This window comes from Streptomyces sp. NPDC045701, assembly GCF_056432045.1.
In genome coordinates this window covers 55,523-167,449 of record NZ_JBWKJV010000010.1, presented here as the reverse complement: position 1 = coordinate 167,449, position 111,927 = coordinate 55,523, and the positions used below count along the sequence as shown (strand labels likewise).

106 protein-coding genes and 1 tRNA gene (1 of these 107 running past the window's edge) are annotated in these 111,927 nt (G+C 72.4%); 62 read left to right on the top strand and 45 right to left on the bottom strand.

All coding sequences use genetic code 11. The annotated features are described in order from the left end of the window. Positions 1-55: 55 nt before the first annotated feature. Entirely contained in the window at positions 56-700 is a 645-nt protein-coding gene (locus AC07DW_RS14805) for a TetR/AcrR family transcriptional regulator (RefSeq protein ID WP_478858029.1), read from the bottom strand. Positions 701-762: 62 nt separating this feature from the next. Here AC07DW_RS14805 and AC07DW_RS14800 point away from each other — a divergent pair, with 62 nt between their 5' ends. From AC07DW_RS14800 to AC07DW_RS14790, 3 genes are all read left to right on the top strand, one after another. Then, a complete protein-coding gene (locus AC07DW_RS14800) occupies positions 763-1,914 on the top strand; it encodes an acyl-CoA dehydrogenase family protein (protein ID WP_478858028.1) in 1,152 nt (383 codons plus the stop codon). A 60-nt stretch (positions 1,915-1,974) separates the two neighbouring features. Further along, entirely contained in the window at positions 1,975-2,262 is a 288-nt protein-coding gene (locus AC07DW_RS14795; RefSeq protein WP_478858027.1) for a YiaA/YiaB family inner membrane protein, read from the top strand. Positions 2,263-2,324: 62 nt separating this feature from the next. Further along, positions 2,325-2,966, top strand: coding sequence for a TetR/AcrR family transcriptional regulator (locus AC07DW_RS14790; RefSeq protein WP_478858026.1), 642 nt, complete (start codon positions 2,325-2,327; stop codon positions 2,964-2,966). On the opposite strand, the gene AC07DW_RS14785 is transcribed toward AC07DW_RS14790, so the two are convergent. Next, the gene (locus AC07DW_RS14785; RefSeq protein WP_478858025.1) at positions 2,957-3,418 is read right to left on the bottom strand and encodes a MaoC family dehydratase; all 462 of its coding nucleotides are present in this window, start codon (positions 3,416-3,418) and stop codon (positions 2,957-2,959) included. The two genes, AC07DW_RS14790 and AC07DW_RS14785, sit on opposite strands and share 10 nt — an antisense overlap. Positions 3,419-3,523: 105 nt before the next feature. Between AC07DW_RS14785 and soxR the strand changes: the two genes are divergently transcribed. After that, positions 3,524-4,024 carry a redox-sensitive transcriptional activator SoxR gene (soxR, locus tag AC07DW_RS14780; protein WP_478858024.1) on the top strand — a complete coding sequence of 167 codons (501 nt, stop codon included), beginning with the start codon at positions 3,524-3,526 and terminating at the stop codon, positions 4,022-4,024. 113 nt (positions 4,025-4,137) lie between these two features. Here the strand turns inward: soxR and AC07DW_RS14775 are convergent, their stop codons facing one another. The 6 genes from AC07DW_RS14775 to AC07DW_RS14750 form a co-directional block, all read right to left on the bottom strand. After that, positions 4,138-4,557: a DUF2267 domain-containing protein gene (locus AC07DW_RS14775; RefSeq protein ID WP_478858023.1), complete on the bottom strand. Its 420-nt coding sequence runs from the start codon at positions 4,555-4,557 to the stop codon at positions 4,138-4,140. An 83-nt stretch (positions 4,558-4,640) separates the two neighbouring features. Beyond that, positions 4,641-5,072, bottom strand: a complete 432-nt coding sequence (locus AC07DW_RS14770) for an Hsp20/alpha crystallin family protein (protein WP_478858022.1) — start codon at positions 5,070-5,072, stop codon at positions 4,641-4,643. 98 nt (positions 5,073-5,170) lie between these two features. Next, the gene (locus AC07DW_RS14765; protein WP_478858021.1) at positions 5,171-6,238 is read right to left on the bottom strand and encodes an RNA ligase (ATP); all 1,068 of its coding nucleotides are present in this window, start codon (positions 6,236-6,238) and stop codon (positions 5,171-5,173) included. Between the two features lie 72 nt (positions 6,239-6,310). After that, positions 6,311-7,033 carry a 3-keto-5-aminohexanoate cleavage protein gene (locus AC07DW_RS14760; RefSeq protein WP_478858020.1) on the bottom strand — a complete coding sequence of 241 codons (723 nt, stop codon included), beginning with the start codon at positions 7,031-7,033 and terminating at the stop codon, positions 6,311-6,313. A gap of 160 nt (positions 7,034-7,193) precedes the next feature. Beyond that, positions 7,194-7,805, bottom strand: a complete 612-nt coding sequence (locus AC07DW_RS14755; RefSeq protein ID WP_478858019.1) for a hypothetical protein — start codon at positions 7,803-7,805, stop codon at positions 7,194-7,196. Between the two features lie 336 nt (positions 7,806-8,141). Further along, entirely contained in the window at positions 8,142-9,401 is a 1,260-nt protein-coding gene (locus tag AC07DW_RS14750; RefSeq protein ID WP_478858018.1) for an exo-beta-N-acetylmuramidase NamZ family protein, read from the bottom strand. A gap of 221 nt (positions 9,402-9,622) precedes the next feature. Between AC07DW_RS14750 and AC07DW_RS14745 the strand changes: the two genes are divergently transcribed. From AC07DW_RS14745 to AC07DW_RS14735, 3 genes are read left to right on the top strand one after another with little or no spacing between them, the layout of a single operon-like run. Then, positions 9,623-10,387, top strand: a complete 765-nt coding sequence (locus AC07DW_RS14745; protein WP_478858017.1) for an SDR family oxidoreductase — start codon at positions 9,623-9,625, stop codon at positions 10,385-10,387. Further along, positions 10,384-12,048: an AMP-binding protein gene (locus AC07DW_RS14740; protein WP_478858016.1), complete on the top strand. Its 1,665-nt coding sequence runs from the start codon at positions 10,384-10,386 to the stop codon at positions 12,046-12,048. The genes AC07DW_RS14745 and AC07DW_RS14740 overlap by 4 nt, the downstream gene beginning before the upstream one ends. 40 nt (positions 12,049-12,088) lie before the next feature. After that, positions 12,089-12,682, top strand: coding sequence for a TetR/AcrR family transcriptional regulator (locus tag AC07DW_RS14735; protein WP_478858015.1), 594 nt, complete (start codon positions 12,089-12,091; stop codon positions 12,680-12,682). Positions 12,683-12,738: 56 nt separating this feature from the next. Here the strand turns inward: AC07DW_RS14735 and AC07DW_RS14730 are convergent, their stop codons facing one another. The 3 genes from AC07DW_RS14730 to AC07DW_RS14720 all read right to left on the bottom strand — a co-directional run bounded on the left by AC07DW_RS14730 (position 12,739) and on the right by AC07DW_RS14720 (position 16,994). Then, positions 12,739-14,487, bottom strand: a complete 1,749-nt coding sequence (locus AC07DW_RS14730) for a lysyl oxidase family protein (protein ID WP_478858014.1) — start codon at positions 14,485-14,487, stop codon at positions 12,739-12,741. A gap of 260 nt (positions 14,488-14,747) precedes the next feature. Beyond that, entirely contained in the window at positions 14,748-15,962 is a 1,215-nt protein-coding gene (locus AC07DW_RS14725) for an acyl-CoA dehydrogenase family protein (RefSeq protein WP_478858013.1), read from the bottom strand. Positions 15,963-15,971: 9 nt separating this feature from the next. Next, positions 15,972-16,994: a phosphotransferase family protein gene (locus AC07DW_RS14720; protein WP_478858012.1), complete on the bottom strand. Its 1,023-nt coding sequence runs from the start codon at positions 16,992-16,994 to the stop codon at positions 15,972-15,974. Between the two features lie 136 nt (positions 16,995-17,130). Between AC07DW_RS14720 and AC07DW_RS14715 the strand changes: the two genes are divergently transcribed. Continuing rightward, a complete protein-coding gene (locus tag AC07DW_RS14715; protein ID WP_478858011.1) occupies positions 17,131-18,510 on the top strand; it encodes an enolase C-terminal domain-like protein in 1,380 nt (459 codons plus the stop codon). A 111-nt stretch (positions 18,511-18,621) separates the two neighbouring features. On the opposite strand, the gene AC07DW_RS14710 is transcribed toward AC07DW_RS14715, so the two are convergent. After that, entirely contained in the window at positions 18,622-18,918 is a 297-nt protein-coding gene (locus tag AC07DW_RS14710; RefSeq protein WP_478858010.1) for a hypothetical protein, read from the bottom strand. 109 nt (positions 18,919-19,027) lie between these two features. Here AC07DW_RS14710 and AC07DW_RS14705 point away from each other — a divergent pair, with 109 nt between their 5' ends. Beyond that, a complete protein-coding gene (locus AC07DW_RS14705; protein WP_478858009.1) occupies positions 19,028-19,963 on the top strand; it encodes an NADP-dependent oxidoreductase in 936 nt (311 codons plus the stop codon). A gap of 65 nt (positions 19,964-20,028) precedes the next feature. Here AC07DW_RS14705 and AC07DW_RS14700 read toward each other — a convergent pair whose 3' ends face one another. Genes AC07DW_RS14700 through AC07DW_RS14690 form a run of 3 tightly spaced genes read right to left on the bottom strand, consistent with a single transcriptional unit; the run spans position 20,029 to position 21,274 of the window. Continuing rightward, positions 20,029-20,358 carry a DUF202 domain-containing protein gene (locus AC07DW_RS14700; protein ID WP_478858008.1) on the bottom strand — a complete coding sequence of 110 codons (330 nt, stop codon included), beginning with the start codon at positions 20,356-20,358 and terminating at the stop codon, positions 20,029-20,031. After that, positions 20,358-20,750, bottom strand: a complete 393-nt coding sequence (locus AC07DW_RS14695; protein WP_478858007.1) for a YidH family protein — start codon at positions 20,748-20,750, stop codon at positions 20,358-20,360. Before AC07DW_RS14695 ends, AC07DW_RS14700 begins: the two co-directional genes overlap by 1 nt. Then, positions 20,747-21,274 (bottom strand): NUDIX domain-containing protein, encoded by a 528-nt coding sequence (locus AC07DW_RS14690; RefSeq protein WP_478858006.1) that lies wholly within the window; start codon positions 21,272-21,274, stop codon positions 20,747-20,749. Before AC07DW_RS14690 ends, AC07DW_RS14695 begins: the two co-directional genes overlap by 4 nt. Positions 21,275-21,360: 86 nt before the next feature. On the opposite strand from AC07DW_RS14690, the gene AC07DW_RS14685 reads away from it, so the two are divergent. Then, positions 21,361-23,013, top strand: coding sequence for an FAD-binding dehydrogenase (locus AC07DW_RS14685; RefSeq protein ID WP_478858005.1), 1,653 nt, complete (start codon positions 21,361-21,363; stop codon positions 23,011-23,013). Here AC07DW_RS14685 and AC07DW_RS14680 read toward each other — a convergent pair. The 4 genes from AC07DW_RS14680 to AC07DW_RS14665 form a co-directional block, all read right to left on the bottom strand. Beyond that, a complete protein-coding gene (locus tag AC07DW_RS14680; protein WP_478858062.1) occupies positions 23,010-23,378 on the bottom strand; it encodes a nuclear transport factor 2 family protein in 369 nt (122 codons plus the stop codon). The two genes, AC07DW_RS14685 and AC07DW_RS14680, sit on opposite strands and share 4 nt — an antisense overlap. A gap of 5 nt (positions 23,379-23,383) precedes the next feature. Continuing rightward, complete coding sequence (locus tag AC07DW_RS14675; protein WP_478858004.1) at positions 23,384-23,809, bottom strand: ASCH domain-containing protein; 426 nt, start codon at positions 23,807-23,809, stop codon at positions 23,384-23,386. A 50-nt stretch (positions 23,810-23,859) separates the two neighbouring features. Then, on the bottom strand, positions 23,860-25,257 hold the full coding sequence (locus tag AC07DW_RS14670) for a GntP family permease (protein ID WP_478858003.1): 1,398 nt from the start codon (positions 25,255-25,257) through the stop codon (positions 23,860-23,862). A gap of 141 nt (positions 25,258-25,398) precedes the next feature. Beyond that, a complete protein-coding gene (locus AC07DW_RS14665) occupies positions 25,399-25,911 on the bottom strand; it encodes a gluconokinase (protein WP_478858002.1) in 513 nt (170 codons plus the stop codon). 143 nt (positions 25,912-26,054) lie between these two features. Here AC07DW_RS14665 and AC07DW_RS14660 point away from each other — a divergent pair, with 143 nt between their 5' ends. From AC07DW_RS14660 to AC07DW_RS14645, 4 genes are all read left to right on the top strand, one after another. Then, positions 26,055-26,756 carry a FadR/GntR family transcriptional regulator gene (locus AC07DW_RS14660; protein ID WP_478858001.1) on the top strand — a complete coding sequence of 234 codons (702 nt, stop codon included), beginning with the start codon at positions 26,055-26,057 and terminating at the stop codon, positions 26,754-26,756. A 204-nt stretch (positions 26,757-26,960) separates the two neighbouring features. Beyond that, entirely contained in the window at positions 26,961-28,427 is a 1,467-nt protein-coding gene (locus tag AC07DW_RS14655; RefSeq protein ID WP_478858000.1) for an amino acid permease, read from the top strand. A gap of 149 nt (positions 28,428-28,576) precedes the next feature. Further along, a complete protein-coding gene (locus tag AC07DW_RS14650; RefSeq protein WP_478857999.1) occupies positions 28,577-29,665 on the top strand; it encodes an S-(hydroxymethyl)mycothiol dehydrogenase in 1,089 nt (362 codons plus the stop codon). Continuing rightward, positions 29,662-30,291 (top strand): MBL fold metallo-hydrolase, encoded by a 630-nt coding sequence (locus tag AC07DW_RS14645; protein WP_478857998.1) that lies wholly within the window; start codon positions 29,662-29,664, stop codon positions 30,289-30,291. Before AC07DW_RS14650 ends, AC07DW_RS14645 begins: the two co-directional genes overlap by 4 nt. Here AC07DW_RS14645 and AC07DW_RS14640 read toward each other — a convergent pair. Next, the gene (locus tag AC07DW_RS14640) at positions 30,275-31,204 is read right to left on the bottom strand and encodes an RluA family pseudouridine synthase (RefSeq protein ID WP_478857997.1); all 930 of its coding nucleotides are present in this window, start codon (positions 31,202-31,204) and stop codon (positions 30,275-30,277) included. The two genes, AC07DW_RS14645 and AC07DW_RS14640, sit on opposite strands and share 17 nt — an antisense overlap. A gap of 22 nt (positions 31,205-31,226) precedes the next feature. Beyond that, entirely contained in the window at positions 31,227-32,666 is a 1,440-nt protein-coding gene (gene xylB / locus AC07DW_RS14635) for a xylulokinase (protein ID WP_478857996.1), read from the bottom strand. An 84-nt stretch (positions 32,667-32,750) separates the two neighbouring features. On the opposite strand from xylB, the gene xylA reads away from it, so the two are divergent. Continuing rightward, positions 32,751-33,920 carry a xylose isomerase gene (xylA, locus tag AC07DW_RS14630; RefSeq protein ID WP_478857995.1) on the top strand — a complete coding sequence of 390 codons (1,170 nt, stop codon included), beginning with the start codon at positions 32,751-32,753 and terminating at the stop codon, positions 33,918-33,920. A gap of 341 nt (positions 33,921-34,261) precedes the next feature. Here xylA and AC07DW_RS14625 read toward each other — a convergent pair whose 3' ends face one another. Both AC07DW_RS14625 and AC07DW_RS14620 read right to left on the bottom strand, forming a co-directional pair. Further along, positions 34,262-35,509 (bottom strand): ROK family protein, encoded by a 1,248-nt coding sequence (locus tag AC07DW_RS14625; protein WP_478857994.1) that lies wholly within the window; start codon positions 35,507-35,509, stop codon positions 34,262-34,264. A 79-nt stretch (positions 35,510-35,588) separates the two neighbouring features. Further along, a tRNA-Leu gene (locus tag AC07DW_RS14620) sits at positions 35,589-35,673 on the bottom strand. A gap of 142 nt (positions 35,674-35,815) precedes the next feature. On the opposite strand from AC07DW_RS14620, the gene AC07DW_RS14615 reads away from it, so the two are divergent. From AC07DW_RS14615 to AC07DW_RS14605, 3 genes are all read left to right on the top strand, one after another. Continuing rightward, complete coding sequence (locus tag AC07DW_RS14615; RefSeq protein WP_478857993.1) at positions 35,816-37,147, top strand: M20/M25/M40 family metallo-hydrolase; 1,332 nt, start codon at positions 35,816-35,818, stop codon at positions 37,145-37,147. Positions 37,148-37,318: 171 nt separating this feature from the next. Beyond that, a complete protein-coding gene (locus AC07DW_RS14610) occupies positions 37,319-37,552 on the top strand; it encodes a chaplin (protein WP_478857992.1) in 234 nt (77 codons plus the stop codon). Between the two features lie 138 nt (positions 37,553-37,690). Beyond that, positions 37,691-38,491: a chaplin gene (locus tag AC07DW_RS14605; RefSeq protein ID WP_478857991.1), complete on the top strand. Its 801-nt coding sequence runs from the start codon at positions 37,691-37,693 to the stop codon at positions 38,489-38,491. Between the two features lie 70 nt (positions 38,492-38,561). On the opposite strand, the gene AC07DW_RS14600 is transcribed toward AC07DW_RS14605, so the two are convergent. Continuing rightward, complete coding sequence (locus AC07DW_RS14600; RefSeq protein WP_005319466.1) at positions 38,562-38,750, bottom strand: DUF5703 family protein; 189 nt, start codon at positions 38,748-38,750, stop codon at positions 38,562-38,564. A 47-nt stretch (positions 38,751-38,797) separates the two neighbouring features. Between AC07DW_RS14600 and AC07DW_RS14595 the strand changes: the two genes are divergently transcribed. Next, positions 38,798-39,457: a hypothetical protein gene (locus tag AC07DW_RS14595; protein ID WP_478857990.1), complete on the top strand. Its 660-nt coding sequence runs from the start codon at positions 38,798-38,800 to the stop codon at positions 39,455-39,457. 126 nt (positions 39,458-39,583) lie between these two features. Here the strand turns inward: AC07DW_RS14595 and AC07DW_RS14590 are convergent, their stop codons facing one another. Both AC07DW_RS14590 and AC07DW_RS14585 read right to left on the bottom strand, forming a co-directional pair. Then, entirely contained in the window at positions 39,584-41,890 is a 2,307-nt protein-coding gene (locus AC07DW_RS14590) for a helix-hairpin-helix domain-containing protein (RefSeq protein WP_478857989.1), read from the bottom strand. Then, positions 41,887-42,870 (bottom strand): aldo/keto reductase, encoded by a 984-nt coding sequence (locus tag AC07DW_RS14585; RefSeq protein WP_478857988.1) that lies wholly within the window; start codon positions 42,868-42,870, stop codon positions 41,887-41,889. The genes AC07DW_RS14590 and AC07DW_RS14585 overlap by 4 nt, the downstream gene beginning before the upstream one ends. Positions 42,871-43,032: 162 nt before the next feature. Between AC07DW_RS14585 and AC07DW_RS14580 the strand changes: the two genes are divergently transcribed. Together AC07DW_RS14580 and AC07DW_RS14575 are read left to right on the top strand one after the other, a co-directional pair. Beyond that, complete coding sequence (locus AC07DW_RS14580; protein ID WP_478857987.1) at positions 43,033-44,085, top strand: LLM class F420-dependent oxidoreductase; 1,053 nt, start codon at positions 43,033-43,035, stop codon at positions 44,083-44,085. A 292-nt stretch (positions 44,086-44,377) separates the two neighbouring features. Further along, a complete protein-coding gene (locus AC07DW_RS14575) occupies positions 44,378-45,163 on the top strand; it encodes a ferritin-like domain-containing protein (protein ID WP_478857986.1) in 786 nt (261 codons plus the stop codon). 18 nt (positions 45,164-45,181) lie between these two features. Here AC07DW_RS14575 and corA read toward each other — a convergent pair whose 3' ends face one another. Beyond that, positions 45,182-46,180, bottom strand: a complete 999-nt coding sequence (corA, locus tag AC07DW_RS14570) for a magnesium/cobalt transporter CorA (RefSeq protein WP_478858061.1) — start codon at positions 46,178-46,180, stop codon at positions 45,182-45,184. 53 nt (positions 46,181-46,233) lie between these two features. Between corA and AC07DW_RS14565 the strand changes: the two genes are divergently transcribed. The 4 genes from AC07DW_RS14565 to mshC all read left to right on the top strand — a co-directional run bounded on the left by AC07DW_RS14565 (position 46,234) and on the right by mshC (position 49,699). Next, positions 46,234-46,920: a histidine phosphatase family protein gene (locus AC07DW_RS14565; RefSeq protein ID WP_478857985.1), complete on the top strand. Its 687-nt coding sequence runs from the start codon at positions 46,234-46,236 to the stop codon at positions 46,918-46,920. Between the two features lie 64 nt (positions 46,921-46,984). After that, the gene (locus AC07DW_RS14560) at positions 46,985-47,575 is read left to right on the top strand and encodes a DUF3090 domain-containing protein (RefSeq protein WP_478857984.1); all 591 of its coding nucleotides are present in this window, start codon (positions 46,985-46,987) and stop codon (positions 47,573-47,575) included. Beyond that, complete coding sequence (locus AC07DW_RS14555; RefSeq protein ID WP_478857983.1) at positions 47,539-48,366, top strand: SCO1664 family protein; 828 nt, start codon at positions 47,539-47,541, stop codon at positions 48,364-48,366. Before AC07DW_RS14560 ends, AC07DW_RS14555 begins: the two co-directional genes overlap by 37 nt. 103 nt (positions 48,367-48,469) lie before the next feature. Next, entirely contained in the window at positions 48,470-49,699 is a 1,230-nt protein-coding gene (gene mshC / locus AC07DW_RS14550) for a cysteine--1-D-myo-inosityl 2-amino-2-deoxy-alpha-D-glucopyranoside ligase (RefSeq protein ID WP_478857982.1), read from the top strand. Between the two features lie 72 nt (positions 49,700-49,771). Here mshC and AC07DW_RS14545 read toward each other — a convergent pair whose 3' ends face one another. The 5 genes from AC07DW_RS14545 to AC07DW_RS14525 all read right to left on the bottom strand — a co-directional run bounded on the left by AC07DW_RS14545 (position 49,772) and on the right by AC07DW_RS14525 (position 56,190). Next, on the bottom strand, positions 49,772-50,887 hold the full coding sequence (locus tag AC07DW_RS14545) for a PAC2 family protein (RefSeq protein ID WP_478857981.1): 1,116 nt from the start codon (positions 50,885-50,887) through the stop codon (positions 49,772-49,774). A gap of 326 nt (positions 50,888-51,213) precedes the next feature. Beyond that, positions 51,214-52,824: a glycerol-3-phosphate dehydrogenase/oxidase gene (locus tag AC07DW_RS14540; RefSeq protein ID WP_478857980.1), complete on the bottom strand. Its 1,611-nt coding sequence runs from the start codon at positions 52,822-52,824 to the stop codon at positions 51,214-51,216. A gap of 16 nt (positions 52,825-52,840) precedes the next feature. Next, positions 52,841-54,367: a glycerol kinase GlpK gene (glpK, locus tag AC07DW_RS14535; RefSeq protein WP_478857979.1), complete on the bottom strand. Its 1,527-nt coding sequence runs from the start codon at positions 54,365-54,367 to the stop codon at positions 52,841-52,843. A gap of 32 nt (positions 54,368-54,399) precedes the next feature. After that, positions 54,400-55,191 carry an MIP/aquaporin family protein gene (locus tag AC07DW_RS14530; RefSeq protein WP_478857978.1) on the bottom strand — a complete coding sequence of 264 codons (792 nt, stop codon included), beginning with the start codon at positions 55,189-55,191 and terminating at the stop codon, positions 54,400-54,402. 234 nt (positions 55,192-55,425) lie between these two features. Further along, positions 55,426-56,190, bottom strand: coding sequence for an IclR family transcriptional regulator (locus AC07DW_RS14525; protein ID WP_478858060.1), 765 nt, complete (start codon positions 56,188-56,190; stop codon positions 55,426-55,428). A 235-nt stretch (positions 56,191-56,425) separates the two neighbouring features. On the opposite strand from AC07DW_RS14525, the gene metH reads away from it, so the two are divergent. The 4 genes from metH (at position 56,426) to AC07DW_RS14505 (ending at position 64,525) form a co-directional block, all read left to right on the top strand. Then, positions 56,426-59,938, top strand: a complete 3,513-nt coding sequence (gene metH, locus AC07DW_RS14520) for a methionine synthase (RefSeq protein WP_478857977.1) — start codon at positions 56,426-56,428, stop codon at positions 59,936-59,938. Between the two features lie 157 nt (positions 59,939-60,095). Beyond that, positions 60,096-60,797 (top strand): HAD family hydrolase, encoded by a 702-nt coding sequence (locus tag AC07DW_RS14515; RefSeq protein WP_478857976.1) that lies wholly within the window; start codon positions 60,096-60,098, stop codon positions 60,795-60,797. A 477-nt stretch (positions 60,798-61,274) separates the two neighbouring features. Beyond that, positions 61,275-62,873 (top strand): ABC transporter substrate-binding protein, encoded by a 1,599-nt coding sequence (locus tag AC07DW_RS14510; protein WP_478857975.1) that lies wholly within the window; start codon positions 61,275-61,277, stop codon positions 62,871-62,873. 62 nt (positions 62,874-62,935) lie between these two features. Beyond that, a complete protein-coding gene (locus AC07DW_RS14505) occupies positions 62,936-64,525 on the top strand; it encodes an ABC transporter substrate-binding protein (protein WP_478857974.1) in 1,590 nt (529 codons plus the stop codon). Positions 64,526-64,635: 110 nt separating this feature from the next. Here the strand turns inward: AC07DW_RS14505 and AC07DW_RS14500 are convergent, their stop codons facing one another. Together AC07DW_RS14500 and AC07DW_RS14495 are read right to left on the bottom strand one after the other, a co-directional pair. After that, complete coding sequence (locus AC07DW_RS14500; RefSeq protein WP_478857973.1) at positions 64,636-65,307, bottom strand: response regulator; 672 nt, start codon at positions 65,305-65,307, stop codon at positions 64,636-64,638. Positions 65,308-65,443: 136 nt separating this feature from the next. Continuing rightward, positions 65,444-66,358, bottom strand: a complete 915-nt coding sequence (locus tag AC07DW_RS14495) for a RecB family exonuclease (protein WP_478857972.1) — start codon at positions 66,356-66,358, stop codon at positions 65,444-65,446. A gap of 107 nt (positions 66,359-66,465) precedes the next feature. Here AC07DW_RS14495 and AC07DW_RS14490 point away from each other — a divergent pair, with 107 nt between their 5' ends. From AC07DW_RS14490 to AC07DW_RS14480, 3 genes are all read left to right on the top strand, one after another. Continuing rightward, on the top strand, positions 66,466-67,713 hold the full coding sequence (locus AC07DW_RS14490; protein ID WP_478857971.1) for a site-2 protease family protein: 1,248 nt from the start codon (positions 66,466-66,468) through the stop codon (positions 67,711-67,713). An 18-nt stretch (positions 67,714-67,731) separates the two neighbouring features. Further along, positions 67,732-68,619, top strand: a complete 888-nt coding sequence (locus tag AC07DW_RS14485; protein ID WP_189553424.1) for a tRNA (adenine-N1)-methyltransferase — start codon at positions 67,732-67,734, stop codon at positions 68,617-68,619. A 188-nt stretch (positions 68,620-68,807) separates the two neighbouring features. Beyond that, positions 68,808-69,395 carry a hypothetical protein gene (locus AC07DW_RS14480; protein ID WP_478857970.1) on the top strand — a complete coding sequence of 196 codons (588 nt, stop codon included), beginning with the start codon at positions 68,808-68,810 and terminating at the stop codon, positions 69,393-69,395. A 4-nt stretch (positions 69,396-69,399) separates the two neighbouring features. On the opposite strand, the gene AC07DW_RS14475 is transcribed toward AC07DW_RS14480, so the two are convergent. Next, positions 69,400-69,711 carry a ferredoxin gene (locus tag AC07DW_RS14475; protein ID WP_478857969.1) on the bottom strand — a complete coding sequence of 104 codons (312 nt, stop codon included), beginning with the start codon at positions 69,709-69,711 and terminating at the stop codon, positions 69,400-69,402. Between the two features lie 231 nt (positions 69,712-69,942). On the opposite strand from AC07DW_RS14475, the gene arc reads away from it, so the two are divergent. From arc to prcA, 5 genes are all read left to right on the top strand, one after another. Next, positions 69,943-71,709 (top strand): proteasome ATPase, encoded by a 1,767-nt coding sequence (gene arc / locus AC07DW_RS14470; RefSeq protein ID WP_478857968.1) that lies wholly within the window; start codon positions 69,943-69,945, stop codon positions 71,707-71,709. Positions 71,710-71,979: 270 nt separating this feature from the next. Then, positions 71,980-73,491 (top strand): depupylase/deamidase Dop, encoded by a 1,512-nt coding sequence (dop, locus tag AC07DW_RS14465; RefSeq protein WP_478857967.1) that lies wholly within the window; start codon positions 71,980-71,982, stop codon positions 73,489-73,491. 167 nt (positions 73,492-73,658) lie between these two features. Then, positions 73,659-73,877 carry a ubiquitin-like protein Pup gene (locus AC07DW_RS14460; protein WP_016325855.1) on the top strand — a complete coding sequence of 73 codons (219 nt, stop codon included), beginning with the start codon at positions 73,659-73,661 and terminating at the stop codon, positions 73,875-73,877. A gap of 149 nt (positions 73,878-74,026) precedes the next feature. Next, positions 74,027-74,872 (top strand): proteasome subunit beta, encoded by an 846-nt coding sequence (prcB, locus tag AC07DW_RS14455; protein WP_478857966.1) that lies wholly within the window; start codon positions 74,027-74,029, stop codon positions 74,870-74,872. A gap of 34 nt (positions 74,873-74,906) precedes the next feature. Continuing rightward, entirely contained in the window at positions 74,907-75,668 is a 762-nt protein-coding gene (gene prcA / locus AC07DW_RS14450) for a proteasome subunit alpha (protein ID WP_478857965.1), read from the top strand. A 54-nt stretch (positions 75,669-75,722) separates the two neighbouring features. Here the strand turns inward: prcA and AC07DW_RS14445 are convergent, their stop codons facing one another. After that, the gene (locus AC07DW_RS14445) at positions 75,723-76,694 is read right to left on the bottom strand and encodes a LacI family DNA-binding transcriptional regulator (protein WP_478858059.1); all 972 of its coding nucleotides are present in this window, start codon (positions 76,692-76,694) and stop codon (positions 75,723-75,725) included. A gap of 328 nt (positions 76,695-77,022) precedes the next feature. Between AC07DW_RS14445 and AC07DW_RS14440 the strand changes: the two genes are divergently transcribed. The 11 genes from AC07DW_RS14440 (at position 77,023) to AC07DW_RS14390 (ending at position 88,331) form a co-directional block, all read left to right on the top strand. Beyond that, positions 77,023-78,303: an MFS transporter gene (locus AC07DW_RS14440; protein ID WP_478857964.1), complete on the top strand. Its 1,281-nt coding sequence runs from the start codon at positions 77,023-77,025 to the stop codon at positions 78,301-78,303. A gap of 9 nt (positions 78,304-78,312) precedes the next feature. Then, positions 78,313-79,674, top strand: a complete 1,362-nt coding sequence (pafA, locus tag AC07DW_RS14435) for a Pup--protein ligase (RefSeq protein ID WP_478857963.1) — start codon at positions 78,313-78,315, stop codon at positions 79,672-79,674. 190 nt (positions 79,675-79,864) lie between these two features. Then, positions 79,865-80,845, top strand: coding sequence for an FKBP-type peptidyl-prolyl cis-trans isomerase (locus AC07DW_RS14430; RefSeq protein ID WP_478857962.1), 981 nt, complete (start codon positions 79,865-79,867; stop codon positions 80,843-80,845). A 46-nt stretch (positions 80,846-80,891) separates the two neighbouring features. Then, a complete protein-coding gene (locus AC07DW_RS14425) occupies positions 80,892-81,263 on the top strand; it encodes an FKBP-type peptidyl-prolyl cis-trans isomerase (RefSeq protein ID WP_344367169.1) in 372 nt (123 codons plus the stop codon). A gap of 135 nt (positions 81,264-81,398) precedes the next feature. Then, a complete protein-coding gene (locus AC07DW_RS14420) occupies positions 81,399-82,355 on the top strand; it encodes a helix-turn-helix transcriptional regulator (protein ID WP_478857961.1) in 957 nt (318 codons plus the stop codon). 12 nt (positions 82,356-82,367) lie between these two features. Continuing rightward, complete coding sequence (locus tag AC07DW_RS14415; protein ID WP_478857960.1) at positions 82,368-83,324, top strand: helix-turn-helix transcriptional regulator; 957 nt, start codon at positions 82,368-82,370, stop codon at positions 83,322-83,324. An 84-nt stretch (positions 83,325-83,408) separates the two neighbouring features. Beyond that, on the top strand, positions 83,409-83,639 hold the full coding sequence (locus AC07DW_RS14410; protein ID WP_478857959.1) for a hypothetical protein: 231 nt from the start codon (positions 83,409-83,411) through the stop codon (positions 83,637-83,639). A 20-nt stretch (positions 83,640-83,659) separates the two neighbouring features. Beyond that, the gene (locus AC07DW_RS14405) at positions 83,660-83,857 is read left to right on the top strand and encodes a hypothetical protein (protein ID WP_478857958.1); all 198 of its coding nucleotides are present in this window, start codon (positions 83,660-83,662) and stop codon (positions 83,855-83,857) included. Positions 83,858-84,065: 208 nt separating this feature from the next. Beyond that, on the top strand, positions 84,066-84,350 hold the full coding sequence (gene tatA / locus AC07DW_RS14400) for a Sec-independent protein translocase subunit TatA (RefSeq protein ID WP_478857957.1): 285 nt from the start codon (positions 84,066-84,068) through the stop codon (positions 84,348-84,350). 49 nt (positions 84,351-84,399) lie between these two features. Further along, a complete protein-coding gene (gene tatC / locus AC07DW_RS14395; RefSeq protein WP_478857956.1) occupies positions 84,400-85,356 on the top strand; it encodes a twin-arginine translocase subunit TatC in 957 nt (318 codons plus the stop codon). Positions 85,357-85,511: 155 nt separating this feature from the next. Beyond that, positions 85,512-88,331, top strand: coding sequence for a DEAD/DEAH box helicase (locus AC07DW_RS14390; protein WP_478857955.1), 2,820 nt, complete (start codon positions 85,512-85,514; stop codon positions 88,329-88,331). A 152-nt stretch (positions 88,332-88,483) separates the two neighbouring features. Here the strand turns inward: AC07DW_RS14390 and AC07DW_RS14385 are convergent, their stop codons facing one another. Both AC07DW_RS14385 and AC07DW_RS14380 read right to left on the bottom strand, forming a co-directional pair. Continuing rightward, on the bottom strand, positions 88,484-88,936 hold the full coding sequence (locus AC07DW_RS14385; RefSeq protein WP_478857954.1) for an ABA4-like family protein: 453 nt from the start codon (positions 88,934-88,936) through the stop codon (positions 88,484-88,486). Next, positions 88,933-89,850, bottom strand: a complete 918-nt coding sequence (locus AC07DW_RS14380) for a hypothetical protein (RefSeq protein WP_478858058.1) — start codon at positions 89,848-89,850, stop codon at positions 88,933-88,935. Before AC07DW_RS14380 ends, AC07DW_RS14385 begins: the two co-directional genes overlap by 4 nt. Positions 89,851-90,027: 177 nt before the next feature. Between AC07DW_RS14380 and AC07DW_RS14375 the strand changes: the two genes are divergently transcribed. After that, a complete protein-coding gene (locus tag AC07DW_RS14375; RefSeq protein ID WP_478857953.1) occupies positions 90,028-90,840 on the top strand; it encodes a MerR family transcriptional regulator in 813 nt (270 codons plus the stop codon). Between the two features lie 443 nt (positions 90,841-91,283). Here AC07DW_RS14375 and AC07DW_RS14370 read toward each other — a convergent pair whose 3' ends face one another. Together AC07DW_RS14370 and AC07DW_RS14365 are read right to left on the bottom strand one after the other, a co-directional pair. After that, positions 91,284-92,135, bottom strand: a complete 852-nt coding sequence (locus tag AC07DW_RS14370; protein WP_478857952.1) for a siderophore-interacting protein — start codon at positions 92,133-92,135, stop codon at positions 91,284-91,286. Positions 92,136-92,184: 49 nt separating this feature from the next. Then, positions 92,185-93,090 (bottom strand): 5'-3' exonuclease, encoded by a 906-nt coding sequence (locus AC07DW_RS14365; protein WP_478858057.1) that lies wholly within the window; start codon positions 93,088-93,090, stop codon positions 92,185-92,187. 178 nt (positions 93,091-93,268) lie between these two features. Between AC07DW_RS14365 and AC07DW_RS14360 the strand changes: the two genes are divergently transcribed. Both AC07DW_RS14360 and AC07DW_RS14355 read left to right on the top strand, forming a co-directional pair. Beyond that, positions 93,269-93,811, top strand: a complete 543-nt coding sequence (locus tag AC07DW_RS14360) for a helix-turn-helix domain-containing protein (RefSeq protein WP_478857951.1) — start codon at positions 93,269-93,271, stop codon at positions 93,809-93,811. Between the two features lie 19 nt (positions 93,812-93,830). Continuing rightward, on the top strand, positions 93,831-94,559 hold the full coding sequence (locus AC07DW_RS14355; protein WP_478857950.1) for a helical backbone metal receptor: 729 nt from the start codon (positions 93,831-93,833) through the stop codon (positions 94,557-94,559). Here AC07DW_RS14355 and AC07DW_RS14350 read toward each other — a convergent pair. Then, entirely contained in the window at positions 94,477-95,589 is a 1,113-nt protein-coding gene (locus AC07DW_RS14350) for a TDT family transporter (protein WP_478857949.1), read from the bottom strand. The genes AC07DW_RS14355 and AC07DW_RS14350 overlap by 83 nt on opposite strands. A gap of 70 nt (positions 95,590-95,659) precedes the next feature. Here AC07DW_RS14350 and AC07DW_RS14345 point away from each other — a divergent pair, with 70 nt between their 5' ends. From AC07DW_RS14345 to AC07DW_RS14330, 4 genes are all read left to right on the top strand, one after another. Beyond that, entirely contained in the window at positions 95,660-96,559 is a 900-nt protein-coding gene (locus AC07DW_RS14345) for a LysR family transcriptional regulator (protein WP_478857948.1), read from the top strand. 145 nt (positions 96,560-96,704) lie between these two features. Further along, positions 96,705-97,151 (top strand): hypothetical protein, encoded by a 447-nt coding sequence (locus AC07DW_RS14340; RefSeq protein WP_478857947.1) that lies wholly within the window; start codon positions 96,705-96,707, stop codon positions 97,149-97,151. Continuing rightward, the gene (locus AC07DW_RS14335) at positions 97,151-99,325 is read left to right on the top strand and encodes a hypothetical protein (RefSeq protein ID WP_478857946.1); all 2,175 of its coding nucleotides are present in this window, start codon (positions 97,151-97,153) and stop codon (positions 99,323-99,325) included. The genes AC07DW_RS14340 and AC07DW_RS14335 overlap by 1 nt, the downstream gene beginning before the upstream one ends. Positions 99,326-99,349: 24 nt before the next feature. After that, positions 99,350-99,979 (top strand): hypothetical protein, encoded by a 630-nt coding sequence (locus tag AC07DW_RS14330; RefSeq protein ID WP_478857945.1) that lies wholly within the window; start codon positions 99,350-99,352, stop codon positions 99,977-99,979. A 49-nt stretch (positions 99,980-100,028) separates the two neighbouring features. Here AC07DW_RS14330 and AC07DW_RS14325 read toward each other — a convergent pair whose 3' ends face one another. The 3 genes from AC07DW_RS14325 to AC07DW_RS14315 form a co-directional block, all read right to left on the bottom strand. After that, on the bottom strand, positions 100,029-100,724 hold the full coding sequence (locus AC07DW_RS14325; protein WP_478857944.1) for a gamma-glutamyl-gamma-aminobutyrate hydrolase family protein: 696 nt from the start codon (positions 100,722-100,724) through the stop codon (positions 100,029-100,031). A gap of 13 nt (positions 100,725-100,737) precedes the next feature. After that, positions 100,738-102,180 (bottom strand): ethanolamine permease, encoded by a 1,443-nt coding sequence (gene eat / locus AC07DW_RS14320; RefSeq protein WP_478857943.1) that lies wholly within the window; start codon positions 102,178-102,180, stop codon positions 100,738-100,740. Between the two features lie 186 nt (positions 102,181-102,366). Then, entirely contained in the window at positions 102,367-103,113 is a 747-nt protein-coding gene (locus AC07DW_RS14315; protein ID WP_478857942.1) for a FadR/GntR family transcriptional regulator, read from the bottom strand. A 78-nt stretch (positions 103,114-103,191) separates the two neighbouring features. Between AC07DW_RS14315 and AC07DW_RS14310 the strand changes: the two genes are divergently transcribed. From AC07DW_RS14310 to AC07DW_RS14295, 4 genes are all read left to right on the top strand, one after another. After that, positions 103,192-104,562: a glutamine synthetase family protein gene (locus AC07DW_RS14310; protein ID WP_478857941.1), complete on the top strand. Its 1,371-nt coding sequence runs from the start codon at positions 103,192-103,194 to the stop codon at positions 104,560-104,562. 53 nt (positions 104,563-104,615) lie between these two features. Next, the gene (locus AC07DW_RS14305; RefSeq protein WP_478857940.1) at positions 104,616-105,980 is read left to right on the top strand and encodes an aldehyde dehydrogenase family protein; all 1,365 of its coding nucleotides are present in this window, start codon (positions 104,616-104,618) and stop codon (positions 105,978-105,980) included. 3 nt (positions 105,981-105,983) lie between these two features. Continuing rightward, positions 105,984-106,766: a 3-oxoacyl-ACP reductase gene (locus tag AC07DW_RS14300; RefSeq protein ID WP_478857939.1), complete on the top strand. Its 783-nt coding sequence runs from the start codon at positions 105,984-105,986 to the stop codon at positions 106,764-106,766. Positions 106,767-106,894: 128 nt separating this feature from the next. Next, the gene (locus AC07DW_RS14295) at positions 106,895-107,791 is read left to right on the top strand and encodes a DUF2510 domain-containing protein (protein WP_478857938.1); all 897 of its coding nucleotides are present in this window, start codon (positions 106,895-106,897) and stop codon (positions 107,789-107,791) included. A gap of 9 nt (positions 107,792-107,800) precedes the next feature. Here AC07DW_RS14295 and AC07DW_RS14290 read toward each other — a convergent pair whose 3' ends face one another. Further along, positions 107,801-109,003 carry an amino acid deaminase/aldolase gene (locus tag AC07DW_RS14290; RefSeq protein ID WP_478857937.1) on the bottom strand — a complete coding sequence of 401 codons (1,203 nt, stop codon included), beginning with the start codon at positions 109,001-109,003 and terminating at the stop codon, positions 107,801-107,803. A gap of 171 nt (positions 109,004-109,174) precedes the next feature. Here AC07DW_RS14290 and AC07DW_RS14285 point away from each other — a divergent pair, with 171 nt between their 5' ends. The 3 genes in view from AC07DW_RS14285 to AC07DW_RS14275 are tightly spaced (at most 22 nt apart) and all read left to right on the top strand, a layout consistent with a single transcriptional unit that may run on beyond the window. Then, the gene (locus AC07DW_RS14285) at positions 109,175-110,473 is read left to right on the top strand and encodes a hypothetical protein (protein WP_478857936.1); all 1,299 of its coding nucleotides are present in this window, start codon (positions 109,175-109,177) and stop codon (positions 110,471-110,473) included. Beyond that, positions 110,470-111,645, top strand: a complete 1,176-nt coding sequence (mycP, locus tag AC07DW_RS14280; protein ID WP_478857935.1) for a type VII secretion-associated serine protease mycosin — start codon at positions 110,470-110,472, stop codon at positions 111,643-111,645. The genes AC07DW_RS14285 and mycP overlap by 4 nt, the downstream gene beginning before the upstream one ends. 22 nt (positions 111,646-111,667) lie before the next feature. Next, on the top strand, positions 111,668-111,927 hold the 5' end (the start) of the coding sequence (locus AC07DW_RS14275) for an SseB family protein (protein ID WP_478857934.1). The gene runs 475 nt beyond the window's last position; the window shows 260 of its 735 coding nt (coding positions 1-260); its start codon is at positions 111,668-111,670; its stop codon lies beyond the right edge, outside the window.

Genomic DNA, 111,927 nt, shown 5'->3' with positions numbered 1-111,927 from the left:
ACGTGCCGCACGTGTGCCGCTCCCGCACCGGCGGCGTCGTGCCGCGGCGCCGGGCTCAGCGCCGTACCGCTCCCTCGTAGCGCACCGCGAGTCCGTCCAGCAGCGCTCGCAGGCCCGTCTCGAAGGCGCCCTCGTCGACCTGCTCCTGCCGTTCGGCCAGGAGGTGGGCCCGGCCCAGGTGCGGGTAGTCGGCCGGGTCGTAGGCCGTCTCGTCGTCGACGAATCCGCGGGCGAAGGAGCCGAGCGCCGAGCCGGTGATGAAGTACCGCATCAGCGCGCCGATGTGGGTGGCCTGGGCCGGGGGCCAGCCCGCGCGGACCATGGCGCCGAAGACGGCGTCGGCGACGCGCAGGCCGGCCGGGCGGCGGCCGGGGCCGCGGGCGAGCACCGGCACGATGTTGGGGTGGTCGGTGAGAGCCGCGCGGTACGAGACGGCCCAGTCGTGCAGGGCGGTGCGCCAGTCGCGGCCGTCGTCCTCGTCGAACATCGACAGGTCGACCCTCGCGCTCACCGAGTCCGCCACCGCCTCCAGGATCTCGTCCTTCGTGCGGAAGTGGTTGTAGAGCGACGGCCCGCTGACGCCCAGTTCGGCGGCGAGGCGACGGGTCGAGACGGCGTCCAGCCCCTCCGCGTCCACGAGCGCACCGGCCGTGGCGACGATGCGGTCTCTGCTCAGCAGGGGCTTGCGCGGTCGGGCCATGCGGCACATAGTAGGCCGGGTACCGGAAACTAGCAGTGGTAGTTAAAGTGGGGTGACCGCGCATGAACCTGGAGCTGAGCGAGGAGCAGACGGCCGTCAGGCAGCTCGCCGAGGACTTCGTCCAGCGCGAGATCGCCCCGCACGCCGTCGCCTGGGACCGGGCCGAGAGCGTCGACAGGTCGATCGTCGAGAAGCTCGGCGCGCTCGGCTTCCTCGGCCTCACCGTCCCCGAGGAGTACGGCGGCTCGGGCGGCGACCACCTGGCCTACTGTCTGGTCACCGAGGAGCTGGGGCGCGGCGACTCGTCGGTGCGCGGCATCGTGTCCGTCTCGCTGGGCCTGGTCGCCAAGACCATCGCCGCCTGGGGCGACGAGGAGCAGAAGCGGCACTGGCTGCCCCGCCTCACCTCCGGCGACGCGCTCGGCTGCTTCGGCCTCACCGAGCCCGGCACCGGCTCGGACGCCGGAAACCTCACCACCCGGGCCGTGCGCGACGGCGGCGACTACGTCATCAACGGCACCAAGATGTTCATCACCAACGGCACCTGGGCCGATGTGGTGCTGCTCTTCGCCCGTACCAACGACACCCCCGGTCACCGCGGCGTCTCCGCCTTCCTGGTCCCCACCGACACCCCCGGCCTCACCCGCCGCACCATCCACGGCAAGCTCGGCCTGCGCGGCCAGGCCACCGCCGAACTGGTCCTCGAAGACGTCCGCGTGCCCGCCTCGGCGCTCATGGGCCCGGAGGGCAAGGGCTTCTCCATCGCCATGTCCGCGCTCGCCAAGGGCCGGATGTCGGTCGCCGCCGGATGCGTCGGCATCGCCCAGGCGGCGCTGGACGCGGCCGTGCGGTACGCGGGGGAGCGGGAGCAGTTCGGCAAGCGGATCGCCTCGTACCAGCTCGTCCAGGAGCTGATCAGCGACATCTCCGTCGACGTGGCCGCGGCGCGGCTGCTGACCTGGCGGGTCGCCGACCTCGTCGACCGCGGCCAGGACTTCGCCACGGCCGCCTCCCAGGCCAAGCTGTTCGCCTCCGAGGCCGCCGTGCGGTCGGCCAACAACGCCCTCCAGGTCTACGGCGGTTACGGTTACATCGACGAGTACCCGGTCGGCAAGCTGCTGCGCGACGCCCGGGTGATGACCCTGTACGAGGGCACCAGCCAGATCCAGAAGCTGATCATCGGCCGCGCCCTGACGGGCGTCTCCGCCTTCTGAGTACGCTCATGAGTACGGCGGCGGATGCGGGCCGCGCCACGGCGTCCGCATCCTGGCCCCATGAGTGACACACCGGTCAAGCAGCAGAACACGGCCGCCTACTACGGCCAGGCCGTCGCCTCGTTCGGGATCGCCCTCGGCGCGGTCGCCCTCGGCGTCTTCAACCTGGACGCCGACGCCTGGGTGCGGGCGTTCCTGGGCGTCGCGGTCCTCTACCTCACCACCTCCGCCTTCACCCTGGCCAAGGTCGTCCGCGACCGGCAGGAGGCCGGGCAGATCGTCAGCCGGGTCGACCAGGCCCGGCTGGAGAAGCTGCTCGCCGAGCACGACCCCTTCCAGAAGCTCTAAGCGCTTGCTCACTGTCGGGGTATGGTGTTCGTCCTGTGACCACCGGAAGGGGCGAGCGAGCGATGAGTACGGCGGAGGAAGCGGCCGGCGGCGAGGACACGCCGTGGGACGAGGTGACCCCCGACGCGGCCAGGCGACTGCTCGTCGCCGCCGTCGAGGCCTTCGCCGAGCGCGGCTACCACGCCACCACCACCCGCGACATCGCGGGCCGGGCCGGGATGAGCCCGGCCGCGCTCTACATCCACTACAAGACCAAGGAAGAGCTCCTCCACCGGATCAGCCGCATCGGCCACGTGAAGGCGCTGCACATCCTCCAGGCCGCCGCCGACGGGCCCGGCACCGCCGCGGAACGGCTCGCCGACGCCGTGCGCTCCTTCGTCCGCTGGCACGCCGGCCGGCGCACCACCGCCCGCGTGGTCCAGTACGAGCTCGACTCGCTCGGCGACGAGCACCGCGCGGAGATCTTCGAGCTGCGCCGCAGGAGCGACGCCACGGTGCGCCGCATCATCAACGAGGGCGTGGCCACGGGCGAGTTCGACGTCCCCGACGTCTCCGGCACCACCCTCGCGGTGCTCTCGCTCTGCATCGACGTGGCCCGCTGGTTCAACACCGAGGGGCGCCGGACGCCCGACGAGGTCGGCGCGCTCTACGCCGACCTCGTGCTGCGGATGGTGGGCGCCGCGGCGCCCGGGGCTCAGAAGTAGTAGCGGGACACCGACTCCGCGACGCACACCGGCTTGTCGCCGCCCTCGCGCTCCACCGTCACCACGGCCGTCACCTGCACGCCGCCGCCGGCGTCCTCGACGTCCTTCAGCAGGGCCGTCGCGCGCAGTCGCGACCCGACCGGCACGGGGGCGGGGAAGCGCACCTTGTTGGTGCCGTAGTTGACACCCATCCTCATCCCCTCGACCCGCATGATCTGCGGTACGAGGAGGGGGAGCAGCGACAGCGTGAGGTACCCGTGCGCGATGGTCGTCCCGAACGGCCCCGCCGCGGCCCGCTCCGGGTCCACGTGGATCCACTGGTGGTCGCCCGTGGCCTCGGCGAACAGGTCGATCCGCTTCTGCTCGATCTCCAGCCAGTCGCTCCGCCCCAGCTGCTCGCCGACCGCCGCGCGCAGCTCTTCGGCGGATGTGAAGATCCTCGGCTCTGCCATGTTCCGGCTCCCCTGACACTCGATGTCTAAGCGCTTGCTCAGCATGGTGCGGGGAACGCGGTCCTGTCAACGGACGGCCGGGGCGCGCCCAGTAGGGTTCGCGGGGTGCCGCAGATTCCAGAGAAGATCAACGAGCTCACCGTCGGCCAGCTCTCCGCGCGCAGCGGGGCGGCCGTCTCGGCCCTGCACTTCTACGAGTCCAAGGGCCTCATCAGCAGCCGCCGCACCAGCGGCAACCAGCGCCGCTACAGCAGGGACGCGCTGCGCCGCGTCGCCTTCGTACGCGCGGCGCAGCGCGTGGGCATCCCGCTCGCGACGATCCGGGACGCCCTGGCGGAGCTGCCCGAGGAGCGGACGCCCACCCGGGAGGACTGGGCGCGCCTGTCGGAGGCGTGGCGCGCGGAACTCGACGAGCGGATCAACCAGTTGAGCCGTCTGCGGGACCACCTCACCGACTGCATCGGCTGCGGTTGCCTCTCCCTGAAGACGTGCGTGCTCTCCAACCCGGACGACGCCATAGGTGAGCGCCTCGTCGGCTCGCGCCTCCTGCCCGAGCGGCGCCGCCCGGCCGCCGGGGACGCGCCCGCCCCGAAGGCGCAGGCGTAAGCGGCGGGGGGAGGACGGGTGGGGTAGTTCGCCTGGGGGGGGGGGGGGGGCTGCGCGCGGCCCCGCGGCGCGGCCCGGGCGCGGCGGGGCCGGCCGCCCGGTCCCGTCGACCGTCAGGCCTCCGGGGTCAGGTCCGGTCCGGCCATGCCGGGACGGCCGAACAGCAGGTCGTAGCCCGGCGGCAGCTGGAGGAGTATCCGGCGCATCAGGTCGTCGCCCGCCGTGTCCGCCACCACGCTCAGGACCGCGCCGACGTCCCACTTGGCCGTCTCCTCCGTGGCGCCCTCGATCCATGCCGCCGTCGCCCGCACGAACCGCTCCGGTCCGAGTGGCTCCGCGGCGGGGAGCGGGTTGAGCAGGACCAGGGCGCAGGTCTCCGGCAGGCCGGCGGCCAGCTCGGCCCGCTCGTTGCCGACGAGGTGGGCGCCCAGCAGGGCCAGGACGACGCGGGCTGCCCGGTCGGCCTCCCGCCGGGAGGGGTACTCGCCGCGTTCCTGTACCGCGGCCAGGAACGCGTCCCACTGCATGCGCATCTCTCTCCCTCGGCGTTGATCGGCGGGTGGGGGCGGGCCGGGTGGGACCCGTCCCCACCCGTCCTGCGGCGCGGCGGGTGGATTCAGCCGCTGATCAGCCTGCGGTCGCCGGCGCGGTCGCCGCCGCTGATCTCGATCCTGCGTGGCTTGGCCTGCTCGGCGACCGGGATCCGCAGTGTCAGGACGCCCGTGTCGTAGGACGCCTGGATGCGGTCGGTGTCCAGCGTCTCGCCCAGGAACAGCTGGCGGCTGAACGTGCCGGCGGGCCGCTCGGCGATGACCATCTCCGCGTCGCCGTCCGGGGCGGTCCGGCGCTCGGCCCGGACGGTGAGCACATTGCGCTCCACGTCCAGGTCGATGCTCTCGGGGGTGACGCCCGGAAGGTCGAGCAGGACGACGAACGTGTCCCCTTCGCGGTAGGCGTCCATGGGCATGGCCGCCGGGTGGGCGCTGGTGCCCCAGAGGCGTTCGGTGAGCCGGTCGAGTTCACGGAAGGGGTCGGTCCGCATCAGCATCGTCGGTCCCTCCTCTGCGTACTCACGGATGCTGCTGACCGTCTGCCTCCTCTTATAACTCCACCGGACAAAGTTGACAAGAGGGCACTCAATAAAGCTCACTCGTACTCGGTGCCGCCCCTGCGGGTGAGGTAGGCGGGACTCACCGCCTTCGCTATCGCCCGGCCGCCCACCACCGGGCTGTACCGCTCGCCGGCCGGGCGGATCACCACGCCCTCGCGCAGGTGCAGCTCCCGCCCCGAGACCGTCTCCCGGCCGGTGGCCAGCTCCAGCACCTTCGCGATGTCGTACGGCCCCGTGTACAGCCGGGGCGCCGTCGGCAAGGCGCCCTCCAGCACCTCGGCCGGGTCCAGCCACCGGACCTGCCCGCCGACCTCGGCCGCGACGTCGAAGACGGCGTAACCCAGCTCCGGGCCGCGAACGTCGGCGCCGTACGCCAGGTCCTGCACCCCCGCCCCGAAGACCTCGCCGAACACCCCGATCCGGGACGCGCCCAGCCCGGCGGCGAGGCGTGCGGCGACCGCCGGCACGCCGTACGCCCGGACCGCCCGCCAGTACAGGTTGCGCGGGTCCTCCCGCAGGGCCAGGCCCTTGGCGCCGAAGCCCTTCGAGGAGACGTACACCCGCTCGTCCCCGGCGACGTACGTCATCAGGCAGGCCGTGCCGTGCAGCTTCTCCGTCAGGACGACCGGCTCGCCCGGCGCGAAGATGTCCGGGTACCGCTGGATGTTCTCGATGTCGACCCACGGCAGCAGGTCCGGAGCCGGCTCCACGTCACCGTTCATCGTCGTCGGCACCGGCGGCGCCCACTTGGTGACGCCCAGCGCCTCCGCGAAGTTGGTGCCCTCGGCGGCCGCCCGTGCCAGGTCCACGTCCGCGAGGGCCACCGGCCGGCAGACGAGGCCCTGCGACAGCTCACCGCGCAGCCGTACCGCCTTCACCCGGTTCGACGCCTTCCCGGCCAGCCGTCCGGTCAGCCCCAGCTCCTCGACGAGCTCCGGCGGCAGCACCGCCTGCTCCGGGATGTACACGGCCGCGTCACCGGTGCGATAGGCACCCTTGGCGACGACCGCGCGGTACAGGCCCACTTGGGCGAGCTCCAGGGCGTCGGCGTTCGGATGGTCGTGCACGGTCAGCACCTCGGCGGTGACACGCAGGGTCGACATGGCTCTGCTCCTCCTGGCGGGGTCCTCATCGCCCCCACTGTCGCCGGACGTGAATACGGTGGCCCACCGAATTCACCGCTTGGTATCGTCGCGTTCCGCCCGGGCCGCCGCGACCAGCCGCGCGTTCGACCCCGCCGGGCGCCCGTCGGGCAGCAGCAGCGTGTCCTCCAGGCCCACCCGGGTGTCCAGACCCAGCCGGAACGCCAGGCGCAGCACCGGCCACGTGCCGCCGTCCTCGCCGTGCAGCAGCACGGGCACGCCAAGGGCGCCGCCCAGCTCCGCCAGCAGGCCGCGGGCCGTGTCCCCGGCCGACGCCGGGTCCCGGTCCGTCACCTCGGCCAGCACGCGCGACGCCCGGGGCGCCAGGGGCGACGCCAGGAACCGCCGCACCCCGTCCGTCCCCGACCAGAGGCCCGCCTCCACGCCCACGCCCCGCTCCAGCAGCGCCGCGGCCACCTCCTCGGCACCCGGCTCGTGCCAGTTGACCGAGGCGAGGTCGGGCAGCACCGTCCAGGATCGCACCCGCTCCACCCGCCGACCCGGGTCCGGCTCCGCCCACGCGCCGGTGGTCACCCCGACCGGAACGTCCACCGCGCCCCGTATCGCCTCCAGTACCGCGGCCACCGCACGCGGCGACAGCGTGTCGTCCCCGCAGGGCGTCTTGGGGTGCACGTGCACCTCGGCGGCCCCGGCCGCCACCGCGAGGGCGGCCGACTCGGCCATCGCGCCGGGCGACACGGGCACGGCCGCGGGATCCCCCGTCCCGCGGCTCCCGTTCAGACAGACCTGGATCATGCCCCGATGGTGCCACCCGCCACTGACAGCCCCCGCCGGCAACGGGCCCCGCCCGCAACGGGCCCCGGGCGCACGGGCGTCAGGGGCACGGGGCGTCAGGGCACGGGCGCACGGGCGTCAGGGCACGGGCGCGGGGCGGCGCCGGTGCGCGCCCCCGCGCTCATGCCACCGACGCGAGCTCCTTGCGCCGGCCGCGCTTGGCCAGTGCCAGCGCCTCGGGCGTCAGTACGGCCTGCGGCACCACCACCCCGCAGCTCGTGCACACCGGGCCGAACCACGGCTCGTTCGACAGGTTCGACCGCCAGACGATCCCGTCCCCCGCGCACACCGGGCAGTGCTCGCCCGGCCCCGCCTCCAGGGCGGTGATCAGCCGGCGCAGCGCCTCCGCGAGCGGCACCGTCGGGTGCAGCGACGGATCGTCGCACCGCGCGATGCCGTTGCCGCCCCAGGTGCGCCGGTGCCAGTCGTCGATCCAGCCCGGCCGTCGCAGCCCGTCGTGCTTCTCACGCCTGCGGCGCGCGGCGAACTTGGCCTCGTACGCGAGCCACACCGCGCGCGCCTCCTCCAGCTCGTCGAGCGCGGCCACCAGCCGCGCCGGATCGGGCTCCCGGTCCTCGGGCCCGAACCTGTGCCGGGAGCACAGGTGGTCCCAGGTGGCCCGGTGCCCATAAGGGGCGAACCGTTCAAGGCACTTGCGCAGCGAATACCGCCGTAGCGCCAAATCACCTTCTGGATCCCGTACCTGTCTCGCCAGGCTCCGGAAACCGGCCATCGCACTGCCACCTCCGTCACTCGTACTTCGGCGTCGATGAATGGACGTACGGGTTCCCAGTTCGGCTCCATCGAAAAACGAATGACGCCCATCGGCGGGACATCTGACGTGAAATGCCCCCGCGGCGCCCCGCGCGGCGACTGCGGCGAAGTGACGCTCCCTCACCGCGGCGCCGGACCACAGCGCCGGTCCACCGCCTCCGGGGCGGGCACGAACCCGCCCCCACCGGTCGCGCCGCACCGGCGACGGCATCGGCGCGATACCGCCGCCGCGGAGGCCGGGCGGAACGGCCCGGCGCCCGCCCGGCCGTGGCCGGTTCGGCCACCGACGCCCCGCTCAGCGGTACATCAGGTACCGCCGCCGCACCGACCGGAAGGCCGCCAGGTCCGCCTCCCAGGCGGCCACCACCTCGTCCGTGCCCGCACCAGCGTCGATCAGCGTCCGGACCCGCGTCGAGCCGGTCAGCCTGTCGATCCAGTTGTCCGCCCGCCAGGCGAAGCCGCTCCAGCTCCGCTTCGCCGTCACCAGGAGACCGATACCCGCGCGCACGGGATCGAATGCCTCCCGGTCGTCCACGTGCACCTGCACACCGCCGACCGTCCTCCCCGCGAACTTGGAGAACACCGGGGCGAAATACGCCTCGCGGAACCGGACACCCGGCAGGTCCAGGGCGTTCGCCGCCTCCGCCCACCGGCGGTCCACCCCCTCGGCGCCCAGCAGTTCGAAGGGGCGCGTCGTGCCCCGCCCCTCCGACAGGTTCGTCCCCTCGAACAGGCACGTGCCCGCGTACACCAGCGCGGTGTCCGGCGTCGGCATGTTGGGGCTCGGGGGCACCCACGGCAGCCCCGTCGCGTCGAAGAAGTCGGTCCGCCGCCACCCGGACATCCGTACGGTCGCCAGCTCCACCGGCTCCGCCAGGAACTCGCCGTTGAACAGCCGCGCCAGCTCCGCCACCGTCATCCCGTGGGCCTGGGCGATCGGCTCGCGCCCCACGAACGTCGCGAACGCCCGGTCCAGCACCGGCCCGAGAGCCGCCCGCCCGGTCACCGGGTTCGGCCGGTCCAGCACCATGAAACGCTTCCCCGCCAGTGCCGCCGACATCATGCAGTCGTACAGCGTCCAGATATACGTGTAGAAGCGCGCCCCCACGTCCTGGATGTCGAAGACGACCGTGTCGACCCCCGAGGCGGTGAACACCTCCGCCAGCGCCCGCCCGCTCTTCAGGTACGTGTCGTACACCGGCAGGCCCGTCGCCGGGTCGTCGTACCGCCCCTCCGAACCACCCGCCTGGGCCGTGCCGCGGAAACCGTGCTCGGGGCCGAAGACCGCCGCCAGGTCCACCCGGTCGTCGGCGTGCATGACGTCCACGATGTGCCGCGCCTCGGAGGTCACCCCCGTCGGGTTGGTCACCACCCCCACCCGCTGCCCGGCCAGCGCCGCGTACCCGTCGGCCGCGAGCCGGTCGAAGCCGGTCCGCACCCGGCGGCCGGCTCCGCGCGCGGCCGCCCGGCCGGGAGCCGCCACCATCCCCGCCGCCGCTCCCGCCGCTCCCGCCGCGCCACCGGCGACCAACAGACCCCGTCTGGACACGCTCATCCGTACACCTCCGTGACGCCCGACCGTTCCGGACTCGCACGCTAGCGCGCCCCCGGGCCCCGGGGAACGAAGACGGCACGGCGGTCTTCCCTCACTCCTCGAGTGCCTCGGCCTCGGCCGGGTCGACGGGCGGCGCGGCCTTCCCCCCGCACATACCGACTGGTTAGTCTGTCCCTCGGCCGGCAGGGACGGCCGCGAATCACGACGAGAGGCGGGTCTCGATGAGTACGGTCCAGGGCGCGGGCGTGGTCGTCACCGGAGCGGGCGGCGGCATCGGAGCCGCACTCGCCCGCAGGTTCGCCGCCGAAGGGGCCCGCGTCGTCGTCAACGACATCGACCCCGGGCGCACCAAGGCCGTCGCCGACGAGATCGGCGCCACCGCCGTCCCCGGCGACGCCTCCGCCATCGTCGAGGAGGCCCGCGAAGCGCTCGGCGGCACGGTCGACGTGTACTGCGCCAACGCCGGCCTGGCCTCGCCCGGCGACGCCTTCGCCGAGGAAGACGTGTGGGCCGCGGCCTGGGACGTCAACGTGATGGCCCACGTCCGGGCGGCCCGCGCCCTGCTGCCCGACTGGCTGGAGCGCGGTTCCGGCCGCTTCGTCTCCACCGTCTCCGCCGCCGGACTGCTCACCATGGTCGGCGCCGCGCCCTACAGCGTGTCCAAGCACGGCGCGTACGCCTTCGCCGAATGGCTCTCGCTCACCTACCGCCACCGCGGCGTCAAGGTGCACGCGATCTGCCCGCAGGGCGTCCGCACCGACATGCTGACCGCCGCCGGCTCGGCGGGCGAGCTCGTCCTCGCCCCCACCGCCATCGAACCCGAGGACGTCGCCGACGCGCTGTTCGAGGGCATCGGGACCGACACGTTCCTGATCCTGCCCCACCCGGAGGTCGCCGGGTACTACCGGGCCCGTGCGACCGACCCCGAGCGCTGGCTGAACAACATGAGCCACCTCCAGCAGAAGTGGGAGGGCAGCGGGAAGTGAACCCGACGACCTCGATCTACGCGGCCAAGCCGTGGCTCGCGCAGCTCAGCGAGGCCCAGCGGGCCCCGGTACGGCCGGCCGCCACCCTCGTGCACGCCTTCCGCGCCGCCGTCGCCCGGGCCCCCGAGCACCCGGCCCTGGCCTACTTCGACGGGCGCCTGACCTACCGCGAGACCGACGCGCTCTCCGACTCGGTCGCCGGTTACCTGGCCTCCCGGGGCGTCGGGCGCGGCGACCGGGTCGCGCTCATGCTCCAGAACACCCCGCACTTCGTCCTCGCCCTGCTCGGCGCCTGGAAGGCGGGCGCGACCGTCGTCCCGCTGAACCCGATGTACAAGTCGGCCGAGGTCGCCCACGTACTGGACGACTCCGGGGCGAGCGCGCTGATCTGCTCCGACCGCGCCTGGGAGGGCTACCTGCGCGAGACGGCCGCCGGCTCGCCCGTACGCGTCGCCCTCACCGCCTGCGAGAAGGACCTCCAGACGCGCGACGACCCGCGCGTCCTCGGCTTCGACCGGCTGCCCGTGCCGGCCGACACCGACGACCTGGTCGCCGTCGCCCGGGCGGAGCACCCGGCGCCGCGGCACGGGCGCGACCTCACCCCCGCCGACGTGGCCCTGATCAGTTACACCTCCGGCACCAGCGGCACGCCCAAGGGCGCCATGAACCTGCACCGCGGGATCATGTACAACGCCGAGCGGCAGCGCACCGGCCACCCCGTCGAGGAGGGCGCCGCCTACTTCGCCCTCGCCCCGCTCTTCCACATCACCGGCATGGTCTGCGAACTGGCCGCCTGCGTCGCCAACGCGGGCACCCTCGTCCTCGCGTACCGCTTCGAGGCGGGCGTCGTCCTGGACGCCTTCGCCGAGCACCGTCCCGCCTACACCGTCGGCCCCTCCACCGCCTTCATGGCGCTGGCCGCCCACCCCGCCGCCACCCCCGGCCACTTCGCGTCCTTCCGGGTCATCTCCTCCGGCGGCGCCCCCCTGCCCCCGGCGCTGGTCGAGAAGTTCCGGGCCGGCTTCGGCCCGTACATCCGCAATGGGTACGGCCTCACCGAGTGCACCGCTCCCTGCGCCGCCGTGCCCCCCGAGAAGGAGGCCCCGGTCGACCCCGCCTCCGGCACCCTCGCGGTCGGCGTCCCCGGGCCCGACACCGTCGTCCGCATCCTGGGCGAGAACGGGGAGGAGGTGCCGTTCGGCGAACAGGGCGAGATCGCGGTACGCGGCCCGCAGGTCGTCCCCGGCTACTGGCGGCTGCCGGAGGCCACCGCCGAGGGCTTCCCGGACGGCGAGCTGCGCACCGGCGACATCGGCTTCATGGACCCGGACGGCTGGCTCTACGTCGTCGACCGCAAGAAGGACATGATCAACGCCTCGGGGTTCAAGGTGTGGCCGCGGGAGGTGGAGGACGTGCTCTACACCCACCCGGCGGTCCGCGAGGCGGCCGTGGTCGGTGTCCCCGACGCCTACCGCGGGGAGACGGTCAAGGCCTACGTCAGTCTGCGCCCGGGCGCCGCGGCCGGGGCCGACGAGCTCTCGGCGTACTGCGAGCAGCGTCTCGCGGCGTACAAATACCCCCGTGAGGTCGAGATCCTGCCGGAACTGCCGAAGACGACGAGTGGGAAGATCCTCAGGCGGGAACTGCGTCACCCCGCGTAAGACCCAGCGACACGCACACGTACGAGAGAGGTGGCGGCACATGGCCAGGACGACGGACGGGAACGGCACCCCCGTCCCCCAGAGGCTGCTGGCCACCGCCACCCGGCTCTTCGCCGAACAGGGGTACGACCGGACCTCCGTCCAGGAGATCGTCGAGGCGGCCGGCGTCACCAAGGGCGCCCTCTACCACTACTTCGGCTCCAAGGAGGACCTGCTCCAGGAGGTGTACGCGCGCGTGCTGCGGCTCCAGCAGGAGCGGCTGGACGCCTTCGCGGGAGCGGACGCCCCCGTGGAGCAGCGGCTGCGCGACGCCGCCGCCGACGTCGTCGTCACCACGATCGAGAACCTCGACGACGCGTCCATCTTCTTCCGGTCGATGCACCATCTGAGCCCGGAGAAGAACAAGCAGGTGCGCGCGGAGCGGCGCCGCTACCACGAGCGGTTCCGGGCCCTCATCGAGGAGGGGCAGGCGCAGGGCGTCTTCTCCACCGCCACGCCGGCCGACCTGGTGGTGGACTACCACTTCGGCTCGGTCCACCACCTGTCGACCTGGTACCGCCCGGACGGGCCGCTCAGCCCGCAGCAGGTGGCCGAGCACCTGGCCGACCTGCTGCTGAGGGCCTTGCGGGCCTGATCCGGGGCCTGAGGGCCCGGGGGCGGGACGCCCGGAGGTCCGGGCGCCCGGGCACGTCAGTTGGCGTTCACCAGGTCGTGCGCGGGGACGGTCACCGTACGCGCGCCCTTCTTGCCGCCCAGCACGACCTTGCGCAGGGCGCTGTTGTTGGTCAGGTCGGTCTCCTTGAGCCGCTTCTCCGGGTTGGCCAGCACCTGGATGTAGTAGGTGCCGTTCGGCAGCGAGGTGATGTCGAACGACTGGCCGGGCAGGTCCTGGGTGTAGGTGTCGCCGGAGCCGACGTCCAGCACCTCCCGCACCGAGATGGAGTTCTGCTGACCGCACGCCGTGGACAGATCGGTGTTGTACGGGTGCCAGTTGGCGTTCTTCACCGTGTAGTCGACCGCGTCGGTGTTGGCGAGGCAGAAGGCCTCCTTGCCGCTGCGCACCGCCACCTTCTGGTCGGCCTTCAGCAGCCGGTAGCTGGCGAAGTCGGTGAAGTGCCAGTGCTCGTGGCCCGGACGCGGGTCCCACTCCATGGTGCCGGTCGGGGTGTAGCCGACCTGCTTGCCCTTCGCGTCGTAGAAGTACTGGTAGGCGTCCATCAGCTCCTTGCCGGGCGCGCGGAAGCCGTCGACCACCAGCTGCGCCGGGCCGGCGTTCCACACGTTGGCGCTGAAGGCGAGGAAGTCCTTGCCCTTGTCGGGCCCTTCGGTGGCCGGCGGGCTGACGGTGATGCCGTAGGCGGGCAGCGAACGGAGGTCGGGCTTGGGAACATTCGGCACGGTCGCCTTGCCCGCCGGCCGCTTGGCCGCGGGCTTGACGGCGGGCGCCTTGCGGGAGCCGTCCGTCTGCCCGGCCCCGTCACCCATCCGTGCCCCGGCCTTGAGCCCCTGCCTCTTCACGGCCCACGGCACGGCGGGCGGCGCCGGGATCAGCGGCCCGTGGCCCACGTTGTACGAGGGTCCCGCGCCGCTCGTCGGGGCCGCGGGTGCAGCCGGGGCCACCGCGCCGTGACCGGCAGGGGCGGCGTGGTCGGCGTGGCCCGCGGGCGCGGTGCCGTGAGCGGCGTGGCCCGCCGCGGCGGAGTCGCGCCGCGCGGCGGGCGTCGCGCCGGCACCGCCCTCCGAGCTGATCTCGCGCACGGTCACCTTGACCGTCTGCGGCTTGTCCGCGATGCCGAAGATGTCGCGGTAACGCTTCGCCACGGACACCTTGGCCGTGTACTTCCCGGCCGGCAGGACGACGGGCTCCGCGTACACACCCGCGTAGGTGTTGGCGGCCCAGCCCTTCTCCACGCCCCACACGGAACCGAGCGTGAACGGGTTGGTGGGGCAGCTCTCCGGATACTTCGAGGTGGCCGGCGCGTCGGGGCGCACCCGGCCGGACGCGTTGTTGGGGCAGAAGGCCTCGGACCGGTTCAGCACGGTCTTGCCCGCCGCGTCGGTGACGGTCACCTGGACAAAGCCGGGCAGCCCGCCGAAGTCCTTCACCAGCCCCTTGGGCAGGGCCTTCTCCTTGGTCCTGCCGCCCTCTCTGATGATCTGCCTGGCGACGACCGGGTCCTTGTAGGACGCGCGGGTCACCTTCAGTTCCAGCGGGGCGTTCTCGGCGGTGACGTACGTACCGAGGTCGAGGTAGACGCCGGGCTCCTCCTGGTACGAGTCGAGGGTCACCGACTGAGAGGCGGCGATCAGGCTGAGCCGCGGGACGGACGGGGCGGCCTTGTCGTCGGGCGCGGCGGCGACGATACCGGCGGTCACGGCGACGGCCGCGGCTCCGGCGATCACCGAGCGGCCGAGACGGGCCTTGGGGGATCTGGTCATCGTTCCTCGTTCTGCGAGTGCCTGTCGGGGAAGACGACGGCCGGGGCGTGGTCGAGGCGCGTGGCCGTCTCCGACCGGTCAGAGTCGGCGTTCGGCCCCGGGGGTTGTCTGTGTGCCGACGAGTCGGCAATCCTTGGCCGAAACCGGACCGTGGACACCGGATCACGTCGTTTCGGGCCGTTCCCATCCGCCGGGCTGCCCGCATGTGATAGAGCCCGGGACCGGCCGCGGCCCCGGGCTCCTCACCACCGGACGGAGCGTCAGAGGTACTTGTTCAGCTCCCGTCGCGCCAGCGACCGCTGGTGCACCTCGTCCGGTCCGTCCGCCAGCTTCAGCGTCCGCGCCCCGGCCCACAGTTCGGCGAGCGGGAAGTCCTGGCTCACGCCACCCGCTCCATGGACCTGGACCGCCTTGTCGATGATGTCCACCACCGCCCGCGGCGTTGCGATCTTGATGGCCTGGATCTCGGTGTGCGCGCCCCGGTTGCCGACCGTGTCCATCAGCCAGGCGGTCTTCAGCACCAGCAGCCGCAGCTGCTCCACCGTCACCCGGGCGTCGGCGATCCACCCCTGCACCTGGCCCTGCGCCGCCAGCGGCTTGCCGAAGGCCGTACGGGACACGGCGCGCCGGCACATCAGCTCGATCGCCCGCTCGGCCATGCCGATCAGCCGCATGCAGTGGTGGATCCGGCCGGGGCCGAGCCGGGCCTGCGCGATGGCGAAGCCGCCGCCCTCCTCGCCGATCAGGTTCGCCGCCGGGACGCGGACGTCCTCGAACACGACCTCGGCGTGCCCGCCGTGGTAGTGGTCCTCGTACCCGTACACCTGCATCGCCCGCCGGACGTGCAGGCCCGGGGTGTCACGGGGGACCAGGACCATCGACTGCTGGCGGCGGACGTCCTCGCCGTCCGGGTCGGTCTTGCCCATGACGATGAAGATGGCGCAGTCCGGGTTCATCGCGCCGGAGATGTACCACTTCCTGCCGTTGATGACGTAATCGTCGCCGTCCCGCCGGATGCGGGTCTCGATGTTCGTCGCGTCCGACGAGGCGACGTCCGGCTCCGTCATCGCGAAGGCGGACCGGATCTCCCCGGCGAGCAGCGGACGGAGCCACCGCTCCCTCTGCCGCTCGTCACCGAACTGGGCCAGCACCTCCATGTTGCCGGTGTCCGGCGCCGCGCAGTTCAGCGCGGTGGGCGCCAACTGCGGGGAGCGGCCGGTGATCTCGGCGAGCGGTGCGTACTGGAGGTTGGTCAGACCGGCCCCGTGCTCCGCGTCCGGCAGGAAGAGGTTCCACAGGCCCCGCCGGCGGGCTTCGGCCTTCAGCTCCTCGACCACGGCCGGGGTGTCCCACGGGGAGGCGAGCTTCGCCCGCTGCTCGTGCGCCACCTCCTCCGCCGGGTACACGTACTCGTCCATGAAGGCGAGGAGTTCGCCCCGCAGTTCCTCGGTGCGCGCGTCGAACTGGAAGTCCATGGGTGTCGGTCAGCCTTCCTGGAGGGTGGTGAGGCCGTGCTCGATGAAGACGGGCACCAGGTCGCCGATGCGGTCGAAGCCGGCGCCGACGGTCTGCCCGAGGGTGTAGCGGTAGTGGATGCCCTCCAGGATCACGGCGAGCTTGAACCAGGCGAACGCCGTGTACCAGGAGATGGCGGAGGTGTCGCGGCCGGAACGGGCGGCGTAGCGCTCGATCAGCTCGGCGGGTGCCGGGTGGCCGGGCGCCGCCGCGGTGGTGGAGACGGGGGAGTGCGGCAGGTCCAGGCGGACGCTGTACATGGCCAGCAGGCCCAGGTCGGTCAGCGGGTCGCCGAGGGTGGACATCTCCCAGTCCAGTACGGCGTTGACCCGGTCGTCCTCGCCCAGCAGGGCGTTGTCCAGGCGGTAGTCGCCGTGGACGACGGTCGGGGCGGGGGAGCGGGGCAGCTCGCGGCCGAGCGCGGCGTGCAGCTCGTCGATCCCGGCCAGCTCGCGGCTGCGGGAGGCGTCCAGTTGCTTGCCCCAGCGCCGCAGCTGCCGGTCCAGGAAGCCGTCGGGCCGCCCGAAGTCGCCCAGTCCCACCGCCTCCGGGTCCACCGCGTGCAGGTCCACCAGCGTGTCGACCAGCCCCAGGACCGCGGCCCGGGTGCGTTCGGCGCCGAGCGGGGCGAGCTGCCCGGCGGTGCGGTACGGCGTCCCGGACACGAACTCCATGACGTAGAACGGTGCTCCGAGCACCTCCTCGTCCTGGCACAGCACCAGCGGCTCCGGCACCGGCACGGCCGTCGGATGCAGGGCGCTGATCACCCGGTGCTCGCGCCGCATGTCGTGCGCGGTCGCCAGGACGTGGCCGAGCGGCGGGCGGCGCACCACCCACTGGCCGGTGCCGTCGGTGACGACGTACGTGAGGTTCGACCGGCCGCCCTCGACGAGGCGGGCGCTGAGCGGTCCGCTCACCAGGCCGGGCCGCTCGCGGTCGAGGAAGCCGCGCAAGCGCTCGGGATCGAGGCCTGGTGGGGGAGCTGGGCTCATCGTTCGCACCTCCGGTGACGGGAGAAGGGTGGTGGTACGCAGCATGACCGACCAGTCGGTATGTCGTCCAGTGCCGGTGCGGGAACCGGCTGCGCGAGTCTGGCGCGATGATTACTGGACTGAATAGGGTTCACATATGGATACCGCGCTGTTGATCGACCACGTCCGGCTCACTCCACTCCTGATCGCCGACCCGCCCCTCCTCAACACGCAGGGCGTCCACCAGCCCTACACCCCGCGCCTCGTCGTGGAGGTCGTCACCCGGGGAGGGGTCACCGGTGTGGGCGAGACCTACGGCGACAGTGCCTACCTGGAGCTCGCTCGTCCCCTCGCCGAGGCGCTACCCGGGCACTCGGTCACGGACGTGAACGGCCTGTTCGCGCTCGCCGAGCGGGTGTGCCACGGCTCACCGGCGCCCGGGGCGGCGCCCGGGGCGGGCCAGGGAGAACGCCCGGGTGAGGGGGCGGGCGGGGACACGGGTGTGGACACGGGCATGGGCGCGCGTGTGGACGTGGACGTGGACGCGGGCGGGCTCCGGGGCGTCCGTACGGCTGCGAAACTGCTCCTCTCGGTCGTGTCGGGCTTCGAGGTCGCCTGCCTGGACGCCCTCGGCAAGGCCCTCGGCCTGCCGGTGCACGCCCTTCTGGGTGGCAAGGTCCGCGACGCCGTCGACTACAGCGCGTACCTCTTCTACCGCTGGGAGGCCCACCCCGACGGCGGTGAGCCGGACGACTGGGGCGCCGCCCTCGACCCGGCCGGCGTCGTCGCCCAGGCCCGGCGCTTCGTCGCGGAGCACGGCTTCCGCTCCTTCAAGCTCAAGGGCGGTGTCTTCGAGCCGGACCGGGAGATCGCCGCCGTCCGCGCGCTGGCCGAGACGTTCCCCGGCCGGCCGCTGCGCCTGGACCCCAACGGCGCGTGGTCCGTGGAGACCTCCCTGTACGTCGCCGAACGGCTCCACGGCGTCCTGGAGTACCTGGAGGACCCCGCGAGCGGCACCGACCGCATGGCCGAGGTCGCCGCCCGCACCGACCTGCCCCTCGCCACCAACATGTGCGTGACGACCTTCCCCGAGATCGCCCCCGCCTTCGCCCGGGGCGCCGTCCAGGTGGTGCTCTCCGACCACCACTACTGGGGCGGCCTGCACCGGACCCGCGAACTGGCCGCCGTCTGCCGGGCCTTCGGCGTCGGGCTGTCCATGCACTCCAACACCCACCTCGGCATCAGCCTCGCCGCCATGACCCAGGTGGCGGCGACCGTCCCCAACCTCGACCACGCCTGCGACAGCCACTACCCCTGGCAGACCGAGGACGTCATCACCACCCGTCACGTGTTCCGCGACGGCCGGCTCGTGGTCACCGACGCGCCCGGCCTCGGTGTCGAGCTGGACCGCGACCGGCTCGCCGCCCTGCACCGGCGCTGGCTCGACGACGACGGCACCATGCGCGACCGCGACGACGCGGCGGCCATGCGCAAGGCCGACCCGGCCTGGATCACCCCGGCGGCCCCGCGCTGGTGACGGACCCCGCCGCCACGCGCGCGTGACGGCGCCCGGCGGCCGTGCGGGAAGTCCGGGAGGTCGTTCCGCACCGTTCGGACCCCCGCACCGGCGGCCGTCCGCACGGTCGCCTCAGTGGTCGTCCCAGTGGTCGCCGTGGGCGGCGTGGCGGTGGCCCTCGTGCACGTAGTCGACGTGGTCGCCGTGCGCGACGGCCGGGTGCCCGCAGCCGTCGCCGTGCTCGTGGGCGTGCCCGCTGTGGGCGACGTGCTCGCCCGGCTCGCACTCGTCCCAGTGCCCGGCGTGCTCCCGGTGCAGGTGCCCGTCGTGCACGAAGTCGAGGTGGTCGTCGTGGACCATGGCCTGATGCCCGCAGCCGGGGCCGTGGGCATGGCCGTGGGCGGAGTGTTCCTGATGGAGGACGGTCATCGCGGGGCCTCCGGACTGGACGTCGGTGACACCTTCAGGCTAGTCCTGTTCGCCGGGAATGATCTGCTTCGTCTTGCGGACCGGCGGCCCCGGCCGGAGGGTCGGACCTATGAAGGCGATCACTTACCGCCGCTACGGCGGCCCCGAGGTCCTCGAGTTCGGCGACCGCCCCGACCCCAAGGTGGGTCCGGACAAGGTGCTCGTCGCCGTACGCGCGGCGGCGGTCAACCCGGTCGACTGGAAAGCCCAGGCGGGCTACCTCGACACGACCTTCGACACCGTCTTCCCGGTGATCCCCGGCTGGGACGTCTCCGGCGTCGTCGTCCAGCCCGGGGTGTCCGTGCCCGAGTTCGCCGTCGGGGACGAGGTGATGGGGTACGTACGCGAGGACGTGCTGTGCCACGGCACCTTCGCCGAGTACGTCGCCGCGCCCGTCCGCACCCTGGCCCGCAAACCGCGCAACCTGGGCTTCGAGGAGGCGGCCGCCCTCCCGCTGGCCGGGCTCACCGCCTACCAGGCACTGCACCGGGCGCTGCGCGTCCACTCCGGCGACACCGTCCTGGTGCACGCCGCGTCCGGCGCCGTCGGGTCGATGGCCGTCCAGATCGCCCGGCACCTCGGCGCCCGCGTCATCGGCGCCTCCCGCGACCACGCCCAGGACGGGGTGCGCGAGCTCGGGGCGGAGCCGGTGCCGTACGGCGACGGCTTCCGCGACCGCGTCCGGGAGCTGGCCCCGCACGGCGTGGACGCCGCGCTCGACACGGTCGGCGGCCAGGTGCTGAAGGACTCGGCCGCCCTGCTCGCCCCGGAGGGCCGCCTCGCGTCCGTCGCCGACGGCGAGGTGCTCACCATGGGCGGCCACTACTACTGGGTACGCCCCGACACGGCGGACCTCACCGCGCTCGCCGGGCTGGTGGAGCAGGGCGCCCTGACGGTACGGGTCGCCAAGTCGTTCCCCCTGGAGCGGGCGGCCGACGCCCAGCGCGCCAACATGGAGGGCGGCCTCAACGGCAAGGTCGTCGTGACGGTGGGCCGCGACCGCTGACCGGCCACCGGCCCCGGGCCGGCCACCGGTCGACCACCCGCCCCGGTCGGCCACCGCCCAGCCGGCTACAGCACCACGCCCGCCCCGAACGCGGCCAGCGCCACCGCGCACGCCGCCGCCACGACTGCCCCGCGGGGCGTCATCGGACGCGGCCGGGCCGTTCCGAGCGCCACCATCCGGCGGTGGGACACCGCCAGGAACGCCAGCCACACCAGCAGCGACAGCCCTGCGGCCACCAGCCCGGCCGCCGTGAGGTCGTCGTGCACCGCCTGCTTGGCGGCGAGCACCGCGGCGACGGTGGCCGACAGCGTCGTACGCCGCCACGCCAGCCGCGTCCGTTCCGGCTGAAGCCCCGGGTCGCGGACCGCGCCCGGACCACCCACGCCGCCCGCCATCAGCCGCTCCAGCCGAGGAGGACGACCACCACCATCGCACCGGCGACCAGCCCCACGGCCAGGCTCAGCAGGGTCGGGAACCGGCTGACGGGCAGGTCCTCGTCACGCCGCATCGCCCGCTCGCACCGCACCCAGTGGTTCACCGCCCGCAGCGCGCACAGCGCCCCGGCGGCGAGCAGCGCGAGCGCCATCCCGACCCGGACGCCCCAACGCAGGCCGGGCAGGAACTGGTCCACCGCGAAACCGCCGCCGACCAGGGCGAGTGCGGTACGGATCCAGGCGAGGAAGGTGCGCTCATTGGCGAGGGAGAACCGGTAGTCGGGCGTTTCGCCCTCCTCCCGGATCCGCTGCGGCGCGAACCACAGCCGCAGGCCCCGCACGAAATCGCTCACATGATCAGCTTACCGGCGCGGTGCGCCCGCAGCCTTTCGTACGCCGCCAGCCCGTCCGGCACCCACTCCCACGCGCCGAGGCGCGCCTCCAGCTCCCGCTCCGGCAGGAAACCGTGCCACGCCACCTCCTCCACCTGCGGCTCCACCGGCAGGTCGCACCGCACCTCGTACACGGCCGACCACCACGACCCGCGCCCGCCGCCGTCCTCGTACAGGAACTTCAGCAGCGGCGTGGGCCTCGGCAGGCCGCGTACGCCCAGCTCCTCCTCCGCCTCCCGCAGCGCCGCCTCGTCGTAGCCCTCGCCGGCCCCGACGACACCGCCCACGAACATGTCGTACAGGGACGGGAAGACCAGCTTCGTCGCCGTGCGGCGGTGCACGAACACCCGGTCCCCGGCGTCCCGCACGAGCACGAACACGCACCGGTGGCGCAGGCCACACGCGTACACCTCGCCGCGCGGCAGGCGCCCCACCACCCGGTCGTGCTCGTCGACGACTTCCAGGATCTCCTCGGCAGCGCTCATGCGGCCATCAAATCACCGCCCGCCTGTTGACGTGTTACCGCCGCGTACCGAAGATCGGAGCACCCTGCCGACAAGGATGAGGACCCATGGCGTACGACGCAGATGTGATCGTGATCGGGGCGGGGCTCGCCGGCCTGGTCGCCACCGCCGAACTCGTCGACGCCGGGCGCAGCGTCATCCTCCTCGACCAGGAGCCGGAGCAGTCCGTCGGTGGCCAGGCGCACTGGTCCTTCGGCGGGCTCTTCTTCGTCGACTCACCCGAACAGCGCCGGATGCGCATCCGCGACAGCCACGCCCTCGCCCTCCAGGACTGGCTCGGCACGGCCGGCTTCGACCGCCCCGAGGACCACTGGCCGCGCAAGTGGGCCGAGGCGTACGTCGACTTCGCGGCCGGCGAGAAGCGGGCCTGGCTGCACCGGCAGGGCGTCCGCTTCTTCCCGGTCGTCGGCTGGGCGGAACGGGGCGGTTACGACGCCACCGGGCACGGCAACTCGGTGCCGCGCTTCCACATCACCTGGGGCACCGGCCCCGGCCTGGTCGCCCCCTTCGAGCGGCGCGTCCGGGCGGGCGTCGCCCGGGGCCTCGTCCGCCCGGCGTTCCGGCACCGCGTCACCGGACTCGGCCGCACCGCGGGCGCCGTGGACACCGTCAGCGGCGAGATCCTGGAGCCGTCCGGCGCCGAGCGCGGCGCCGCCAGCAGCCGGCGGGTCACCGGAGCCTTCGAGTACCGTGCCCAGGCCGTGATCGTCACCTCCGGCGGCATCGGCGGCAACCACGACCTGGTCCGCGCCCAGTGGCCCGACCGGCTCGGCACCCCGCCCGAGAAGCTGCTCTCCGGTGTCCCCGCCCACGTCGACGGACTGATGCTCGGCATCACGGAGGCGGCCGGCGCCCACCACATCAACCGCGACCGGATGTGGCACTACACCGAGGGCATCGAGAACTGGAACCCCATCTGGGCGCGGCACGGCATCCGCATCCTGCCCGGCCCGTCCTCCCTCTGGCTGGACGCCCACGGCCGCCGGCTGCCCGTCCCGCTCTTCCCCGGCTTCGACACGCTCGGCACCCTCGAACACATCATGAGGTCGGGCCACGGTCACACCTGGTTCGTCCTCAACCGGCGCATCATCGGCAAGGAGTTCACCCTCTCCGGCTCCGAACAGAACCCGGACCTCACGGGCAGGTCCGTACGCGGTGTGCTGGACCGCGCCCGCGCCGACGTGCCCGGCCCGGTCCGGGCGTTCATGGACCACGGTGCCGACTTCGTCGTCGAGGAGGACCTGCCGTCCCTGGTGCGGGGCATGAACGCGCTGACGAAGGAACCGCTCATCGACGAGGCCGGGCTGCGCCGGGAGATCGCCGCGCGCGACCGGGAGATCGCCAACCCCTTCACCAAGGACCTCCAGATCACCGCGATCCGCGGCGCCCGCAAGTACCTCGGCGACAGGCTGATCCGTACGGTCGCCCCGCACCGCATCCTGGACCCCAACGCCGGCCCGCTGGTCGCCGTACGCCTGAACATCCTCACCCGCAAGTCGCTCGGCGGCCTGGAGACCGACCTGTCGTCCCGCGTCCTCACCCCCGACGGCACCCCGCTCCCCGGCGTCTACGCGGCCGGCGAGGCGGCCGGCTTCGGCGGCGGCGGCGTCCACGGGTACCGCTCCCTGGAGGGCACCTTCCTCGGCGGCTGCCTCTTCTCCGGCCGCGCGGCCGGCCGAGCCGCCGCGAAGGCCGTCTAGGCCACGCCCCGAGGGACCGGCGTCCCCTGGTGGTAGTACAACCGCCAGGCGCCGCCGGCGTCCGGGTCGCGGCGCCACAGCGAGCTGCGCCGGGCCCGGCGGCCCGCGACGACCGACTCGTACGTCAGGTGCACCAGGTCCGGCGCCAGCAGGACGCCCGTCATGCCGGACACCTCGTAGCGCGGCCCCTCGGGGTCGCCCCCCGTCATCTCCGGCAGCGCGGCGAGCATGTCGTCCCGGTTCCACAGCCGCCCGGAGGCTCCGACCTCCGTGAAGTCCGGGTGCAGCAGCCGCGCCGCCTGCGCCCGGGACGTCCGCACGGCCGGGTCGAGGAGCCGTAGTTCGCCCGCGACGGCCTCGTCCACCCCGGTCACCGCAGCACCTCCACGACCCGGAACCGCTCGGCGACGACCAGCGTGGTGTCGTCGACCGTGAAGTGCGGGTCCCCGAGGGCCTCGCGCATCTCGGTGCCGTGCCAGAACGCCTCGTGGCCCGCCCGCCACGCGGCGACCGACCCGGGGCCCTCGCCCTCGTCGAGCGTATGGCGCCGGTCCACCTCGCCGAGCGGCAGGACGCGGACCTCCGTCAGCTCCAGCACCGCCACCTCGCGGCCGTCCGAGTCGATGAGCGCCGACCGCTCGCCGACCGGCGGGAGTTCCTCGTCCTCCGCCTCGTACTCGACGAGCAGACCGGTCGTCGACGTCTTCCCACCCGACAGCACGGCGGCGACCAGCCGGTCGCGCAACGGCCCGGGGAAGGCCAGCGGATACGGCTTGAGCTGCTCGGTGTCCGTCATGGGACGGCAGTCTGGCAGCCCGCCGCCCCGGGCGCGACGCGATACCCCGCCTACAGCACCAGCGACAGCAGCAGTACGAACACGATCCCGACGACCGAGATGATGGTCTCCATCACCGACCAGGTCTTGATCGTCTGGCCGACGCTCATCCCGAAGTACTCCTTTACCAGCCAGAAACCGGCGTCGTTGACATGGCTGAAGAAGAGGGAGCCGGCGCCGATGGCCAGCACCAGCAGTGCCGCGTGCGAGGTCGACATGTCGGCCGCCAGCGGTGCCACCAGCCCGGCCGCCGAGATGGTGGCGACCGTCGCCGATCCGGTGGCCAGCCGGATCGCCACCGCGATCAGCCAGGCCAGCAGCAGCGCGGGGATCGCCCAGTCCTCGGAGAAGTCCAGGATCATCTGCCCGACCCCCACGTCGATCAGCGTCTGCTTGAAGCCGCCGCCCGCGCCGACGATCAGCAGCACGCCCGCGATCGGGGCGAGCGACGTCTCCACGGTCGAGGAGATCCGCTCCTTGGTGAAACCGGCCGCCCGGCCCAGCGTGAAGATGCCCACCAGGACCGCGGCGAGCAGTGCGATCAGCGGCGAGCCGATGACGTCGGTCACCCGCTGGACGTGGTTCTCCGGGTCGTCGACGACGATGTCCACCAGCGCCTTGACCAGCATCAGCACCACGGGCAGCAGCACGGTCGCCACCGTGGGGCCGAAGCCGGGCCGGCGCTCCAGGTCTTCGGACGCCCGCTGGGGGACCATCCGCTCCGGCACCGGCACGTCCACCCACCGTGCCGCGTACCGGGAGAACAGCGGGCCGGCGATGATCACGGTCGGGACGGCGACGACGATGCCCAGCGCCAGCGTGACACCCAGGTTCGCCCCGATCGCGTCGATGGCGACCAGCGGGCCGGGGTGCGGCGGGATCAGGCCGTGCATCACGGACAGACCCGCCAGCGCGGGGACGCCGATCCGCATCAGCGAGTAGTCGCCGCGCTTGGCGACCATCAGCACCACCGGGATCAGCAGCACGATGCCGACCTCGAAGAAGAGCGGCAGCCCGATCACCGAGGCGATCAGCACCATCGCCCACGGCATGGCCCGGCCGCCCGCCCTGGCCAGGATCGTGTCGACGATCTGGTCCGCGCCGCCGGAGTCGGCGAGCAGCTTGCCGAGGATCGCCCCGAGGGCGATGAGCACACCGACGCCCGCGACGGTCGAGCCGAGGCCCTTGGTGAAGGAGGCGATGGCCGCGTCGAGCGGGGCGCCCGCGAAGGCGCCGAGCGCCAGCGAACCTATGGTCAGCGCCAGGAAGGCGTGGAGCTTGAACTTCGTGATGAGCAGGACGATGACGGCGATGCCCGCCAGGACGGCGATGCCCAGCTGGGCGTTGCCGGCTGAGGTGATCGGCTCGGTGGCGTCCGCTGCCAGCATCTCGACGTTGAGACTGGTCACAGGGGTTCCTCGGGGTCGGGGGCCGGGTCGGGAGGTGAGGGGGAGCGGGGGAAGGTGCCGGACGGCCGGCGCGGGCCGACCGCGCACGGGCCGTACGTCCGGCACCCGGTGGTCACGGGGCGGGCGCGCCCACCGAGGGGCTCAGCGCGCGGCGAGCCGGCGCAGGGCGGTGACGGCCCGGTCGGTGATGTCCTCCGGCGAGCCGGAGACGTCGACGGACACCCCGGTCTCGTCGTCGCCGAGCGGCTGGAGCGCCGCGAACTGCGAGTCCAGCAGCGCGGTGGGCATGAAGTGCCCCGTGCGCGCGGACATCCGCCGCTCGATCAGCGACCGGTCGCCGGTCAGGTGCAGGAAGACGACGCCGGGCGCGGCCGAGCGCAGCCTGTCGCGGTACGCCCGCTTCAGCGCCGAGCTGCTCACCACACCGCCGAGGCCCGCCCGCCCGTGTGCCCACCGCCCGATGGCGTCGAGCCAGGGCCACCGGTCGTCGTCGTCCAGCGGGACGCCGGCCGACATCTTGGCGATGTTCGCCCCGGGGTGGAAGTCGTCGCCCTCGGCGTAGGGCACGCCGAGACGCTCGGCGACCAGCGGACCGATCGTGGTCTTGCCGGTCCCGGCCACGCCCATCACGACGACGACGGGGGGTTGCTGCATGGGTGGGTGCCTCGCTGTCTTCCTCGACATCGATCCGGACGCCACCGCGGCGTCCGTCGCCGACACTGAAACCCATGGGGTACGACGTATTCAAGTCCCTGTGACGAAAAAGTCATACTTATTGCGGCGGTTACGCTATGCACATGACGACGCAGGCCCACGGACTCCATACGCGTGTGCTGGACACCCTGGGCCTGGCCATTACGGCGGGGGAGTACCCGCCGGGCAGCGTGTTGCGCACCGACGGGCTCGCCCAGCGCTTCGAGGCGTCACGCACCGTGATCCGCGAGGTCGTCCGCGTCCTGGAGTCGATGCGCCTCGTCGAGTCGCGCCGCCGGGTCGGCGTGACCGTGCGCCCCACCGAGCAGTGGAACGTGTACGACCCGCGGGTCATCCGCTGGCGGCTGGCCGGCTCCGACCGCCCCCGCCAGCTCCGGTCGCTGACCGTGCTCCGCTCCGCCGTGGAACCGGTCGCGGCCGGCCTCGCCGCCACGCACGCCACCCCCGAACAGTGCCGGGAGCTCACCGAGCAGGCCCTCGGGATGGTCGCCACCTCGCGCGGCGGGCGGCTGGAGGCGTACCTCGTCCATGACATCGCCTTCCACCGCGTGGTCCTCAACGCCTCCGGCAACGAGATGTTCGCCCGCCTCGGGGACGTGGTCGCGGAGGTCCTCGCGGGCCGCACCCACCATCACGTGATGTTCGAGGACCCCGACCCGGCCGCCGTCACCCTCCATGTGCGCGTCGCCGAGGCCGTACGGGAGCGGGACGCGGCCCGCGCCGAGGAGCTCACCAGGGAGATCGCCATGGGCGCTCTGCGCGAGCTCGACGTCCTCGCGCCGTAGCCCGACCGCTTAAGCTGCTCAACGCTGATTAACCAGTCGGTAACCTCAAAAACATCTCAGATCGGCCCGTACGTGACATAGGCCACAGCCAAAACGGCGGCGCAACCATGACTATGTGCCCTGGCCTTCTGCCGCGGTGACCACCTCCATCACCCGCGTACGGCCGGCTGATACCGCACGACCCCTCACAAAGGCGACTTCCAGATGAGTGACCGCACCATGCCTGCGGCCGACACCCTGAGCCCCGGTTCCCCGGCGGCGAAGGGCGCCCCCCACATCGACGCCGGTGACGCCGGTTACAGCAAGGACCTCAAGTCCCGCCACGTCAACATGATCGCCATCGGCGGCGCGATCGGCACCGGCCTCTTCCTCGGCGCCGGCGGCCGCCTGGCGGGCGCGGGCCCCTCCCTCGCGATCGCGTACGCCGTCTGCGGCGTCTTCGCCTTCTTCGTCGTCCGGGCCCTCGGCGAGCTGGTGCTCTACCGGCCGTCCTCCGGCGCCTTCGTCTCGTACGCCCGTGAGTTCATGGGCGAGAAGGGCGCCTACACGGCCGGCTGGCTGTACTTCCTCAACTGGTCGACCACCGCCGTGGCCGACATCACGGCGGCCGCGACCTACGCCCACTTCTGGGCCATGTTCAGCGACATCCCGCAGTGGGTCCTCGCCCTGATCGCCCTCGCCGTGGTCCTCACCGCGAACCTGATCTCGGTGAAGTACTTCGGCGAGATGGAGTTCTGGTTCGCGATCATCAAGGTCGCCGCGTTGGTGATCTTCATGTGCGTCGGCATCTTCCTGGTCGTCACCCAGCACGAGGTCGGCGGCCACACCCCGGGCCTCGCCACCATCACCGACAACGGCGGCGTCTTCCCGATGGGCATGCTGCCGATGCTGATGGTCGTCCAGGGCGTCGTCTTCGCCTACGCGTCCGTCGAGCTGGTGGGCGTCGCCGCGGGCGAGACCGAGAACCCCGAGAAGATCATGCCCAAGGCGATCAATTCGATCATGTGGCGCGTGGGCCTCTTCTACGTCGGCTCCGTCGTCCTCCTCGCCCTGCTGCTGCCGTACACCTCCTTCTCCGGCGACCAGAGCCCCTTCGTCACCGTCTTCGACAAGCTCGGCATCCCGGGCACGGCCGGCATCATGAACCTGGTCGTCCTCACCGCCGCCCTGTCCAGCCTCAACTCCGGCCTGTACTCCACCGGCCGCATCCTGCGCTCGATGGCGATGGCGGGCTCCGCGCCCAAGTTCACCGCCCGCATGAACAAGGGCCAGGTGCCCTACGGCGGCATCCTGCTCACCGCCGCCTTCGGTGTGCTGGGCGTCGTGCTGAACTACGTCATGCCCGGCGAGGCCTTCGAGATCGTGCTGAACCTCGCCTCCATCGGCATCCTCGGCACCTGGGGCATGATCATGCTCTGCTCGCTGCTGTTCTGGTCCCGCTCCAAGGAGGGCAAGGTCACCCGCCCGTCCTACAAGCTCCCCTGGGCCCCGTACACCCAGATCGTGACGCTGGTGTTCCTCGTCTCCGTCCTGGTCCTGATGTGGTGGGGCGGTGGCGTCGGCCGGTACACGGTGAACTGCCTGCCGCTGATCGCCGCCCTGCTCACCGGCGGCTGGTTCGCCGTCCGCAAGCGCGTGAACACGCTGGCGGCCTCGCAGCCGCAGGACTGACCCCGCCCGCCCCACCGGGCACGCACCAGGCCCCCGCCGGACTCCCGTCCGGCGGGGGCTTCGCGCACGCGGCCGAATTTCCACCCCGGCAGGCCCCCGCGACCGGAATAGTGGTGCCGGACATCCGCACCACGAAGGGAAGAGCCACGATGGCACAGCAGGTCAAAGGGGTCATCGCCCCGGGGAAGAACGAACCCGTGCGCGTGGGGACGATCCTCGTCCCGGACCCCGGCCCCGGTGAAGCCGTCGTGACGATCCAGGCGTGCGGGGTCTGCCACACCGACCTGCACTACAAGCAGGGCGGCATCAACGACGACTTCCCGTTCCTCCTCGGTCACGAGGCCGCGGGCGTCGTCGAAGCGGTGGGCGAGGGCGTCACCGATGTCGCACCCGGCGACTTCGTGATCCTCAACTGGCGCGCCGTCTGCGGGAAGTGCCGGGCCTGCCGCCGCGGCACTCCCTGGTACTGCTTCGACACCCACAACGCCCGGCAGAAGATGACCCTGGAGGACGGCACGGAGCTGTCACCGGCCCTCGGCATCGGCGCCTTCGCCGAGAAGACGCTGGTCGCGGCCGGTCAGTGCACCAAGGTCGACCCGGCCGTCGCCCCCGCCGTCGCCGGTCTGCTGGGCTGCGGCGTGATGGCCGGCATCGGCGCGGCGATCAATACCGGCCAGGTCGGCCGGGGCGACTCGGTCGCCGTCATCGGCTGCGGCGGCGTCGGCGACGCGGCGATCGTCGGCTCCCGCCTGGCGGGCGCCGCGCGGATCATCGCCGTCGACATCGACGACCGGAAGCTGGAGACCGCCCGGTCCATGGGCGCCACCCACACCGTGAACTCACGCACCACCGATCCGGTCGAGGCGATCCGCGAGCTGACCGGCGGGTTCGGCGCGGACGTCGTCATCGAGGCGGTCGGCCGCCCCGAGACCTACCAGCAGGCGTTCTACGCCCGCGACCTCGCCGGCACGGTCGTCCTCGTCGGCGTACCCACCCCCGAGATGAGGCTGGAGCTCCCGCTCCTCGACGTCTTCGGGCGCGGTGGCGCCCTCAAGTCCTCCTGGTACGGCGACTGCCTGCCCTCCCGCGACTTCCCGATGCTCATCGACCTGCACCAGCAGGGCCGCATCGACCTCGGCGCCTTCGTCACCGAGACGATCGGCCTCGGCGACGTCGAGAAGGCGTTCACGCGGATGCACGAGGGCGACGTGCTGCGCTCGGTGGTGGTCTTCGGATGACCGCGCGCGTCGAGCACCTCGTCACCTCCGGCACCTTCTCGCTGGACGGCGGCACCTGGGACGTCGACAACAACGTGTGGATCGTGGGGGACGGGGCCGAGGCCGTCGTCATCGACGCCGCGCACGACGCCGACGCCATCCTGGCCGCTCTCGACGGCCGTATCCTGCGGGCCATCGTCTGCACCCACGCCCACAACGACCACATCGACGCGGCCCCCGCGCTCGCCGCCGCCACCGGCGCCCGCATCCTGCTGCACCCCGACGACCTGCCGCTGTGGAAGCGGACCCACCCGGACAACTACCCGGACGGCGAGCTCGTCGACGGGCAGACCCTCACCATCGCGGGGGTGGACCTCACCGTCCTGCACACCCCCGGCCACGCGCCCGGCGCGGTCTGCCTCCACGCACCCGACCTCGGCACCGTCTTCACCGGCGACACGCTCTTCGCCGGCGGCCCGGGAGCCACCGGCCGGTCCTTCTCCGACTTCCCGACGATCATCGACTCGATCCGCGACCGGCTGCTCACGCTGCCGCCTGACACGGTCGTCCGCACGGGACACGGGGACACCACCACGATCGGCGCCGAGGCCCCGCACCTCCAGGAGTGGATCACGCGAGGCCACTGAGCGCCAGCCCGCTGACGAACCGCATCGGCACGCCCGTGACCGGGTCGGTGAACTCCAGCCGCCGCGCCAGCAGCTGCAGCGGACGCGTGAAGTCCTCCGGCCCGTCCTCCCGCACCACCGGGTACAGCGGATCGTGCAGGATCGGCACCCCCAGACGGGCCATGTGCACCCGGAGCTGATGGGTCTGGCCGGTCGCCGGCACCAGCCGGTACCGGCCGAGCCCGCCCCGCTGCCCCAGCAGCTCGACCCGGCTCTCGCTGTTCGGCTCGCCCGGCACCTCCCGCGCCGCGAGCACGCCCCGCTCCTTCACGATCCGGCTGCGTACGGTCACGGGCAGCGCGAGCCCCGGATCGTACGCGGCCACCGCCTCGTACTCCTTGCGCACCCGGCGGTCCCGGAACAGCGTCTGGTACGCGCCCCGGTCCCCGGGCCGCACGACGAACAGCGCGAGCCCCGCCGTCAGCCGGTCCAGCCGGTGCGCCGGCTGCAACTCCGGCAGGTCCAGCTCCCGCCGCAGCCGCGCCAGCGCCGTCTCCGTGACGTGCCGCCCGCGCGGCGTCGTCGCCAGGAAGTGCGGCTTGTCGGCCACCACGATCCGCTCGTCCCGGTGGACGATCCCCACCTCGAACGGCACCCGCTCCTCCGGCGGGAAGTCCCGGTGGAACCATACGTACCGTCCCGGCGCGTACGCCTCCCGCGGACCGATCGGCACCCCGTCCGCCCCGACGAACCGGCCCGCCACCAGCATCGCGTCCACCCGCTCGGCGCCGATCGCCCCCGCGTACCGCCCCAGCAGGTGGTCCCGGACGGTCGGCCACGCCCCCTCGGGGTCGGCCGGCAGCCGCAGCCGCACCGGGTCGACACCGGCACGCTGCGGCAGCGGGGCCGGCGGGGTCTGGGTCCTGCGTCTCACCGCCCCACGGTATCCGGCCAGGTCACCGGCGTTCCAGCGAGCCGCAGGCGGGCAGGACGGCGGCGATCCGGTCCCAGGCCGCCCGGTCGCGCTCCACCGGGGGCAGCGTCTCGCCCTCGCCGCCGCCCCACGCGGTCGCGACGGCCACCGGGTCCTCCCCGGTCGCGGCGCCCGCCGCCAGGGCCGCGGCGCCCAGGGCGACGAGCTCGGCGGTACGGGGCAGCACGACGGGCCGTCCGGAGAGCCGGCGCACCGTCTCCACCCAGGTGCGCCCCCGGGCGCCGCCGCCGATCAGCCGCAGCGGTGCGTCCCCGCCCGTGCGCGGCAGCTCGTCGAGGGCCCGCAGCACGGTGAACACGGCGCCCTCGTAGGCGGCCCCGAGGAGCTGCTGCCGGGTGGTGGCGTGGCGCAGCCCGGTGAGCAGCCCGGAGGCGCCGGGCAGGTCGGGGGTGCGCTCGCCGTCGAGGTACGGCAGCAGGACGGCCTCCCCGCCGGGGGCGGCGTCCTCGCGGTCCAGGCCCAGCAGCGCGGCGACCTTGTCGACGGCCAGCGTGCAGTTGAGCGTGCAGCCCAGGGGGAGGTACGTGCCGTCGGTGGCGGCGAAGCCGGCGAGCGCGGCCGTCGCGGGCCGGGTCCGGGTGGCCGCGAAGACCGTGCCGGACGTGCCCAGCGACACCACCGGGTGGTCGAGCAGGCCCCGGCCGCCCAGCCCGAGCCCCACGGCGGCGGCCATGTTGTCCCCGGTGCCCGCGGCGACGGCGATGCCCTCCGGCAGGCCCAGGTCCCGGGCCGCCCGGGCGGTCAGCGACCCGACGCGGGTGGCCCCCGTCGGGGCGACGGTCGGGAGGCGGGCCGGGTCCAGCTCCAGCAGGTCGAGCAGTTCGGGGTCGTAGGCGCCGGTCGCGGTGCTGTACCAGCACGTGCCGGACGCGTCGCCGGGGTCGGTCGCGGCGGTCCCTGCCAGCCGCTCGGTGAGGAAGTCGTGGGGGAGGCGCACGGCCGCTGCGGCCTCGGCGGTACGCGGCTCGTGCTCCCGCAGCCACTCCCACTTGGCGGCCGTCATGGACGCCACCGGTACGGACCCGGTGCGGGCCAGCCAGCCGTCGGCGCCGAGCCTGCCGGTGAGGGCGGCGGCCTGCGGCGCGGAGCGGGTGTCGTTCCACAGCAGGGCGGGGCGCAGCGGGCGCCCTGCGGCGTCCAGGACGACCAGGCCGTGCTGCTGGCCGGCCACGGCGATGCCGGTGACCGCGCGTGCGTCGAAGCCCGCCAGAGCCTCGGCGACGGCCCCGGCGAGCGCCCGCCACCACTGCGCGGGGTCGCTCTCCCGCGCCCCGGCGTCGCCGCTCACCGTGTGGGCGGCCCGGCCCATGGCCAGCACCTCCCCGGTGGCGGCGTCGACCAGGACCGCCTTGGTGGACTGGGTGGAGCTGTCCACGCCGATCACGGCCGGGGACGACTGCATCTCGATACCTCTCAGCTCTCTTGGCGAAGGGCCGTCCATAGCGTATTAGTAATGTGAGAAAACAAATAGACCTGGAGGCCACACATGTCGGAACGCTTCATCCCCACTCCCGAGGACCGGTTCACGTTCGGGCTGTGGACCGTCGGCTGGCAGGGCGTCGACCCCTTCGGCACCGCCACCCGCCCCGCCCTCGACCCCGTCGAATCGGTCGAGCGCCTGGCCGCCCTCGGCGCGTACGGCGTGACGTTCCACGACGACGACCTGATCCCCTTCGGCTCCACCGACTCCGAGCGCGAGGCGGTGGTCAAGCGTTTCCGCGACGCCCTGGACCGCACCGGCATGAAGGTGCCGATGGCCACCACCAACCTCTTCACCCACCCCGTCTTCAAGGACGGCGCCTTCACCGCCAACGACCGCGACGTCCGCCGCTACGCGCTGCGCAAGACGATCCGCAACATCGACCTGGCGGTCGAGCTCGGCGCCGGCGTCTATGTGGCGTGGGGCGGCCGGGAGGGCGCGGAGTCCGGCGCCGCCAAGGACGTGCGTGCCGCCCTCGACCGGATGAAGGAGGCATTCGACCTCCTCGGCCAGTACGTCACCGAACAGGGCTACGACCTGCGCTTCGCGATCGAGCCCAAGCCCAACGAGCCGCGCGGCGACATCCTGCTGCCCACGATCGGCCACGCCCTCGCCTTCATCGAGCGCCTGGAACGCCCCGACCTGGTCGGCGTCAACCCGGAGGTCGGCCACGAACAGATGGCGGGCCTCAACTTCCCGCACGGCATCGCACAGGCACTGTGGGCGGGCAAGCTCTTCCACATCGACCTCAACGGCCAGTCCGGCATCAAGTACGACCAGGACTTCCGCTTCGGCGCGGGAGACCTCCGGCAGGCCTTCTGGCTCGTCGACCTGCTGGAGAGCGCCGGCTACGACGGACCGCGCCACTTCGACTTCAAGCCGGTGCGCACCGACGGCTTCGACGGTGTCTGGGAGTCCGCCAAGAACTGCATGCGCAACTACCTGATCCTCAAGGAGCGTGCCGCCGCCTTCCGCGCCGACCCCGAGGTCCAGGACGCCCTCGCTGCCTCACGCCTCCCGGACCTGGCCCGCCCGACCGCCGAGGACGGCCTCGCCTCCCTGCTGGCGGACGCCTCCGCGTACGACACGTTCGACCCCGCGGCGGCGGCGGCCCGCTCCATGTCCTTCGAACGCCTCGACCAACTGGCGCTGGACCACCTCCTGGCCACTCGCTGACCCCCTGCGGGGCGGGTGCCTGCGGGCGGGTGCTTGCGGCGGGGCGCGGTGGGCGCCGGGTGCGCGGTGCGCCCCTCGCGCGGCGGGGGTGCGGTGATGTGCGGTGCGCCCTCCGTGCGGCGGGGTGCGGTGACGTGCGGTGCGCCCCCCGTGCGGCGGGGTGCGGTGACGTGCGGTGCCCCCCCCGTGCGGCGGGGTGCGGTGACGTGCGGTGCGCCCCCCGTGCGGCGGGGTGCGGTGGGTGGAGGGCCCGCCCCGGCCCACCGGCAGCAACGGAAACCGCCCGCCCCGCGGGGCGGCACCCCGACCACGCCCCGGCCCGCAGGGCTCGCGCAGGGCCGTCAGCGCGCCGCGCGTACCGCGTAGCCCGCGGGGTCGGCGATCACGTCCCGCACCACCGCCGCCGCGGCGCCCCGTGCCGCGTCGCCCGAGGAGGACGAGGCCCGCAGCCGCCCGCTGCCCTCCGGCCAGAGCCCCGACACGACCCGGAGGGTCAGCTCCCGGTCCGCCGCCGGGCCCAGCCACGGCATCAGCGGCCGGTAGATCCCGCCCAGCACCACCGCCTCCGGGTCCAGCAGGTTCACCGCCCCGGACACCACGAGCCCCAGCATCCGCCCGGCCCGCTCCAGCGCCGCCACCGTCCGGGCGTCACCGGCGCGGGCGCGCCGTTCCAGCTCCGCCACCCCCGGCATGCCCGCCGCCTCGTCGAGCCCCGCGCCCCGCAGCAGCGCGGCCTGGCCGGCGTACTGCTCCAGGCATCCGCGCGAACCGCACCGGCACCGGGGCCCCTCCGCGTCGGCCACGGCGTGCCCGATCTCCCCGGCGAACCCGTGCGCCCCGCGCATCAGCTCGCCGTCCACGACGACGGCGCCGCCCACCCCGATCTCGCCCGTCAGATACAGGAAGCCGCGCACCCGTTCCGGACCGGCGCCCACGCCGAACCACAGCTCCGCCAGCGCCGCCGCGTTCGCCTCGTTGTCCGACCCCACCGCCGGCGCGGGACGCCCGGGCCGCAGGGCGCCCAGCGCCCGGGCGAACAGCGTTTCCGCCGCGACCCGGCTCCAGCCGAGGTTGGGGGCCTGGCGCACGGTGCCACGGGACACCAGGCCGGGCAGCGCGAGCCGCGCCCCGGCCGGGTGCAGATCCTGCTCGGCCGCCGAGGTGAGCGTCCGCGCCGCGATCCGCGCGGCCCGCTCCAGCACCTCGCCGGGCGCGACGCCGCGGTTGTCCACGTGCTCGGTGAGCCGCACCCGGTCGGTGCCGGCCAGGTCGACCACGCAGACGGAGACGTAGTCGATGTTGACCTCGACGCCGAGCCCGGCCGGCCCCGTGCGCGCCACCCGCAGCGCGGTGCCGGGCCGTCCCGCCTGCCCGCTGAACGTCTTGCCCCGCTCGGTGAGGAACCCTCCGGCCAGCAGTTGCTCGACCAGCGACGACACCGCCGCCCGCGTCAGCCCCACCCGTGCCGCGACCGCCGCCCGGGTCGCCTCGCCCTCGTCGTGCACGGCCCGCAGCACCAGGCTCAGGTTGTGCCGCCGCACGGTGTCCTTGTCGGCCTTGGGCTCCAGCGGACCGAGAGTGTTCTTCATGGTGCGGCCGAGCCTATGCGACGCCCGGAGACGCAGAAGCGCGGGCCCGGTCTGCCGACCGAACCCGCGCTTCCCGCTGTGTCCGAGGGGGGACTTGAACCCCCACGCCCGATAAAGGGCACTAGCACCTCAAGCTAGCGCGTCTGCCATTCCGCCACCCGGACAAGGTGTCTGTCTCGCGGCCCGCGGCCGTTCCGACGTGGAAAACCATAGCAAACATTGGGAGTGCCCGATCACGCCCCCGTGCCCGCCGGGGGAGGAGGCAGGATGGGAGGACCCAGCAGCTGCTACGCGGGAGGAACCAGCGTGAGCGAGTCGAGCACGGCGCGAACCGCCACCGTCACGGGCGAGGACGAGGTCACCGACCTCTGCCGCGACCTGATCCGGATCGACACCAGCAACTACGGCGACCACTCGGGCCCGGGGGAGCGGGCGGCCGCCGAGTACGTCGCCGAGAAGCTCGCCGAAGTGGGTCTCGAACCGGAGATCATCGAGTCGCACAAGGGCCGTGCCTCGACCGTGGCGCGGATCGAGGGGGAGGACCCGTCCCGGCCCGCCCTGCTGATCCACGGCCACACCGACGTCGTCCCGGCCAACGCGGACGACTGGACGCATCACCCCTTCTCCGGTGAGATCGCCGACGGCTGCGTCTGGGGCCGGGGCGCGGTCGACATGAAGGACATGGACGCCATGACCCTCGCGGTCGTACGGGACCGGCTGCGCAGCGGCCGCAAGCCCCCGCGCGACATCGTGCTGGCCTTCCTCGCGGACGAGGAGGCGGGGGGTACGTACGGCGCCCGCCACCTCGTGGACAAGCATCCGGGTCTCTTCGAGGGCGTCACGGAGGCGATCGGCGAGGTCGGCGGCTTCTCCTTCACCGTCAACGAGAATCTGCGCCTCTATCTGGTGGAGACGGCCCAGAAGGGCATGCACTGGATGCGGCTCACCGTGGACGGCACCGCGGGCCACGGCTCGATGACCAACAACGACAACGCCATCACCGAGCTGTGCGAGGCGGTGGGCAGGCTCGGCCGGCACACCTGGCCGGTGAGGGTGACCAAGACGGTCCGGTCGTTCCTCGACGAGCTGTCCGACGCGCTCGGCACGCCGCTGGACCCGGAGGACATGGAGGCCACGCTCGCCGAGCTGGGCGGCATCGCCAAGATGATCGGCGCCACCCTCCGCAATTCGGCCGCCCCGACCATGCTCGGCGCGGGGTACAAGGTCAACGTCATCCCGGGGCAGGCGACCGCCCACGTGGACGGGCGCTTCCTGCCGGGGTACGAGGAGGAGTTCCTGGGCGACCTCGACCGGCTGCTGGGCCCGCGCGTCCGGCGCGAGGACGTGCACGCCGACAAGGCGCTGGAGACCGACTTCGACGGGGACCTGGTGGACGCCATGCAGTCCGCGCTCAGGGCGGAGGACCCGATCGCCCGCGCGGTGCCGTACATGCTGTCGGGCGGGACGGACGCCAAGTCCTTCGACGACCTCGGCATCCGCTGTTTCGGCTTCGCGCCGCTCCGGCTCCCCCCGGAGCTGGACTTCGCCGGGATGTTCCACGGGGTCGACGAGCGTGTGCCGGTGGAGGGCCTGAAATTCGGCGTGCGGGTGCTGGACCGCTTCATCGACGCGAGCTGAGGCCTCCTCACCTGAAATAGTCAGGTGAAACGAAACTCCAATAATCGCCCGCGTGTGCACATCTGACCGAAAAGGGTGAACGGCGTCATCCGGTCGTAGCCCGATTACCTCCCTGTCGTTACAAGTGATGCGGTCCGCGGCTGGGACCGCATTTGCCAACAAGGAGGAATAATGATCAAGAAGGTCGCCGCTGTCGCGGTCGCCACCGGTGGGCTGGTCCTGGCCGGCGCGGGCATGGCCGTTGCCGACGCGGATGCGAACGGCGCCGCCGTGGGCTCCCCCGGTGTCGTTTCGGGCAATGTGATCCAGGTTCCGGTCCACATCCCGGTCAACGTCTGCGGCAACACCGTGAACATCATCGGTCTGCTGAACCCGGCCTTCGGGAACGTCTGCATCAACGACTGACGTTGAGCCTCGACCCCTAGTGGTCTGAGCCCGGCCGGCCCCGGAGCGCGCGCCATGCGTTCCGGGGCCGCTGGACATTCGTACCTCCCGGCGCTGTGCCGGAGGTATTCGGAAAGCCTAGAAGGCAGGGAACCAGCTATGCGACAGGTCACGCGAAAGGGCCTGACCATCGTGGCGGCCGCGGGTGGCGTACTCGCCCTCGGCGGCGGATTCGCCCAGGCGCACACCGGCGCCGACGCCCACGGGGCGGCGACGAATTCCCCGGGCGTCGGCTCCGGGAACAACGTGCAGGCACCGGTGAGCGTGCCGGTGAACGCGTGCGGCAACACCGTGAACGTCGTCGGCGCGCTCAACCCGTCGTTCGGGAACAAGTGCGTCAACAAGTCCAGTGGCGCCAAGGCGGACGGGGTGGCCGCGAACTCTCCGGGCGTCGCGTCCGGGAACAACGTGCAGGCGCCGGTGAGCGTGCCGGTGAACGCCTGCGGCAACAGCGTCGACGTCGTCGGGGCGCTCAACCCGTCGTTCGGCAACGGCTGCGCCAACGGCCACCCGCACAAGCCCGAGCACCCGGGCAACCCCGGGCACCCGGACGAGCCCGGCAACCCGGGGAACCCGGACGAGCCCGGCAACCCGGGGAACCCGGACGAGCCCGGCAACCCGAACGAGCCGGACGAGCCCGGCAACCCCGGGCACCCGGACGAGCCCGGTACGCCGGACGAGCCCGGTAAGCCGGGGACGCCGGGCAAGCCGGACAGCCCGGAGAAGCCCGGTTCGCCGATCGAGCCCAACAAGCCCGGCGCGCACACCGTCACCCCGCCGCAGGCGGACGAGGAGCTGGCGCTCACCGGTGCCGCTCCGCTCGGCATGCTGCTCCCGGCGGGCGCGGGCCTGCTGCTCGGGGGCACGGTCCTCTACCGCCGTACCCGGCAGTCCTCGTAGTCCCCGTCCTCGCGGACACGACGGAGCGGGCCTCGCGATCGCGGGGCCCGCTCCGTTCTGCTCGTCACCCTCACCAGGTGGCGCGCACCTGACGGATGATGCGCCGGCGCAACCGCACACGGCGGCTGCCGTCCCGGTGCAGACTCAGTCGGTCCAACTCCCAGTGTCCGTACTCGGCATGGTCGGTCAGCAGACGGGTCGCCTCCTTGCGGGACACCCCGCGAGGTACGTACACGTCGACAAATTCGTATTCCGGCATCGCATCTATTGTGCGGGCACCGGCCCGGTACGGATAGCGTCTGCACTATGTCTGATGCTGCGCAGCCCACCGCTGCCGAGGTACGCGCCGCCGCCGAGGCGGTCAAAGCCGCACTGGACCGTCACCTGGAGGCGGTCGAGAACCGCACGGGTGATGACGACCCGGCCGTCTATGCCGCCTTCAACGCCCTCGCCACCGCGGCCGAGGCCTACGACGAGCGGCTCTACGACCGCTACGACGAGGTCACGCCCTTCGAGATCCCCGGCGTGGAGGACTCCCTCCCGCCCTACGAGGGCCCGGAGGAACCCAACGCCCTGACCGTGCTGATCCGCCGCGACTACGCGGTGGTCGAGCCACAGCGCCTGCTGGCCCAGTCGCAGCGCATCGCGGACCTGGACCGGGAGGAAGGGGGCGGGCAGGCCGCCGCGGTGGTGGGAGCGAGCGTCCACGCGGCGCTGGGCGTGCTGTTCGGCGAGTTCGAGCCGGACGAGATCGCGTCGCGGCACAAGGAGTTCGGTCTGGAGGAGGGCGACTCCACCCTGTGGGTGGCCGCCGCGGACGAGCTCCCGGAACCGGGGGAGTGGCTGAGCACCCCGTTCGACCAGGCGGACCCCGGCCGGGTGATCTGCCGCTTCGACGTGAGCGCGGTGTTCGACGAGGACGAGTTCCACGGCGACCCGGACACCGTCGGCCCCGACATCGCCTGACCTCCCCCGGGCGCCCCTGACGGGCCTCGCCCCGACCCGGGCGCCCTCGGCCCGGCCCCGGACCCAGGGCCCCCGTGACGACCGCACGGGGGCCTTGTCCGGTCCGGGGCCGGGCCGGTGGCGCGGTCAGTCCTCCGGGGTGGCCAGGAGCGACTCCAGGAGGGCCCGCAGGCGGGTGGTGCGGGGCCGGGGCAGCGACTCGGCGACCGCGCGGGGAAGCGCCTGGTCCACGCCGTGGACCACCGACAGATGGCGCTCGCCCCGGCCGAACGCGGTGTAGACCCACGCCCGGTCCAGCGCCCCGGCCGCGTCACCGGGCAGCACGACCACCGCCGCCGGCCACCGCATGCCCACGGCCTGGTGGGCGGTCATCGCCCAGCCGTGCCGGAGCGCCGACCCGACCCGGTCCTTCGGTACGACGACCCGGTCGCCCTCGCAGTCCAGGTGCAGTCCGTCCGCGTCCGCCGACAGCACGGTGCCCGGCACCGTACGCCCCGGCGCCGGGGCGTACGCGATCCGGTCACCCGGGTCGAAGCCGCCGAAGCGACCCGGCCCCGGGTTCAGCCGCTGCTTGAGCGCCGCGTTGAGCGCCCGCGTGCCGGCCGCACCGCCATGGCCGACGGTGATCACCTGGGTCTGCTCGGCCGGCACGCCGATCGCGCGCGGTACCGAGTCCGCGACCAGTTGCACCGTGCGGTGCACCGCCTCGCCCGCGTCGCGCACCGGGACGATCACGACCTCCTTGCCCGGGGCCTCGACCTGGTTCAGCTCCCCGATCCCGATGCCGGACACCAGCTCCCCGACAGGCCCGGGGTCCGGCGTGCGCGACGCGACCTGCGGGCAGGCCCGCGCGGCCAGGACGTCCGCGAAGACCCGCCCCGCGCCCGCCGACCACAGCACGCCCGGGTCGCCGCTGAGCACCAGGCGGCACCCGTCCGGCAGGGACTCCACCAGCATCGCGGCCGTCTCGACGTCCAGCTGCGGGGCGTCCAGTACGACCAGCAGGTCCAGCGCGAAGGCCCCGTCCTCGTCCCGGCCCGGCCCGGCGGTGCCGGCCAGCAACGCGGCGACGGTCACCGCTCCTGCGTCCGCGCCCAGCCTCCGGCGGCCGTTCTCCGTGTACGCGGCCACCGCGGCCCGGAGCCCGATCCCGCGGGCGGCCCCGGCCAGTGCGACCGCCTCGGCCCGCGCCGCCTCGCCCCCCGTGTGCGCGACCAGTCCGTGCTCGGCGACCGCACGGGTCAGGTCCGTCGGCGCGGCGTCCCGCCAGCGGGCGTCCGGGCCGCTCCTCGCGAGCCGGGCCAGTCCGTCGGCGAGGCTCTCCTCCGCCAGCGCGTACCGGTCGAGCCCCAGCAGCACCGGCAGCGGTTCCGTGTCCTGCGGCTCGGCCGGCTCCCCGTCCTCGCCCCCGGCCTCGAGCTCCGCCTCGTCCGGTCCGTCGTGGAAGACCAGCACCGCGCCCCCGGCGATCGCGTGCCGCACCGCCTCCTCGGGCGCGGGCACCGCGTGCTCCGCCAGCGCCGCTCGCACGTCCGCCGCGTCCAGCGCCGTGTGCCCCTGGAGGGCGGCCCGCTGGAGCACCCACCCGACGAGCGCGGCCGTCCGCCGCTCGTCCCCGGGGCCGCACTCCGCCCCGAGCAGCGCCCGGGCGAAACCGTCGGCCTGCTCCGGGCGGACGCCCGGCACCGACAGCAGCTGCCAGGGGTCCTCGCGCAGCATGTCCGCCGCCGTGTCACCCAGCAGGGCGGCCACCCGCGCGGCGAGCGCCTCGGGCGCGCCGCCCTCGCCCAGCACCACCCGTACCGCCGCGACCGTCTCCGCCGCCGCCACCCGCGCGGGGCGGGCGGCCTCGGCGCCTGCCGCCGGCCGCGCGGGCTGGACGGGCTCGGGGGCCGCCTGCCGCGGCGCGGGGGCGGGGGAATCGAAGAAGGCCGTGCCGGACGACTTGCCGCTCTCCACGGCCCGTACGGCGGCCAGCAGGTCGGCGGCCGTGCCGCTCAGCTTGGTGCCCGCCTCGATGGGGCCGCCCTTCTCGGCCTTCCGCTGCTCGATGCGCGCCCGCAGCTCCCGCTGCGCCGCCAGCTCGGCCTCCGCCGCCGACACCCCGGCGGCACCGCTGCCCTCCGGGCTCCCGCCCGCGTCCCCGCCCTGCGGCGTCCCGCCGGCCTCCGGCCCGTCGGCGGGCCGGGGGGCGCCCCCGTCACCGCCGGACGACGGGCCCTCCGGGCTCCCGCCCGCGTCCCCGCCCTCCGGGCCCGGAGCCGCGCCCTTCGCTGCGGCGGACGTGTCCTCCGTGCCGCCGCCCTCCGCGCTCGCGTCCTCAGGGCCCGCACCGCCGCCCTCCGCGGCGGCGGACGGGGTCGCGGACGGGGTGGTGTCCTGGTCGTCGTCGGCCGGGGGGCCGGGGGTTGCCCCCCGGGGAAGCGCGGTCACAGCGTGCTCCAGTCCTGATCGGGATAGCGGTGCACCGGCGCCGACACATCGTCGAGCGCCCGGCGGATCTCGTCTGGAAGACTAAGGCTCTCCACTGACAACGCGGCCGCGAGCTGCCGCGCGTTGCGCGCGCCCACGACCGGCGCCGCCACCCCCGGCCGGTCGCGCACCCATGCCAGCGCCACCTGCACGGGGGTGGCCGCCAGGCCGTCGGCCGCGGTGATGACCGCGTCGACGACCCGGGTCGCCGAGTCGTCCAGGTAGGGCTCGACGAACGGCGCCAGCCGGTCCGACGCGCCCCGCGAGTCGGACGGTGTGCCGTGCCGGTACTTGCCCGTCAGCACCCCTCGCCCCAGCGGCGAGGAGGGGAGCAGCCCGACGCCCAGGTCCAGCGCGGCGGGCAGCACCTCCCGCTCCACGCCCCGCTGGAGCAGCGAGTACTCCATCTGCGTGCTCGCCAGCCGGGCCCGCGCCCCGCCCGGCGCCAGCTGCCAGGTGGCGGCCTTCGCCAGCTGCCAGCCGCAGAAGTTGGACACGCCCACGTACCGCGCCCGCCCGCTGGCCACCGCCATGTCGAGGGCCTGGAGTGTCTCCTCCAGCGGTGTCCCGGGGTCGAAGGCGTGCACCTGCCACAGGTCCACGTAGTCCGTGCCGAGCCGGTCCAGGGACGCGTCCAGCGCCGCGAGCAGATGGCCCCGCGAACCGTCGACCCGCCGGTCCGGGTCGGGAACGCTGCCGGCCTTCGTCGCGATGACGAGGTCCCGCCGGGGGACCAGCCGCTCCACGAGCCGGCCGAGCAGGTACTCGGCCTCGCCGCCGCCGTACACGTCCGCCGTGTCGATCAGCGTCCCGCCGGCCTCCCAGAACGCCTTCAGCTGGTCCGCCGCGTCGTGCTCGTCGGTGTCCCGGCCCCAGGTCAGGGTGCCGAGGCCGATCCGGGACACACGCAGGCCGGTACGGCCGAGATGCCTCTGCTCCATGGCCGCGAGATTACTGGCCAGAGGCCCACACGGAGAGAGCCTGTGGACAACCCCCTGCGGGCGTGGCCCTCCTCCTCCTGTCGGGACGCGGGGGCGCGCGCTAGAGTCCGGAACCAGATCGTTACTGATCAGTAAATGAGTCGACGAGTAAGGGGACCGGCTATGCGGCTCGGCATCAACCTCGGCTACTGGGGCGCGGGCATGGACGGCGACAACCTCGCCGTCGCCCAGGAGGCGGATCGCCTCGGCTACGACGTCTGCTGGGCCGCAGAGGCGTACGGCTCCGACGCCCCGACCGTCCTGGCGTGGGTCGGCGCCCAGACCGAGAACATCGACATCGGCTCCGCGATCATGCAGATCCCGGCCCGGCAGCCCACCATGACCGCCATGACGGCGGCCACCCTCGACTCGCTCTCCGGCGGCCGGTTCCGCCTCGGCCTCGGCGTCTCGGGCCCGCAGGTCTCCGAGGGGTGGTACGGCGTCAAGTTCGACAAGCCGCTCGCCCGCACCCGCGAGTACGTGGAGATCGTGCGCAAGGCGATGGCCCGCGAGCGGCTGACCCACGAGGGCGAGCACTGGACGCTTCCGCTCCCCGGTGGCCCCGGCAAGCCGATCAAGCTGACCGTCCACCCGCAGCGCGAGCACATCCCGCTCTACATCGCCGCCATCGGCCCCAAGAACCTGGAGCAGACCGGCGAGATCGCCGACGGCGCGCTGCTGATCTTCCCGTCCGCCGAGCACCTGGAGGACACCGCGCTCCGGTACCTCCGCGCGGGCCGTGAGAAGGCGGGCCTGACCATGGACGGCTTCGACGTCTGCCCGACCCTCCCGCTCGCCATCGGTGACGACGTCAAAGGGCTCGCCGACATGTTCCGGCCGTACACCGCGCTGTACGTCGGCGGCATGGGCAGCCGCAAGCAGAACTTCTACAACCAACTCGCCCAGCGCATGGGGTACGAGCAGGAGGCCGCCGAGATCCAGGAGAAGTACCTCTCCGGGGACAAGGCCGGCGCCGCCGCCGCCGTCCCCCACCGGCTGATCGACCAGACGACGCTGCTCGGTGCCGTGGAGCGGATCGCCGACCGGATGCAGGCGTACGCCGCGGCCGGCGTCACCACCCTCACCCTCGCCCCGGCCGGCTTCACGCTGGACGAGCGGATCGGGGCGCTGCGGGCGGGCACCGAGGCCCTGGAGCGCGCGGGCCTGGTCGACTAGGCGGCCGGGAAGCTTCCCGGCTTCCGGACAAGCCTGCGGCCGTGGTGGGGGCTCGGGGTCATCCCCGCCACGGCCGTCACGCTGCACAACGCGCCACGCCCCTCCGGGGTTACTGCCCGAGCGCACCCGGCGTCCGCGAGAGCCGCCGTTCACCTCCCGCCGTCCCCCGATGCTCCGCCATCCGGCGGACTTGCGCGCCCATGTCGTTGCCACGCCCATTCCGCGGCATTTGACTCGTACGTCGCGGAACTCCGCGGAAGTGCGCACACATGCGCGTATGGAGGTGGCATTGATGCTGTCGGCCCGAAGCCTGTTCCAGGAGATCATCGACAACGACGACTCCTACCGGCTGTTCTGTTCCATCGCGGCCAGCGGGGAGGCGCAGGGCGGCTGGGAGAACGCCCGCATCGCGGCCCTCCTTCCCGAGAGCATGCGCGACCTCGCCCCCAAGGTGACCCGGCACGGTGCCGACGAGGACAAGCACGGCCGGATCTTCAACGCCCTGCTCAAGAAGCGCGGCCTGGAGCCGGTCCCGGTCCCGCCGGAGACCGATTACACGATGCTGCTGGAACAGCGCGGCATCGGCCTGGCCCACGAGAAGCTGCGCCGGGACCGGCCGCTGACGGAGGAGGACATCCTCGTCTACCTCTCGCACAGCCGGGTCACCGAACAGCGCGCCGCCGACCAGATGGACATGCTCGTCAGGTTCTTCGGCGACCACCCCGAGGTCGGCAAGGCCATCCGGCAGATCTGCGACGACGAGGACAACCACCTCGCGTACTGCCACGAGGAACTGCTGGGCCTCGCGTACGCCGGGCACGGCCGGGCCATCCAGCGCACGCTGCGCGAGTGCGCGCTCGCCGAGATCACCGTCTACCGCGACGTCAGCCTCGCCGTCATGGACCACATGGGCCGCATCCTCGGCTGGCCCGCCGCCAAGCGGACAGCCCTCTCGGTGGGGGTCCGGGGCATGTACGCCTACGAGAGGGCCGGCGGCTGGCGGCGCATGGTCGACCTCAGGATGCCGGAGCGGCGCAACGCGCTGGGCGGGCCGGCCGAGCCCGCCCCGGCCTACTGAGCGGCCCGGGACGGCGGCTCAGAGCCAGCCCCGGCGCTTGAACAGCCGGTACAGGCCGATGACCGCCACCCCCATCAGCACGATCACGGCCGGATAGCCCCACACCTGGTGCAGCTCCCACATGTGGTCGAAGTTCATGCCGTAGACGCCCGCGACCATCGTGGGCACCGCGGCCATCGCCGCCCACGCCGAGATCTTCCGCATGTCGTCGTTCTGCCGCACGCCCATCTGCGCGAGATGGGCGGACAGGATGTCCGACAGCAGCCGGTCGAGCCCCTCCACCTGTTCTGTGGCGCGCGTCAGATGGTCGCTGACGTCCCGGAAGAACGGCTGGGCGCGCTCGCTGACGAAGGGCACGCCGGCGCCCGCGAGCCGGGCCATCGGCGCCGCCAGCGGGCCGGTGGCCCGGCGGAACTCCAGTACCTGGCGCTTGAACATGTAGATCCGCGACGCCGTGTTCTTGGCGTCCCCGCCCGCCGGCTGGAAGACCTCGGTCTCCATCTCCTCCAGGTCGACCTGGAGCTCGCCGGCCACCTCGATGTAGTGGTCGACCACCGCGTCGCTGATCGCGTACAGCACGGACGTCGGCCCGTGCCTGAGCACGTCCGGCTCCGCCTCCAGCCGCTTGCGGACGGCCGCCAGGGGCGCGCCCTCGCCGTGCCGGACCGTCACCACGAACGAGTCGCCCACGAAGACCATGAGCTCGCCGGTGCTGACGGTGTCGGTCTCCGGCTCGTACACGACGGGCTTGAGAACCATGAACAAGGAGTCGTCGTACACCTCCAGCTTGGGCCGCTGGTGCGCCTTGAGGGCGTCCTCCACGGCCAGCGGGTGGAGGCCGAACTCGTCCGAGACGTGATCGAACTCCTGCTCCGTCGGTTCGTGCAGCCCGATCCACAGGAACGAGCCGCCCGCCTTCGAGGCCCGGGCCGCCTCGAGCGCGTCGGAGAAGTCGGACGGGCCCTCACTGCGGTGCCCGTCCCGGTAGATGGCACAGTCGACGATCACGGCGCGTATTCTTCCCCGGCCCCGGGCGCCCTGCACCCGTCGAGCCGCCTAGGCTGGCAGGCATGGCCACGTTGATTCTCGTACGGCACGGACGCTCCACCGCCAACACCGCGGGGGTGCTCGCGGGCCGGACACCCGGCGTCGCCCTGGACGAGCACGGCACCGCGCAGGCCGCGTCGCTGCCCGGCCGGCTGGCCGGGGTGCCGCTCGTGGCGGCGGTGACCAGTCCGCTCCAGCGCTGCCGGGAGACCCTCCAGCCGCTGCTGGACGCCCGACCCGGACTGCCCCTGCACCCCGAGGAGCGGATCGGCGAGTGCGACTACGGCGACTGGTCCGGGCGCAAGCTCGCCGAACTCGCCGACGAGCCCCTGATGGAGGTCGTCCAGCGGCACCCGTCCAACGCGGCGTTCCCCGGCGGTGAGTCGATGCGTGCCATGCAGGCGCGTGCCGTCGAGGCCGTACGCGAGTGGAACGCGCGCGTGGAGGCGGAGCACGGGGAGCACGCCGTCTACCTGATGTGCTCGCACGGCGACATCATCAAGTCGCTCGTCGCCGACGCACTCGGGACGCATCTCGATCTGTTCCAGCGGATCCATGTGGATCCTTGTTCCGTGACGGCGATCCGTTACACCCGTCTCAGGCCGTCTCTTCTGCGACTCGGCGACACCGGGGACTTCGCCGGGCTGATCCCGCGGGAGGAACCCGGCGGCGAGGCCGCCGAGGTGGGCGGCGGCGCGGGAGCAGCGTGATCGAATCGCACAGTAGGGTGGACGGGCCGTAGCGCCGTCCGAACCGAAGCAAGGGAGAGGGAACGTGTCCCGTCAGGTGTTCCTCTATGACCCACCGGAGCGTTTCGTGGCCGGCACGGTCGGGCTGCCTGGCCGCCGTACGTTCTTCCTCCAGGCCTCCGGCGGGGGGCGGGTCACCAGTGTCGCCCTGGAGAAGACGCAGGTGGCCGCGCTCGCCGAGCGGATCGACGAGCTGCTCGACGAGGTGGTACGGCGCACCGGCGGCAACGCCCCGGTCCCCGCCGTCGCGCCGTCCGACGTCACGGACACCGCGCCGCTGGACTCCCCGGTCGAGGAGGAGTTCCGGGTCGGCACGATGGCGCTCGCCTGGGACGGCGAGGAACAGCGCATGATCGTGGAGGCACAGGCGCTGGTCGAGCTGGACGTGGAGTCCGAGGAGGACCTCGCGGAGGCCGAGGAGCGGCTGCTCCAGGACGACGAGAACGGGCCGCCGATGCTGCGGGTCCGGCTCACCGGGGTGCAGGCGAGGGCGTTCGCCAAGCGTGCCCTCGACGTGGTCAACGCGGGCCGGCCGCCGTGCCCGCTGTGCAGCCTGCCGCTCGATCCGGAAGGACACGTATGCCCGCGCCAGAACGGATACCGCCGCGGAGCCTGACGGCGGTGGAACTGCACGATCTGCTGGCCAAGGGCGAGCTGACGGTCCGCGGCCAGGTCCGCGAGGCGTCCAACGCGGTGCTGTTCTGCTCCGTGGCGTACGAAGGTCAGGAAGTCGACTGCGTCTACAAGCCCGTCGCGGGGGAGCGCCCCCTGTGGGACTTCCCCGACGGGACGCTGGCGCAGCGCGAGGTGGCGGCCTACGAGGTGTCCGAGGCGACCGGCTGGGGACTGGTGCCGCCGACCGTCCTGCGGGACGGCCCGTACGGGCAGGGCATGGTCCAGCAGTGGATCGAGGGCGACCCGTCCGCCTCGCTGCTGGCGCTGGTCGACGGCGAGGAACCGGACGAGGGCTGGAAGGCGGTCGGCCTGGCCCAGGTCGACGAGGACCGCACCGCCCTGCTGGTGCACGCCGACGACGTACGGCTGCGGCGGCTCGCCGTGCTCGACGCGGTGATCAACAACGGTGACCGCAAGGGCGGCCATCTGCTGCCCGCTCCGGACGGCCGGCTGTACGCGATCGACCACGGCGTCACCTTCCACGTGGACGACAAGCTGCGCACCCTCCTGTGGGGCTGGGCCGGCGAGCCCCTCCCGGCGGACGCCCTGGACGTCCTGGCCCGCCTGGACGGCTCCCTGGCGCCCGACGAGCTCCTCGCCGCCCGCCTGACGGAGCTGATCACCCCGGCGGAGGTCACGGCGCTGCGGTCGCGGGTGGCCGCCCTGCGCTCCTCGGGCCGGCACCCGGAACCCTCGGGACAGTGGCCGGCCATCCCCTGGCCCCCCGTCTGACCTGGTCACTGCACAGGTCGGCCGAAGGTGCAAGAGGGCGTGTTCGGTCATGATTTCCTCATCCGGTTCGTATCCGGAACCGGCGTCCGGTTACGCTCGTGGCATGCATGCCTGGCCCGCTTCTGAGGTCCCCGCCCTGCCCGGCAAGGGCCGCGACCTCCGGATCCACGACACCGCGACCGGTGGACGAGTGACCCTCGACCCCGGCCCCGTCGCCCGTATCTACGTCTGCGGCATCACGCCGTACGACGCGACCCACATCGGTCACGCGGCGACCTACAACGCGTTCGACCTCGTTCAGCGCGTGTGGCTCGACACCAAGCGGCAGGTCCACTACGTCCAGAACGTCACCGACGTGGACGATCCGCTGCTGGAGCGGGCCGTCCGCGACGACATCGACTGGGTCGCCCTCGCGGAGAAGGAGACGGCCCTCTTCCGCGAGGACATGACCGCCCTGCGGATGCTCCCGCCGCGGCACTACATCGGCGCGGTCGAGGCCATACCGGGCATCGTGCCGCTCGTGGAGCGGCTCCGGGACGCGGGCGCCGCGTACGAACTCGACGGCGACGTCTACTTCTCCGTGGAGGCCGACCCGCGCTTCGGCGAGGTCTCGCACTACGACGCCGAGCTCATGCGGGCCCTGTCCGCCGAGCGCGGCGGCGACCCCGACCGCCCGGGCAAGAAGAACCCGCTCGACCCGATGCTGTGGATGGCCGCCCGCGAGGGCGAGCCCAGCTGGGACGGCGGCAGCCTCGGACGGGGCCGACCGGGCTGGCACATCGAGTGCGTGGCCATCGCCCTGGACCACCTCGGCATGGGCTTCGACGTCCAGGGCGGTGGCTCCGACCTGGTCTTCCCGCACCACGAGATGGGCGCCTCGCACGCCCAGGCGCTGACCGGCGAGCACCCGTTCGCCAAGGCGTACGTACACGCCGGGATGGTCGCCCTGCACGGCGAGAAGATGTCCAAGTCCAAGGGCAACCTCGTCTTCGTCTCCGCGCTGCGCCGCCAGGGCGTCGACCCGGCCGCGATCCGGCTCGCGCTCCTGGCCCACCACTACCGCGCCGACTGGGAGTGGACGGAGGAGGTGCTCCAGGAGGCCGTGGAGCGGCTGGACCGCTGGCGTGCGGCGGTCTCCCGGCCCGACGGGCCGTCCGCCGACGCGCTGGTCGAGGAGGTGCGCGAGGCGCTGGCCGACGACCTGGACGCCCCGGCCGCCCTCGCGGCCGTGGACCGCTGGGCCGCGCGCCAGCAGGCGGAGGGCGGCACGGACGAGGCCGCGCCGGGCCTGGTCTCCCGGATCGCCGACGCCCTGCTGGGCGTGGCGCTGTAGGGGCGTACGGCACCGCTGACGACGAAGGGGCGGCACCTCGGCCGAGGTGCCGCCCCTTCGTCGCGCGTCCTGTCAGTCCTCCGGGGAATCCGGCGGACCGGGGGAGCCCGCAGAGCCGGGAGAGCCCGGTGAGGCCGGGGAGTCCGAAGGGTCCGGGGTCTCCGGAGCCGGTGACGGCCCCGGAGCCTCAGAAGCGTCCGAGGGCTCAGTGGTCCCCGACGCCTCCGGCGCTTCCGAAGCGTCCGTGGCCTCCGGGGTCTCACTCGGCGGCTTGGGCGGGCGCGTCCGCCCGCTCGAGGTGTCGCGCAGGTACGAGCTGTCGCCGGACTCGGTCGCGTGGCCCGGCCCGCCGTCCCGCCGCCGCAGGTACCGCTCGAACTCGCGCGCGATGGCCTCGCCCGACGCCTCCGGCAGCTCCGCCGTGTCCCGCGCCTCCTCCAGCGTCTGGACGTACTCCGCCACCTCGCTGTCCTCCGACGCGAGCTGGTCCACGCCGACCTGCCAGGCCCGCGCGTCCTCGGCCAGCTCACCCAGCGGGATGCGCAGGCCGATCAGGTCCTCCAGCCGGTTGAGCAGCGCCAGCGTCGCCTTCGGGTTCGGCGGCTGCGACACGTAGTGCGGCACCGCCGCCCACAGGCTCACCGCCGGCACGCCCGCGTGCGTGCACGCCTCCTGGAGGATGCCGACGATGCCCGTCGGGCCCTCGTACCGCGTCTCCTCCAGGTCCATGGTGCGCGCCAGGTCCGGGTCGGACGTGACGCCGCTGACCGGCACCGGCCGGGTGTGCGGGGTGTCGCCGAGCAGCGCGCCCAGGATGACCACCATCTCCACACCGAGCTCATGGGCGAAACCAAGCAGTTCGTTGCAGAACGAGCGCCAGCGCATCGACGGCTCGATGCCGCGGACCAGTACCAGGTCGCGCGGCTTGTCACCGCCCACCCGGACCACCGAGAGCCGGGTGGTCGGCCAGGTGATCTTCCGTACCCCGCCGTCCAGGTACACCGTGGGCCGGTTCACCTGGAAGTCGTAGTAGTCCTCGGCGTCGAGCGCCGCGAACACCTCGCCCTTCCATTCCCGTTCCAGGTGTGCGACCGCGGTGGAGGCGGCGTCGCCGGCGTCGTTCCAGCCCTCGAACGCGGCCACCATGACCGGGTCGATCAGCTCGGGAACCCCCTCGAGCTCGATCACCCAGGCCTCCTTCCGAAGTTCCGTGCGTACGGACCAACCTTACGGCTTTCCGGGGGCCCGCCCGCAGCCCCTGTCGCAGGGACGAGTGCTGTTCCGACCGGGAGCCACTACCCACGACGACCGGGGGAAACACGGCAGGACGGCAGCCGATTGGTCCGGGCGGCGGGCGCGGAGCGGGAGGCCGCCCGGCCCCGCCCCCCACCGGGGCGGGGCGGCCCGGCGCCACCCGCCGCGCCGCGCCCGGGACCTCCCGGGTGTACGGCGAGGGCGGCCCCCCTGCGGGAGCCGCCCTCGTGACCCGTCCGGTCGTGGCCCGATCCGTACGGTCAGGCCTTCTCGCCGAGCATGTCCTCGACCTTGGCGCGGATCTCGTCCGTCGCCAGGCCCCGGATCGTCAGGGTCGTGCGGCGGCGCAGCACGTCGTCCGCGGTCTCGGCCCACTCGTGGTCGCGGGCGTACGCGACCTGGGCCCAGATCTCCGGCGCGTCCGGGTGGACGCGCTGGGCCAGCTCGGGGTTGTCGTTGGCCAGGCGAGCGATGTCGAAGGCGAGCGAGCCGTAGTGCGTGGCCAGGTGGCGGGCGGTGTCGGCGGCCATGCGCGGGCCGGGCGTGCCGCCGTCGACGAGCAGCCGGTGGGCCACCGCGTTGGGGTTGGCTATACCGGGAAGGGGGAGCTTCTTGGGGAGCCGGGAGACGGGCTCCATGTCCTCGCCCAGCGGGTGGCCGGGCAGGGACGCCAGCTTGTTCATCACCGTACGGCCGATGTGGCGGAACGTCGTCCACTTGCCGCCGGCCACCGACAGCATGCCGCCGCGGCCCTCGGTGACGACCGTCTCGCGCTTGGCCTTGGAGGTGTCGCCGGGCCCGCCCGGCAGCACCCGCAGACCGGCGAACGAGTAGGTGATCAGGTCCCGGGACAGCTGCTGGTCGCGGATGGAGAACGCGGCCTCGTCCAGGATCTGGGTGATGTCCTTCTCGTCGACCGCGACCTGGCCGGGGTCGCCCTCGTACTCCTCGTCGGTCGTGCCGAGCAGCAGCATGTCCTCCCAGGGGAGGGCGAAGGTGATGCGGTACTTGTCGATCGGGGTGGCGAGCGCGGCCTTCCAGGGGGAGGTGCGCTTGAGGACGAGGTGCGCGCCCTTGGACAGACGGATGGAGGGGGCCGCGTTCGGGTCCTCCATCCGGCGCAGGTGATCGACCCACGGCCCGGTGGCGTTGAGGACGAGGCGGGCGTCGACGCCGAACTGGTCGCCGCTGGTGCGGTCCTTCAGGTCGGCTCCGGTGACCCGGCCCCGGGTGAAGCGCAGGCCGGTGACCTCGGCGTGGTTGAGGACGGTGGCGCCCGCGTCGACCGCGGCGCGGACCGTCATCAGGGCCATGCGCGCGTCGTTCATCTGGTCGTCGCCGTACACGGCCACGGCCTTGAGGTTGTCGGTGCGGAGCTCCGGCACGTCCTGCGCGGCCTTGGCGGGGCTCAGGAGGTGGCCGACGCCGTCGCCGAAGGCGGAGAGCGCCGAGTACGCGAAGACGCCCGCGCCGAGCTTGGCGGCGCCGTGCGGTCCGCCCTTGTAGACCGGCAGGTAGAAGGTGAGCGGGTTGGCCAGGTGCGGGGCGACCTGGCGGGAGACCGCCCGGCGCTCGAAGTGGTTCTCCGCGACCAGCTTCACCGCGCCGGTCTGGAGGTAGCGCAGACCGCCGTGGAGCAGCTTGGAGGAGGCGGAGGAGGTGGCGCCGGCGAAGTCGCCGGCGTCCACCAGGGCCACCCGCAGGCCGGACTGCGCGGCGTGCCAGGCCGTGGAGATGCCCAGGATGCCGCCGCCGATCACCAGGAGGTCGTAGGTGGCCTTGGAGAGCTGCTCCCGTGTCTCGGCACGGCTCGGCAGGGAACCGGCAGCCGGGTGCGTCCCCAGGGCGGGGACGCTCTGCAGGGTGGTCATGTCGGTGTACTCCTCGTCAGTTTTCTTCTTCGACCCAGCCCATGGAGCGTTCAACGGCCTTGAGCCAGTTCTTGTACTCGCTGTCGCGCTTGTCGGCGTCCATGCGAGGGGTCCACTCGGCGGCCCTGCGCCAGTTGGCGCGCAGCGCGTCGGTGTCGGGCCAGAAGCCGACGGCCAGGCCGGCGGCGTAGGCGGCGCCGAGGCAGGTCGTCTCGGCGACCATGGGGCGCACCACGGGGGCGTCCGTGAAGTCCGAGAGCGTCTGCATCAGCAGGTTGTTGGAGGTCATGCCGCCGTCGACCTTGAGCGCGGCCAGTTCGACGCCGGAGTCCTTCGTCATGGCGTCGGTGATCTCGCGGGTCTGCCAGGCGGTGGCCTCGAGCACGGCGCGCGCGATGTGCGCCTTGGTGACGTACCGGGTGAGGCCGGCGATCACACCGCGGGCGTCGGAGCGCCAGTACGGGGCGAACAGTCCGGAGAAGGCCGGTACGAAGTACGCGCCGCCGTTGTCGTCGACCGAGGACGCGAGCGTCTCGATCTCGGCGGCGGAGTTGATCAGGCCCATCTGGTCGCGCATCCACTGCACCAGCGAGCCGGTGACGGCGATGGAGCCTTCCAGGGCGTACACCGGGGCCTGGTCGCCGATCTTGTAGCCGACGGTGGTGATCAGCCCCGAGTAGGAGTTGATGATCTTCTCACCGGTGTTCAGCAGCAGGAAGGTGCCCGTGCCGTACGTGGACTTGGCCTCGCCCTCGGAGAAGCAGGTCTGGCCGAACAGGGCCGCCTGCTGGTCGCCGAGCGCGGACGCGACCGGGATGCCGTCCAGGACGCCGCCCTTGACGTGGCCGTACACCTCGGCGGAGGAGCGGATCTCCGGCAGCACCGTCATCGGGACTTCCATGGACTGGGCGATCTTGTCGTCCCACTCCATGGTGTGGAGGTTCATCAGCATGGTGCGGGAGGCGTTGGTGACGTCGGTGACGTGCCGGCCGCCGTCCACACCGCCCGTGAGGTTCCAGATGACCCAGGAGTCCATGGTGCCGAAGAGGATGTCGCCGCGTTCGGCGCGCTCGCGCAGGCCCTCGACGTTGTCGAGCATCCAGCGGATCTTCGGGCCGGCGAAGTACGAGGCGAGCGGCAGGCCCGTCTCGCGGCGGAACCGGTCCTGGCCGACGTTGCGGCCGAGCTCCCGGCACAGGGCGTCGGTGCGGGTGTCCTGCCAGACGATGGCGTTGTGGACCGGCTCACCGGTGTTCTTGTCCCACAGCAGCGTGGTCTCGCGCTGGTTGGTGATGCCGATAGCCTTGACGTCGGCCGCGGTGATGCCGGCCTTCTCGACGGCGCCGGCGACGACCTCCTGGACGTTGGTCCAGATCTCGGCGGCGTCGTGCTCCACCCAGCCGGGCTTGGGGAAGATCTGCTCGTGCTCCTTCTGGTCGACCGAGACGATGCGTCCGTCGCGGTCGAAGACGATGCAGCGGCTGGAGGTGGTGCCCTGGTCGATGGCCGCGATGAACGGGCCGGCGGTGTGTGCGTCGGTCACGGTTGCTCCCGTAGGTGAGTGAGAAGGACGGCTCAGGCGAACGCGATGTTGTAGATACCCGCGGCGAGGGCTCCGCCGATCAGCGGGCCGACGACCGGGATCCAGGCGTAGCCCCAGTCGGAGCCGCCCTTGTTCGGCAGCGGGAGCAGGGCGTGCACGATGCGCGGTCCGAGGTCACGGGCCGGGTTGATGGCGTAACCGGTCGGGCCGCCGAGCGAGAGGCCGATGGCGACGACGACGAGCGCGGTGATCAGGGCGCCGAGGGTGCCCAGGCCCTTGCCGCTGTCGTTGAGGCCCTGGGTGAGGACCGCGAGGACGAGCACGAGGGTGCCGATGATCTCGGTGCCGAGGTTCTGCCAGACGTTGCGGATCTCGGGGCCGGTGGAGAAGACACCGAGCACGGGGCCGGCCTTGGCGGCGGCCTCGTCGTGCGGGCCCTCGATCGCCTTGTCGGCCGGGTCGCCCACGATCTCGGGGTCGGTGAGGTGCGCGTGGAACTGCCCGTAGTAGGCGAGCCACGCCAGCGTCGCGCCGATCATGGCGCCGAGGAGCTGGCCGGCGAAGTAGACCGGGACGTTCTTCCAGTCCCCGTCCTTGATCGCGATACCGACCGTGACGGCGGGGTTGAGGTGGGCGCCGGACAGCGAGCCCGTCATGTAGACGGCGGTCAGCACCGCGAAGCCCCACCCGAAGGTGATGGCCAGCCAGCCGGCGTTCTGCGCCTTGGAGCGCTTGAGCACGACGGCGGCGACCACGCCGGCGCCGAGCAGGATGAGTACGGCGGTACCAATGATCTCGCCGATGAAGATGTCGGAGCTGGACACCCGCGACTCCTTTGTCCTTCGTCCAGGGGAAGGCGAACCCCGGGTCCCTCCGGTGGTCCGCGCCCTCAGGTGAGGGCGTTAACCGGCCTCCTGGCGTTGCCACACTCTAACGCGTATTGCCGGTAGGTGTTCGACAATGCCGACCGATGAACGGCAGTTTTGCCCCCTGCTGAATGTGGCGTCAAGAGTTCTGTTGTCCGAAACTCGTTCGTTACCGACGCGGCGCCCGGGCCGTCAGAACCGCCCGGCCCCCAGATCCCGGGAGACCGCGCGGGCGCAGTCCCGTACCGCCGCGACCAGCTCCTGGCGCAGCTCGCCGCCGTCGCAGACCCGCTCCACGGCACCCGTGATCGCGACCGCCCCCACCGGCATGCGGCGCCGGTCGTGGATGGGGGCGGCCACCGACGCGACGCCCTCCCAGGTCTCCTCCACGTCCGCCGCCCAGCCGCGCGCCCGCGTCATGTCGAGTACGGCCTCGAAGTCCTCCAGGTCCGTGACGGTGCGCGGGGTGAACACCTTCCGCTCGACCTCCAGGGCCTCGGTGTGCGCCACCGGGTCGTAGGCGGACAGCACCTTGCCCAGCGCCGTGGAGTGCAGCGGCTGCATCGCCCCGACCTCCAGGACCTGCCGGCTGTCGTCGGGCCGGAAGACGTGGTGGACGACCAGGACGCCGTGCTGGTGCAGCACCCCCAGGTGGACGCTCTCGCCGCTGGAGCGGGCCAGGTCGTCCGTCCACACCAGGGCGCGGGCCCGCAGCTCGTGCACGTCGAGGTAGCTGTTGCCGAGGCGGAGCAGCTCGGCGCCGAGCTGATAGCGGCCGGAGGCGGGGTCCTGCTCCACGAAGCCCTCCGCCTGGAGGGTGCGCAGGATGCCGTGCGCCGTACCCTTGGCGAGGTCCAGCGACGACGCGATGTCCGACAGCCCGAGTCGGCGCTCGCCGCCGGCGAGCAGTCGCAGCATCGCCGCCGCTCGTTCCAGCGACTGGATGTTCTTCGGCATCGCCCGGCCCTTCTCCCGCAGTTCGACAATGCTGAACACTATCGGTCGTTGCCGACCTTGAGCCACATCGAGGACGCCCGCGGGGACCCGCACGAACGGACGGCGCCGCCCCAGCATGCCGTCCCACCACCTGGAACAAGATGTCCGCCCCGGCGGGTACACGGTTACTCTGGCCCGGTGCGCCCTCCCCCGAAGGCGCAAAGCCGACAGCCGTCGCATCCCTGGGAGCTCATCCATGGCCTCGTCGCCGACCCCTTCCGCAGACAGCAGGACCCGAGCCGCCGCGCTCCGCGAGGCGCTCGCCTCCCGCGTGGTCGTGTCCGACGGAGCCATGGGCACGATGCTCCAGGCACAGGACCCCACCATGGAGGACTTCGAGGGCCTGGAAGGCTGCAACGAGATCCTCAACGTCTCCCGGCCCGACATCGTCCGCACGGTCCACGAGGAGTACTTCTCCGCCGGCGTCGACTGCGTCGGGACCAACACGTTCAACGCGAACTTCTCCGCCCTCGGCGAGTACGACATCTCCGACCGCATCCTGGAGCTCTCCGAGGCCGGCGCCCGGATCGCCCGCGAGGCCGCGGACCGGTTCACCGCCGGCGACGGACGGCAGCGCTGGGTGCTCGGCTCCATGGGCCCCGGCACCAAGCTGCCCACCCTCGGCCACGTCGCGTACGGGACGCTCCGCGCCGCCTACCAGCAGAACGCCGAGGGCCTGATCGCCGGCGGCGCCGACGCGCTGCTCGTCGAGACCACCCAGGACCTCCTCCAGACCAAGGCCGCCATCCTCGGCGCCCGCCGGGCCCTGGAGGTCGCCGGCCTCGACCTGCCCCTGATCTGCTCCGTCACCGTCGAGACCACCGGCACCATGCTGCTCGGCTCCGAGATCGGCGCCGCGCTGACCGCGCTGGAGCCGCTCGGCATCGACATGATCGGGCTGAACTGCGCCACCGGCCCCGCCGAGATGAGCGAGCACCTCCGCTACCTGGCCCGCCACTCCCGCGTCCCGCTGTCCTGCATGCCCAACGCCGGCCTGCCGGTCCTGGGCAAGGACGGCGCGCACTACCCCCTGACCGCGCCCGAGCTGGCCGACGCGCAGGAGGCCTTCGTCCGCGAGTACGGGCTCTCCCTGGTCGGCGGCTGCTGCGGTACGACGCCGGAGCACCTGCGCCAGGTCGTCGAACGCGTCCGCGACCTCACCCCCGCCGAGCGCCGGCCCCGCCCCGAGCCGGGCGCCGCCTCGCTGTACCAGACCGTGCCGTTCCGCCAGGACACCGCGTACATGGCGATCGGTGAGCGGACGAACGCCAACGGCTCCAAGAAGTTCCGCGAGGCGATGCTGGAGGCCCGCTGGGACGACTGCGTGGAGATGGCCCGCGACCAGATCCGCGAGGGCGCCCACATGCTGGACCTCTGCGTGGACTACGTCGGCCGCGACGGCGTCGCCGACATGGCGGAGCTGGCCGGCCGGTTCGCCACCGCCTCCACCCTGCCCATCGTGCTGGACTCCACCGAGGTCGAGGTCATCCGCGCCGGACTGGAGAAGCTCGGCGGCCGCGCCGTGATCAACTCGGTGAACTACGAGGACGGCGACGGACCGGAGTCCCGCTTCGCCAAGGTCACCGCGCTCGCCAAGGAGCACGGAGCCGCCCTCATCGCGCTGACCATCGACGAGGAGGGCCAGGCCCGCACGCCGGAGGCCAAGGTCGCCATCGCGGAGCGGCTGATCGCCGACCTGACCGGCAACTGGGGCATCCGTGAGGAGGACATCCTCATCGACACCCTGACCTTCACCATCTGCACCGGTCAGGAGGAGTCCCGCAAGGACGGCATCGCCACCATCGAGGCGATCCGCGAGCTGAAGCGGCGCCACCCGGACGTGCAGACCACCCTGGGTCTGTCGAACATCTCCTTCGGCCTCAACCCGGCCGCCCGGGTCCTGCTCAACTCCGTCTTCCTCGACGAGTGCGTCAAGGCGGGCCTCGACTCGGCGATCGTGCACGCCAGCAAGATCCTGCCGATCGCCCGGTTCGACGACGAGCAGGTCACCACGGCCCTGGACCTCATCTACGACCGGCGCGCCGAGGGCTACGACCCGCTCCAGAAACTCATGCAGCTGTTCGAGGGCGTCAACACCAAGTCGCTGAAGGCGGGCAGGGCCGAGGAGCTGGCCGCGCTGCCGCTGGAGGAGCGGCTCAAGCGCCGGATCATCGACGGTGAGAAGAACGGCCTGGAGGCCGACCTCGACGAGGCCCTCACCACCCGCCCCGCCCTGGACATCGTCAACGACACCCTGCTGGACGGCATGAAGGTCGTCGGTGAGCTGTTCGGCTCGGGCCAGATGCAGCTGCCGTTCGTGCTCCAGTCCGCCGAGGTGATGAAGACCGCGGTGGCCTACCTGGAGCCGCACATGGAGAAGACGGACGACGACGGCAAGGGCACCATCGTCCTGGCCACCGTCCGCGGCGACGTCCACGACATCGGCAAGAACCTCGTCGACATCATCCTCTCCAACAACGGCTACAACGTCGTCAACCTCGGCATCAAGCAGCCGGTTTCGGCCATCCTCGAGGCCGCGGACGAGCACCGGGCCGACGTCATCGGCATGTCGGGTCTCCTGGTCAAGTCGACCGTGATCATGAAGGAGAACCTGGAGGAGCTCAACCAGCGGGGCCTGGCGGCCGAGTACCCCGTCATCCTCGGTGGCGCCGCCCTCACCCGCGCCTACGTCGAGCAGGACCTGCACGAGATCTACCAGGGCGAAGTCCGGTACGCCCGCGACGCGTTCGAGGGACTGCGCCTGATGGACGCCCTCATCGCGGTCAAGCGCGGCGTGCCCGGCGCGACGCTCCCCGAGCTCAAGCAGCGGCGCGTACGCCCGGCCGCCGGGGCCGTGGTCGACGAGCCGGCCCCCGAGGACGGCGTCCGCTCCGACGTCGCCACCGACAACCCCGTACCCACCCCGCCGTTCTGGGGGACCCGGGTCGTCAAGGGCATCCAGCTCAAGGAGTACGCCTCCTGGCTGGACGAGGGCGCCCTGTTCAAGGGCCAGTGGGGCCTGAAGCAGGCCCGCGCCGGCGACGGTCCCACCTACGAGGAACTCGTCGAGACCGAGGGCCGGCCGCGGCTGCGCGGCTGGCTGGACCAGCTCCACACCCAGAACATGCTGGAGGCCGCGGTCGTCTACGGCTACTTCCCGTGCGTGTCCAAGGGCGACGACCTGATCCTCCTCGACGAGAGCGGCAACGAGCGCACCCGCTTCACCTTCCCGCGCCAGCGCCGCGGCCGCCGCCTGTGCCTGGCGGACTTCTTCCGCCCCGAGGAGTCCGGCGAGACCGATGTCGTCGGCCTCCAGGTCGTCACCGTCGGCAACCGGATCGGCGAGGCCACCGCCGAGCTGTTCGCCTCCGACTCCTACCGCGACTACCTCGAGCTGCACGGGCTGTCCGTCCAGCTGGCCGAGGCGCTCGCCGAGTACTGGCACGCGCGCGTGCGGGCGGAGCTGGGCTTCGGGGCGGAGGACCCCGCCGACGTGGAGGACATGTTCGCGCTGAAGTACCGCGGCGCGCGGTTCTCGCTCGGCTACGGCGCCTGCCCCGACCTGGAGGACCGGGCGAAGATCGCGGACCTGCTCCGGCCCGAGCGGATCGGCGTCCACCTCTCCGAGGAGTTCCAGCTCCACCCCGAGCAGTCCACCGACGCCATCGTGATCCACCACCCGGAGGCGAAGTACTTCAACGCGCGCTGACCGGCGTCGCGACGTACACTGGTCGGTCCAGTGCAGGCCGGTCGCTCTCCCAGCGGATCCCGGCGGGGCCCCGGCGGGATCCGCCGCGGAGGTCCCCGCCGGGGCTTCCCACCGGGGAGAGCGGTCGGCCTTCTCGTCCCCCCGTGGAGGTGTGCCGATGACCAGTACGGTCCCCGCGTCCCTGACCCGTACGGCCGAGGGTTCCGCCCTCCAGGCGGTCTTCCTCGACATGGACGGAACGCTCGTCGACACCGAGGGGTTCTGGTGGGACGCGGAGGTCGAGGTTTTCGGTGAGCTGGGCCACACCCTCGACGAGTCGTGGCGGGACGTGGTCGTCGGCGGGCCGATGACCCGCAGCGCGGGCTACCTCATCGAGGCCACCGGCGCCGACATCACCCTCGCCGAGCTCACCGTGCTGCTCAACGACCGGTTCGAGCGGCGCATCGGTCGCGGTGTCCCGCTGATGCCGGGTGCCGAGCGGCTCCTCGCCGAGCTGGCCACGCACAACGTCCCCACCGCGCTGGTCTCCGCCTCGCACCGGCGCATCATCGACCGGGTCCTGCACTCGCTGGGCCGGGACCGCTTCACGCTCACCGTGGCGGGCGACGAGGTTTCCCGTACGAAGCCGCACCCCGACCCGTACCTCCTGGCCGCCCGGGGCGTGGGCGCCGAGCCGGGCAGATGCGCCGTCATCGAGGACACCGCCACCGGTGTGGCCGCCGCTGAGGCGGCCGGCTGCCGAGTGGTGGCCGTGCCGTCCGTCGCCCCCATCGCGCCCGCCGCCGGGCGCGTGGTGGTGCGGTCGCTGGAAGAGGTCGACCTGCGTTTCCTGCGGACATTGATCACCGGAATGAACTGATCGCGCACCCGTGGTCCGCCGGTGAACGCGGGGTGAACCATGGCGCCGGATCATGCGTTTTCCGTGAGCACCACCACCGGCCGCACGAGTGACCTTGGTCACGCAGCGTGGCGCGCGGCGCATGGCTGGAAAGGGGCGCATGCCCGGAAGGCGCCGGTTCGGCCCCGTCCATGTGTCCTGATTCATGGAGGGGTGTACGAATCCTTCCGGCGCATAGAGATCGACCGACGTGCATTACTGATCACTGTCTGATGCGGCCTCAACTCGGCCCCGTTCCTGCGCGCCTGGTGGTGCCGACTAATCTTTCGCCGAGAACTTCGCCGCGTTTTCCGCGTGCCCCGTCCGGCCCACCGAGCCCGCGGGCACACAGGATCGATCGCTCTGTATCCCGGCCCGATCGCCCCGCCCCGACCGGGCGGAAGCGGCGGAGTGTCCGTATGTCGCTGCACCCAGTGCCGGATGAGGAGAACGTCCACCATGAACCGCAAGACCTTGGTGCTGCCGGCCGTGCTCGGCCTGCTCGCCCCCGTGCTCGCCGCCTGTGGCGGGTCGGGTGGCAGCTCCGGCGGCGACGCCATCGTCGTCGGTACCACGGACCAGTTCGCCGCCACCCAGGACGCCTCCGCGCCCTTCGACCCGGCCTTCGCGTACGACACCGGCGTCTGGAACGTACTGCGGCAGACCGTCCAGACCCTGATGCACGTCCCGCGCGGCGGCGGCGCGCCGGCGCCCGAGGCGGCCTCCGAATGCGGCTTCACCGACCGGGCCAGCGAGAGCTACCGCTGCACCCTGCGCTCCGGCCTGACCTTCGCCGACGGCACGCCCGTCACCTCGAAGGACGTGAAGTTCTCCATCGAGCGGGTGCTCGCCATCAACTCGGACAACGGCGCGGCCGGCCTCCTGTCGAACATCGACACGATCGAGACCAAGGGTGACGACCAGGTCGTCTTCCATCTGAAGAGCCCCGACGCCACCTTCCCGTACAAGCTCTCCACGCCCGTCGCCGGCATCCTGAGCAGCGAGAAGTACGAGGCCAAGAAGCTCCGCGACGGCTTCCAGGTCGACGGCTCCGGCCCGTACACCATGAAGGCCGAGGTCAGCGGCGACCGGGTCACCAAGGTCGTCTTCTCGAGGAACACCCGCTACAAGGGCGACATCAAGCTGCGCAACGACCGGGTCGAACTGCGCTCCTTCGACGACGCCGACGCCATGGGCCGGGCGCTCGAAGCCGGCGACATATCCATGATGACGCGGACCATGTCGCCCGAGCAGGTCAAGGAGCTCAACGAGAACCCCAAGCCCGGCATCAAGATCACCGAGGTCCCCGGCCTGGAGATCCGCTACCTCGGCTTCAACACCGAGGCCCCGTCCGTCAAGGACAAGGCGGTCCGCCAGGCCATGGCCGCGGTCGTCGACCGCACCCAGCTGGCGGGCAAGGTGTACGGGTCGACCGCTACCCCGCTGTACTCGCTGATCCCCTCCAGCATCACCGCCCACACCAACTCCTTCCTCAACAAGTACGGCGAGCCGAGCAGCAAGAAGGCCGCCGGCATCCTCCGCGAAGCGGGCATCAGCACCCCCGTCAAGCTGACGCTGAACTACACCAGCGACCACTACGGCGCCGGCACCGCCCAGGAGTTCAAGGCGCTGCGCGACCAGCTCAACGCCACCAGGCTCTTCGACGTCACCGTCGAAGGGACCAAGTGGTCCGAGTTCCGTCCCGCCCAGAAGCGCGGCGAGTACGCCGTGTACGGCCTCGGCTGGTTCCCCGACTTCCCGGACCCGGACAACTTCATCGCGCCGTTCCTCGACGCGGACAACTTCCTCAACACCCCCTACATCAACAGCGCCACCCGCGCCCGGCTCCTCCCCGAGTCGCGCCGTGCGGCCGACCGTAACGCCGCCTCCGCCGTCTTCGCGCAGATCCAGGACATCGTCGCCAATGACGTCCCGGTGCTGCCGCTGTGGCAGGGCAAGCAGTACGTCGCCGCGCGCGACGACCTGACCGGCGTGGAGTGGTCGCTGAACACCTCCTCGGATCTGCAGCTCTGGGAGCTCGCCCGAGGTATCGCCTGACCCTGCTGTACCCGGCCGCGCACACGGGCTCGGCCGCGACGAGATCCAGAGGCAAGGTTCCTGTGAAGGCACACAACAAGTGGCTGACGGCCCCGCTGGCGGCGGGACTCGCGGCCGCCCTGCTGAGCGGCTGCGGTGAGGAGAAGGGCGGCGACGCCGGTGGCTCCGGCGGCTCGGTGATCGTCGGCATGTCCGACGAGGTCCTGGCGACGGACCCCGCCGCCGGTTACGACCCGGGCTCGTGGCTGCTGTTCAACAACGTCTTCCAGTCCCTGCTCAGCTTCCCCAAGGGCGCCTCGGTACCCCAGCCGGAGGCGGCCGACCGGTGCGGCTTCGACCAGGGCGGCAGCAAGATCTACCGGTGCACGCTGCGTGACGGGCTGAAGTTCAGCAATGGCAACCCGCTCACCTCCGAGGACGTCAAGTTCTCCTTCGAGCGGGCGCTGAAGATCAACGACCCGGCCGGCCCGGCGCCGCTGCTGAGCACCATCGACAAGATCGACACCCCGGACGACAAGACCGTCGTCTTCACCCTGAAGGTCCCCGACGCCACCTTCCCGAGCAAGATCGCCTCGGGTGCCGGCTCCATCGTCGACCACCAGGAGTACAAGGAAGGGGAGCTGCGCACCGACAGCAAGGCCATCGGCTCGGGCCCGTACAAGCTCGACTCGTTCGAGGGCGACCAGGCCGTCTTCTCCCCCAACCCCGACTACCGGGGCACGGTCAAGGTGAAGAACGCCGGCGTCACGCTGAAGTTCTTCCACGGCGACCGCAAGGCGCTCGGCGCGGCCCTGCAGAAGGGTGAGGTCGACGTCGCCTACCGTGGCCTCGGCGCGGCCGACATCGCCGAGCTGCAGGCGTCCGGTACGACCTCGGAGCGCGAGCTGGAGGTCATCGAGGGCTCCAGCGCCGAGGTGCAGCACCTGGTCTTCAACGTCGACGACCCGGTCGTCGGCAAGCTCGGCGTGCGCAAGGCCATCGCGTACCTCGTCAACCGTGACACGCTCGTCAACGACGTCTACCGGTCGACCGCCACCCCGCTGTACTCGATCATCCCCGCCGGGGTCATCGGTCACAACACGGCCTTCGTCAACGAGTACGGCGACCAGCCGTCGCGCGACAAGGCCGAGCAGGCGCTGCGCTCCGCCGGTGTCGACGGCAAGGTCAAGCTCACCCTCTGGTCCACGCCCAGCCGTTACGGCCCCTCCACGGACGACACGCTCAAGGCGATCGCCAAGCAGCTCAACGCCAGCAACCTGTTCGACGCCACCGTCAAGTCCGTCGAGTTCGACCAGTACGAGAAGGACATCAAGGCGGGCAAGTACGGCGTGTACGTGAAGGGCTGGGTCCCCGACTACCCGGACCCGGACAACTTCACGCAGCCGTTCTTCGGGGAGGGCAACGTCCTCCAGAACAACTACGAGAACAGCAAGATCACCGGCACGCTGGTCCCGCGCACCGCCGCGACCGCCGACCGGACCGCGGCCGAGGAGGACTTCGGCCAGCTCCAGGACCTCGTCGCCAAGGACCTGCCGATCCTGCCGCTGTGGCAGGGCAAGCAGTACGCGGTCGCCCGCGACGGCATCACCGGCCTGGAGTGGACGCTGGACGCCTCCACCGTCTTCCGCTTCTGGGAGATCAAGAAGGGCTGATCCGAGCCACGACGCGCGAGCGGGGTGCCCGACCGGTGTCGGACACCCCGCTTCCGTGTGCCGCGTCGCGCGTTCTCAGGTTCCGCGTTCCGCGTCGCGCCGGTACCGGCTCACTGGGCGCCGGGACGCACCAGACCGCTCTCGTACGCGTACACCGCGGCCTGCACGCGGTCGCGCAGGCCCAGCTTCGTCAGCACGTGCCCCACGTGCGTCTTGACCGTCGTCTCGCTGACGAACAGGTCGGCGGCGATCTCCGCGTTCGACAGCCCGCGCGCCACCAGCTTCAGCACCTCGACCTCACGGTCCGTCAGGGTGTTCAGCGCGTCCGGCACGGCCTCCTCGCCGGAGGGCAGGTGGTCCGCGTACTTGTCGAGCAGCCGGCGCGTGATGCTCGGCGCGAGCATCGCCTCACCCGCCGCCACCACCCGGATGGCCTGCACCAGCTCGTTGGCCGGCGCGTCCTTCAGCAGGAAGCCGCTGGCCCCGGCGCGCAGCGCCTCCACCACGTACTCGTCCAGGTCGAACGTCGTCAGCACCAGCACCTTCGCCGGGCCGTCCCGTTCCGGCCCGGTGATCTGCCGTGTCGCCTCCACACCGTCCATGCGGGGCATCCGGATGTCCATCAGCACCACATCGGGCTGGAGCGCCCGCACCTGGTCGAGAGCCTGGAGACCGTCACCGGCCTCGCCGACGACCGCGATGTCCTGCTCCGCCTCCAGGATCATCCGGAAACCGGTGCGCAGCAGCGGCTGGTCGTCGACCAGTAGGACGCGGATAGCCACAGGTACTCCTCCAAGGCTCAGCTGACCGGGCCCATTCTGCCCTGACCGCCCCGCCCCGGTTCCGGCGGTCCCGGGGCCGCGCCCCCTGCCGGCGCGGAACCGCCCGCTCCGCCGCTCGCGCCCGCCACCGGCCGCTCTACGGCTCGACCGGCCGCGGCGCAGGGACGACCGGCAGCGGGTACACCGGGGGAGTGCCGCCGAACTCCGGACACACCGACCGGTGGTCGCACCACCCGCACAGTTTCGTCGGCCGCGGCCGCCAGTCACCCGTCTCGGTGGCGTGCGCGATCGCCTCCCACAGCGCCTGCAGCTTGCGCTCGACACGCAGCAGGTCCGCCTCCACCGGGTCGTACGTCAGCACGTCCCCGCTGCCCAGGTACACCAGCTGGAGCCGGCGCGGCACCACGCCCTTCAGCCGCCAGACCACCAGGGCGTAGAACGTCATCTGGAACAGCGCGCCCTCGCTGTACTCCGGACGCGGCGCCTTGCCCGTCTTGTAGTCGACGATCCGCACCTCACCCGTCGGCGCCACGTCGACCCGGTCGATCACCCCGCGCAGCCGCAGCCCCGACTCCAGCTCGGTCTCCACGAACAGCTCCCGCTCCGCCGGCTCCAGCCGCGTCGGGTCCTCCAGCGTGAACCACCGCTCGACCAGCTGCTCCGCCTCGGCCAGCCAGCGCGCCAGCAGCTCGCCGTCCACGTCCCCCTCGAACAGCTCACCGAGCTCCGGGCGCGCCTCCAGCAGCCGCGTCCACTGCCCCGGCACCATCGCCCGGGCCCGCGGGACCGTCCGCTCCACCGCCGGATCGTCGAAGAGCCGCTCCAGCACGGCATGCACCAGCGTGCCGCGCGTCGCCGCCGCGCTCGGCTTCTCCGGCAGCTTGTCGATCACCCGGAACCGGTACAGCAGCGGGCACTGCATGAAGTCGCCGGCCCGCGACGGCGAGAGCGACACAGGCGGCCGCGCGCCCGGTGCGGCACCGCCACCGGGAGCGGCGGACGGGCTCGCGGGGGCGGACGGGCTCGGAGAGCTGGACGGGCTCGTGGTCATGGTGGCAAACCCTACGGCCCGCCACTGACACCGAGCGGCATACCATCGACGCCAGACCCTCCCACACTGCATGATCGTCGTGTGACGCTTCACACCGAAGGGAACCTGTGAACAAGGACGACGAGAGCGGCCAGCACCCCCGCCCGCGGTCCGAGCCGGCCGGAGCCACCGCTCCCGACAGCGGCAAGCCGCGGCGGCGACAGGAAGGCGGCGGCATCCTGATGGGCCGCGTCTTCGGCGTACCCGTGTACGTCGCCCCCAGCTGGTTCCTGGTCGCGGCCCTCATCACCTGGGTCTTCGGTGGCCAGATCGAGCGGGTCCTGCCCGAGCTCGGCAACGCCCGCTACCTGGTCTCCCTCTTCTTCGCGGTCGCCTTCTACGCCTCGGTGCTGGTCCACGAACTGGCCCACACCCTCGCAGCGCTCCGCTTCAAGCTGCCGGTGCGGCGCATCCAGCTCCAGTTCTTCGGCGGCGTCTCCGAGATCGAGAAAGAGTGCGAGACCCCCGGCCGCGAGTTCGTCCTCGCCTTCGTCGGCCCGCTGCTCTCCCTGGTCCTGGCCGGCGGCTTCTACGCCGCTATGTACACCGCCGAACCCGGCACCGTCCCCGGCGTCCTGCTCGCCGGCCTGATGATCTCCAACCTGATCGTCGCCGTCTTCAACCTGCTGCCCGGCCTGCCGCTCGACGGCGGCCGCATGCTCCGCGCGGTCGTGTGGAAGATCACCGGCAAGCCGATGAGCGGCACCGTCGCCGCCGCCTGGGTCGGCCGCGCCCTCGCCGTCACCGTGCTCATCGGCCTGCCGCTGCTGACCCACACCGGCGCCCTCGGCAACGACACGCGGGACATCAGCGGCCTGGAGACCGTCATGGACGCGCTCCTCGCCGCCATCCTGGCCGCCATCATCTGGACCGGCGCCGGCAACAGCCTGCGCATGGCGCGGCTGCGCGAGCACCTGCCCGAGCTGCGCGCCCGCACGCTCACCCGGCGCGCCGTGCCGGTCGAGTCCGGCACCCCCCTCTCCGAAGCCCTCCGGCGTGCCAACGAGGCCGGCGCCCGCGCCCTCGTCGTCGTCGATGGCCAGGGCGAGCCCACGGCCCTGGTCCGCGAGACGGCCATCGTCGGCGTCCCCCAGCACCGCCGCCCCTGGGTCGCGGTCGGCGGCCTCGCCCAGGAGCTCACCGAGGGCATGAGAGTGCCGGCGGACCTCGTCGGCGAGGCGCTGCTGGAGCGGCTGCGCACCAATCCGGCCACCGAGTACCTGGTCGTCGAGGAGTCCGGCGAGATCTACGGCGTACTGTCCACCGCGGACGTCGAGCGGGCCTTCGTCCAGGCCATGGCACGGCCGGGTTCCTGAAGCCCATACACTGGTCACATGTCCGAACCGACCGGTGCCGCCCGCCGTCGCGGGCCCTTCGAAGTCGGGGACCAGGTCCAGCTCACCGACCCCAAGGGACGCCACTACACGTTCACGCTCGAGGCCGGGAAGAATTTCCACACCCACAAGGGTTCCTTCCCGCACGACGAGCTGATCGGTGCTCCCGAGGGCAGTGTTGTCCGTACCACGGGAAACGTCGCCTACCTCGCGCTGCGCCCCCTGCTCCCCGACTACGTCCTGTCCATGCCCCGCGGCGCCGCCGTGGTCTACCCCAAGGACGCGGGGCAGATCCTGGCCTTCGCCGACATCTTCCCCGGCGCGCGCGTCGTCGAGGCGGGCGTGGGCTCCGGCTCGCTCAGCAGCTTCCTGCTCCGCGCCATCGGGGACAGCGGCATGCTGCACTCCTACGAGCGCCGCGAGGACTTCGCCGAGATCGCCAAGGGCAACGTCGAGCGGTACTTCGGCGGCCCGCACCCCGCCTGGCAGCTCACCGTCGGCGATCTCCAGGACAATCTGTCCGACACCGACGTCGACCGGGTCATCCTGGACATGCTCGCCCCCTGGGAGTGCCTGGAGGCCGTCTCCAAGGCCCTCGTCCCGGGCGGCATCCTCTGCTGTTACGTCGCGACCACCACCCAGCTCGCCCGCACCGTCGAGTCCATCCGCGAGATCGGCTGCTACGCCGAGCCGCAGCCGTGGGAGTCGATGATCCGCAACTGGCACGTGGAGGGCCTGGCGGTCCGCCCCGACCACCGGATGATCGGCCACACCGGCTTCCTGGTCACCGCCCGCCGCCTGGCGGACGGCGTGGAGCCCCCGATGCGCCGCCGCCGCCCCGCCAAGGGCGCGTACGGCGAGGACTACGAAGGCCCCAACAAGGGCTGACCCGGAAGGTGACAGGGGCCCGAGGCCCCGCCAACGCGACGGCGCCGCCGTCGAGTTCCCGCCACCGGCGGGCAACTCGACGGCGGCGCCCTCACGTTCGCCGTATCCGCCCCACCGGTTCCGCCGGCCTGTGACGTATGGCACGATGCTGGCCATCCCCACCGCACAGCTCATGGGAGACACTCCGCGTGCAGACCCCCGCCGTCCCGGACCTCGCGCACACCCACGCCCGCCCGGTGCACTGGCTCGCCACCGCCGCGGCGATGGCCTCGGTCGTCGCCGGGGCGGGAATGTTCCAGCCCGGTTCCGCGACCGCCACCCAGGCCGGCGGTATCCGGACAGCCGCGGCCCCCGCGCCGGCCCCCGCTCCCGACCCCGCCGCCGTGACCTACCCGCTCGAATGCCGTGGCGCGCCCAGTGTGGTGGCCAGGCGGGCGACGGGCGACCTCGACGGGGACGGCCGCCCGGAGACGGTCGTGGCGGCGCACTGCCGGGCGGGTTCCGGTACGCCGCCGAGCGGCGTGTACGTCCTGGCCCGGGGCCCCGGCGGCACGGCCCCGGGGGCGCCCCGCGTGGTGGCCACGCTGGTGGAGCCGGGCGAGCGGCAGAGCGTCGGCGCTCTCGCCGTGCGTGACGGGGTCGTCACCGCGACCCTCTTCGGGTACTCCTCACCGGACGTACCGAGCTGCTGCCCCGATCAGCGGGAGACGGTCAAGTGGCGGTGGGAGGGCGACAAGTTCGTCCGGTCCGCCGCGGCCGAAGCCAGGGGTGTGTGAGCGGTCACTCCGCGTCAGGGCCGTAGACCTCGACCCTGTCCGAAACGCGCCGTACGTGGATGCAGTCGCCGGGGCACTCCTTGGCGGAGTCCACGACGTCCTGGAGCAGGGGCAGCGGTACCGGCGCGGTGGCGCCCGGGGCCTGCAGCAGCTCGTCGTCGGCGCTCTTCACGTAGGCGAGGCCGTCGATGTCCAGCTCGAAGACCTCGGGGGCGTACTGCGCGCAGATGCCGTCGCCGGTGCAGAGGTCCTGGTCGATCCAGACCTCCAGGGCCTCGCCGGCGCCCGTGGTCGGAGCCTCGTGCTGCACGGTCATGTTCCTGCCTCTGGTGTGGTAAGTCGGGCCAACCCTGACGGGTGTTGACCACACCGACGATACAACCGCCCGCTTTCAGATGTTGATGGGTGGGTATCCCCCTGATGCGAGGGAGAGCGCAAGGGTGAAGATCGGACACACCCGAGAGTCTTTGTGATCTAGGGGTTTCAATCATCACCCTCCCAGGTAGGGTCAGAAAGCGTCCAGCTCCCCTTGGAGGAGGTGAGGACCGTGGCAGCCCACGACGACGACATCAACCGCGGCATCCGGCCGGGGCGGGGGTCTGAAGACCCTGCCGGCCAGGTTGCCTATCTCGAGCAGGAAATCGCCGTCCTGCGACGTAAGCTCGCCGACTCTCCGCGTCATACGAGGATTCTCGAAGAGCGGATCGTCGAGCTGCAGACCAACCTGGCCGGCGTGTCCGCGCAGAACGAGCGACTCGCCAATACGCTCCGTGAGGCCCGCGACCAGATCGTGGCCCTCAAGGAGGAGGTCGACCGGCTCGCGCAGCCGCCGGCCGGCTTCGGTGTCTTCCTGAAGGCGAACGAGGACGGCACCTGCGACATCTTCACCGGGGGCCGCAAGCTCCGGGTGAACGTCAGCCCCAGCGTCGAGCTCGACGAGCTCCGGCGCGGCCAGGAAGTGATGCTCAACGAAGCGCTCAACGTGGTCGAGGCCATGGAGTTCGAGCGCGCCGGGGACATCGTCACCCTCAAGGAGATCCTCGAGGACGGCGAGCGCGCCCTGGTGATCGGGCACACCGACGAGGAACGGGTGGTGAGGCTCGCCGAGCCGCTGCTGGACATCACCATCCGCCCCGGCGACGCCCTGCTGCTGGAGCCCAGGTCCGGTTACGTCTACGAGGTGATCCCGAAGAGCGAGGTCGAGGAGCTCGTCCTCGAAGAGGTCCCGGACGTCGACTACACCAAGATCGGCGGTCTGGGGAACCAGATCGAGCTGATCCGCGACGCGGTCGAGCTTCCGTACCTCTACCCCGACCTCTTCCAGGAGCACGAACTGCGGCCGCCGAAGGGCATCCTTCTGTACGGCCCGCCCGGCTGCGGCAAGACGCTGATCGCGAAGGCCGTCGCCAACTCCCTTGCGAAGAAGGTCGCCGAGGTGACCGGGCAGCCCGCGGGGAAGAGCTACTTCCTCAACATCAAGGGCCCCGAGCTCCTCAACAAGTACGTCGGCGAGACCGAGCGGCACATCCGCCTGGTCTTCCAGCGCGCTCGTGAGAAGGCGAGCGAGGGCACTCCGGTGATCGTCTTCTTCGACGAGATGGAGTCCCTCTTCCGCACCCGCGGCTCCGGTGTCAGCTCGGACGTGGAGAACACCATCGTCCCGCAGCTGCTCGCCGAGATCGACGGTGTGGAGGGCCTGGAGAACGTCATCGTCATCGGCGCCTCCAACCGCGAGGACATGATCGACCCCGCCATCCTCAGGCCGGGCCGGCTCGATGTGAAGATCAAGATCGAGCGTCCGGACGCGGAGGCCGCCAAGGACATCTTCGCCAAGTACCTGACACCTTCGCTGCCGCTGCACGCGGACGACCTGACCGAGCACAATGGGTCCAAGGAAGCCGCGGCCCAGGCGATGATCCAGTCGGTCGTCGAGCAGATGTACGCGGAATCGGAGGGGAACCGGTTCCTCGAGGTCACCTACGCCAATGGTGACAAGGAAGTCCTGTACTTCAAGGACTTCAACTCCGGCGCGATGATCCAGAACATCGTCGACCGGGCGAAGAAGATGGCCATCAAGGCCTTCCTCGACCACAACCAGAAGGGCCTCCGGGTTTCCCACCTCCTCCAGGCTTGCGTGGACGAGTTCAAGGAGAACGAGGACCTGCCGAACACCACCAACCCGGACGACTGGGCCCGCATCTCCGGAAAGAAGGGCGAGCGGATCGTGTTCATCCGCACGCTCGTCACCGGAAAGCAGGGCGCCGACACCGGTCGGTCCATCGACACGGTGGCGAACACCGGTCAGTACCTGTAGATCGCATTCCGGCTGCGGGTGCCCCGGACGTCCCCCGCCCCGGGCGGGGGAGGGCATCCGCAGCCGGTTGCTTTCACCGGTACCTGGCCATCATTCCGACCACACCGCGGTAAAGACGCAATTGATCTCCCCACCAGCGCAGAGGCGTTCTAGGCTCTTCCGTACCGCCCAGTCGCGCAGTGCGGGGACGGGCACCGCACACGCATCGGAGAAGCAGCGGTACTTGAGCGCCGTTCCCGGACGGGGACGCCGCCGGGCAAGGAGGGCCGCATGACTGTACGGCGAGTAATGGGCATCGAGACGGAGTACGGGATCTCCGTCCCCGGCCACCCGAACGCCAATGCCATGCTCACCTCGTCCCAGATCGTCAACGCCTACGCGGCGGCGATGCACCGGGCGCGGCGAGCCCGCTGGGACTTCGAGGAGGAGAACCCGCTGCGGGACGCCCGCGGCTTCGACCTCGCCCGCGAGTCCGCCGACTCCAGCCAGCTCACGGACGAGGACATCGGCCTGGCCAATGTGATCCTCACCAATGGCGCACGGCTCTACGTCGACCACGCGCACCCCGAGTACAGCGCCCCCGAGGTCACCAATCCCCGGGACGCCGTGCTGTGGGACAAGGCCGGCGAGCGGATCATGGCGGAGGCCGCCGAGCGGGCGGCCCAGCTGCCGGGCGCCCAGCCTATCCACCTCTACAAGAACAACACCGACAACAAGGGCGCCTCCTACGGCACGCACGAGAACTACCTGATGAAGCGGGAGACCCCCTTCTCGGACATCGTGCGCCACCTGACGCCCTTCTTCGTCTCCCGGCAGGTCGTCACCGGCGCGGGCCGCGTCGGCATCGGCCAGGACGGCCACGAGCACGGCTTCCAGATCAGTCAGCGGGCCGACTACTTCGAGGTCGAGGTGGGGCTGGAGACCACCCTCAAGCGGCCGATCATCAACACCCGCGACGAGCCGCACGCGGACGCGGAGAAGTACCGCCGGCTCCATGTGATCATCGGCGACGCCAACCTCTCCGAGATCTCGACCTACCTCAAGCTCGGTACGACCGCCCTGGTGCTGTCCATGATCGAGGACGGGTTCATCACGGTCGACCTGGCCGTCGACCAGCCCGTGCGCACCCTGCACCAGGTCTCGCACGACCCCTCGCTCCAGTACCTGATCACGCTGCGCGGCGGCCGGTCACTGACCGCGGTACAACTGCAGATGGAGTACTTCGAGCTGGCCCGCAAGTACGTGGAGGAGCGATTCGGCGCGGACGCCGACGAGCAGACCATGGACGTGCTGGCCCGCTGGGAGGACACCCTCAACCGGCTCGAGAACGACCCGATGAGCCTCGCGGGCGAGCTGGACTGGGTGGCCAAGCGGGAGCTCATGGAGGGCTACCGCCGCCGTGACGGCCTGGACTGGGACGCCGCGCGGCTCCACCTGGTGGACCTGCAGTACGCCGACGTGCGCCCCGAGAAGGGCCTGTACAACCGCCTGGCGGCCCGGGGGAGGATGAAGCGGCTGCTGGACGAGGACGCCGTCACACGGGCCCAGGCGAAGCCCCCGGAGGACACCAGGGCCTATTTCCGGGGCCGCTGCCTGGAGCAGTACGCCGATGACGTGGCCGCGGCCTCCTGGGACTCGGTGATCTTCGACCTGCCGGGCCGGGACTCGTTGCAGCGGGTGCCCACCCTGGAACCGTTGCGCGGTACACGTGAGCACGTGAAGGAGCTCCTGGACCGCTGCCGCACGGCCGAGGAGCTGGTCCGCGTGCTGTCCGGCCGCTGACGGGGGCCGAGTACGCGTACGAAAAAGCGCTTGGCCCGTGGATCCCCGGGAATCATGGGACTACTCCCTGGACGTTGGAGAAAGTGCAGGGCCGATGTCAGACCGTCCTTGTAGGGTCTGATCTTGAAAGACCGAACCAAGCGGGCAAACCGAGCGGGGTGAGGGATATGGCGACCAAGGACACCGGCGGCGGGCAGCAGAAGGCCACACGTTCCACCGAGGAGGTCGAGGAGCAGGCGCAGGACGCGCAGGCTTCCGAGGACCTCAAGGAACGCCAGGAGAAGCTGTCCGACGACGTCGACTCCGTGCTCGACGAGATCGACGACGTCCTCGAGGAGAACGCCGAGGACTTCGTACGGTCCTTCGTGCAAAAGGGCGGGCAGTAGCGGCTCGTCGTCCTCCCGGTGCCGGCGGTGAAAGCCGACGGCACCGGGGCGGATGACCGGCGACGGCACGGGTAAGGTCCGTGCACAGCACGCATGATCGGCCCGACCGCCGCAGCGGCGGGCCGCCGCCTCATTTCGGAAGGAAACGCGTGGAAGCCAACCCTCGTAGCATCGGGCGTCTGCCGGCGGCCTTCCTGACGCCCGGCTCCTCCTCGTTCATGGACTTCCTGGCCGACCACTCGCCCGAGCTGCTGCCCGGCAGGCGCACCCTGCCGCCCCTCCAGGGCGCCATCGAAGCACCCCACGGCACCACCATCGTCGCCACCACCTTCCCCGGCGGCGTGGTGCTCGCCGGTGACCGGCGCGCCACGATGGGCAACATGATCGCCCAGCGCGACATCGAGAAGGTGTTCCCGGCCGACGAGTACTCGGCCGTGGGTATCGCCGGCACCGCCGGTCTCGCGGTCGAGATGGTCAAGCTCTTCCAGCTGGAGCTGGAGCACTTCGAGAAGGTGGAGGGCGCTCAGCTCTCCCTGGAGGGCAAGGCCAACCGCCTGTCCACGATGATCCGCAGCAACCTGGGCATGGCGATGCAGGGACTGGCCGTGGTGCCGCTCTTCGCCGGCTGGGACGTGGAGCGCGAGAAGGGCCGGATCTTCAGCTACGACGTGACGGGCGGCCGTTCCGAGGAGCACGGCTTCGCGGCCACCGGCTCCGGATCGATCTTCGCCCGGGGCGCCATGAAGAAGCTCTACCGCGACGACCTCACGGAGCAGCAGGCCATCACCCTGGTCGTGCAGGCGCTCTACGACGCGGCGGACGACGACTCGGCGACCGGCGGCCCGGACGTGGCCCGGCGGATCTACCCGATCGTCACCGTCATCACCGACGAGGGCTTCCGGCGGCTCACCGAGGCCGAGTCCTCCGAGACCGCCCGCGCGATCCTGGAGCGCCGCCTCGAACAGCCCGACGGCCCGCGCGCCGCGCTGCTCTGATGTTTGCCCACCTGAAGAAAGGGACGGATAGCCGGTGACGACGCCGTTCTATGTCTCGCCCGCACAGGCCATGCAGGACCGGGCGGAGTACGCCCGCAAGGGCATCGCCCGTGGACGCAGCCTGGTTGTGCTGCAGTACGCCGACGGCATCGTCTTCGTCGGTGAGAACCCGTCCCGCGCGCTGCACAAGTTCAGCGAGATCTACGACCGGATCGGGTTCGCCGCCGCCGGCAAGTACAACGAGTACGAGAACCTGCGGATCGGCGGCGTGCGCTACGCGGACCTGCGCGGTTACACCTACGACCGCGCCGACGTGACGGCCCGTGGACTCGCCAACGTCTACGCCCAGACGCTGGGCACCATCTTCTCCAGCGCCGGCGAGAAGCCGTACGAGGTGGAACTGGTCGTCGCCGAGGTGGGCACCTCGCCGGAGGGCGACCAGATCTACCGCCTGCCGCACGACGGCTCGATCGTGGACGAGCACGGCTCGGTCGCGGTCGGCGGCAACGCCGAGCAGATCAGCACCTTCCTCGACCAGCGGCACCGCGACGGGATGTCGCTCGCCGAGGCGCTGAAGCTGGCCGTGCAGGCGCTGTCCCGGGACACCAACGGCAGCGAGCGGGAGATCCCCGCGGAGCGGCTGGAGGTGGCGATCCTGGACCGCACGCGCCCGCAGCAGCGCAAGTTCAAGCGGATCGTCGGCCGCCAGCTGTCCCGCCTCCTGGAGGCGGACGCCTCCGCCTCGACCCCGACGGACGCCCCGTCGGACGAGGAGCCGGAGACGCCGGAGGACTGACCCCGCGCCGAGCGGTGCCCCGGACGCGCGTCGGCGGTCCGGGGCACCGGCGTGTCAGGGGGCCGGAGGCGGGCCGGAGGAGCCGCGGGGCATCAGGGTGACCGGGAGGTCCCCCCGCTCCGGCGGACGGCCCGCCAGGACGTCCAGGAGGGCCGTCATGCCGCGCTCGCCGATCCGTTCGGCGGGCAGCCGCACCGTGGTCAGCTCCGGCTCCACCGCCGTTGCCAGCGCCAGGTCGTCGAACCCGGTGACCGAGACGTCCTCCGGGACCCGCAGCCCCAGCCGCCGTACCGCCTTGCAGGCGCCCGCCGCCACGATGTCGTCGTCGCACACCAGGGCGGTCGGGCGGGGCCCCGGCGCGGTCAGCGCGCGCTCGGCGGCCGCCCGGGCGCCGTTCACCTCCAGCGGGGCCGGGACGGTCCGTACGGAGACGTCGGGGATGCCGCCCAGGCTCGCGGCGAGGGCCCGGCCGCGTACGTCGAAGGTCCAGGACGGCACGGCGGACGACAGGTGGACGAAGCGCCGGTGGCCCAGGGCCAGCAGATGGCCCGTCACCTGCCGCATGCCGTCGGCGATGTCGAGGTTCACATGGGCGGCGGCGTCCGTGTCGGCCGGGTCGCTGTCGAGCATCACCAGCGGCAGGTCCGTGCCGCGGATCGCCCGCAGCGCGTCGGCGGCCATCGAGGAGGCGATCACCCCGTCCAGCGCCGCGCGTGCGGAGGCGAACGGGTCCCTCGCCGGGCCGACGCCCTCGGGGGACGGGTACAGGACCACACCGAAGCCGTGCCGGGCCGCCACCGCGGCGGCGCCCGTGTAGACGCGGGCGAAGAACTCGTTGGTGAGGGCGGGCACCACCAGCAGCGCGGTACGGGTACGGCCCAGGCGGAGGTTGCGCGCCGCGAGATTGGGCCGGTAACCGAGTCCGTCGGCCGCCTCCCGCACCAGGTGGGCGGTCCGCTCCGAGACCCGCCCGCGCCACTTGTCGCCCAGCACGAGCGACACGGTGGCCTGCGAGACGCCCGCCACGCGCGCGACGTCCCGGCTGGTGGGCCGCGCGGCGCCGGGGCCCGGCCCGGTGGGGCCCCCGGCCGGGGAGGCGCCGCCGGCCGGGGAGGCGCCGCCGGCCGGGGAGGCGCCGCCGGGCCGCCCCCCGGGGGCGGTGGGCCGGCGGCGGCCGGGCTCGGCCGCCCGCCCCGGCGCCGGGTCGGGGGCCACTGGGTCCGGCTGGTGCACGCACGCCTCCGCTTCGACGATCACGACCGCGGGGTGGACCCGCGGAATGCCGTCATGGTACGTATGACGCACGACGTTATACGTAAAACCTCGGCCGGGTGCCGGGGGAGAGGGGCAGCACATGGCCGCCGCGCCGGGCGGATACGCCGACATCCTGAAGGCACCCCATGCCGCCAGGCTCCTCACGGGCACCCTGGTGGGGCGCCTCCCCAACGGCACCGGCCCCATCGCGATCATGGTGTTCACCCGCGCCGAGGGAGGCAGCTACAGCCTCGCCGGCGGGCTCGCCGCCGTGTACGGCATCGGCAACGCCGTCGGGCAGCCCCTCCTCGGCCGCGCCGTCGACCTGTACGGCCAGCCCCGCGTCCAGCTCCCCGCGGCCCTGGTGTCCGCCCTGGGCATGGCCCTGCTGGTGCTGACCGGTATCGACCCGCTCCCGCTCGCCTACGCGGCCGTCGCCGCGGCCGGCCTGTTCACCCCGCCCCTCGAAGGCGGGCTGCGCGCCCTGTGGCCGGACATCCTGGGCCGCGAGGACCGGGTCCACCGGGCGTACGCCCTGGACGCGGTCGCCCAGGAGATCATGTTCACCGTCGGCCCCCTGCTGGTCACCCTGCTCGTCGCGCTCCGGTCGCCCGCCGCGGCCCTGCTCGTCATCAACGCCATAGGGGTGCTCGGCGCCCTCTCCGTCGTCGTGTCCAAGCCCTCCAGGGCCTGGCGCTCCGCGCCCCGCGAGGCCCACTGGCTCGGCGCGCTGCGCTCACCCGGGCTGCTCGCCCTGCTCGGCTCGTTCTTCTTCGTCGGCCTCGCCATGGGCTCCATCACCGTCGCCGGGATCGCGTACGCGGAGGAGCGCGGCGACCCCTCCGTCTACGGCTGGCTGATGGCCGCCCTGGGCCTCGGCGCGCTGTTCGGCGGCGTGGTGTACGGGGCGCGGCACTGGGCGGGCGCGCCGGAGCACCGGCTGCGGGTCCTGGTCGGCCTGCTGGCGCTGGGGTACCTGCCGCTGACGCTCACCCCGGGCGTGGTGGCGATGACCGCCCTGGCGGCCCTCGCGGGCGTGTTCCTGGCGCCGGCCATCGCGTGCGCGTTCCTCGTCGTCGACCGCCACGCCCCGCGCGGCACGGTCACCGAGGCGTTCTCCTGGCTGGTCACCACCTTCGGCGTGGGGGCCGCCGCCGGAACGGCCGTGGCCGGGCCGGTGGTCCAGCTCTCCGGCACCGCCGCGAGTTTCGCCGTGGCGGGCGGGGGTGGATTCGTCGCCCTGCTGGCCCTCCTGGCCACCCGGCGCGTACTCGCGGTTCCCCTCCGCGGGGCCCAGCACACCGGAGATGTCGTGGCGGCTTCGGAAAATGATCGAAACGGTGCTGTCGAACCCGGTTTCAGCACAGGGCATCAGGCGTAATGTTCAGTCATGGACCGCCGCATTTTCGGGCTGGAGAACGAGTACGGCGTCACGTGCACGTTCAGGGGACAGCGCCGACTGTCTCCTGACGAAGTGGCGCGCTACCTCTTCCGCCGTGTCGTGTCATGGGGCCGCAGCAGCAACGTCTTCCTGCGGAACGGCGCCCGCCTCTACCTCGACGTGGGTTCGCATCCGGAATACGCAACACCGGAATGCGACGACGTGACCGAACTGGTCACCCACGACAAGGCCGGCGAGCGCATTCTCGAAGGTCTGCTCGTCGACGCCGAACGCCGCCTGCACGAGGAGGGAATCGCGGGCGACGTCTATCTCTTCAAGAACAACACCGACTCGGCGGGAAACTCCTACGGCTGCCACGAGAACTATCTCGTCGCCCGCCACGGCGAGTTCTCGCGGCTCGCGGACATCCTCATTCCGTTCCTCGTCACCAGGCAGCTCATCTGCGGCGCCGGGAAGGTGCTGCAGACCCCGCGCGGCGCCGTCTACTGCGTCAGCCAGCGGGCCGAGCACATCTGGGAGGGCGTCAGCTCCGCGACGACCCGCTCCCGGCCCATCATCAACACCCGCGACGAGCCGCACGCCGACGCCGAGCGGTACCGCCGCCTGCACGTCATCGTCGGCGACTCGAACATGTCCGAGACGACCATGCTGCTGAAGGTCGGCGCCACCGACCTCGTCCTGCGCATGATCGAGGCCGGCACGGTGATGCGCGACCTCACCCTGGAGAACCCGATCCGGGCGATCCGCGAGGTCAGCCACGACATCACGGGTCAGCGCAAGGTGCGGCTCGCCAGCGGGCGCGAGGCGTCCGCCCTGGAGGTCCAGCGCGAGTACTACGAGAAGGCCGCCGACTTCGTCGACCGGCGCGGCATCCGCACGGGCACCGTCGCGCAGGTCCTGGAGCTGTGGGGCCGCGCGCTGGAGGCGATCGAGCAGGAGGACCTCGACCGGATCGGCACCGAGATCGACTGGGTCATGAAGTACAAGCTGCTGGAGCGGTACCGGGCCAAGCACAACATGACCATGTCGCATCCGCGGGTCGCCCAGATAGACCTCGCGTACCACGACATCCACCGTCGGCGCGGGCTCTACTACCTGCTGGAGAAGAAGGGACAGGCCGCCCGGATCTGCAACGACCTGAAGATCTTCGAGGGCAAGTCGGTGCCCCCGCAGACCACCCGGGCGCGGCTGCGCGGCGACTTCATCCGCCGGGCGCAGGAGCAGCGTCGGGACTTCACCGTCGACTGGGTGCACCTCAAGCTCAACGACCAGGCGCAGCGCACCGTGCTGTGCAAGGACCCCTTCCGGTCGGTCGACGACCGGGTGGAGAAGCTCATCGCCGGCATGTGAGCCCGGAGCCCGGCGCCGGCCGGGCGTCCGTCCCGGCGGGGCGGGATCAGCGCTGTGAGGCGCCGTGCGTTGCTCGTGCGGCGCCTCACGTACGTCGTAGAGTCACGCCGTAGAGTGACGCGACACCCTCGCGAACTCGATTGCGAAGACCTGCAGATTCCGAGATCCCGACCAAGATACGAGGCATTCCGTGCGCCGTCGCTCCCTCCTTCTCGCCGTCCCCGCCGGCCTGCTCACCCTCGCGGGCTGCGGCGACGACAAGTCCGACAAGGCCAAGACCGACGAGAGCCCGTCCGCGTCCAAGGACGCCTCCGCGAAGATCGTGGAGGGCCCGCTGCCCGCCGTCACCGCGGGCACGAAGTTCGGGCAGAAGCCGACCGTCGCCAAGGGCCCGGGCACGCCGTCGGCCGATCTCGCGGTGAAGACGCTCATCCCCGGTGACGGCCAGACGGTGGCCAAGGGCGACCACCTCCAGTTCGACTACCTCGGGCAGATCTGGGACACCGCCAAGGTCTTCGACAACTCCTACGACCGGAAGACGCCGCTGACCAGCGCCATCGGCGTCGGCCAGCTCATTCCGGGCTGGGACCGGGCGCTGCCCGGCAAGAAGGTCGGCAGCCGCGTCGAGCTGGCGATCCCGCCGGCGCTCGGTTACGGGACGCAGGGCAACCCGCAGGGCGGGATCAAGGGCACCGACACCCTGGTGTTCGTCGTCGACATCCGTGGCACGTTCAACGGCAAGAGCTCGTCGAAGGGCCGGGAGGTCGCGCAGGACGACATCGACCTGCCCAAGGTCGGCACCAACACCGACGGCGCGGCGCCGTCCATCGACGTACCGAAGAAGCCCGCGCCGAAGGGCCTCGTCGCCAAGTACGTCCTGGAGGGCGACGGCCAGGTCGTCAAGCCCACGGACAAGCTGCTGCTCCAGTACAAGGGCGTCCTGTGGGAGGGCGGCAAGGAGTTCGACTCCAGCTACAAGAGGAGCCAGCTCGCCGAGTTCCCGCTGCAGAACCTGATCAAGGGCTGGCAGCAGGGCCTCGCCGGCAAGAAGGTCGGCAGCCGGGTGATGCTCGTCGTCCCGCCGGAGCTCGGCTACGGAGCCCAGGCCTCCGGGGACATCCCCGCCAACTCGACGCTGGTCTTCTCGCTCGACATCCTGGCCGTGATGTAAGACTGTCCCGGTTGATCAGTACATCGTCTGAGGAGCAGTGTTTCACGTGAGCATCGAGAAGCCCGAGGTCGACTTCCCGGGTGGCGAGCCGCCGAAGGACCTGGAGATCAAGGACATCTGGGAGGGCGACGGCCCCGAGGCCAAGGCCGGCGACATGGTCAAGGTCCACTACGTGGGCGTGGCCTTCTCCACCGGTGAGGAGTTCGACTCGTCCTGGAACCGCGGCACCCCGCTGCAGTTCCAGCTCGGTGTCGGACAGGTCATCGCGGGCTGGGACCGCGGCGTGCAGGGCATGAAGGTCGGCGGCCGCCGCCAGCTGATCATCCCCGCGCACCTCGCGTACGGCGACCGCGGCGCCGGCAGCGCCATCGCGCCGGGCGAGACCCTGATCTTCGTCTGCGACCTGGTCGGCGTCTGACCGCCCTCCCGGACACCCCGAGGGCCCGTGCCTCCCGGTACGGGCCCTCGGCCGTGCCATGACTTTTGCCGCGACACCCCGGGGCGGTACGTTGAGCGGGAAAAGTGACTCCATAAGAAGAGGTGCAGGGCGTCGATGGCGATTGCCAAGGCCGAGCGGCTGATGAATCTGGCGCTGTGCCTGCTGGGAACCCGGCGCCCGCTGAGCAAGCGGGAACTGCGCAGCTCCATCGAGGCCTACCTGGAAGCCGGCTCCGACGACTCCTTCAACCGCATGTTCGAGCGCGACAAGGACGACCTGCGCGAGCTCGGCCTGGTCATCGAGACCGTGGAGAACCTCGACGGGGAGACCGGCTACCTCGCCCGCCGCGACTCCAACCGGCTGCCTCCGATCCACTTCGACGCCGAGGAGGCCGCCGCACTCGGCCTGGCCGCCAAGGTCTGGCAGCAGGCCCGGCTCGCCGGCGCCGCCAGCGGGGCCCTGCAGAAGCTGCGGGCCGCCGGCATGCCGGAGGCGGAGGACACGTACGACACCCCGCACAGCGCCCTCGAACCGCGCATCCCCGTCCACGAGGCGGCCTTCGAGCCGCTGATGCTGGCCTGCCGCGACCGGCGTCCCGTCGTCTTCGAGTACCGCAAGGCCAACGCCGCGCGCCCCGAGACCCGACACGTCGAGCCCTGGACCCTGGAGTGCTGGCGCGGGCACTGGTACCTGGCCGGCTGGGACCGCGAGCGGGGCGCCGAGCGCGTCTTCCGGCTCTCCCGGATCACCGGCAAGGTCCGCTCCCGGGCCGGCGCGTTCACCGCGCCCGTACCGGACGTGTCGACCGTGCGCGAGACCGTCGAGAGCTGGGCGGGGGAGACGGCCACCCGGTCCGCCCTGATCCGGCTGCGCACCGACTGCGGCTACCCGCTGCGCGCCCGCGCCCTGTCGGTGCGGGAGCTGGGGGACGGCTGGGACGAGCTGGAGATTCCGTACGGGCACGGTCTGGACGCCTGGCTCGTGGAGTTCGGACCGGACGTCGTCGTGCTGGAGCCCGCCGATCTGCGGGCCGATGTGATGGACCGGCTGCGTGCCGTGGCCAAGGGCTGAGGGGGACGAACGATGGCCGCGAACGCGATCGACCAGACCAGGCGGATGCTCTCGCTGGTGACCTACCTGCGGGAGCGCCCCGGCGCGCACGTCGGCGACGTCGCACGGGCGTTCGGCATCACCGAGGACGAGCTGATCTCCGACCTCGACGTCCTGCCGATGTGCGGGACCAGTTTCCGGGGCGGTGACCTGCTCGACATCGACACGGACGGCGAGCAGATCTGGTGGCACAACCCCGACGACGTCGCCGAGCCGCTGCGCCTCGCCGCCGACGAGGCGACCGCGCTGCTGGTCGCGGCCCGGGCCGTCGCCACTCTGCCCGGACTGCGGGAGGGTGACCGGGAGGCGCTGCTGCGCGCCACCGCCAAGCTGGAGGCCGCGGCGGGCGAGGCGGCGGGCGCCAGTTCCCGGCTGTCGGTGACGTTCGAGTCCGAGGGCGGGGTGTTCGCCGAGGTCGACCGCGCCATCTCGGAGCGGCGCAGACTGTGGCTGCGCTACTACTCGCCCGCGCGGGACGAGCTCACCGAGCGGGAGGTCGACCCGATCCGGCTCTTCGCCGTCGGCCACACCTATATGGAGGCCTGGTGCCGCCTGTCCGAGGCGCGGCGCACCTTCCGGCTCGACCGGGTGGCCGAGATCCGGCTGCTGGACGACCCCTCCGCGCCGCCCGAGATCGAGCTGCGGGACCTGTCCGAAGGTCTGGTCCAGCCGTCGGCCGACGACCCGGAGGTCGTGGTGGAGGTGGGGCCCGGCGGCCGGTGGGTGGCCGAGTACTACCCGCACGACAGCGCCGAGGAACTGCCAGACGGCGGCCTGCGCATCACCCTCCGTACGCCGGACCCGACGTCGCTCCGGCGGCTCGCGCTGCGGCTGGGCGGGGAGGGCCGGATCGTCTCCCCGCCGGAGCTGGCCGCGAGCGCCCGGGAGGCGGCGTGCGAGGCGCTGGCCGGGTACGGGAGCGGGGCGTAGGCGAGAGCCCGGCGGGGCCCGGTCCGGGCAGCCGTTGGAACGAGTTGAATCGAGGATGTGTCCGTGATGCCCGGAATGGTGTCGATGGCTTCGACCCCGGTCCTCTTCAAGGCGGCCTGCCCCGTGTGTCAGGCCCGCTTCGAACTCTCGGCCGGTTCCCTGCGCCTGGCGATCGGCGCCAGCCGGCGGACCACCTTCTACTCCTTCACCTGCCCGGAGTGCGGCTCCGCCGTGCGCAAACCCGCCGGTGAGCGCATCGTCGAGCTCCTCACCGGCGGTGGCGTGCGGACCCTGCGCCTCCACTCCACCGTCTGAACGTCGTCTAGGCTCTGCGCATGTTCTGGCCCATGCTCGCCATCGCCCTCGGGTTCCTCGGAATCGCCGTCCTCGGTGTCCTCGGCATCCGGGTGTTCATCGAAGCCGAACGGCTCGGCCGTCAAGTGACGTACACCACACAGCGCATCAACCGTGCCGCCGAGGACCTGGAGCGGGCGGCCACCGATCTGGCCGGCGCCGGCGAAGCGCTGCGCTGACGCGCGGTCTCCTCCCGCGCCTGCGTGAGAGGTACGCTGCTGGCTCGGGCGCAGGTGCTGAGCGCCTGCCCGGAACGCGGAGTATGCACAGGGATTGCCCGACGTTTACCCGTGCGAGTTACGATCCTTGCAGCATGGGACTGGACAACCGTCCGGTCGCGCAGGTAAGTACCACTCCCCCCAGCCGCCTCGGTGAGAAGGAAGTCACATGATCGGCAATCTGAAGCCCCTCGAGATCGTTCTGATCATCGTCGTCATCCTGCTGCTCTTCGGTGCCAAGAAGCTTCCCGAGATGGCGCGTTCGCTGGGCAAGTCGGCTCGCATCCTCAAGAGCGAGGCGAAGGCCATGAAGAAGGACGACGCCGAGTCCGCCCCGGCGCCCACCACGGACACCACGGCCCAGCAGCAGTCCGCGCCCCGCACCATCCAGGCCGCCCCCGGCGACGTGAGCAGCGCCCGCCCGGTCGCCGAGCAGAACACCACCAAGAGCTGACGCACACGCGCTGACGGCTGCCGCACTCGCACGAGACAAGGGAAGTGGGTTGCTCAAGTCTGCCCGCAAGCGGGAGAAGGACGACGAGGGGCGGATGCCCCTTGTCGATCATTTGCGTGAACTGCGGAACCGGCTGCTGAAGGCGGTCCTGGCGATTCTCGTCGTCACGGTTGCGGCGGCCTTCTTCCAGAAGGACATCTTCGAGTTCCTCATGAGGCCGATCATCAGCTCGGTCGGTTGTGAGGGCGCTGTCGTCGTCCAGAAGAACGGGCAATTGTGTGCGGTCCTGAAGACGGACACGCTGATCTCGCCTTTCACGATTGCCCTCAAGGTCGCCCTCATGGCGGGCGTCCTTGCGGCGACCCCCGTGTGGCTTTACCAGCTGTGGGCGTTCGTCGCCCCGGGCCTGCACCGGCACGAGAGGCGTTACGCCTATGCGTTCGTGGCGGCAGGCGTCCCTCTGTTCGTGGCGGGTGCCTACCTCGCGTACGCGATCCTGCCGCAGACAGCGGCGATCATGCTCAGCTTCACGCCGTCCGATACGCAGAACCAAATCTCACTCGACGACTATCTCGACCTGATCACCCGCATGGTGATCGTTTTCGGCCTCGCCTTCGAGCTGCCCCTGCTTCTCATCGCCCTCAACATGACGGGCGCCATCAGCGGCAAGCGGATGCTCGGCTGGTGGCGTGGCATGATCATCGGCCTCACCGCGTTCGCGGCCATCGCCACTCCTGGCGGCGAGCCGCTCTCCATGCTGCTGCTGGCGGGGCCGCTTGCTGTGCTGTACTTCCTGGCGACCGGGTTCTCGCTGCTGAACGACGTGCGCCGGCGACGCGGGAATCGGGATGCCGAGCTGAGCGAGGACGAAGCCTCCGAGCTGGACCTCACGCCCGAGGCCATCGGCGCCGTCGAGCCCGTCCCCTCCGCGCCCGCCCTGCCCGAGCAGGCGGACGGAGGCCGCTCGCAGCGGCTGAACGGCAGCGGGTACGACGACATCACCTGACGAGTGCGCCCGGCGCACGCCCATGCGAACGAAGGCCCTCCAGGCGACCTGGAGGGCCTTCGGCCGTCTCCGCCGCGTACGCCCCCGGTCACGGAACGAGGAGGTGATTAAAGATCGGCTGACTGTCAGTGGCGGCGGGTAGGCTCGAAGACAAGATGACAGAAGAACTCACACCCGCGGAAGCGTACGCAGCCGCCCGGCGCCGTGCCGCCGAGGAGGCGACCGCGCTCGCTCCATTCCGCGCCCTGTACGACTTCGAGCTGGACCCGTTCCAGATCGAGGCATGCCAGGCCCTCGAGGCGGGCAAGGGGGTACTCGTCGCGGCACCCACCGGCTCGGGCAAGACCATCGTCGGTGAGTTCGCCGTGCACCTCGCCCTGGAGCAGGGGCGCAAGTGCTTCTACACCACGCCCATCAAGGCCCTGTCCAACCAGAAGTACGCGGACCTCGTCAAGCGGTACGGGGCGGACAAGGTCGGTCTCCTGACCGGCGACAACAGCGTGAACTCCGAGGCGCCGGTGGTGGTCATGACCACCGAGGTGCTCCGCAACATGCTGTACGCGGGCTCCCAGTCCCTCCGGGGTTTGGGGTATGTGGTGATGGACGAGGTGCACTACCTCTCGGACCGGTTCCGCGGAGCCGTCTGGGAGGAAGTGATCATCCACCTCCCCGAGTCCGTGACCCTGGTCTCGCTCTCCGCGACCGTGTCCAACGCCGAGGAGTTCGGTGACTGGCTCGACACGGTCCGCGGCGACACCGAGGTGATCGTCTCCGAGAGCCGGCCGGTGCCGCTGTGGCAGCACGTCCTGGCGGGACGCCGGATCTACGACCTCTTCGAGGAGGAGACCGACCACGGCGGCCGCGGCTCCGGGCGGCGGGAGGTCAACCCCGACCTGGTGCGCCTCGCGCGCATGGAGAACTCGCGCCCGATGGGCGGCCGTGACCGGCGGCGCGGCCGGGAGGCCGACCGCGAGCGGGAGCGGCGGCAGCGCTCGCGGATCTGGACACCGGGACGGCCCGAGGTCATCGAGCGGCTGGACGCCGAGGGGCTGCTGCCCGCGATCACGTTCATCTTCAGCCGCGCGGGCTGCGAGTCGGCCGTACAGCAGTGCCTGTACGCCGGGCTCCGTCTGAACGACGAGGAGGGGCGCGCCCGCGTCCGGGAGATCGTCGAGCAGCGCACCGCCTCGATCCCCACCGAGGACCTGCACGTCCTCGGGTACTACGAGTGGCTGGAGGGCCTGGAGCGGGGTATCGCGGCGCACCACGCGGGCATGCTCCCGACCTTCAAGGAGGTCGTCGAGGACCTGTTCGTACGCGGCCTGGTCAAGGCCGTGTTCGCCACGGAGACGCTGGCGCTCGGCATCAACATGCCTGCCCGCTCGGTGGTGCTGGAGAAGCTGGTCAAGTGGAACGGCGAGCAGCACGCCGACATCACGCCGGGCGAGTACACCCAGCTCACCGGGCGCGCGGGGCGGCGCGGCATCGACGTCGAGGGGCACGCGGTCGTGCTCTGGCAGCGCGGCATGGACCCCGGCCACCTCGCGGGCCTGGCCGGCACCCGTACGTACCCGCTGCGTTCCAGCTTCAAGCCGTCGTACAACATGGCGGTCAACCTGGTCGACCAGTTCGGCCGGCACCGCTCGCGCGAGCTGCTGGAGACCTCGTTCGCGCAGTTCCAGGCGGACCGGTCGGTGGTCGGGATCTCCCGCCAGGTCCAGCGGAACGAGGAGGGGCTCGACGGCTACCGGGAGGGCATGACGTGCCACCTCGGCGACTTCGAGGAGTACGCGCGGCTGCGCCGCGAGCTCAAGGAACGTGAGACGGAGCTGGCCAAGCAGGGTGCCGCGCAGCGCCGGGTGGCCGCCGCCACGTCGCTGGAGCGGCTCAAGCCGGGCGACGTCATCCATGTGCCGACGGGCAAGTTCGCCGGGCTCGCGCTGGTGCTGGACCCGGGGTTGCCGGCCGGACGGGCCAACGGGCACCGGGGCTTCGAGCACCAGGACGGGCCGCGCCCGCTGGTGCTCACCGCCGAGCGGCAGGTCAAGCGGCTGGCGTCGATCGACTTCCCGGTGCCGGTGGAGCCGCTGGAGCGGATGCGCATTCCCAAGTCGTTCAACCCGCGCTCCCCGCAGTCGCGGCGCGACCTGGCGTCCGCGCTGCGGACCAAGGCCGGGCACATGGCGCCGGAGCGGCACCGCAAGCAGCGCTCCGCCGCCGCCGACGACCGGGAGATCTCCCGCCTGCGCACGGCGCTGCGCGCACACCCCTGCCACGGGTGCGACGAGCGGGAGGACCACGCGCGGTGGGCCGAGCGGTACCACCGGCTGCAGCGCGACACGCGGCAGTTGGAGCGGCGCATCGAGGGGCGTACGAACACCATCGCCCGCACCTTCGACCGGATCGTCGCGCTGCTGACGGAGATGGACTACCTGCGCGGCGACGAGGTCACGGAGCACGGCAAGCGGCTCGCCCGCCTCTACGGCGAGTTGGACCTGCTGGCCAGTGAGTGCCTGCGCGACGACGTCTGGGAGGGCCTCAACCCGGCCGAACTGGCCGCGTGCGTCTCGGCCCTGGTCTACGAGGCCCGGCAGGCGGACGACGCGGTCGCGCCGAAGCTGCCGTCCGGGAAGGCCAAGGCGGCGCTCGGCGAGATGGTGCGGATCTGGGGACGGCTGGACGCCCTGGAGGAGGACTTCCGCATCAACCAGGCGGAGGGCGTCGGCCAGCGGGAACCCGACCTCGGGTTCGCCTGGGCCGCCTACCAGTGGGCCTCCGACAAGGGCCTCGACGAGGTGCTGCGCGAGGCCGAGATGCCGGCCGGCGACTTCGTCCGCTGGTGCAAGCAGGTCATCGACGTCCTCGGCCAGATCGCGGCGGCCGCACCGAGGGAGAACAGCACGGTCTCCAAGAACGCCCGCAAGGCGGTCGACGCGCTGCTGCGGGGCGTCGTCGCCTACAGCTCCGTGGGCTGACCCCGTCGGCGTCCGCGGCCGACACCGACGAAGGGCCCGGCCGGGGCTTTCCCGGCCGGGCCCTTCGTCACTGCCCGGGACCGGCCGCGAGCCCCTCGGCCAACGCGACGAGCCCGGGCGTGCGCAGTACCCGGTCGCCGTGACGTACGGCGTCAGCGTAGGGCGGGGCGGTCGTCGTGGGGGGACGGGGTCCGGAGGCGGGTCGCGCGGACGGCGAGGAACAGCAGAAGGCCGATGGGGGACAGCAGGACGGTCAGGAGCAGCAGGGGGCCGGTCAGGAGCGGGTGGAGGCCGAGGCGGCGGGCTTCCAGGTACATCCACTGGCCGATCAGCAGGTCCCAGGCGATGACCTGGGCCCAGATCGCGCCGGCGCCGTCGGCGAGGGCGACCAGGGCGCGGAACGTGTCCAGGTCGGGTTCGCGTACGGCGGTCCACAGGTCGGGGAACACCGGTACGGCCAGGCCGAGGTAGACCAGCAGGATGGGGACGACGGTGAGGGGCGACGCGGCGATCCGGGACGTCCAGGACCAGTTGGGGGCCAGGATCATCAACAGCCAGACCGGTGCGGCCAGGTAGAAGGAGAGCTCGAAGAGGAAGACGGTCATGCCGCGTGCTCCGGTTCCTTGGAGGGGTGTGCGGGGGCCGGGGGAAGTGCGGGGGCGGCGGCCGGGCGGCGCAGCACTGCCCACGTCGCCGTCCCGAGGACGACCAGGACCAGGGCGGCCGCGGTGAGCGTCGTCCCGTCGGGGTGGACCAGTGGCTGCCCGCGCAGCGCCTGCCAGGTGAGCAGGGCGAGGACCGCCGCGTACGCCGCCGAGGCCACCAGCACCAGGCGGAGCCGGAGCCGCTCGTCGCTCAGCCGGGTGAAGCGCGGAGCCAGGGCCAGGAGGGCCAGGGCCAGGAGCGGGAGCAGCTGCAGGGCGTGCATGCCCACGAAGTGCGGGACGCGCAGGTCGCCGCCGGTCGTCGACCAGCCGGTGAGGGGCATGCCCGGACCGCCGTCCGGGACGCCGACGGCGTGCGCGCCGAGGGTGTCGGAGGTGCCGTCCCGCTGGTCGGGTGTCGGCAGCGTCATCAGGAAGCCGAGCCCCGCGCCCGTCAGCGTGAGCACTGTGCTCAGCCTGATGGCCCAGGCGGACGCCCGGTCCGCGAGGGGAGCGCGGAAGAGGAGGACGGCGAGGACGAGCGTCGCGACCCACAGGGCGACGATGGTCGCCCCCATGACGTCGAACAGCGCGGCGTCGAACGGCGTTTCGCGATTGAAGTGGCTGCGCCTGCCACGGACCGCCTGGCCGGTGATCACGACCATCTCCGCCGCGCCCGCCACCGCGACGACCGTCCCCGCCCACCAGCCCGCCCGCCGGAAGCGCGGGAGCAGGGAGAGCATCCACGCCAGCGAGAGGCAATAGGCGACGAAGGAGACGGAGAACTTCAACGGCTTGGACCAGACCGGTGCGCCCACGACCACGCGGTCGTCGACGGCCAGGCCGGCCGCGGACACGACGGCGAGGACCACCATCGCTCCGGAGAAGAGCGTCAACGGCCTGTGGAGGCCGGAAAGTCGGCTGCGAAGGGACATGATCCCTGAACCCCCCTGTAATTGGATAGTGGCACTCTCTGCTATCCGGTAGTGGGACTATCTATGATGGGCGGCGACTTGGCAAGGCCGGACGACGAAGAAGAAGGTGAGCGCCGCGTGCGCATCGGCGAGTTGAGCCGCAGGACCGGGGTGTCGGTGCCGACGATCAAGTACTACGTACGGGAGGGCCTCCTCCCGGCGGGACGCTTGAGCAGCCCCAACCAGGCCAGCTACGACGAGGGGCACGAACGCAGGCTGCGGCTCATCCGGGCGCTGCTGGACGAGGGCGGGCTGTCGGTGGCCGCGATCCGCGAGGTGCTCGCCGCGGTCGACGACACCGGCCGGCCGGTTCACAAGGTGCTGGGCGAGGCCGCCGACCGCCTCGCCTCGCGGCCCGTCGGCGAGCCCGACGCAGCGCTGGACGCGGCACGGACCGCGGTGTCGGAACTCGTCGCCAGGCACGGCTGGCGGGTGGATGTGAAGAGTCCCCAGGCCCAGGCCCTGGCCGGCGCGCTCGCGGCGCTCCAGCGGGTGGGGCACGGGGCGTTCGTGGAAATGCTGGACGACTACGCGGACGCCGCCGAGCGGGTCGCCCGCGCCGACCTCGCGTACGTGGCGCGCAACGCCAGGCGCGAGGACCTGGTGGAGAGCGCGGTGGTCGGAACCGTGCTGGGCGACGCGGTCCTGGCGGCCCTGCGACGGCTCGCGCACGTGGACGCCTCGGCCCGGGCGTACGGAGACGGGCGCGGGGAGGACGGAGAGCGGCGCGGGGGCGAGGCGCAGCGCGAGGGCGGGGAGGTCCGCGAAGGCGGCGGGGCCGGACGCGGAGCCGGTGAACCGGACCGGGGCGGCGACGGGCGTCGCGGCCGGGGCGGGAGCGGTGGCGGCGAGGGCGGCGCCCGTGCGGGCGGGGGCGGTGGTGGCGGCTGACCCCCGCGCCGGGCGGGCGGGGCGTGTGCGGGGCGTGGGGCCGGTGTTGGGCGTGGTGGGGCGTGGGGCCTGCCGGGTGTGGGGTGTGAGGCCCGTGGCGTGGGGCCGGTGTTGGATGCGGCGATGCGCCGGGCGGGTGCCGGCGGGGGCGGTGCCGGGTGTGGTGGGCCGTGGGGTGTGGCCCGTGCCGGGCGTGGGGCTGGGGCCCGTTCCCGGTGGGGCGGGCGCGCGGCCCGTTCCCGGCGGGACGGCGGCGCGCCCGGCGCGTGGCCTCCCGGCCGCGTCCGGGCCGACACCGCGGTGCCCGTGCGGGAGGGTTCCTGGCCAGTCCGGGCGCGGGGCACCGGCGGGACCGGGCGTCCGGGCGCCCGTAGCCGCAGCGGCTCGGCCGCGGCGGGCGCGGCCCCCTGGCGGCGGAGTCGTGAACGGGGCCGCGGGAGGGCTCAGGCGGCGGTCGGCGGGGTCTCCTGCTCGCGCTCCACCTGCTCGTTCCAGTCCCGCTTGATCGCGCGCCAGGCCTCGTCCGTCTTGCCCAGGCGCCAGTAGCCCGAGATGGAGAGGCGCTCGAGGGGGATACGGCGCTCCAGCCGGAGGTGACGGCGCAGGTCCCTGACGAAACCCGCCTCGCCGTGGACGAACGCGTGCACGTCGCCCGGCGGGATGTCCAGGCCCCGCACCGCGGCCAGCAGCGCCTCGCCGACCGGACGTCCGGCGCGGTGCAGCCAGCGGAGCTCCACGCCCGGCGGGACGGCGACCTTCTGCTCCTCATCGGGGGACTCGACCTCGATCAGGGCGTGCCCCACGGCGTCCTCCGGCAGCCGCTCCAGCGACGCGGCGATCGCGGGCAGCGCGCTCTCGTCGCCCACCAGCAGGTGCCTGTCCGCCGCCGGGTCCGGGGCATACCCCCCGCCCGGTCCCAGGAAGCGCACCGTGTCGCCCACCCCCGCCCGGGCCGCCCATGGACCGGCCAGGCCCTCGTCGCCGTGGACGACGAAGTCGACCGTCAGCTCGCGCTGGGCGGAGTCCCACGCCCGCACCGTGTACGTACGTGTGGTGGGCCACTGCTCGCGCGGGAACTCCTCGCGGATCCGCGTCATGTCGAACGGCTCCGGGTAGGTCACGCCGGGCGCCGCGAAGAGCAGCTTGATGTAGTGGTCGGTGAACTCGTCCGCGGTGAACCCGTCCAGTCCGTCACCGCCGAGGACGATGCGCACCATGTGCGGCGTGAGCCGTTCGGTGCGCACGACACGTGCCTCTCGCGCCTTGGGTGCCTTGCGAGCCGGCTGTTCCGCCACGGTGGTCTCCCCGAGAGTATGGTTGCTTAGGCTTACCTAAGCTAACACTTCAGCCCCGGAGAGTCGTGAGGAGCCGGTCGAGGGAGCCGCCCAGCCCCCAGCGCGACGCCAGCCTCTCCAGCTCGGCCGGGTCGCGCGGCCGGGCCGGCAGCGCCGGGTCGTGATCCGGCAGGGGTACGTCCCCGGCGACCCGGACCACCTTCGGCGCGACCGCCACGTAGTCCCGCGCCTCGTCGATCCGACGGCGCTGCGCGGGCGTGAGCCCCGAGGCCGGATCGTCCACCGCCGCCATGATCCCGGCCAGGTCACCGTAGGTGTCCAGCAGCTTGGCCGCCGTCTTCTCACCGATGCCCGGCACGCCCGGGAGCCCGTCGCTCGGGTCGCCGCGCAGCAGCGCCAGGTCCGCGTAACCCGGCCCGTCCACGCCGTACTTGGCACGCAGCCACGCCTCGTCCGTGACCTGGAGCGTGCCGACCCCCTTGAGCGGATACAGCACCCGCACCCCCCGGGCGTCGTCCACCAGCTGGTACAGGTCCCGGTCGCCGGTCACGATGTCCACCGGGCCCGCCGCCCGCCCCGCCAGGGTCCCGATGACGTCGTCCGCCTCGTACCCGGCGACGCCCACCCGGGCGATGCCCAGCGCGTCGAGCACCGCCTCGATCACCGGGACCTGGGGCGACAGCGTGTCCGGGACCTCCTCCTCGTCCGGCCCCGCCTCCGTCTCCCGCGCGACCCGGTGCGCCTTGTACGACGGGATCAGCTCCACCCGCCAGGCCGGCCGCCAGTCGGCGTCCATGCAGGCCACCAGGTCGTCCGGCCGCCGGTCCTGGACCAGCCGGGCGATGAAGTCCAGCAGCCCCCGCACGGCGTTGACCGGCGTGCCGTCCGGGGCCTTCACGGAGTCGGGGACCCCGAAGTAGGCGCGGAAGTAGAGGGAAGCGGTGTCGAGGAGCATCAGGCGTCGCGTCACGTCTCCGATCATGCCGCACCCCACTGACAGCGCCCCCTTCCGACAGCACCCCCACGTCGCGGACGCTTCCCGGGCCCCGTCGCTTCGCGTCTTTCCCTCCCGTTGCGCTACTCGGTGGTACCGCCGCTGCGTAAGGTGGTCGCAGAGGGAGGGAGCCGAGGAGATGGACGAGAAGGAGACGCTCCGGGTGGGCGTGGCCGTCCGCAGGAGGCGAAGAGCCATGGCGCTCACCCTCGCCGCGGTGGCCGAGCGCAGTGGGCTGTCCGTGCCCTTCCTGAGCCAGATCGAGAACGAGCGCGCCCGCCCCAGCGAACGCTCGCTCCAGCAGATCGCGGACGCCCTGGAGACCACCACCGTGGCGCTGCTCGACGCCGCCGACCCGGCACGCACGGTCGACGTCGTACGCGCCACCGACGACCCCGGCCGGCCCGGTGCGCGGGCCCTGGTGCGGGGCCAGCACCAGATGCACGCCGAGGAGTTCACCGGCGAGCACGACGCGGGCCGCGAGCTGGTGCTGCGCAACGACGCCATGCTGTACGTCGCCGACGGCGCCGCCCAGGTGGAGGCCGAGGGCCGGGCGTACCGGCTGGAGCGCGGCGACACGCTGTACCTCTCCGGCGGCGTCCGCCACCGCTGGCGGGCGGGCGACCCACACACCCGGATCCTCGTCGTCTCCGTCGCCGAGCACATCGAGACGACCACCTGATGCGGACGGGGTCCTTCTGATGCGGGTGGTGTCGCTCGTCCCCTCGCTCACCGAGGCCGTCGCCGTCACGGCCCCCGGCCTGCTGGTCGGTGCCACGGACTGGTGCACCCACCCCGCCGGTCTCGACGTCACCCGTATCGGGGGCACCAAGAACCCGGACGTCGCCGCGATCGCCGCCCTCCGCCCCGACCTCGTCGTCGCCAACGAGGAGGAGAACCGGGCCCCCGACCTCGCCGCGCTGCGCGCCGCCGGGCCGGACGTCCTGGTCACCGAGGTGCGCGGCCTGGACCAGGCGTTCGCCGAGCTGGACAGGGTGCTGCGCGCCTGCGGCGTACCGGAGCGCCCGCGCTGGCTGGCGGAGGCCGAGGCGGCCTGGGCGCGGGTGCCGCCCCCGGGCGCGTACCGCAGAGCGGTGGTGCCCGTCTGGCGCCGCCCCTGGATGGTGCTGGGCCGCGAGACCTTCGCGGGCGACCTGCTGGCCCGTCTCGGCGTCGTGAACGTGTACGCGGACCACCCCGAGCGCTATCCGCGCGTATCGCTCGACGAGCTCCGCGCCCGCGGCGCCGACCTCGTCGTCCTGCCGGACGAGCCGTACCGCTTCACCGCCGACGACGGCCCCGAGGCGTTCGGCGGGCTGCCCGCAGCGCTCGTCGACGGCCGGTACCTCACGTGGTACGGGCCGTCGCTCGCCCAGGCCCCTGCGGCGCTGCGAGCAGCGCTCCACCGGCCAGTCCACGGACCGTCCTGACCGCCGCCGTCAGCCACGCCGCCACCAGCAGCACGTACAGCACCACCGCCAGCCAGCGCAGCGCCGCCAGCCCGGTGTGCCGCGCCAGCCCCTCCGCGGCGGTCACGCACGTCCCGACGGGGAAGGTGAACGCCCACCACGTCATCGCGAACCCCATGCCCCGCCGCCACGCCCGCACCACCATGGCCCCGGCCAGCGCCAGCCACAGCAGGGCGAAGCCCATGACCGGCACCCCGTACAGCACGGCGGCCACGCCCGCGTACGGCACGTCCGGCGCCGCGTCGGCGAACGTGGCGGCGGCCGTCGTGGACTGGCCCAGCGGCCCGAGCACCAGGAACAGCGTGGGCGTCAGGGCGAGCGGCAGCGGGCCGCCGGTCACCAGCCGGCCGAAGACCAGCGGCAGCACCACCAGGGTCGCCAGCAGGCTCAGTCCGAACATGCCGTAACAGGCGATCAGCAGCGTCAGCCGCCACTGGCCGGCCGGCAGGTGCGGCACCAGCAGGGGGCCGAGCGCCGCCGAGACCATGGGCGACACGACGGGCAGCAGCCACACCGGGGACGCGGAGTCGACCGTGTGGTGCACCACCATCAGATACGGGACGGTCACCGCGACCGTCAGGCCGATCACCGTTCCCGTGAGGAACAGGGTCGCGTCGAGGGTGACCGCCGCGACCGGACCGAGCCAGTCCGCGCCGGCGACGAGCGCGCCGCCGCCGACCGATACCAGCGCCATGGCCAGGCACCCGTAGAACGGGGCGACGGCCGGATCCAGCAGGTGGGCACGCGCCTGGTCCCGGTGGTGCGCCCAGTGCAGGGCGCGCGCCGCGAGCAGGACGAGCAGCATCAGCAGCGACAGCGCCCAGACGACCGCACAGGCGGTGCGCAGGCCCGGGACGCGGACGGGCAGCGAGGCGCCCGCGCCGGCGACGATCGCGGTGCCCATCACCGTCGCGTACCAGTTGGGTCCGAGGTGCCGGACGGCCATGGCGCGGGGGCGGCGGAGAGGGAGCTGATGCGCGAGGGTTGCCATAAGACCACCCTGACCTGCGCCGATGCGCCCGACCAGAGATCATGTTCCTATGACCCCATAAACTGAATTTATGACTCTCTCGCATCGCGTGCCCGATCTCGGGGCCCTGGAGCTGCTTCTCGCCGTCGCCCGGCACGGCAGCCTCGGCCGGGCGGCGCGCGAGGTCGGCATCACCCAGCCGGCCGCCAGCAGCCGCATTCGCTCCATGGAACGGCAACTGGGCGTCGCGCTGGTGGACCGCTCCCCGCGTGGCTCCCGGCTCACCGCCGCCGGCACCCTGGTCACCGACTGGGCGCGGCGCGTCGTCGAGGCCGCGGAGGCGTTCGACGCGGGCGCCCAGGCGCTGCGCGACCGGCGGGACTCGCGGCTGCGGGTGGCGGCCTCCATGACCATCGCCGAGTACCTGCTGCCCGGCTGGCTCATCGCCCTGCGGGCCGAACGCCCCGACACGGCGGTGTCGCTGCGGGCCGGCAACTCCACCGCCGTCGCGGCCGGCCTGCTGGCGGGGGACGCGGACCTGGGATACGTCGAGGGCCTCGCCGTCCCCGAGGGCCTGGACTCGGTGGTCGTCGCCCACGACCGGCTCGTGGTGGTCGCGGCCCCGTCCCACCGGTGGGCCCGCCGCCGCGCCCCCCTGACGCCCGCCGAACTGGCGGCCACCCCGCTGGTGCTGCGCGAACACGGCTCGGGCACCCGGCAGGTGCTGGACGCGGCGCTGGCGGAGTACGGCGGACTGGCCGCCCCGCTGCTGGAGCTCGCCTCCACGACGGCCGTGAAGGCGGCGGCGGTCACCGGGGCCGGGCCGGCGGTGCTGAGCGAGCTGGCCGTCACCGAGGAGCTCGCCTCCCGTCGCCTGGTCGAGGTCCCGGTGGAGGGCGTGCGCCTGCACCGCGCCCTGCGCGCCGTCTGGCCCACGGGTCCGCTGCCCACCGGCCCGGCCCGCGACCTGCTGTCCCTGGCTCGGGGGTAGGGGCGGACGCCGGGGGAGCAGGGCGGACGGCCCGCCCCAACTCCATGTGTAGGGTCAACCTTTGACGTGTACCGGGCACCTTGAGTCCGTTTCCGTCTGGAACGTCGATCATTTGCTTGTCCGTACGGGGGAAGGAGTCCACCAGATGGCGTGGGACGAATGGGAGCAACTGAAGGCCGACGCCGGTGCCAGAAGCTCCTCGCGAATGCAACTGAACCAGGTGCCGAGCGAGAAGGGCGGCGCCGGGCAGCAGGGCGACCTGACGGTCGATCAGCAGGATCTGGCCGCGGTCGGCGACAGCGCGTTCAAGCTGTTCGAAGACCTGGGGCGGTACGGCCGTGACGCCTGGTCCAGCAGTCAGACCGCCGCCAAGGACCTCACGACGCAGGAGTTCGAGCTCGGCGGCGCCCTGCACACGGTGCAGGAGCGGTGGGAGAAGTCGCTCACGACCCTCCTCGACGCCTGCGCCCACATCTCCAACCACATGGACTTCACCAAGAAGGCCCACGCGGGCGACGAGTACCACATCGCGTCGACCACCAGCAGCATCACGGCCCTGATCAAGGGCTTCGACGAGGGGACGAAGCGCTGATGGACCTCGAAGCACTGCGCCACGCCACCTTCTCCACGCTCAGCACCGCGATCACCGACTGGTCCACGGTGGTCAAGAACCTCACGACCCTGGAGAAGCGGTCGCGGGACGACATGAAGGCCAAGGCCGACAAGGCCAACTGGGCGGGTGTCAACGCCACCGTCTCGCGCGAGTTCATCGCCAAGACGGCCGGGGAGTTCTCCGACGCCCTCACCCAGGCCACCTCGATCCGCGACATCCTCAAGGACACCCACGACGAGCTCGTCGGCTATCGGGACCAGTTGAAGAAGGCCCTCGACGACGGTTTCGACAAGGACAAGCTGTCCGTTTACGGAGAGAAGGACGGCGGCTTCCGCGTCATGGCAGCCGTCCACCCGGAGCCGCCGGGTACGGAGCGGAAGGCCGAACTGCTGCGGGACACCGTCCAGCGCATCCTCAACCAGGCCACGACGAGCGACTCCACCGCCGCCCGTGTCCTGCGGGCGATCGCCGAGCAGGCGGACCACGGCTTCTCCGGCGTCAAGCACGGCGACCGGGACTCGGCCGCCGACGCGTTGAAGAAGGCCGACGAGATGGCCAAGCTCGCCAAGGACGCCAAGAAGATGTCACCCGCGGAGCTCGCCGAGTTCCAGCGGACCATGGCCACGTACAAGAACGACGAGCTCTTCGCCGCGCAGTTCGCCTCGAAGCTCGGCGGCAAGGAGACCCTGCAGTTCTGGAACGACGTCGCCGAGCTCCACGCCGGGGCGAGGGGTGAGGAGCTCAAGCAGCTCCAAAGCCTTCAGAAGGACCTGAGCATGACGCTCGCCACCGCCACCCTCTCCGACGCGGACGGCATGGAGAAGTGGAAGCAGAAGGTCCTCGACGAGGCGACCACGGCCTTCCGGACCAATGCCGCCGACCCGTTGCGTCCGAACGGCGCCATGGGCTACCAGGTCATGAGCAGCCTGATGCACCACGGCAAGTACGACGCCGAGTTCCTCGACGCCTACGGCAAGCAGCTCCTGAAGATGGACATGGCGCCGGCCGGTATGACCGGCATGGGAACCAACGACCTGTGGAAGGCCGGGAACGTCACGGACCTCGTCTTCGGCGACGACGACGGCCGGGACCCGCTGATCGGCTACATGAAGGCCCTGTCGCACAATCCGGAGGCCGCGCTCGACACCTTCGACGACAAGAAGGTCTTCGAGCACATGCTGGAGAGCACCCGGTACACCGACCGCGACGGTGCGGTGGCGCAGGCGCTCGAGGCGGCGGTGACGGGCTACGGGGACGGCGAGAAGGCGACCGACATCCGGCCGCACAGCGGGGAGCAGGTCGCCCTGATGCAGGAGGTCATGCACGCGGTCGCGCAGCCGGAGACCGGCGCCGAACTGGTCAACAAGGCCACGGGCGAGAGCTTCGGCGACATGGCGGCCGCCTACATGCCGGAGATCAGCCGGTCGCTCGCCGGCGAGGGAGCCGAGTCGATCTTCTGGAGCAACAGCCAGGATCCCAATGGACTCGACAAGCGGGATACCACGCGGTTCCTGTACGAGACGGCTCGTGACCCCATGGGCCGCGCCGCGATCATCGTCGGGGAGAGCGTCTACACGGCCAGTTCCCTGGAAGCGCACATCGCCCAGCCGGAGCTCTTCGACGGGAAGACGGAGGACGCGGTCAAGGCCATCTCCACGAACGCCGGCATCATCGAGGGCATCGTCGGACACTCGGTCGCGGACGCCGGGATCACCGGCGACCTGGAGGCCGAGAAGGACGCGAACACCGCCCTCAAGACCAAGGGCGACGTCGTCAAGTCCATCCTGTCCGCCGGTGTGGGCGTGGGTACTGTCGCCCTGGTGGGAACGGCTCCGGCGGTGGCCGCGACGGCCGCCGCGGCCAGCGGCTTCTTCGGCGGAATCGCCGGTATGTCCGTCGACCGTCTCATCGACGCCCAGCAGATCGACGGAGCGTTGGACCAGGCCCTTTACGACACTGCCGGGAACTTGAACGACGCCCAGAAGTCGGCCAACCACCAGACGCAGGAAAGCGCCGTCAAGGCCATCGGGGAGCATGGTTCCAAGGAATTGACAGAAGATGCCACGCGGAACATGATCCGCGTGGCGATTCAGGAGGGCTGGGATCTGAGCGACGGCATGCTGGAGGACTCCCACGCCCGGCCGGCCGCGTAACGTCGAGTGGATGTGGAAGGCCTCATGCAGGCACGTCGAAAGAAGAACCTCGGCACCGCGGGGATAGGTTGCCTGGTGGCGATCGCGGCGGTGTTCGGGTATCTGGAGATCTTCACCAAGGGCATCGACAGGCTGCCTGACCGGCCGTGCGACGGTGCGGTGGACCGGGCGACGGCGGCCCGTGCCCTGCCCTCGGCGCGTTCGGCCGAGGAGCGGGGGAAGCTCCGCCGGCTGTCGGACGGGGATTTCTTCTTCGCCTGCTACGTACGCACCAGCGGTGGCTCCGTCATCTCGGGAGAGGTGGAGTCCCGTGACTCGGCTTCCGGTCCGTGGCGTGACTACTACGCGAAGCAGGGGTACGTGGTGGACCCGGTCGAGGTGTCGTCCGGCGACATCAGGGCCGTCGTGCACCCGGACCACGCCTACGTGTACGTCCCCTGCACCCCGCCCGGCAAGAAGCCCGGCGAGGCGCGGAACGCCTATGCGCTGAGCGTCGACGCCCGCACCATCGGTGAGACCCGCGTCCACGGGAACGAGTTGCGGCAGGTCCTCGTCGACTTCGCCTACCAGCTCGCTCGCCACACGTACAAGGCTGCCGACTGCCAGGAGCCGCGGACCTTCCCCGAGGAACTGCCCCGGCTCCCCGCGGCCTGAGCGGCGCGAGGCCCGGCCCGCTCATCGGCGGCCCGGGCCTCGCGCGCGTTCACGACGAGGCCGCCGCGACCAGCCCCTCCATCACCCGCAGGTCGGTGCCCATCTCCGGGTGCCACTGCACGCCCAGCACCCACCGACCGTCCGCCAGCTCCACCGCCTCCACGGTGCCGTCCTCCGCGTGGGCCGAGGCGAGCAGGCCGTCGCCCAGCCGGTCCACCGCCTGGTGGTGGTACGCCGGGACCGTCGCCGCCTCGCCGGCCAGCGCGGCGAACCGGGTGCCCGGCACCGGCTTCACGGTGTGGGCGCCGAACACGCCGACCCCGCCGGTGTGGCCGTCCAGGTGCTGCACCAGCGTGCCGCCGAGGGCCACGTTCAGCAGCTGCATGCCCCGGCAGATGCCGAGCACCGGGGTGCCCGCCGCCAGCGCCGCCCCGATCAGCGCCAGCTCCCACACGTCGCGCTCCGCGGCCGCCGGGCCCGTACGCGGGTCGCGGTCGGCCCCGTACCGGGCGGGGTCGACGTCCGCGCCGCCCGCGACGACGAGGCCGTCGAGCCGGGCGACCACCTCCGTGGCCACCTCCGCGGCGACCCGGGGCACCTCCGGCGGGAGCATCACGGCGATGCCGCCCGCCGCCTGGACGAGGCGGGGGTACGTCTCGGGCAGCAGCGCCGCCCGCATCTCCCACACGCCCCACTTCGCCGGGTCCAGGTAGGTCGTGATGCCGATCAGCGGCCTGGCGGGCACTCCGGCCTTCCTCTCAGTCACGTTCGAGCTCGGCCTCGGCCGCCGCCAGCGCCGCGAACTCCTCCTCGGGCGCGTTCGCGACGAGACGGTGCCGGCTGTAGAAGGCGAAGTACGCCAGGGCGACCCCGTAGACGCCCAGCGCCATGAACGCCGCGTCCTTGTCCACCAGGAACGTCGCCACCAGCGCGGACAGCGCCAGGACGAAGGCCACGGAGGACGTCAGGGTCCCGCCGGGCGTCCGGTACGGGCGCGGGAGGTCCGGCTCCCGGCGCCGCAGCACGATGTGGGACAGCGCCATCAGGGCGTAACTGATGGTGGCACCGAACACCGCGATGTTCAGCATGCGCGCCCCGTTCCCGGTGGCCGCCGCCAGCGCGAACCCGATCGCGCCGGGGATCAGCAGGCCCAGGTAGGGGGACTTGCGGCGGCTGGTCAGCGACAGGAAGCGGGGCAGGTACCCGGCGCGGGACAAGGCGAACAGCTGCCGTGAACCGGCGTAGATGAGGGAGAAGAACGAGGCGACCAGTCCGGCGAGGCCCGCGTAGTTGACGAACCGGCTCAGCGCGGTCGGGTCACCGTCCCCCTGGAGCGCCACCACCAGCGGGTTGCCCGCGTCCTGGATCGCGGCCGACCCCCGGACCCCCGTCGACGCGAAGAACGTCAGCACGGCGAGGAGCACCAGGACCATCAGGGACAGCGAGAGCGCCCGCGGCATGGACCGCACCGGGTCCTTCGCCTCCTCGGCGGCGAGCGGGACACCCTCCACCCCCAGGAAGAACCACATCCCGAAGGGGAACGCGGCCCAGATGCCGAGCAGTCCGAAGGGCAGCCAGGAGTTCGCCCCGAACGCCGAGGGGTCGGCCGGGATGTCGTTCAGCCCGTCCGCCCGGAACTCGGTGAACGCCCCGACCGCGAAGATGAGCAGCGCCGCCACCGCGATCGCCGTGACGATCAGGCTGAAGCGCAGCGCCTCGCCGACGCCCCACAGGTGGATGCCGATGAAGACGACGAAGCAGGCGAGGTAGACCGGCCAGCCCGACTCCAGACCGAAGAGACCGACGGACTCGACGTAGTCGCCGATGAAGATGGAGATGGCGGCCGGGGCGAGGATGTACTCGATGAGGATCGCCGTCCCGGTGAGGAACCCGCCCCAGGTGCCGAGCGCCCGGCGGGCGAAGCCGTAGCCGCCGCCGGCCGCGGGGAGGATCGCGGACAGCTCGGCCAGCGCGTAGACGAGGCAGGCGTACATCACGCCCATCAGGGCGGTCGCCGCCGCGAGCCCGCCGAAGCCGCCCTCCTTGAGGCCGATGTTCCAGCCGGAGAAGTCGCCGGAGACGACGTACCCGACCCCCAGGCCGGTGAGCAGCAGCCAGCCGGCGCTGCCCTGCCTCAGCGCCCGGCGTCGGAGGTAGTCGTCCGTGGCGGGTGCGGCGCCCTTGGTTTCTTCCAGCGTCATGGCAGCAGTGCTCCCGCGTCAGTGGTCGGGACCCAATGGAATGGACCCATACCTTTGCGGTGAGCGGGCGGGAGCGCAAGACCCGTGCGTTACTTTCGGGTTACGCCGGACCGCGCCCCGCGCTCGCGCCGGCACCCGCGCTCCCCGCTCGCGCGGGGCGGACCGTGCGGCGGCCGTCCAACCCGTCTACGTCAGGAACCCGCGCAGCAGCGCCGCCGTCCCCGCGCAGTGCTCCCGCATCACCTCGCGCGCCGCGTCCGCGTCGCCTTCGAGGACGGCCTCCACCACCGCGGTGTGCTGGTGCTGCGAGTGCTCCAGGTTGCGTACGAGCAGGGGGATGCAGTCCAGCAGGTCGTTCACCGACGCCCGCACCGCCGCGTACTGCGCCGTCAGCGTCGGCGAACCGGACAGCTCCGCCAGCGTCAGGTGCAGCAGCGTGTCCTGGCGCCGGTAGTCGTCCAGCGGCGCGTCGTGCGTGGCCCGCAGCGCGGCGCGCAGGCGCTCGGCGCCCGCCTCCGGCAGCCCGTGCGCGGCGCACAGCCCCGCCGCGCCCACCTCCAGCACCTCGCGGAAGCGCAGCGTGTCCTCCACGTCCACCGACGCGATGCGGCGCCGCAGCTCCGCCTCGCCCGTGTCCCCGGGCGTCCGTTCCCGGTGCAGCACGAACGTTCCGCCGTAGCGGCCGCGCCGGCTCTCCACCAGGCCCTGCTCCTGGAGGACCTTGAGCACCTCGCGCAGCGTGACCCGGCTGATCCCCATGCGCTCGGCCAGCTCCCGCTCGGCGGGCAGCCGCTCGCCACCGGGCACCAGTCCGAGCCGGACGACCTGGAGGATCTGCTCCAGGGCCTCCTCGAAGCCGTTGCCCGCCCGCACCGGCCGCAGCACCGGGGCCAGCCGGTCCCCGGGCCCGCGGCCCGAGCTCTTCTTCGCCACCTCGCGGTTTCCCCTTCCCAAGCAATGGTCTCACCCAATACCTTATGGCTCCCGGCTGACCGAAGGAGGAGCAATCCCGTGGCAGACCGCAAACCCCCGCTCGACGTCGAGGAACTCCGTGCCCTCGTCGCGAGCGGTGAGATCGACACAGTGGTCCTGGCCTTCCCCGATATGCAAGGGCGGCTCCAGGGCAAGCGGTTCGCCGCACCGTTCTTCCTCGACGAGGTACTGGAGCACGGCACCGAGGGCTGCAACTACCTCCTCGCCGTGGACGTGGAGCTCAACACCGTCGACGGCTACGCCATGTCCTCCTGGGCCAAGGGCTACGGCGACTTCGCCATGCGCCCCGACCTGACCACGCTGCGGCGCGTCCCCTGGAACGAGGGCACGGCCCTCCTCGTCGCCGACCTCGCCTGGAACGACGGCTCGCCCGTCGTCGCCGCGCCGCGCCAGGTCCTGCGGCGCCAGCTGGAACGGCTCGCCGAGCACGGTTTCACCGCCCACGTCGGCACCGAACTCGAGTTCATCGTCTTCCAGGACACCTACGAGCAGGCGTGGAACGCGGACTACCGCGGTCTCACCCCGGCGAACCAGTACAACATCGACTACTCCATCCTGGGCACCGGGCGCATCGAGCCGCTGCTGCGCCGCATCCGCAACGACATGGCCGCCGCCGGACTGACCGTCGAGTCGGCCAAGGGCGAGTGCAACCCCGGCCAGCACGAGATCGCGTTCAAGTACGACGAGGCCCTGGTCACCTGCGACCAGCACGCCATCTACAAGACCGGCGCCAAGGAGATCGCCTCCCAGGAGGGCGTCTCGCTCACCTTCATGGCGAAGTACAACGAGCGCGAGGGCAACTCCTGCCACATCCACCTGTCGCTCCAGTCCCTCGACGACCCCGGCCGCAACGTCATGGCGGGCGACGGACCCGACGGCATGTCCCCGGTCATGCGGCACTTCCTCGCCGGACAGCTCGCCGCGCTGCGGGACTTCTCCCTGCTCTACGCGCCCAACATCAACTCCTACAAGCGCTTCCAGCCCGGCTCCTTCGCGCCCACCGCCGTCGCCTGGGGACACGACAACCGCACATGCTCCCTCCGGGTGGTCGGCCACGGCCGCTCGATGCGGTTCGAGAACCGCCTCCCGGGCGGTGACGTCAACCCGCACCTCGCCGTCGCGGGCCTGGTCGCGGCCGGGCTGTACGGCATCGAGCAGGAGCTGGAACTGCCCGAGCCGTGCGACGGCAACGCGTACGCCGCCGACTACGCCCACGTGCCCACCACCCTGCGCGAGGCCGCCGAGCTGTGGGAGCGAAGCCCCATCGCCCGGGCCGCCTTCGGGGACGAGGTCGTCGCCCACTACCGCAACATGGCGCGGGTCGAGCTGGAAGCCTTCGACGCCGCGGTGACCGACTGGGAGCTGCGCCGCTCCTTCGAACGCATGTGACGCGCCCGCATGCCACGCGAACACCGGTAACCCGAACGCACGCAAGGAGCCATGTGAGCACCGAGCACCTCGTCCTCGACCCCGCCACCGAAGAGGTCGTCGCGACCGTCCCGGCCGCCACCCCCGCCGACGTCGACGCCGCCGTCGCCCGCGCCGGCGCCGCGCAGCGCACCTGGGCCGCCGCGGCCCCCGCCGACCGCGCCCGCCTGCTGCGCCGCTTCGCCGCCGTCGTCGACGAGCACGTCGAGGAACTGGCCAGGCTCGAGGTCCGCGAGGCGGGCCACACCCTCGGCAACGCCCGCTGGGAGGCCGGCAACGTCCGCGACCTGCTCGACTACGCGGCCGGGGGAGTGGAACGCCTCAACGGCCGCCAGATCCCCGTCCCGGGCGGGCTCGACGTCACCGTCCTCGAACCCCTGGGCGTCATCGGCGTCATCGCCCCGTGGAACTTCCCCATGCCCATCGCCGCCTGGGGCGCCGCGCCCGCCCTCGCGGCCGGCAACGCGGTCCTCCTCAAGCCCGCCGAGACCACGCCCCTCACGGCCCTCCGGCTCGCCGAACTCGCCCTGGAGGCGGGGCTCCCCGAGCACCTCTTCCAGGTACTCCCGGGAGCGGGCGCCGTCACCGGGAACGCGCTCGTCGAGCACCCCGGCGTAGCCAAGATCGTCTTCACCGGTTCCACCCGCGTCGGCAAGGCCATCATGGCCAAGTGCGCCGACCGCGTGAAGCGCGTGACCCTCGAACTCGGCGGCAAGAGCCCCAACATCGTCTTCGCCGACGCCGACATCGAGGCCGCGGCCGCCGCCACCCCCATGTCGTTCCTGGACAACTCCGGCCAGGACTGCTGCGCCCGCACCCGCATCCTCGTCCAGCGCTCCGTCCACGACCGCTTCCTGGAACTCCTCACGCCCGCCATCGAGGAGATCGTCGTCGGCGACCCGTCCGACGAGAGGACGCAAATGGGCCCTCTCATCTCCCGGGCCCAGCTGGAGCGGGTCCGGTCGTACGTCCCCGACGGCGCCGAAGGCATCCGCGGCAAGGCCCCCGAGGGCCCCGGCTTCTGGTTCCCGCCCACCGTTCTCACCGGCCTCCCGCCCGACGCGCCCGCCGCCGTCGAGGAGGTCTTCGGTCCCGTCGCCGTCGTCCTGCCCTTCGACGACGAGGCGGACGCCGTCCGGCTCGCCAACGCCACCGAGTACGGCCTGTCCGGCTCCATCTGGACCCGGGACGTCGGCCGGGCGCTGCGCGTCTCGGGCGCCGTCCGGGCCGGGAACCTCTCCGTCAACTCCCACTCCAGCGTCCGCTACTGGACCCCGTTCGGCGGTTACAAGCAGTCCGGCCTCGGCCGCGAGCTCGGCCCCGACGCCCTCACCGCCTTCACCGAAACCAAGAACGTCTTCATCAGCACGGAGGCCTGACCCATGACCGAGAACACCGTGTGCCGCCGTCTGGCCGGCCGTACCGCCGTCATCACCGGCGCCGGCAGCGGCATCGGCCTCGCCGCCGCGCGCCGCCTCGCCTCCGAGGGCGCGAACGTGGTCTGCGGCGACATCGACGGGACGGCCGGCAAGGCGGCGGCCGACGAGGTCGGCGGCACCTTCGTACGCGTCGACGTCACCGACGCCGACGAGGTCGAGGCGCTCTTCAGGACGGCGTACGACACCTACGGCAGCGTCGACATAGCCTTCAACAACGCGGGCATCTCGCCTCCCGACGACGACTCCATCCTCACCACCGGCCTGGAGGCCTGGAGGCGGGTCCAGGAGGTCAACCTCACCTCCGTCTACCTGTGCTGCAAGGCAGCCATCCCCTACATGCGGCGCCAGGGCAGGGGCTCCATCATCAACACCGCCTCGTTCGTGGCCGTCATGGGCGCGGCCACCAGCCAGATCTCCTACACCGCCTCCAAGGGCGGCGTCCTCGCCATGTCGCGTGAGCTTGGGGTGCAGTTCGCCCGCGAGGGCATCCGCGTCAACGCCCTGTGCCCCGGCCCGGTGAACACCCCGCTCCTCCAGGAGCTGTTCGCCAAGGACCCGGAGCGCGCCGCCCGGCGCCTCGTCCACATCCCGGCCGGCCGCTTCGCCGAGGCCGACGAGATCGCGGCTGCCGTGGCGTTCCTGGCGAGCGACGACTCGTCGTTCGTCAACGCCACCGACTTCCTCGTCGACGGAGGCATCTCCGGCGCCTACGTCACCCCTCTGTAGGCCACGTCCACCCGCTCCCGACCACCGGGCGTCGCACGACGCCCGGCCGTCGGACCGCGCGGCGAGCGGGCGTGCGGGGGGCATCGCGGGCCGGGCGAGACCGCACGGACACCCCCTAGAGTGACCGCATGAGCATGACGCCCCCGGGCTGGTACCCCGACCCCGGCAACCCGGCCGTCGAGCACTGGTGGGACGGCACCGCCTGGACCGGGCACACCCGCGCCACCGGCGCCGCCACCACCGTCATGGCGGCGGCCCCGCACCCGCCGGGGCGGAAGCGGACCGGCCGCGCCGTCGCCGCCGCCGCGGGAGTCGCGGTGGTGGCCGCGGCCGCCGCGGCGGCGGCCCTCCTCGGCTCCGGCGACGAGCCTCCCGCCGACGCCGTGAACAGCCCCGCGCCGCCCCCGGCGAGCTCCACCACGTCCACCGCGCCCGCCTCGGCCTCCCCCGGCGAGGAGGACCCCACGCTCGTGGTCGACCAGCTCAACGGCATCACCCTGCCCGTCCTCGACGGCTGGGAGGAACCGGAGTTCGGCACCGAGAACCTGCCGACCGTGGCGACCGTCGCCGCCGACCCGTGCCCGGCCGCGAGCAGCCGCACCTGCCGGCGCGGCTCGGTGTCGTCCCTCACCGCCACGGCCACCGGCACCAGCGACCCCCGCGCCATCGCCCGGGACGACATCGGCAAGGCCGCCGACCGCGCCTTCGAGGAGGACGCCCTGGGCGTCCGGCCCCACGGCGGCATCCGTTCCCACGAGGTGGTCGCCGAGCGGTCCACCGTCGTCGCCGGACGCACCGGCCACCTGGTCCGCTGGCGGGTCACCACCGGCCAGGGCCCCGGCGGCTACGTCCAGTCCCTGGTCTTCCCCTCGTCGCTGGGCAGCGAGTCGCCCGTCATCGTGCGGTTCGTCCTCTCCGCCGGGCCGGGCGCCCCGCCGCCGTCCGTCATGGACGAGATCACCCGGGGCATCCGCCCCATCGGCAGCTCGACCGGCGGGGGAGTCGGCAGCTCCATCGGCCCCTGAGGGCGCCGGTCACAGGAACGTCCGCCCCTCGCCCCGGTACGTCGGAACGGTCGCCGTGACCCGGTCGCCCTCGATCAGGTGCAGTACGTCGAACCGTTCGCACAGCTCGCCCGCCTTCGCGTGGCGGAACCACACCTTGTCGCCGATCAGCAGGTCGTCGGCGGGGGAGCCCAGCAGCGGGGTCTGCACCTCGCCCGCCCCCTCTCGCGGGTCGTACCGCAGTCCCTCCGGGAGGTACGGAACCGGCAGCCGGTCCGCGCCCGCCGCACCCGACGCGGGATAGCCGCCCCCCAGCACCGTCACCACCCCCAGCCCCGGCCGGCGCACCACGGGCTGGGCGAACAGCGCCGCCGGACGGCCGGTGAACGACGAGTAGTTGTCGAACAGCCGCGGCACGTACAGCCCCGACCCGGCCGCGATCTCGGTCACCGCCTCCTCGGCGGCCGTGTGCTGGACGCTGCCCGTCCCGCCCCCGTTGACGAACTCCAGATCCGGCGCCACCGCCCGTACCGCCGCCACCACGGCCGCCCGGCGCGCCGCCAGCTCCCGCCGCGCGGCCGCCTGCATCAACCGCACCGCTCGCGAGCGCACCGGCCGCCCGGCGATCGCGTCGCCCACCCCGGCGACGTGACCCTCGTACGCCATCAGCCCCGCCAGCCGGAACCCCGGACGGCGCGCGACCGACCGCGCCAGCTCCGCCACCTCGGCCGGCGTCCGCAGTGGCGAGCGCCGCGCTCCGACCCGCACCCGGCCGCCCAGCAGCCGCAACGACGTGTCCAGCTCCAGGCAGACCCGGACCTCCTCGGCGCCCCCCTCCCGCGCCCCGTCGATCAGGTCCAACTGCGCCGGGTCGTCGACCATCACGGTCACCGCGCCCGCGAGCTTGGCGTCCCGCGAGAGCTCCGCGAACCCGGCGCGGTCCGCCGAGGGGTACGCCAGCAGGACGTCGTCGAACCCGGCGCGCGCCAGCCACAGCGACTCGGCCAGCGTGTACGACATGATCCCCGCGAACCCGTCCCGGGCCAGCACCCGCTCCAGCAGGGCGCGGCAGCGCACGGACTTGCTCGCCACCCGGACCGGCTTCCCGCCGGCCCGGCGGACCAGATCGCCGGCGTTCGCGTCGAACGCCTCCAGGTCGACGACGGCGACGGGCGCGTCGAGGTGGGCGGTGGCCCGGTCGTACCGGGCTCGGTCAGCGGCACGCGGAGTCATGGCCAGAGCCTGTCAGAAGGACCTGTCCGGGGGGTAGGGGGATGTTCCGGTCAGATCCGCCCCGACCTGCGGCCTCGTTCCCGATCAGGCGGAGGCAGCCCGTAGAGTTACCCACGCGCTGACGAACGGGCCTGCCCCGCAAGGCGATCCGGACGACACCGAGGGGGGCGGATGAGCACCGAGGCACGACACCCTGCCTCCCGCGCCACGGACACCGCACGCGTCACCTCCCCCTCCTCCCCGATACCGGCCCCCGCCCCGCCGGCGGCGGCGCCCGGCACCGCTCCGGTACGCACCACCCGGCCCGCCCCGCCCGCCGGTACGCCGACGGCCCCGGCAACCGCCCCCGCCCGGGGCTCCGCCGACGCCCCGGCCCCGGCCGCGCCCGCCGCCGAGACCACCACCCGGCTCCGCCCGGCCCGCGACTCCGCGTCCGCCCCGCCGCGCCCCTGGGCCCCGCCCACCGCACCGCCGCCCGCGCCCACCGCACCGCCGCCCGCGCCGACCGCGCAACCGGCCCCACCGGCTGCCCGGCCCAGCGCGCAACCGGCCCCACCGGCTGCCCCGCCCGCCGCGCCCATCCGGCGGCGGCCCGTCGGCGCCGTCGACCTCACCCCCCGGCCCGGCGCCGGCGCCCCGCCCGCCGCGCGGCCCTACTGGACGCCGCCCGAGACGCCCGCCGAGACCACCACCCGCCTCCGCCCCGTCCCCGGCCGGCACCCGGCCCGCGCGGCCGCCGCCGTCGCCTGCCTCGTGCTGGGCCTCGGGCTCACCGGCGGGGCCACCGCCGGCGCCTGGCTCGTGGGCGACTCGGCCGCGCAGTCCTCCGACCGCTACACCGAGGCCCGCCGCCTGTGGCACAGCGTCCCCGTGGACTCGCTGTTCCCCCGCACCCTCGACGGTGAGGGCGCCGGACCGGGACGCGCCGACCGGACCTGGACGCGCGTCGCGGTGGCACCCGACGGCCCGTGCGCCGGCGCCCTCGACCCGCTGCTGGTCACGGCGCTGCGCCCGGTGGGGTGCGAGCGCGTGCTGCGCGCCACCTACACCGACGCCACCGCCACCAGCGTCACCACCGTCGGCATGGTCTTCACCGACGCCGACCGGCCAGGCATGACCGCCCTGCGCGAGCGCTTCGCCGACGAGAGCCTCGACGAGCGCACCGACCTGCTGCCCCGGACACTGCCCGCCCCCGGCACCGTCGCCGCCCGCTTCGGCGACGCGCAGCGTGCGAGCTGGCGGGTCAGCGTCCTCACCGACGTACCCGTCGTCGTCTACGCGGTGTCCGGCTTCGCGGACGGCCGCACCGTCGACGACCCGCAGCCCGCCGCCGAGGCGATGGCCGAGGGACAGACCAGCACGCCCGCGCAGGCCGGGCTCGGCCACGACGCGGACGGCGTCGCCGACCGGATCGAGCGCGGCCTGCGGACGACGGCGAAGACCGGAGAGGCCCCGCGGGAGCCCCGATGACCCACCGCCGCCGCACCGCGCTCACCGCCGCCCTCGCCGCCACGGCGTTCGCCGTGCTCCCCGCCACCCCGGCCCACGCCGACGGCATCCGCGCCCAGCAGTGGGGCCTCGAAGCGCTGCACACGGCCGAGGCCTGGCGCACCACCAAGGGCGCGGGCGTCACCGTCGCCGTCCTCGACACCGGGGTCGACGACAGCCACCCCGACCTCAAGGGCAACGTCCTGCCCGGCAAGGACCTGATCGGCTTCGGCGCCCGGCGCGGCGACCGCGCCTGGGCCCGCCACGGCACCTCCATGGCCGGCATCATCGCGGGCCACGGGCACGGCTCCGGCCGCGAGGACGGCGTCCTCGGCATCGCGCCCGAGGCGAAGATCCTGCCCGTCCGCGTCATCCTCGAAGGCGGCGACCCGGCCCGCGCCAAGGCCCGCAACACCCGCGGCACCGCCCTCGCGCAGGGCATCCGCTGGGCCGTCGACCAGGGCGCTGACGTCATCAACCTCTCCCTCGGCGACGACAGCGAGTCCGCCCACCCCGACGCGGGCGAGGACGCCGCCGTCCAGTACGCCCTCGCCAAGGGCGCCGTCGTGGTCGCCTCGGCCGGCAACGGCGGCGACAAGGGCGACCACATCTCGTACCCCGCCGCCTACCCCGGCGTCATCGCGGTCACCGCCGTCGACCGGTACGGCACCCACGCCGCGTTCTCCACCAGCCGCTGGTACGCCACCGTCAGCGCGCCCGGCGTCGACATCGTGATCGCCGACCCGGACCGGAAGTACTACCAGGGGTGGGGCACCAGCGCCGCCTCGGCGTTCGTCTCGGGAGCCGTCGCCCTGGTCAGGGCCGCCCACCCCGGCTTGACCCCGGCGCAGGTCAAGAAGCTCCTCACGGACACCGCCCGCGACCGCCCCCGGGGCGGCGGCCACGACATCGACAAGGGGTACGGGACGGTCGACCCGGCCGCGGCCATCGCGGCGGGCGCGAAACTGCGCCCCGCCGACCTCAGGGCGGCGAGCGCCGGTTACGGCAAGCGCTACTTCGGGAGCGGTCCGGCGGCCGAGCGCGGCGCGGACGAGGGCATCGGCCTGCTCGCCCCGGTCACCGGCGCCTTCGGCGTGCTCCTGCTGGCCGCCGCGGTCGTCCTGTGGCGCGGGGGCCGGGCCACCGGACGCTGAGCGGCGCCGTTAGGCTCGTCGCGTGGCGCTCAAGAACATCCCGGACCCCGGCTTCTCCGACGACGACGGCACCGCCGACCCCCGGCTCGCCGAGGCCCTCGCGGCCTGGGCGGAGGACCGGGCGGCCGAGCCGCGCGTCCTGGCGGCCCTCAAGGACGCCCGGCTGCTGGTCCCGGTCGTCGCCGTCCTCGGCGAGGTCGAGGAGGACGCGGAGACCGGACTGCGCCGCGAGAAGACCAGCGACATGGCGGTGCCGACGCTCACCGCCGGTGACCGCCGCGC

Excerpts from the sequence above, each read along its gene's own strand:
- AC07DW_RS14805 (WP_478858029.1), bottom strand. The coding sequence starts at position 700 with ATGGCCCGACCGCGCAAGCCCCTGCTGAGCAGAGACCGCATCGTCGCC.
- AC07DW_RS14800 (WP_478858028.1), top strand. The coding sequence starts at position 763 with ATGAACCTGGAGCTGAGCGAGGAGCAGACGGCCGTCAGGCAGCTCGCC.
- AC07DW_RS14795 (WP_478858027.1), top strand. The coding sequence starts at position 1,975 with ATGAGTGACACACCGGTCAAGCAGCAGAACACGGCCGCCTACTACGGC.
- AC07DW_RS14790 (WP_478858026.1), top strand. The coding sequence starts at position 2,325 with ATGAGTACGGCGGAGGAAGCGGCCGGCGGCGAGGACACGCCGTGGGAC.
- AC07DW_RS14785 (WP_478858025.1), bottom strand. The coding sequence starts at position 3,418 with ATGGCAGAGCCGAGGATCTTCACATCCGCCGAAGAGCTGCGCGCGGCG.
- AC07DW_RS14775 (WP_478858023.1), bottom strand. The coding sequence starts at position 4,557 with ATGCGCATGCAGTGGGACGCGTTCCTGGCCGCGGTACAGGAACGCGGC.
- AC07DW_RS14770 (WP_478858022.1), bottom strand. The coding sequence starts at position 5,072 with ATGCTGATGCGGACCGACCCCTTCCGTGAACTCGACCGGCTCACCGAA.
- AC07DW_RS14765 (WP_478858021.1), bottom strand. The coding sequence starts at position 6,238 with ATGTCGACCCTGCGTGTCACCGCCGAGGTGCTGACCGTGCACGACCAT.
- AC07DW_RS14760 (WP_478858020.1), bottom strand. The coding sequence starts at position 7,033 with ATGATCCAGGTCTGTCTGAACGGGAGCCGCGGGACGGGGGATCCCGCG.
- AC07DW_RS14755 (WP_478858019.1), bottom strand. The coding sequence starts at position 7,805 with ATGGCCGGTTTCCGGAGCCTGGCGAGACAGGTACGGGATCCAGAAGGT.
- AC07DW_RS14750 (WP_478858018.1), bottom strand. The coding sequence starts at position 9,401 with ATGAGCGTGTCCAGACGGGGTCTGTTGGTCGCCGGTGGCGCGGCGGGA.
- AC07DW_RS14745 (WP_478858017.1), top strand. The coding sequence starts at position 9,623 with ATGAGTACGGTCCAGGGCGCGGGCGTGGTCGTCACCGGAGCGGGCGGC.
- AC07DW_RS14735 (WP_478858015.1), top strand. The coding sequence starts at position 12,089 with ATGGCCAGGACGACGGACGGGAACGGCACCCCCGTCCCCCAGAGGCTG.
- AC07DW_RS14730 (WP_478858014.1), bottom strand. The coding sequence starts at position 14,487 with ATGACCAGATCCCCCAAGGCCCGTCTCGGCCGCTCGGTGATCGCCGGA.
- AC07DW_RS14725 (WP_478858013.1), bottom strand. The coding sequence starts at position 15,962 with ATGGACTTCCAGTTCGACGCGCGCACCGAGGAACTGCGGGGCGAACTC.
- AC07DW_RS14720 (WP_478858012.1), bottom strand. The coding sequence starts at position 16,994 with ATGAGCCCAGCTCCCCCACCAGGCCTCGATCCCGAGCGCTTGCGCGGC.
- AC07DW_RS14715 (WP_478858011.1), top strand. The coding sequence starts at position 17,131 with ATGGATACCGCGCTGTTGATCGACCACGTCCGGCTCACTCCACTCCTG.
- AC07DW_RS14710 (WP_478858010.1), bottom strand. The coding sequence starts at position 18,918 with ATGACCGTCCTCCATCAGGAACACTCCGCCCACGGCCATGCCCACGGC.
- AC07DW_RS14705 (WP_478858009.1), top strand. The coding sequence starts at position 19,028 with ATGAAGGCGATCACTTACCGCCGCTACGGCGGCCCCGAGGTCCTCGAG.
- AC07DW_RS14700 (WP_478858008.1), bottom strand. The coding sequence starts at position 20,358 with ATGGCGGGCGGCGTGGGTGGTCCGGGCGCGGTCCGCGACCCGGGGCTT.
- AC07DW_RS14690 (WP_478858006.1), bottom strand. The coding sequence starts at position 21,274 with ATGAGCGCTGCCGAGGAGATCCTGGAAGTCGTCGACGAGCACGACCGG.
- AC07DW_RS14685 (WP_478858005.1), top strand. The coding sequence starts at position 21,361 with ATGGCGTACGACGCAGATGTGATCGTGATCGGGGCGGGGCTCGCCGGC.
- AC07DW_RS14675 (WP_478858004.1), bottom strand. The coding sequence starts at position 23,809 with ATGACGGACACCGAGCAGCTCAAGCCGTATCCGCTGGCCTTCCCCGGG.
- AC07DW_RS14665 (WP_478858002.1), bottom strand. The coding sequence starts at position 25,911 with ATGCAGCAACCCCCCGTCGTCGTCGTGATGGGCGTGGCCGGGACCGGC.
- AC07DW_RS14660 (WP_478858001.1), top strand. The coding sequence starts at position 26,055 with ATGACGACGCAGGCCCACGGACTCCATACGCGTGTGCTGGACACCCTG.
- AC07DW_RS14655 (WP_478858000.1), top strand. The coding sequence starts at position 26,961 with ATGAGTGACCGCACCATGCCTGCGGCCGACACCCTGAGCCCCGGTTCC.
- AC07DW_RS14650 (WP_478857999.1), top strand. The coding sequence starts at position 28,577 with ATGGCACAGCAGGTCAAAGGGGTCATCGCCCCGGGGAAGAACGAACCC.
- AC07DW_RS14645 (WP_478857998.1), top strand. The coding sequence starts at position 29,662 with ATGACCGCGCGCGTCGAGCACCTCGTCACCTCCGGCACCTTCTCGCTG.
- xylB (WP_478857996.1), bottom strand. The coding sequence starts at position 32,666 with ATGCAGTCGTCCCCGGCCGTGATCGGCGTGGACAGCTCCACCCAGTCC.
- xylA (WP_478857995.1), top strand. The coding sequence starts at position 32,751 with ATGTCGGAACGCTTCATCCCCACTCCCGAGGACCGGTTCACGTTCGGG.
- AC07DW_RS14625 (WP_478857994.1), bottom strand. The coding sequence starts at position 35,509 with ATGAAGAACACTCTCGGTCCGCTGGAGCCCAAGGCCGACAAGGACACC.
- AC07DW_RS14610 (WP_478857992.1), top strand. The coding sequence starts at position 37,319 with ATGATCAAGAAGGTCGCCGCTGTCGCGGTCGCCACCGGTGGGCTGGTC.
- AC07DW_RS14605 (WP_478857991.1), top strand. The coding sequence starts at position 37,691 with ATGCGACAGGTCACGCGAAAGGGCCTGACCATCGTGGCGGCCGCGGGT.
- AC07DW_RS14600 (WP_005319466.1), bottom strand. The coding sequence starts at position 38,750 with ATGCCGGAATACGAATTTGTCGACGTGTACGTACCTCGCGGGGTGTCC.
- AC07DW_RS14595 (WP_478857990.1), top strand. The coding sequence starts at position 38,798 with ATGTCTGATGCTGCGCAGCCCACCGCTGCCGAGGTACGCGCCGCCGCC.
- AC07DW_RS14585 (WP_478857988.1), bottom strand. The coding sequence starts at position 42,870 with ATGGAGCAGAGGCATCTCGGCCGTACCGGCCTGCGTGTGTCCCGGATC.
- AC07DW_RS14580 (WP_478857987.1), top strand. The coding sequence starts at position 43,033 with ATGCGGCTCGGCATCAACCTCGGCTACTGGGGCGCGGGCATGGACGGC.
- AC07DW_RS14575 (WP_478857986.1), top strand. The coding sequence starts at position 44,378 with ATGCTGTCGGCCCGAAGCCTGTTCCAGGAGATCATCGACAACGACGAC.
- AC07DW_RS14565 (WP_478857985.1), top strand. The coding sequence starts at position 46,234 with ATGGCCACGTTGATTCTCGTACGGCACGGACGCTCCACCGCCAACACC.
- AC07DW_RS14555 (WP_478857983.1), top strand. The coding sequence starts at position 47,539 with ATGCCCGCGCCAGAACGGATACCGCCGCGGAGCCTGACGGCGGTGGAA.
- mshC (WP_478857982.1), top strand. The coding sequence starts at position 48,470 with ATGCATGCCTGGCCCGCTTCTGAGGTCCCCGCCCTGCCCGGCAAGGGC.
- AC07DW_RS14540 (WP_478857980.1), bottom strand. The coding sequence starts at position 52,824 with ATGACCACCCTGCAGAGCGTCCCCGCCCTGGGGACGCACCCGGCTGCC.
- AC07DW_RS14525 (WP_478858060.1), bottom strand. The coding sequence starts at position 56,190 with ATGCCGAAGAACATCCAGTCGCTGGAACGAGCGGCGGCGATGCTGCGA.
- metH (WP_478857977.1), top strand. The coding sequence starts at position 56,426 with ATGGCCTCGTCGCCGACCCCTTCCGCAGACAGCAGGACCCGAGCCGCC.
- AC07DW_RS14515 (WP_478857976.1), top strand. The coding sequence starts at position 60,096 with ATGACCAGTACGGTCCCCGCGTCCCTGACCCGTACGGCCGAGGGTTCC.
- AC07DW_RS14510 (WP_478857975.1), top strand. The coding sequence starts at position 61,275 with ATGAACCGCAAGACCTTGGTGCTGCCGGCCGTGCTCGGCCTGCTCGCC.
- AC07DW_RS14495 (WP_478857972.1), bottom strand. The coding sequence starts at position 66,358 with ATGACCACGAGCCCGTCCAGCTCTCCGAGCCCGTCCGCCCCCGCGAGC.
- AC07DW_RS14485 (WP_189553424.1), top strand. The coding sequence starts at position 67,732 with ATGTCCGAACCGACCGGTGCCGCCCGCCGTCGCGGGCCCTTCGAAGTC.
- AC07DW_RS14475 (WP_478857969.1), bottom strand. The coding sequence starts at position 69,711 with ATGACCGTGCAGCACGAGGCTCCGACCACGGGCGCCGGCGAGGCCCTG.
- dop (WP_478857967.1), top strand. The coding sequence starts at position 71,980 with ATGACTGTACGGCGAGTAATGGGCATCGAGACGGAGTACGGGATCTCC.
- AC07DW_RS14460 (WP_016325855.1), top strand. The coding sequence starts at position 73,659 with ATGGCGACCAAGGACACCGGCGGCGGGCAGCAGAAGGCCACACGTTCC.
- AC07DW_RS14440 (WP_478857964.1), top strand. The coding sequence starts at position 77,023 with ATGGCCGCCGCGCCGGGCGGATACGCCGACATCCTGAAGGCACCCCAT.
- pafA (WP_478857963.1), top strand. The coding sequence starts at position 78,313 with ATGGACCGCCGCATTTTCGGGCTGGAGAACGAGTACGGCGTCACGTGC.
- AC07DW_RS14420 (WP_478857961.1), top strand. The coding sequence starts at position 81,399 with ATGGCGATTGCCAAGGCCGAGCGGCTGATGAATCTGGCGCTGTGCCTG.
- AC07DW_RS14415 (WP_478857960.1), top strand. The coding sequence starts at position 82,368 with ATGGCCGCGAACGCGATCGACCAGACCAGGCGGATGCTCTCGCTGGTG.
- AC07DW_RS14410 (WP_478857959.1), top strand. The coding sequence starts at position 83,409 with ATGGCTTCGACCCCGGTCCTCTTCAAGGCGGCCTGCCCCGTGTGTCAG.
- AC07DW_RS14405 (WP_478857958.1), top strand. The coding sequence starts at position 83,660 with ATGTTCTGGCCCATGCTCGCCATCGCCCTCGGGTTCCTCGGAATCGCC.
- tatA (WP_478857957.1), top strand. The coding sequence starts at position 84,066 with ATGATCGGCAATCTGAAGCCCCTCGAGATCGTTCTGATCATCGTCGTC.
- AC07DW_RS14390 (WP_478857955.1), top strand. The coding sequence starts at position 85,512 with ATGACAGAAGAACTCACACCCGCGGAAGCGTACGCAGCCGCCCGGCGC.
- AC07DW_RS14385 (WP_478857954.1), bottom strand. The coding sequence starts at position 88,936 with ATGACCGTCTTCCTCTTCGAGCTCTCCTTCTACCTGGCCGCACCGGTC.
- AC07DW_RS14380 (WP_478858058.1), bottom strand. The coding sequence starts at position 89,850 with ATGGTGGTCCTCGCCGTCGTGTCCGCGGCCGGCCTGGCCGTCGACGAC.
- AC07DW_RS14365 (WP_478858057.1), bottom strand. The coding sequence starts at position 93,090 with ATGCTCCTCGACACCGCTTCCCTCTACTTCCGCGCCTACTTCGGGGTC.
- AC07DW_RS14360 (WP_478857951.1), top strand. The coding sequence starts at position 93,269 with ATGGACGAGAAGGAGACGCTCCGGGTGGGCGTGGCCGTCCGCAGGAGG.
- AC07DW_RS14355 (WP_478857950.1), top strand. The coding sequence starts at position 93,831 with ATGCGGGTGGTGTCGCTCGTCCCCTCGCTCACCGAGGCCGTCGCCGTC.
- AC07DW_RS14350 (WP_478857949.1), bottom strand. The coding sequence starts at position 95,589 with ATGGCAACCCTCGCGCATCAGCTCCCTCTCCGCCGCCCCCGCGCCATG.
- AC07DW_RS14345 (WP_478857948.1), top strand. The coding sequence starts at position 95,660 with ATGACTCTCTCGCATCGCGTGCCCGATCTCGGGGCCCTGGAGCTGCTT.
- AC07DW_RS14340 (WP_478857947.1), top strand. The coding sequence starts at position 96,705 with ATGGCGTGGGACGAATGGGAGCAACTGAAGGCCGACGCCGGTGCCAGA.
- AC07DW_RS14335 (WP_478857946.1), top strand. The coding sequence starts at position 97,151 with ATGGACCTCGAAGCACTGCGCCACGCCACCTTCTCCACGCTCAGCACC.
- AC07DW_RS14330 (WP_478857945.1), top strand. The coding sequence starts at position 99,350 with ATGCAGGCACGTCGAAAGAAGAACCTCGGCACCGCGGGGATAGGTTGC.
- eat (WP_478857943.1), bottom strand. The coding sequence starts at position 102,180 with ATGACGCTGGAAGAAACCAAGGGCGCCGCACCCGCCACGGACGACTAC.
- AC07DW_RS14300 (WP_478857939.1), top strand. The coding sequence starts at position 105,984 with ATGACCGAGAACACCGTGTGCCGCCGTCTGGCCGGCCGTACCGCCGTC.
- AC07DW_RS14295 (WP_478857938.1), top strand. The coding sequence starts at position 106,895 with ATGAGCATGACGCCCCCGGGCTGGTACCCCGACCCCGGCAACCCGGCC.
- AC07DW_RS14290 (WP_478857937.1), bottom strand. The coding sequence starts at position 109,003 with ATGACTCCGCGTGCCGCTGACCGAGCCCGGTACGACCGGGCCACCGCC.
- AC07DW_RS14285 (WP_478857936.1), top strand. The coding sequence starts at position 109,175 with ATGAGCACCGAGGCACGACACCCTGCCTCCCGCGCCACGGACACCGCA.
- mycP (WP_478857935.1), top strand. The coding sequence starts at position 110,470 with ATGACCCACCGCCGCCGCACCGCGCTCACCGCCGCCCTCGCCGCCACG.